The 105,059-nt window shown below is 72.0% G+C and carries 103 protein-coding genes, 1 rRNA gene, 2 pseudogenes and 1 riboswitch; of the genes and pseudogenes, 58 read left to right on the top strand and 48 right to left on the bottom strand.

What is annotated here, in order from left to right:
• The 11 genes from rrf to ACGFYV_RS30325 all read left to right on the top strand — a co-directional run.
• Nucleotides 1-95 (top strand): 5S ribosomal RNA (gene rrf / locus ACGFYV_RS30375); the annotation flags it as partial.
• Nucleotides 96-205: 110 nt separating this feature from the next.
• Nucleotides 206-814 carry a CDP-alcohol phosphatidyltransferase family protein gene (locus ACGFYV_RS30370; RefSeq protein ID WP_393881712.1) on the top strand — a complete coding sequence of 203 codons (609 nt, stop codon included), beginning with the start codon at nucleotides 206-208 and terminating at the stop codon, nucleotides 812-814.
• A 114-nt stretch (nucleotides 815-928) separates the two neighbouring features.
• A complete protein-coding gene (locus ACGFYV_RS30365; RefSeq protein WP_393881717.1) occupies nucleotides 929-3,424 on the top strand; it encodes a sugar phosphate nucleotidyltransferase in 2,496 nt (831 codons plus the stop codon).
• Nucleotides 3,425-3,579: 155 nt separating this feature from the next.
• Nucleotides 3,580-4,497: a DUF881 domain-containing protein gene (locus ACGFYV_RS30360; RefSeq protein WP_393881711.1), complete on the top strand. Its 918-nt coding sequence runs from the start codon at nucleotides 3,580-3,582 to the stop codon at nucleotides 4,495-4,497.
• A complete protein-coding gene (locus tag ACGFYV_RS30355) occupies nucleotides 4,494-4,826 on the top strand; it encodes a small basic family protein (RefSeq protein WP_003988855.1) in 333 nt (110 codons plus the stop codon). The genes ACGFYV_RS30360 and ACGFYV_RS30355 overlap by 4 nt, the downstream gene beginning before the upstream one ends.
• A gap of 5 nt (nucleotides 4,827-4,831) precedes the next feature.
• Nucleotides 4,832-5,668 carry a DUF881 domain-containing protein gene (locus ACGFYV_RS30350; protein ID WP_393881710.1) on the top strand — a complete coding sequence of 279 codons (837 nt, stop codon included), beginning with the start codon at nucleotides 4,832-4,834 and terminating at the stop codon, nucleotides 5,666-5,668.
• 190 nt (nucleotides 5,669-5,858) lie between these two features.
• The gene (locus ACGFYV_RS30345; RefSeq protein ID WP_393881709.1) at nucleotides 5,859-6,689 is read left to right on the top strand and encodes an FHA domain-containing protein; all 831 of its coding nucleotides are present in this window, start codon (nucleotides 5,859-5,861) and stop codon (nucleotides 6,687-6,689) included.
• A 41-nt stretch (nucleotides 6,690-6,730) separates the two neighbouring features.
• Nucleotides 6,731-7,468, top strand: a complete 738-nt coding sequence (locus ACGFYV_RS30340) for a MerR family transcriptional regulator (RefSeq protein ID WP_393881708.1) — start codon at nucleotides 6,731-6,733, stop codon at nucleotides 7,466-7,468.
• Nucleotides 7,469-7,553: 85 nt separating this feature from the next.
• Nucleotides 7,554-8,027: a bifunctional nuclease family protein gene (locus ACGFYV_RS30335; RefSeq protein WP_026253112.1), complete on the top strand. Its 474-nt coding sequence runs from the start codon at nucleotides 7,554-7,556 to the stop codon at nucleotides 8,025-8,027.
• A gap of 275 nt (nucleotides 8,028-8,302) precedes the next feature.
• Nucleotides 8,303-8,986: a MerR family transcriptional regulator gene (locus ACGFYV_RS30330; protein WP_393881707.1), complete on the top strand. Its 684-nt coding sequence runs from the start codon at nucleotides 8,303-8,305 to the stop codon at nucleotides 8,984-8,986.
• 119 nt (nucleotides 8,987-9,105) lie between these two features.
• On the top strand, nucleotides 9,106-10,488 hold the full coding sequence (locus ACGFYV_RS30325; protein ID WP_393881706.1) for a DNA polymerase IV: 1,383 nt from the start codon (nucleotides 9,106-9,108) through the stop codon (nucleotides 10,486-10,488).
• A gap of 200 nt (nucleotides 10,489-10,688) precedes the next feature.
• Here the strand turns inward: ACGFYV_RS30325 and ACGFYV_RS30320 are convergent, their stop codons facing one another.
• The gene (locus ACGFYV_RS30320) at nucleotides 10,689-11,060 is read right to left on the bottom strand and encodes a PRC-barrel domain-containing protein (protein ID WP_393881705.1); all 372 of its coding nucleotides are present in this window, start codon (nucleotides 11,058-11,060) and stop codon (nucleotides 10,689-10,691) included.
• A gap of 119 nt (nucleotides 11,061-11,179) precedes the next feature.
• Nucleotides 11,180-11,273, top strand: a riboswitch (glycine riboswitch).
• 178 nt (nucleotides 11,274-11,451) lie between these two features.
• On the opposite strand from ACGFYV_RS30320, the gene gcvP reads away from it, so the two are divergent.
• On the top strand, nucleotides 11,452-14,337 hold the full coding sequence (gene gcvP, locus ACGFYV_RS30315) for an aminomethyl-transferring glycine dehydrogenase (protein ID WP_393881704.1): 2,886 nt from the start codon (nucleotides 11,452-11,454) through the stop codon (nucleotides 14,335-14,337).
• A gap of 160 nt (nucleotides 14,338-14,497) precedes the next feature.
• Here the strand turns inward: gcvP and ACGFYV_RS30310 are convergent, their stop codons facing one another.
• From ACGFYV_RS30310 to modA, 4 genes are read right to left on the bottom strand one after another with little or no spacing between them, the layout of a single operon-like run.
• On the bottom strand, nucleotides 14,498-14,917 hold the full coding sequence (locus ACGFYV_RS30310) for a molybdopterin-binding protein (protein WP_393881703.1): 420 nt from the start codon (nucleotides 14,915-14,917) through the stop codon (nucleotides 14,498-14,500).
• A 28-nt stretch (nucleotides 14,918-14,945) separates the two neighbouring features.
• Nucleotides 14,946-16,238, bottom strand: coding sequence for an ATP-binding cassette domain-containing protein (locus ACGFYV_RS30305; RefSeq protein WP_393881702.1), 1,293 nt, complete (start codon nucleotides 16,236-16,238; stop codon nucleotides 14,946-14,948).
• A complete protein-coding gene (locus tag ACGFYV_RS30300; RefSeq protein WP_393881701.1) occupies nucleotides 16,235-17,092 on the bottom strand; it encodes an ABC transporter permease in 858 nt (285 codons plus the stop codon). Before ACGFYV_RS30300 ends, ACGFYV_RS30305 begins: the two co-directional genes overlap by 4 nt.
• The gene (modA, locus tag ACGFYV_RS30295) at nucleotides 17,089-17,916 is read right to left on the bottom strand and encodes a molybdate ABC transporter substrate-binding protein (RefSeq protein ID WP_393881700.1); all 828 of its coding nucleotides are present in this window, start codon (nucleotides 17,914-17,916) and stop codon (nucleotides 17,089-17,091) included. Before modA ends, ACGFYV_RS30300 begins: the two co-directional genes overlap by 4 nt.
• 204 nt (nucleotides 17,917-18,120) lie before the next feature.
• Here modA and ACGFYV_RS30290 point away from each other — a divergent pair, with 204 nt between their 5' ends.
• Nucleotides 18,121-18,609 carry a molybdopterin-dependent oxidoreductase gene (locus tag ACGFYV_RS30290; RefSeq protein ID WP_393881699.1) on the top strand — a complete coding sequence of 163 codons (489 nt, stop codon included), beginning with the start codon at nucleotides 18,121-18,123 and terminating at the stop codon, nucleotides 18,607-18,609.
• Here ACGFYV_RS30290 and ACGFYV_RS30285 read toward each other — a convergent pair.
• Both ACGFYV_RS30285 and ACGFYV_RS30280 read right to left on the bottom strand, forming a co-directional pair.
• Complete coding sequence (locus ACGFYV_RS30285) at nucleotides 18,524-21,262, bottom strand: molybdopterin-dependent oxidoreductase (protein ID WP_393881698.1); 2,739 nt, start codon at nucleotides 21,260-21,262, stop codon at nucleotides 18,524-18,526. The two genes, ACGFYV_RS30290 and ACGFYV_RS30285, sit on opposite strands and share 86 nt — an antisense overlap.
• Nucleotides 21,259-22,107 (bottom strand): FAD binding domain-containing protein, encoded by an 849-nt coding sequence (locus ACGFYV_RS30280; RefSeq protein WP_393881697.1) that lies wholly within the window; start codon nucleotides 22,105-22,107, stop codon nucleotides 21,259-21,261. The genes ACGFYV_RS30285 and ACGFYV_RS30280 overlap by 4 nt, the downstream gene beginning before the upstream one ends.
• Nucleotides 22,108-22,316: 209 nt before the next feature.
• Between ACGFYV_RS30280 and ACGFYV_RS30275 the strand changes: the two genes are divergently transcribed.
• Nucleotides 22,317-23,867, top strand: coding sequence for a helix-turn-helix domain-containing protein (locus ACGFYV_RS30275; RefSeq protein WP_393881696.1), 1,551 nt, complete (start codon nucleotides 22,317-22,319; stop codon nucleotides 23,865-23,867).
• 88 nt (nucleotides 23,868-23,955) lie between these two features.
• On the opposite strand, the gene ACGFYV_RS30270 is transcribed toward ACGFYV_RS30275, so the two are convergent.
• The 6 genes from ACGFYV_RS30270 to ACGFYV_RS30245 all read right to left on the bottom strand — a co-directional run bounded on the left by ACGFYV_RS30270 (nucleotide 23,956) and on the right by ACGFYV_RS30245 (nucleotide 29,871).
• Nucleotides 23,956-24,351 carry a molybdopterin-binding protein gene (locus ACGFYV_RS30270; RefSeq protein WP_393881695.1) on the bottom strand — a complete coding sequence of 132 codons (396 nt, stop codon included), beginning with the start codon at nucleotides 24,349-24,351 and terminating at the stop codon, nucleotides 23,956-23,958.
• Nucleotides 24,352-24,549: 198 nt separating this feature from the next.
• Nucleotides 24,550-26,520 carry an APC family permease gene (locus ACGFYV_RS30265; RefSeq protein WP_393881694.1) on the bottom strand — a complete coding sequence of 657 codons (1,971 nt, stop codon included), beginning with the start codon at nucleotides 26,518-26,520 and terminating at the stop codon, nucleotides 24,550-24,552.
• Between the two features lie 644 nt (nucleotides 26,521-27,164).
• On the bottom strand, nucleotides 27,165-27,746 hold the full coding sequence (locus ACGFYV_RS30260) for a hypothetical protein (RefSeq protein WP_393881693.1): 582 nt from the start codon (nucleotides 27,744-27,746) through the stop codon (nucleotides 27,165-27,167).
• A 170-nt stretch (nucleotides 27,747-27,916) separates the two neighbouring features.
• Nucleotides 27,917-28,447, bottom strand: a complete 531-nt coding sequence (locus ACGFYV_RS30255) for a universal stress protein (RefSeq protein WP_393881692.1) — start codon at nucleotides 28,445-28,447, stop codon at nucleotides 27,917-27,919.
• A gap of 302 nt (nucleotides 28,448-28,749) precedes the next feature.
• On the bottom strand, nucleotides 28,750-28,956 hold the full coding sequence (locus ACGFYV_RS30250) for a DUF5999 family protein (RefSeq protein WP_393881716.1): 207 nt from the start codon (nucleotides 28,954-28,956) through the stop codon (nucleotides 28,750-28,752).
• 330 nt (nucleotides 28,957-29,286) lie between these two features.
• Entirely contained in the window at nucleotides 29,287-29,871 is a 585-nt protein-coding gene (locus tag ACGFYV_RS30245; protein WP_393881691.1) for a hypothetical protein, read from the bottom strand.
• 574 nt (nucleotides 29,872-30,445) lie between these two features.
• On the opposite strand from ACGFYV_RS30245, the gene ACGFYV_RS30240 reads away from it, so the two are divergent.
• Entirely contained in the window at nucleotides 30,446-31,963 is a 1,518-nt protein-coding gene (locus ACGFYV_RS30240) for a glutamate--cysteine ligase (protein WP_393881690.1), read from the top strand.
• Nucleotides 31,964-32,203: 240 nt separating this feature from the next.
• Nucleotides 32,204-33,022, top strand: coding sequence for a CPBP family intramembrane glutamic endopeptidase (locus ACGFYV_RS30235; RefSeq protein WP_393881689.1), 819 nt, complete (start codon nucleotides 32,204-32,206; stop codon nucleotides 33,020-33,022).
• Between the two features lie 16 nt (nucleotides 33,023-33,038).
• Here ACGFYV_RS30235 and ACGFYV_RS30230 read toward each other — a convergent pair whose 3' ends face one another.
• Together ACGFYV_RS30230 and ACGFYV_RS30225 are read right to left on the bottom strand one after the other, a co-directional pair.
• Nucleotides 33,039-33,851, bottom strand: coding sequence for a PhzF family phenazine biosynthesis protein (locus ACGFYV_RS30230; RefSeq protein ID WP_393881688.1), 813 nt, complete (start codon nucleotides 33,849-33,851; stop codon nucleotides 33,039-33,041).
• Nucleotides 33,852-34,157: 306 nt separating this feature from the next.
• Nucleotides 34,158-34,751, bottom strand: coding sequence for a DinB family protein (locus tag ACGFYV_RS30225; protein WP_393881687.1), 594 nt, complete (start codon nucleotides 34,749-34,751; stop codon nucleotides 34,158-34,160).
• 248 nt (nucleotides 34,752-34,999) lie between these two features.
• Here ACGFYV_RS30225 and ACGFYV_RS30220 point away from each other — a divergent pair, with 248 nt between their 5' ends.
• Entirely contained in the window at nucleotides 35,000-35,644 is a 645-nt protein-coding gene (locus ACGFYV_RS30220; protein ID WP_393881686.1) for a PadR family transcriptional regulator, read from the top strand.
• Nucleotides 35,645-35,726: 82 nt separating this feature from the next.
• Here the strand turns inward: ACGFYV_RS30220 and ACGFYV_RS30215 are convergent, their stop codons facing one another.
• Both ACGFYV_RS30215 and ACGFYV_RS30210 read right to left on the bottom strand, forming a co-directional pair.
• Nucleotides 35,727-36,155, bottom strand: a complete 429-nt coding sequence (locus ACGFYV_RS30215; RefSeq protein ID WP_393881685.1) for an SRPBCC family protein — start codon at nucleotides 36,153-36,155, stop codon at nucleotides 35,727-35,729.
• Between the two features lie 123 nt (nucleotides 36,156-36,278).
• Complete coding sequence (locus ACGFYV_RS30210) at nucleotides 36,279-36,503, bottom strand: hypothetical protein (RefSeq protein WP_393881718.1); 225 nt, start codon at nucleotides 36,501-36,503, stop codon at nucleotides 36,279-36,281.
• Nucleotides 36,504-36,675: 172 nt separating this feature from the next.
• Here ACGFYV_RS30210 and ACGFYV_RS30205 point away from each other — a divergent pair, with 172 nt between their 5' ends.
• The 3 genes from ACGFYV_RS30205 (at nucleotide 36,676) to ACGFYV_RS30195 (ending at nucleotide 39,672) form a co-directional block, all read left to right on the top strand.
• Nucleotides 36,676-37,344, top strand: coding sequence for a Clp protease N-terminal domain-containing protein (locus tag ACGFYV_RS30205; protein ID WP_393881684.1), 669 nt, complete (start codon nucleotides 36,676-36,678; stop codon nucleotides 37,342-37,344).
• 186 nt (nucleotides 37,345-37,530) lie between these two features.
• Nucleotides 37,531-38,535: a DMT family transporter gene (locus ACGFYV_RS30200; RefSeq protein ID WP_393881683.1), complete on the top strand. Its 1,005-nt coding sequence runs from the start codon at nucleotides 37,531-37,533 to the stop codon at nucleotides 38,533-38,535.
• A 192-nt stretch (nucleotides 38,536-38,727) separates the two neighbouring features.
• Nucleotides 38,728-39,672, top strand: a complete 945-nt coding sequence (locus tag ACGFYV_RS30195) for a DMT family transporter (RefSeq protein ID WP_393881682.1) — start codon at nucleotides 38,728-38,730, stop codon at nucleotides 39,670-39,672.
• Nucleotides 39,673-39,838: 166 nt separating this feature from the next.
• Here the strand turns inward: ACGFYV_RS30195 and ACGFYV_RS30190 are convergent, their stop codons facing one another.
• Nucleotides 39,839-40,600, bottom strand: a complete 762-nt coding sequence (locus ACGFYV_RS30190) for a pyridoxamine 5'-phosphate oxidase family protein (RefSeq protein ID WP_393881681.1) — start codon at nucleotides 40,598-40,600, stop codon at nucleotides 39,839-39,841.
• Nucleotides 40,601-40,648: 48 nt separating this feature from the next.
• On the opposite strand from ACGFYV_RS30190, the gene ACGFYV_RS30185 reads away from it, so the two are divergent.
• Nucleotides 40,649-41,980, top strand: a complete 1,332-nt coding sequence (locus ACGFYV_RS30185) for an aminotransferase class I/II-fold pyridoxal phosphate-dependent enzyme (protein WP_393881680.1) — start codon at nucleotides 40,649-40,651, stop codon at nucleotides 41,978-41,980.
• Between the two features lie 163 nt (nucleotides 41,981-42,143).
• Here the strand turns inward: ACGFYV_RS30185 and ACGFYV_RS30180 are convergent, their stop codons facing one another.
• Complete coding sequence (locus ACGFYV_RS30180; protein ID WP_393881679.1) at nucleotides 42,144-43,073, bottom strand: DMT family transporter; 930 nt, start codon at nucleotides 43,071-43,073, stop codon at nucleotides 42,144-42,146.
• Between the two features lie 74 nt (nucleotides 43,074-43,147).
• On the opposite strand from ACGFYV_RS30180, the gene ACGFYV_RS30175 reads away from it, so the two are divergent.
• On the top strand, nucleotides 43,148-44,140 hold the full coding sequence (locus ACGFYV_RS30175) for a LysR family transcriptional regulator (protein ID WP_393881678.1): 993 nt from the start codon (nucleotides 43,148-43,150) through the stop codon (nucleotides 44,138-44,140).
• Nucleotides 44,141-44,198: 58 nt separating this feature from the next.
• On the opposite strand, the gene ACGFYV_RS30170 is transcribed toward ACGFYV_RS30175, so the two are convergent.
• Nucleotides 44,199-44,666, bottom strand: coding sequence for a pyridoxamine 5'-phosphate oxidase family protein (locus ACGFYV_RS30170; protein WP_393881677.1), 468 nt, complete (start codon nucleotides 44,664-44,666; stop codon nucleotides 44,199-44,201).
• 159 nt (nucleotides 44,667-44,825) lie between these two features.
• Between ACGFYV_RS30170 and ACGFYV_RS30165 the strand changes: the two genes are divergently transcribed.
• Nucleotides 44,826-45,470: a cysteine hydrolase gene (locus tag ACGFYV_RS30165; RefSeq protein WP_393881676.1), complete on the top strand. Its 645-nt coding sequence runs from the start codon at nucleotides 44,826-44,828 to the stop codon at nucleotides 45,468-45,470.
• A 6-nt stretch (nucleotides 45,471-45,476) separates the two neighbouring features.
• Here ACGFYV_RS30165 and ACGFYV_RS30160 read toward each other — a convergent pair whose 3' ends face one another.
• A complete protein-coding gene (locus ACGFYV_RS30160) occupies nucleotides 45,477-45,944 on the bottom strand; it encodes a Rieske (2Fe-2S) protein (RefSeq protein WP_393881675.1) in 468 nt (155 codons plus the stop codon).
• 191 nt (nucleotides 45,945-46,135) lie between these two features.
• Between ACGFYV_RS30160 and ACGFYV_RS30155 the strand changes: the two genes are divergently transcribed.
• From ACGFYV_RS30155 to ACGFYV_RS30125, 7 genes are all read left to right on the top strand, one after another.
• Nucleotides 46,136-46,960, top strand: a complete 825-nt coding sequence (locus ACGFYV_RS30155) for a HipA family kinase (protein WP_393881674.1) — start codon at nucleotides 46,136-46,138, stop codon at nucleotides 46,958-46,960.
• Nucleotides 46,957-47,406, top strand: coding sequence for a DUF3037 domain-containing protein (locus tag ACGFYV_RS30150; protein ID WP_393881673.1), 450 nt, complete (start codon nucleotides 46,957-46,959; stop codon nucleotides 47,404-47,406). Before ACGFYV_RS30155 ends, ACGFYV_RS30150 begins: the two co-directional genes overlap by 4 nt.
• Nucleotides 47,407-47,547: 141 nt before the next feature.
• Nucleotides 47,548-48,309: a 3-oxoacyl-ACP reductase FabG gene (gene fabG / locus ACGFYV_RS30145; RefSeq protein WP_393881672.1), complete on the top strand. Its 762-nt coding sequence runs from the start codon at nucleotides 47,548-47,550 to the stop codon at nucleotides 48,307-48,309.
• Nucleotides 48,310-48,338: 29 nt separating this feature from the next.
• The gene (locus tag ACGFYV_RS30140; RefSeq protein WP_393881671.1) at nucleotides 48,339-49,097 is read left to right on the top strand and encodes an SDR family oxidoreductase; all 759 of its coding nucleotides are present in this window, start codon (nucleotides 48,339-48,341) and stop codon (nucleotides 49,095-49,097) included.
• Between the two features lie 289 nt (nucleotides 49,098-49,386).
• Nucleotides 49,387-50,964, top strand: coding sequence for an ABC transporter substrate-binding protein (locus ACGFYV_RS30135; RefSeq protein ID WP_393881670.1), 1,578 nt, complete (start codon nucleotides 49,387-49,389; stop codon nucleotides 50,962-50,964).
• A 94-nt stretch (nucleotides 50,965-51,058) separates the two neighbouring features.
• Nucleotides 51,059-51,742: a uracil-DNA glycosylase gene (gene ung, locus ACGFYV_RS30130; protein ID WP_393881669.1), complete on the top strand. Its 684-nt coding sequence runs from the start codon at nucleotides 51,059-51,061 to the stop codon at nucleotides 51,740-51,742.
• A 257-nt stretch (nucleotides 51,743-51,999) separates the two neighbouring features.
• Nucleotides 52,000-52,521, top strand: coding sequence for a hypothetical protein (locus tag ACGFYV_RS30125; RefSeq protein ID WP_393881715.1), 522 nt, complete (start codon nucleotides 52,000-52,002; stop codon nucleotides 52,519-52,521).
• 267 nt (nucleotides 52,522-52,788) lie between these two features.
• Here ACGFYV_RS30125 and ACGFYV_RS30120 read toward each other — a convergent pair whose 3' ends face one another.
• From ACGFYV_RS30120 to ACGFYV_RS30110, 3 genes and pseudogenes are all read right to left on the bottom strand, one after another.
• Nucleotides 52,789-53,277: a hypothetical protein gene (locus ACGFYV_RS30120; RefSeq protein ID WP_393881668.1), complete on the bottom strand. Its 489-nt coding sequence runs from the start codon at nucleotides 53,275-53,277 to the stop codon at nucleotides 52,789-52,791.
• Nucleotides 53,278-53,392: 115 nt separating this feature from the next.
• Nucleotides 53,393-53,905 (bottom strand): annotated as a pseudogene (locus ACGFYV_RS30115) (DinB family protein).
• Nucleotides 53,906-53,974: 69 nt separating this feature from the next.
• Nucleotides 53,975-54,649 (bottom strand): TetR/AcrR family transcriptional regulator, encoded by a 675-nt coding sequence (locus ACGFYV_RS30110; RefSeq protein WP_393881667.1) that lies wholly within the window; start codon nucleotides 54,647-54,649, stop codon nucleotides 53,975-53,977.
• Between the two features lie 84 nt (nucleotides 54,650-54,733).
• Here ACGFYV_RS30110 and ACGFYV_RS30105 point away from each other — a divergent pair, with 84 nt between their 5' ends.
• Together ACGFYV_RS30105 and ACGFYV_RS30100 are read left to right on the top strand one after the other, a co-directional pair.
• A complete protein-coding gene (locus ACGFYV_RS30105; protein WP_393881666.1) occupies nucleotides 54,734-55,918 on the top strand; it encodes an FAD-dependent monooxygenase in 1,185 nt (394 codons plus the stop codon).
• Nucleotides 55,919-55,929: 11 nt separating this feature from the next.
• A complete protein-coding gene (locus tag ACGFYV_RS30100) occupies nucleotides 55,930-56,841 on the top strand; it encodes a Gfo/Idh/MocA family protein (RefSeq protein WP_393881665.1) in 912 nt (303 codons plus the stop codon).
• Here ACGFYV_RS30100 and lnt read toward each other — a convergent pair.
• Both lnt and ACGFYV_RS30090 read right to left on the bottom strand, forming a co-directional pair.
• Nucleotides 56,759-58,324: an apolipoprotein N-acyltransferase gene (gene lnt / locus ACGFYV_RS30095; RefSeq protein ID WP_393881664.1), complete on the bottom strand. Its 1,566-nt coding sequence runs from the start codon at nucleotides 58,322-58,324 to the stop codon at nucleotides 56,759-56,761. The genes ACGFYV_RS30100 and lnt overlap by 83 nt on opposite strands.
• Before the next feature lie 80 nt (nucleotides 58,325-58,404).
• Nucleotides 58,405-58,914 carry a nuclear transport factor 2 family protein gene (locus ACGFYV_RS30090; protein WP_393881663.1) on the bottom strand — a complete coding sequence of 170 codons (510 nt, stop codon included), beginning with the start codon at nucleotides 58,912-58,914 and terminating at the stop codon, nucleotides 58,405-58,407.
• 234 nt (nucleotides 58,915-59,148) lie between these two features.
• On the opposite strand from ACGFYV_RS30090, the gene ACGFYV_RS30085 reads away from it, so the two are divergent.
• From ACGFYV_RS30085 to ACGFYV_RS30065, 5 genes are all read left to right on the top strand, one after another.
• Nucleotides 59,149-59,616 carry a hypothetical protein gene (locus tag ACGFYV_RS30085; RefSeq protein WP_393881662.1) on the top strand — a complete coding sequence of 156 codons (468 nt, stop codon included), beginning with the start codon at nucleotides 59,149-59,151 and terminating at the stop codon, nucleotides 59,614-59,616.
• Nucleotides 59,617-59,798: 182 nt separating this feature from the next.
• Entirely contained in the window at nucleotides 59,799-60,698 is a 900-nt protein-coding gene (locus ACGFYV_RS30080; RefSeq protein ID WP_393881661.1) for a LysR substrate-binding domain-containing protein, read from the top strand.
• A gap of 553 nt (nucleotides 60,699-61,251) precedes the next feature.
• Nucleotides 61,252-62,943, top strand: coding sequence for an acyl-CoA dehydrogenase family protein (locus tag ACGFYV_RS30075; RefSeq protein WP_393881660.1), 1,692 nt, complete (start codon nucleotides 61,252-61,254; stop codon nucleotides 62,941-62,943).
• Nucleotides 62,936-64,228: a CaiB/BaiF CoA transferase family protein gene (locus ACGFYV_RS30070; RefSeq protein WP_393881659.1), complete on the top strand. Its 1,293-nt coding sequence runs from the start codon at nucleotides 62,936-62,938 to the stop codon at nucleotides 64,226-64,228. The genes ACGFYV_RS30075 and ACGFYV_RS30070 overlap by 8 nt, the downstream gene beginning before the upstream one ends.
• 2 nt (nucleotides 64,229-64,230) lie before the next feature.
• Entirely contained in the window at nucleotides 64,231-65,412 is a 1,182-nt protein-coding gene (locus ACGFYV_RS30065; RefSeq protein WP_393881658.1) for an acyl-CoA dehydrogenase family protein, read from the top strand.
• A 118-nt stretch (nucleotides 65,413-65,530) separates the two neighbouring features.
• On the opposite strand, the gene ACGFYV_RS30060 is transcribed toward ACGFYV_RS30065, so the two are convergent.
• Entirely contained in the window at nucleotides 65,531-65,710 is a 180-nt protein-coding gene (locus ACGFYV_RS30060) for a hypothetical protein (RefSeq protein WP_393881657.1), read from the bottom strand.
• Nucleotides 65,711-65,887: 177 nt separating this feature from the next.
• On the opposite strand from ACGFYV_RS30060, the gene ACGFYV_RS30055 reads away from it, so the two are divergent.
• From ACGFYV_RS30055 to ACGFYV_RS30045, 3 genes are all read left to right on the top strand, one after another.
• Complete coding sequence (locus ACGFYV_RS30055) at nucleotides 65,888-66,025, top strand: hypothetical protein (protein WP_393881656.1); 138 nt, start codon at nucleotides 65,888-65,890, stop codon at nucleotides 66,023-66,025.
• A gap of 954 nt (nucleotides 66,026-66,979) precedes the next feature.
• Nucleotides 66,980-67,108: a hypothetical protein gene (locus tag ACGFYV_RS30050; protein WP_393881655.1), complete on the top strand. Its 129-nt coding sequence runs from the start codon at nucleotides 66,980-66,982 to the stop codon at nucleotides 67,106-67,108.
• A complete protein-coding gene (locus ACGFYV_RS30045; protein WP_393881654.1) occupies nucleotides 67,105-67,314 on the top strand; it encodes a hypothetical protein in 210 nt (69 codons plus the stop codon). The genes ACGFYV_RS30050 and ACGFYV_RS30045 overlap by 4 nt, the downstream gene beginning before the upstream one ends.
• 281 nt (nucleotides 67,315-67,595) lie before the next feature.
• On the opposite strand, the gene ACGFYV_RS30040 is transcribed toward ACGFYV_RS30045, so the two are convergent.
• From ACGFYV_RS30040 to ACGFYV_RS30030, 3 genes are all read right to left on the bottom strand, one after another.
• Nucleotides 67,596-68,471: an undecaprenyl-diphosphate phosphatase gene (locus tag ACGFYV_RS30040; protein ID WP_393881653.1), complete on the bottom strand. Its 876-nt coding sequence runs from the start codon at nucleotides 68,469-68,471 to the stop codon at nucleotides 67,596-67,598.
• 248 nt (nucleotides 68,472-68,719) lie between these two features.
• Entirely contained in the window at nucleotides 68,720-69,508 is a 789-nt protein-coding gene (locus tag ACGFYV_RS30035) for a TVP38/TMEM64 family protein (protein WP_393881652.1), read from the bottom strand.
• 190 nt (nucleotides 69,509-69,698) lie between these two features.
• Nucleotides 69,699-70,850 (bottom strand): glutathione-independent formaldehyde dehydrogenase, encoded by a 1,152-nt coding sequence (locus tag ACGFYV_RS30030; RefSeq protein WP_393881651.1) that lies wholly within the window; start codon nucleotides 70,848-70,850, stop codon nucleotides 69,699-69,701.
• A 486-nt stretch (nucleotides 70,851-71,336) separates the two neighbouring features.
• On the opposite strand from ACGFYV_RS30030, the gene tuf reads away from it, so the two are divergent.
• Both tuf and ACGFYV_RS30020 read left to right on the top strand, forming a co-directional pair.
• On the top strand, nucleotides 71,337-72,518 hold the full coding sequence (gene tuf / locus ACGFYV_RS30025; RefSeq protein WP_393881650.1) for an elongation factor Tu: 1,182 nt from the start codon (nucleotides 71,337-71,339) through the stop codon (nucleotides 72,516-72,518).
• 127 nt (nucleotides 72,519-72,645) lie between these two features.
• Nucleotides 72,646-73,491: a spermidine synthase gene (locus ACGFYV_RS30020; RefSeq protein WP_393881649.1), complete on the top strand. Its 846-nt coding sequence runs from the start codon at nucleotides 72,646-72,648 to the stop codon at nucleotides 73,489-73,491.
• Between the two features lie 71 nt (nucleotides 73,492-73,562).
• Here ACGFYV_RS30020 and ACGFYV_RS30015 read toward each other — a convergent pair whose 3' ends face one another.
• The 3 genes from ACGFYV_RS30015 to ACGFYV_RS30005 form a co-directional block, all read right to left on the bottom strand.
• The gene (locus ACGFYV_RS30015; RefSeq protein WP_393881648.1) at nucleotides 73,563-74,153 is read right to left on the bottom strand and encodes a shikimate kinase; all 591 of its coding nucleotides are present in this window, start codon (nucleotides 74,151-74,153) and stop codon (nucleotides 73,563-73,565) included.
• A gap of 118 nt (nucleotides 74,154-74,271) precedes the next feature.
• Nucleotides 74,272-75,288, bottom strand: coding sequence for a hypothetical protein (locus tag ACGFYV_RS30010; protein WP_393881647.1), 1,017 nt, complete (start codon nucleotides 75,286-75,288; stop codon nucleotides 74,272-74,274).
• Between the two features lie 67 nt (nucleotides 75,289-75,355).
• A complete protein-coding gene (locus tag ACGFYV_RS30005) occupies nucleotides 75,356-76,321 on the bottom strand; it encodes a hypothetical protein (RefSeq protein WP_393881646.1) in 966 nt (321 codons plus the stop codon).
• 81 nt (nucleotides 76,322-76,402) lie between these two features.
• Between ACGFYV_RS30005 and ACGFYV_RS30000 the strand changes: the two genes are divergently transcribed.
• Nucleotides 76,403-76,855, top strand: coding sequence for a DUF4442 domain-containing protein (locus ACGFYV_RS30000; protein WP_393881645.1), 453 nt, complete (start codon nucleotides 76,403-76,405; stop codon nucleotides 76,853-76,855).
• 278 nt (nucleotides 76,856-77,133) lie between these two features.
• Here the strand turns inward: ACGFYV_RS30000 and ACGFYV_RS29995 are convergent, their stop codons facing one another.
• Nucleotides 77,134-78,084 carry a YbhN family protein gene (locus ACGFYV_RS29995; protein WP_393881644.1) on the bottom strand — a complete coding sequence of 317 codons (951 nt, stop codon included), beginning with the start codon at nucleotides 78,082-78,084 and terminating at the stop codon, nucleotides 77,134-77,136.
• Nucleotides 78,085-78,562: 478 nt separating this feature from the next.
• Between ACGFYV_RS29995 and ACGFYV_RS29990 the strand changes: the two genes are divergently transcribed.
• Entirely contained in the window at nucleotides 78,563-79,213 is a 651-nt protein-coding gene (locus ACGFYV_RS29990) for a DedA family protein (protein ID WP_393881643.1), read from the top strand.
• Nucleotides 79,214-79,247: 34 nt separating this feature from the next.
• Here ACGFYV_RS29990 and ACGFYV_RS29985 read toward each other — a convergent pair whose 3' ends face one another.
• Entirely contained in the window at nucleotides 79,248-79,775 is a 528-nt protein-coding gene (locus tag ACGFYV_RS29985; protein WP_393881642.1) for a gamma carbonic anhydrase family protein, read from the bottom strand.
• 197 nt (nucleotides 79,776-79,972) lie between these two features.
• Here ACGFYV_RS29985 and ACGFYV_RS29980 point away from each other — a divergent pair, with 197 nt between their 5' ends.
• The gene (locus ACGFYV_RS29980; RefSeq protein WP_393881641.1) at nucleotides 79,973-80,737 is read left to right on the top strand and encodes an acyltransferase; all 765 of its coding nucleotides are present in this window, start codon (nucleotides 79,973-79,975) and stop codon (nucleotides 80,735-80,737) included.
• Between the two features lie 15 nt (nucleotides 80,738-80,752).
• On the opposite strand, the gene ACGFYV_RS29975 is transcribed toward ACGFYV_RS29980, so the two are convergent.
• A complete protein-coding gene (locus ACGFYV_RS29975) occupies nucleotides 80,753-81,610 on the bottom strand; it encodes an EamA family transporter (protein WP_393881640.1) in 858 nt (285 codons plus the stop codon).
• 113 nt (nucleotides 81,611-81,723) lie between these two features.
• On the opposite strand from ACGFYV_RS29975, the gene ACGFYV_RS29970 reads away from it, so the two are divergent.
• On the top strand, nucleotides 81,724-82,296 hold the full coding sequence (locus tag ACGFYV_RS29970; protein WP_393881639.1) for a helix-turn-helix domain-containing protein: 573 nt from the start codon (nucleotides 81,724-81,726) through the stop codon (nucleotides 82,294-82,296).
• 43 nt (nucleotides 82,297-82,339) lie between these two features.
• A complete protein-coding gene (locus ACGFYV_RS29965) occupies nucleotides 82,340-82,897 on the top strand; it encodes a YbaK/EbsC family protein (protein WP_393881638.1) in 558 nt (185 codons plus the stop codon).
• A 117-nt stretch (nucleotides 82,898-83,014) separates the two neighbouring features.
• Here ACGFYV_RS29965 and ACGFYV_RS29960 read toward each other — a convergent pair whose 3' ends face one another.
• Nucleotides 83,015-84,145, bottom strand: coding sequence for a cation diffusion facilitator family transporter (locus ACGFYV_RS29960; protein ID WP_393881637.1), 1,131 nt, complete (start codon nucleotides 84,143-84,145; stop codon nucleotides 83,015-83,017).
• A 61-nt stretch (nucleotides 84,146-84,206) separates the two neighbouring features.
• Between ACGFYV_RS29960 and ACGFYV_RS29955 the strand changes: the two genes are divergently transcribed.
• Nucleotides 84,207-84,575, top strand: a complete 369-nt coding sequence (locus tag ACGFYV_RS29955) for an ArsR/SmtB family transcription factor (RefSeq protein WP_393881636.1) — start codon at nucleotides 84,207-84,209, stop codon at nucleotides 84,573-84,575.
• Nucleotides 84,576-84,793: 218 nt separating this feature from the next.
• Here ACGFYV_RS29955 and ACGFYV_RS29950 read toward each other — a convergent pair whose 3' ends face one another.
• On the bottom strand, nucleotides 84,794-85,201 hold the full coding sequence (locus ACGFYV_RS29950) for a CoA-binding protein (protein ID WP_393881635.1): 408 nt from the start codon (nucleotides 85,199-85,201) through the stop codon (nucleotides 84,794-84,796).
• Between the two features lie 136 nt (nucleotides 85,202-85,337).
• Here ACGFYV_RS29950 and ACGFYV_RS29945 point away from each other — a divergent pair, with 136 nt between their 5' ends.
• The 5 genes from ACGFYV_RS29945 to ACGFYV_RS29925 all read left to right on the top strand — a co-directional run bounded on the left by ACGFYV_RS29945 (nucleotide 85,338) and on the right by ACGFYV_RS29925 (nucleotide 91,726).
• Nucleotides 85,338-86,228, top strand: a complete 891-nt coding sequence (locus ACGFYV_RS29945) for a hypothetical protein (RefSeq protein WP_393881714.1) — start codon at nucleotides 85,338-85,340, stop codon at nucleotides 86,226-86,228.
• Nucleotides 86,225-86,767: a SixA phosphatase family protein gene (locus ACGFYV_RS29940; protein ID WP_393881634.1), complete on the top strand. Its 543-nt coding sequence runs from the start codon at nucleotides 86,225-86,227 to the stop codon at nucleotides 86,765-86,767. The genes ACGFYV_RS29945 and ACGFYV_RS29940 overlap by 4 nt, the downstream gene beginning before the upstream one ends.
• Nucleotides 86,768-86,808: 41 nt before the next feature.
• Nucleotides 86,809-87,435 carry a YigZ family protein gene (locus tag ACGFYV_RS29935; RefSeq protein WP_393881633.1) on the top strand — a complete coding sequence of 209 codons (627 nt, stop codon included), beginning with the start codon at nucleotides 86,809-86,811 and terminating at the stop codon, nucleotides 87,433-87,435.
• A 140-nt stretch (nucleotides 87,436-87,575) separates the two neighbouring features.
• Entirely contained in the window at nucleotides 87,576-88,739 is a 1,164-nt protein-coding gene (locus tag ACGFYV_RS29930) for an exonuclease SbcCD subunit D (protein ID WP_393881632.1), read from the top strand.
• Nucleotides 88,736-91,726, top strand: coding sequence for an AAA family ATPase (locus tag ACGFYV_RS29925; RefSeq protein WP_393881631.1), 2,991 nt, complete (start codon nucleotides 88,736-88,738; stop codon nucleotides 91,724-91,726). Before ACGFYV_RS29930 ends, ACGFYV_RS29925 begins: the two co-directional genes overlap by 4 nt.
• Before the next feature lie 4 nt (nucleotides 91,727-91,730).
• On the opposite strand, the gene ACGFYV_RS29920 is transcribed toward ACGFYV_RS29925, so the two are convergent.
• A complete protein-coding gene (locus ACGFYV_RS29920) occupies nucleotides 91,731-92,177 on the bottom strand; it encodes an Lrp/AsnC family transcriptional regulator (protein ID WP_393881630.1) in 447 nt (148 codons plus the stop codon).
• A gap of 94 nt (nucleotides 92,178-92,271) precedes the next feature.
• Here ACGFYV_RS29920 and ACGFYV_RS29915 point away from each other — a divergent pair, with 94 nt between their 5' ends.
• Nucleotides 92,272-92,745: a rhodanese-like domain-containing protein gene (locus ACGFYV_RS29915; RefSeq protein ID WP_393881629.1), complete on the top strand. Its 474-nt coding sequence runs from the start codon at nucleotides 92,272-92,274 to the stop codon at nucleotides 92,743-92,745.
• 35 nt (nucleotides 92,746-92,780) lie between these two features.
• Nucleotides 92,781-93,290, top strand: coding sequence for an immunity 21 family protein (locus tag ACGFYV_RS29910; protein ID WP_393881628.1), 510 nt, complete (start codon nucleotides 92,781-92,783; stop codon nucleotides 93,288-93,290).
• A 27-nt stretch (nucleotides 93,291-93,317) separates the two neighbouring features.
• Here ACGFYV_RS29910 and ACGFYV_RS29905 read toward each other — a convergent pair whose 3' ends face one another.
• The 4 genes from ACGFYV_RS29905 to ACGFYV_RS29890 all read right to left on the bottom strand — a co-directional run bounded on the left by ACGFYV_RS29905 (nucleotide 93,318) and on the right by ACGFYV_RS29890 (nucleotide 97,130).
• Complete coding sequence (locus ACGFYV_RS29905; RefSeq protein WP_393881627.1) at nucleotides 93,318-94,547, bottom strand: cytochrome P450; 1,230 nt, start codon at nucleotides 94,545-94,547, stop codon at nucleotides 93,318-93,320.
• Between the two features lie 35 nt (nucleotides 94,548-94,582).
• Nucleotides 94,583-95,974, bottom strand: coding sequence for an NAD(P)/FAD-dependent oxidoreductase (locus tag ACGFYV_RS29900; protein WP_393881626.1), 1,392 nt, complete (start codon nucleotides 95,972-95,974; stop codon nucleotides 94,583-94,585).
• Nucleotides 95,964-96,218, bottom strand: a complete 255-nt coding sequence (locus tag ACGFYV_RS29895; protein ID WP_393881625.1) for a ferredoxin — start codon at nucleotides 96,216-96,218, stop codon at nucleotides 95,964-95,966. The genes ACGFYV_RS29900 and ACGFYV_RS29895 overlap by 11 nt, the downstream gene beginning before the upstream one ends.
• A gap of 225 nt (nucleotides 96,219-96,443) precedes the next feature.
• Nucleotides 96,444-97,130 (bottom strand): hypothetical protein, encoded by a 687-nt coding sequence (locus ACGFYV_RS29890; RefSeq protein WP_393881624.1) that lies wholly within the window; start codon nucleotides 97,128-97,130, stop codon nucleotides 96,444-96,446.
• A gap of 199 nt (nucleotides 97,131-97,329) precedes the next feature.
• On the opposite strand from ACGFYV_RS29890, the pseudogene ACGFYV_RS29885 reads away from it, so the two are divergent.
• Nucleotides 97,330-97,419 (top strand): annotated as a pseudogene (locus ACGFYV_RS29885) (3-ketoacyl-ACP reductase); the annotation flags it as partial.
• A 13-nt stretch (nucleotides 97,420-97,432) separates the two neighbouring features.
• Here ACGFYV_RS29885 and ACGFYV_RS29880 read toward each other — a convergent pair.
• Both ACGFYV_RS29880 and ACGFYV_RS29875 read right to left on the bottom strand, forming a co-directional pair.
• A complete protein-coding gene (locus ACGFYV_RS29880) occupies nucleotides 97,433-99,124 on the bottom strand; it encodes a DUF885 domain-containing protein (protein ID WP_393881623.1) in 1,692 nt (563 codons plus the stop codon).
• A 33-nt stretch (nucleotides 99,125-99,157) separates the two neighbouring features.
• Nucleotides 99,158-99,661 (bottom strand): Lrp/AsnC family transcriptional regulator, encoded by a 504-nt coding sequence (locus ACGFYV_RS29875; protein WP_393881622.1) that lies wholly within the window; start codon nucleotides 99,659-99,661, stop codon nucleotides 99,158-99,160.
• 59 nt (nucleotides 99,662-99,720) lie between these two features.
• Between ACGFYV_RS29875 and ACGFYV_RS29870 the strand changes: the two genes are divergently transcribed.
• The gene (locus tag ACGFYV_RS29870; protein ID WP_393881621.1) at nucleotides 99,721-100,998 is read left to right on the top strand and encodes a trans-sulfuration enzyme family protein; all 1,278 of its coding nucleotides are present in this window, start codon (nucleotides 99,721-99,723) and stop codon (nucleotides 100,996-100,998) included.
• Between the two features lie 117 nt (nucleotides 100,999-101,115).
• On the opposite strand, the gene ACGFYV_RS29865 is transcribed toward ACGFYV_RS29870, so the two are convergent.
• From ACGFYV_RS29865 to ACGFYV_RS29855, 3 genes are all read right to left on the bottom strand, one after another.
• Nucleotides 101,116-102,564 (bottom strand): GNAT family N-acetyltransferase, encoded by a 1,449-nt coding sequence (locus ACGFYV_RS29865; protein WP_393881620.1) that lies wholly within the window; start codon nucleotides 102,562-102,564, stop codon nucleotides 101,116-101,118.
• Between the two features lie 255 nt (nucleotides 102,565-102,819).
• A complete protein-coding gene (locus ACGFYV_RS29860; RefSeq protein WP_393881619.1) occupies nucleotides 102,820-104,502 on the bottom strand; it encodes a DUF6493 family protein in 1,683 nt (560 codons plus the stop codon).
• A 12-nt stretch (nucleotides 104,503-104,514) separates the two neighbouring features.
• Nucleotides 104,515-104,859 carry a hypothetical protein gene (locus ACGFYV_RS29855; RefSeq protein WP_393881618.1) on the bottom strand — a complete coding sequence of 115 codons (345 nt, stop codon included), beginning with the start codon at nucleotides 104,857-104,859 and terminating at the stop codon, nucleotides 104,515-104,517.
• A 25-nt stretch (nucleotides 104,860-104,884) separates the two neighbouring features.
• On the opposite strand from ACGFYV_RS29855, the gene ACGFYV_RS29850 reads away from it, so the two are divergent.
• Nucleotides 104,885-105,059 (top strand): transposase (locus tag ACGFYV_RS29850; protein WP_393881713.1); only part of this gene is annotated, 175 nt, incomplete at its 3' end.

The following is a 105,059-nucleotide window of genomic DNA, read 5'->3' as shown; positions in this document are numbered from 1 at the left end:
AAACGCCCGGTTACATTCCGAACCCGGAAGCTAAGCCTCACAGCGCCGATGGTACTGCAGGGGGGACCCTGTGGGAGAGTAGGACGCCGCCGAACTCCTTTTCAAGCTCCGGCTCTTGGGCATACCGCCCAGGAGCCGGAGCTTTTTTGCGTTGAGGTAGGGTCAGGGAGCATCGTTGGTTCGTTTCGCAACAGGAGGCCCCCGGGTGGAGGTCCAGGAGACCCGTGTCCAGACAGACCGGGTCCTCACCATCCCCAACATCCTCAGCATGGCGCGGCTCGTCGGCGTACCCGTCTTCCTCTGGCTGATTCTCAGGCCGGAGTTCGGTGGCCCGAACAGCGACGGCTGGGCTCTCCTGGTGCTCGCGTTCAGCGGGGTCAGTGACTATCTGGACGGCAAGCTCGCCCGGCGCTGGAATCAGATCAGCAGCCTCGGCCGGCTGCTCGATCCCGCCGCCGACCGGCTCTATGTGCTTTCCACCCTGCTGGGCCTCACCTGGCGCGAGATCCTGCCGATCTGGCTGACCGCCCTCCTGTTGCTGCGCGAGCTGGTTCTCCTGGTGATGGTGGGCATCCTCAGACGTCACGGCTATCCGCCGCCGCAGGTGAACTTCCTGGGGAAGGCGGCCACGTTCAACCTGATGTACGCGTTCCCGTTGTTGTTGCTCAGTGACGGAAGTGGTTGGATCGCGTCACTCGCTGCTGTTTTCGGATGGGCGTTCGCAGGTTGGGGTACGACGCTCTATTGGTGGGCAGGAGTGCTCTACGTGGTACAAGTCCGCCGTCTGGTGCGCGCGGACGCCCTGGCCGATTGAGCTCGGCGGTTGTCCGGACGTAGTGCTTCGATGGCCCGCGGGGGAAAAGTGCGGGACAATCTGGACGGGTGAAGTCGGCTGGACCGTCGTCTCTTGGAGGAGGACGCTTCCGACATGAAGGCCGTCGTGATGGCTGGGGGCGAAGGCACACGCCTGCGCCCTATGACCTCGAGCATGCCCAAACCGCTCCTGCCCGTGGCGAACCGCCCGATCATGGAGCACGTACTGCGGCTGCTCAAAAGGCACGGGTTGACCGAGACCGTGGTCACCGTGCAGTTCCTGGCATCGCTCGTCAAGAACTACTTCGGTGACGGCGAAGAGCTCGGAATGGAGCTCACGTATGCCAATGAGGAGAAGCCACTCGGTACCGCCGGAAGCGTCAAGAACGCCGAAGAGGCGTTGAAGGACGATGCTTTCCTCGTCATCTCCGGTGATGCCCTGACCGACTTCGACCTCACGGAACTCATCAATTTCCACAAGGAGAAGGGCGCTCTGGTCACGGTCTGCCTGACCCGGGTGCCCAATCCGCTGGAGTTCGGCATCACCATCGTCGACGAGGAGGGAAAGGTCGAGCGCTTCCTCGAGAAGCCGACCTGGGGGCAGGTCTTCTCCGACACGGTGAACACGGGCATCTATGTGATGGAGCCCGAAGTCTTCGACTACGTCGAACCCGACGTTCCCGTCGACTGGTCCGGAGACGTCTTCCCGCAGCTCATGAAGGAAGGCAAGCCGGTCTACGGCTTTGTCGCCGAGGGCTACTGGGAGGACGTCGGCACCCACGAGAGCTACGTGAAGGCCCAGGCCGACGTGCTCGAGGGCAAGGTCAACGTCGACATCGACGGATTCGAGATCTCGCCCGGCGTATGGGTGGCCGAGGGCGCGGAGGTGCATCCGGACGCGGTGCTGCGCGGGCCGCTGTACATCGGCGACTACGCCAAGGTCGAGGCCGGCGCGGAAATCCGCGAGCACACCGTCGTCGGATCCAATGTGGTGGTCAAGAGCGGCGCCTTCCTGCACAAGGCCGTCGTGCACGACAACGTGTACGTCGGACAGCACAGCAATCTGCGCGGCTGCGTCGTCGGGAAGAACACCGACATCATGCGGGCCGCCCGGATCGAGGACGGCGCGGTCATCGGTGACGAGTGCCTGATCGGTGAAGAATCGATCGTTCAGGGCAATGTCCGGGTCTACCCGTTCAAGACCATCGAGGCCGGCGCCTTCGTCAACACCTCGGTCATCTGGGAGTCCAGGGGGCAGGCGCACCTGTTCGGTGCCAGGGGTGTGTCCGGGATCCTCAACGTGGAGATCACGCCCGAGCTGGCCGTGCGGCTGGCCGGTGCGTACGCCACGACGCTGAAGAAGGGGGCCACGGTCACCACGGCCCGTGACCACTCCCGAGGTGCTCGTGCGCTCAAGCGGGCGGTGATCTCCGCACTCCAGGCGAGCGCCATCGACGTACGCGACCTGGAGAACGTGCCGCTGCCCGTGGCGCGTCAGCAGACCGCGCGGGGCAGCGCCGGCGGCATCATGATCCGGACTTCGCCGGGTGTCCCGGACTCCGTCGACATCATGTTCTTCGACGGACAGGGAGCGGACCTGTCGCAGGGCAGTCAGCGCAAGCTCGACCGGGTGTTCGCGCGCCAGGAGTACCGGCGTGCGTTCCCGGGGGAGATCGGCGACCTGTACTTCCCGTCGAGTGTGTTTGACTCGTACACCGGCTCGCTGCTGCGGAACGTCGACACGAGCGGGATCGCCGAGTCCGGCATGAAGGTCGTCGTGGACGCCTCCAACGGCAGCGCCGGCCTCGTCCTGCCGAGCCTGCTCGGCAAGCTCGGCGTGGACTCGCTCACCATCAACCCCGGTCTCGACGAGGCCAGGCCCACCGAGACGGCCGAGATACGCCGCAACGGGCTGATGCGGCTCGGCGAGATCGTGGCGTCCTCCGGGGCGGCGTTCGGTGTCCGGTTCGACCCCGTCGGTGAGCGGCTGTCGCTCGTGGACGAGAAGGGCCGGATCATCGAGGACGACCGGGCGCTGCTGGTGATGCTGGACCTGGTCGCGGCCGAGCGGCGTAGCGGCCGGGTGGCGCTGCCGGTGACCACGACCAGGATCGCCGAGCAGGTGGCCGCGTATCACGGCACACAGGTCGAGTGGACGACCACGTCTCCCGACGACCTCACGCGCGTGGGCGGCGAAGAGGGCACCATTTTCGGCGGTGACGGCAAGGGCGGGTTCATCGTCCCCGAGTTCAGCAGCGTCTACGACGGTACGGCGGCGTTCGTGCGGCTGATCGGGCTGGTGGCGCGGACGCAGCTCACGCTGAGCCAGATCGACGCGCGGATTCCGCGGGCCCATGTCCTCAAGCGGGACCTGGCGACGCCGTGGGCCGTCAAGGGTCTGGTGATGCGGCGGGTCGTCGAGGCGGCCGGGGATCGCTTTGTCGATACGACGGACGGTGTGCGGGTCGTGGAGACCGACGGCCGCTGGGTGATGGTGCTGCCCGACCCGGCCGAGGCGGTCACACATCTGTGGGCGGAGGGGCCCGACGACGCCTCCGCGCAGGCCCTGCTCGACGAGTGGGCGGCCGTCGTGGACAGCGCCGGACGGTAGGACGAGCGGCTTGCTGCACTGCGCCGAACGGGTAATGGCATGACCCGGGGCGGCAAATCCACTGCACGCGCGCGTGCCGGACAAGTCTCACTCTAAGGGGGCCTGTCCGGCACGTCGGTGGGGCCGTTCGGAGGTACTGCTCGCGACATGCGACGATGTGCGGCATGCCGCAGCAACCCCCCGTTCGGAGCAGCCCCGGGCGGCCGCCACGCCCGGATGCGTCCATGTCGTTGATCACCAACGTGATGGACCACAGCCTCGACGACGGGTATGCCGAGGCGGCGGCCCGGAAGAAGTCCGAGGGCGAGGGCGGGCTGCCGAAGACCCTCCGGGCGAAGCTGGGGCTGGCGGGCGGTCTGGTCCTGGCGGCGCTGGTGGTGACCGTCGGCGCGGCACAGGCGCGCGTGGCGGCGCCGGTGGTGGCCAAGGAGCGCCAGGAGCTGATCGACCGGATCGACCGGGAGAGCTCCGCCGCGGACAAGCTCGAGGGCGACGTCGACAAGCTGCGTGACGACGTGGGCGCTCGGCAACGGGCGGCGCTGCGTGACAGCGGCGGCGACACCGGGGCGGAGCTGGTGGGGGTCCTGTCCGGTGCCACGGCGGTGCACGGCCCCGGCGTGAAGCTGGTGGTGAACGACGCCAAGGAGGCCAGCACCGGCGGTGACGGCACCAATCCGCGCGAGACCTCGGGGTTCTCCGACACCGGGCGGGTGCGTGACCGGGACATGCAGCGCGTGGTGAACGGGCTGTGGGCGTCGGGTGCGGAGGCCGTCTCCGTCAACGGGCAGCGGCTGACCGCCCTGTCCGCGATCAGGGCCGCGGGTGACGCGATACTGGTCGACAACAAGCCGCTGGTGCCGCCGTACACGGTGCTGGCGGTGGGGGACGGGGAACGGCTCGGCGCCAGGTTCCAGGACAGCGCCGACGGGCTGTACCTGCATGCCCTGGAGGACAACTTCGGTATCCGCGCCACCATCTCCACGGAGGCCGACGTCCGGTTGCCCGCGGCGCCGAGCGTGATCGTACGTACAGCAAAGCCGAACTCCGAGAAGACTGAGAAGGGCACATCGTGATCGCCGTACTGGGCCTCGTCGTGGGAGTCGTGGCCGGCCTGTTGGTCCGGCCCGAGGTTCCGGCGGTCGTCGAGCCATATCTGCCGATCGCCGTCGTGGCGGCGCTGGACGCCGTCTTCGGTGGTCTGCGGGCCATGCTGGACGGGATCTTCGACGACAAGGTCTTCGTGGTGTCGTTCCTGTCGAACGTCGTCGTGGCCGCGCTGATCGTGTTCCTGGGCGACAAGTTGGGTGTGGGTGCGCAGCTGTCCACCGGTGTCGTGGTGGTCCTCGGCATCCGGATCTTCTCCAACGCCGCGGCCATCCGACGACACGTGTTCCGGGCGTGATACCGATGAGTGAAAGGGACGAGCAGCCGGAGAACAGGCTGCGCAGGGAACTGCCCGACGAGGTGCCGGCAGCGGGCTCCGAGGCCGAGCCGGTCCGCGACGAGAACGCCGAGCCGCAGCTCAGCGGGCGCCGGAGGTTGCTCGAAGGGTTGTGGCCGCCGCGGCTCACCAGGGCCCAACTCATCGTCGCGGTGCTGCTGTTCGGGCTCGGCTTCGGGCTCGCGGTGCAGGTGGCGTCGAACAGTGACAGCGACAGTGCGCTGCGTGGCGCCCGTCAGGAGGATCTTGTTCGCATCCTCGATGAACTGGACGACCGTACTCAGCGTCTTGAGGACGAGAAGCAGGGACTCGAGAAGCAGCGCCAGGAACTGCAGAGCAGCTCCGACCAGGCCGCGGAGGCCCGCAAGCAGACGGCCGAGAAGGAGAAGCAACTCGGCATTCTGGCGGGCACCGTGGCGGCGCAGGGTCCCGGCATCACGGTGACGGTCGAGGACACGAAGGGGACGGTCAAAGCGGACATGCTGCTCGACGCGATCCAGGAGTTGCGCGCGGCCGGCGCGGAGGCGATCCAGATCAACGGCGTCCGTGTCGTCGCGAACACCTACCTGGCGGACTCCGGCAAGAAGGTCAGTGTCGACGGGAACAAGATCAACGCTCCCTTTCGTTTCCAGGTCATCGGTAAGCCGCAGGACCTCGAACCGGCGCTGAACATCCCAGGAGGCGTGGTGCAGACTCTGGAGAAGGAGCAGGCCACGGTGACGGTCGAGCGGTCGGACAAGATCGTCGTGGATGCCTTGCGGCAGGCGAAGGGGCCTGACTACGCTCGGTCGTCCTCACGGTGAACCGGCGGTGCATGGGAGACGTGTGCCAGGGGCATGAGGTTGCGGGGGGTCGGCGCACCGATGGGGAGGTGCGTGGTGGAAACTGTTTGGTGGAAACGGACGTTGTGAGGATGTCCGGGTCGACCGGTGTCGGCAATCAGGGTTCGTCCTGCCCCACGGGCGGGTCTGTTTCGGTCAAGGGGAATCGCCCGTGAAGTTGTTTGCGAAGTTGTTCGGCAAGAGTGCGCGAGAGAGCGGAGACAACGCGACCGCTCGCCATCGCGCACAGCCTGACGCGGAGGGCCAGCGCCCGCTGTTCCGGGACCAGGTCGCTGGTCCGGGCGGTGACATTTCCGGCGGGCAGGGCGCGGCGTCTGTTGACCCTGCCCAGTCCGGCGGCATAGGTTTCGGGCAACCGTCAACCTCAAGTGCGGGTGGAGGGTTTGCCTCCGGCCCGAATGCGTCCAACGCCCCCGCGGGGCTTCCGCGGCAGGAGGATCCGTCCATGTCGGTCCTGGTGTGTACGAGGTGCGGTAACCGCAACGCGGAGAACGCCCGCTTCTGCTCGAACTGCGGTGCGCCCCTGCGTCCCGGTGTCGCGCCCGAGCGTGCCTCCGAGACCACGTCCACGATCTCCATCTCCGGCATCGAGGCCTACGACGCCGAGGTGACCGGCCAGACGCCGGTGCCGACGCTCTCGCCCGAGGCGCAGGCGGCCGTCGACGCGCTGCCGCTGGGCTCGGCGCTCCTGGTGGTGCGCCGGGGGCCGAACTCGGGCAGCCGCTTCCTGCTGGACGGCGACCTGACCACGGCCGGCCGTCACCCGCAGAGCGACATCTTCCTGGACGACGTGACGGTCTCGCGCCGCCATGTGGAGTTCCGGCGCTCTCCCGACGGCACCTTCACGGTGGCGGACGTGGGCAGCCTGAACGGCACGTACGTCAACCGTGAGCGGATCGACCAGGTCGCTCTGTCCAACGGCGACGAGGTGCAGATCGGCAAGTACCGGCTGGTCTTCTACTTGAGCCGGCAGGGCATCTGACCTCCCCCGGACGCCGTCCGGGGGGACCCCAGGGAAGGTCCATGCTTCAAACACCGAGCGGCGGTGCCGGAAACGGTGCCGCCGCCGCGGACAGTGGGCTGATGAGCATCGGCACGGTGCTGAACGCGCTGCGTGACGAGTTTCCCGAAGTGACCATCTCCAAGATCCGCTTCCTGGAGTCGGAGGGGCTCATCGAGCCGCGGCGGACCCCCTCGGGGTACCGCAAGTTCAGCGCCGGGGACGTCGAGCGCCTCGGTCACGTCCTGAGGATGCAGCGGGACCACTATCTGCCGCTCAAGGTGATCCGGGAGCATCTGGACGCCATGGAGCGCGGTGAGGCCGTCCAGCTTCCGGTGGTGGGGCGCCAGCGCACCGGGGAGGACGTGGAGCAGCAGGCCGAGCGGCCCACGGTGGCGCGGGTCGGGCGGTCCGAGCTGCTGGCGGCCGCCGGTGTCGACGAGGGTGACCTGAAGGAGTGGGAGTCGTACGGGCTCGTCGTCCCCCTGGAGGACGGGGTGTACGACGCCGAGGCCGTCACCGTGGCCTCGCTCGTGGCGGAGCTGGGCCGGTTCGGGATCGAGCCGCGGCACCTTCGGGTGATGAAGGCGGCGGCCGACCGCGAGGCGGGTCTCGTGGACCAGGTGGTGGCCCCGCTCAAGCGCCATCGCAACCCGCAGACCAGGGCGCACGCGGAGGCCCGTACGAAGGAGCTGGCGGCGCTCACGGTGAAGCTGCACGCGGCGATGGTGAAGACCGCTCTCGGGGTGCGGTTGCCGTGACGAACGGGCGTGTCGGTGGGCCGTATCGGCCACCTGTTCCCGGCCCGACTACCCAAACGTCCCGGGCACGGCCTAGGGTTGCTGTGTGAACGAGCTCGATGTCGTAGGTGTCCGGGTGGAAATGCCCTCCAACCAACCGATCGTGCTCCTGCGCGAAGTGGGGGGCGATCGTTACCTCCCCATCTGGATCGGACCGGGGGAGGCGACGGCGATCGCCTTCGCGCAGCAGGGCATGGCGCCCGCGCGACCGCTGACCCACGACCTGTTCAAGGACGTGCTGGAGGCCGTCGGCCAGGAGCTGACCGAAGTGCGCATCACGGACCTGCGTGAGGGCGTCTTCTACGCGGAGCTGGTCTTCGCCAGCGGGGTCGAGGTCAGTGCCCGCCCGTCCGACGCCATAGCGCTGGCCCTGCGCACCGGAACGCCGATCTACGGCAGTGACACGGTGCTGGACGACGCCGGCATCGCGATCCCGGACGAGCAGGAGGACGAGGTCGAGAAGTTCCGTGAGTTCCTCGACCAGATCTCGCCCGAGGACTTCGGCACCAGCAGCCAGTGAGGCGGGGCGGTGAAGCGGGGCGGGCCGCGCCGGACGGGCTGGGAAACCGGTCGGTCGGTGGCTCGGCAGGGGGGCCGGCGTGAGGGCAATTGCCAGCGGCCCGTGAGAGCGTCCTACGCCTCCCTGCCATGGCATTCGGCTAGCCTTTCCCCGCGGTGGGGAACGGAAAACCACTCCTAGGGTGATTATCACTCGGCGTGCCGAGTGTGGCGATCGTTGACGCACCCCTGGTGACTGCCTACCGTCGAGAAGGCAGGTCAAGGACGGAGGTCGGCGTGAGCATCAGCGGCGACGGTACGGCTGGGGGTGCCCCCGGACGCGGTTTCGGGGAGAGCGGTCCGTACCCTCCCTCAGGCTCTTTGCCACGCTCGAGCAGGGGGTACCCTCATCCCGCCGGCGCGGCCGATCACGCCCCACAGCAGCCGACGGTGGTGCCGAGTGGCGGAGGGGCGGCGTCCATGACATCCGAGCAGATCGGTTATCGCGGTCCCACGGCCTGCGCGGCGGCCGGCATCACCTACCGTCAGCTCGACTACTGGGCCCGCACGGGTCTGGTCGAGCCCAGCGTGCGGCCCGCCTACGGGTCGGGTACGCAGCGTCTGTACAGCTTCCGGGACGTCGTCGTCCTGAAGATCGTCAAGCGCTTCCTGGACACGGGTGTCTCCTTGCAGAACATCCGCACGACGGTCCAGCACCTCAGGGAACGCGGTTTCCGCGACCTCGAGCGGATGACCCTCATGAGCGACGGGGCGACCGTCTACGAGTGCACCTCCCCGGACGAGGTGCATGCGCTGCTCCAGGGGGGTCAGGGAATCTTCGGCATCGCCGTGGGCGTGGTGTGGCGGGACGTGGAGAGCGCTCTCTCGCAGCTGCACGGCGAGCGCATCGACACCGGTGAGACGCTCATCGGGCAGAACCCCGCGGACGAACTGGCCAGGCGCCGCAACCGGGCCGTCTGACAGCGCGGCCCCCCGGCGCGTCACTGGACGGCGCCGCAGGCGCCCCGCCTGACGACGGCGCCTCGCAGGGCCGGGCCGGTGGGCCCGCATTGTCAGTGGTGTGGTGCAGCATCGGACATGTGAGAAACGCGCCCACGATCCTGCATCTCGACATGGATGCCTTCTTCGCCTCGGTGGAGCAGGCATCCAAGCCGAGCCTGCGCGGGAAGGCCGTGATCGTGGGCGGGCTCGGACCCCGCGGTGTGGTGGCCACCGCGTCGTACGAGGCACGGGTCTTCGGCGTCCATTCGGCGATGCCCATGGCCCAGGCGCGCCGGCTGGCCCCGAACGCCGCGTACCTGGTGCCGCGCTTCGCCGTCTACCGGTCGGTCAGCGAGCAGGTGATGGCGCTCCTGCGGGCGCTGTCGCCGCTGGTGGAGCCGCTGAGCCTGGACGAGGCGTTCGTGGACCTGGAGGCCGGGGAGGCGGCCTGGGACGGGGAATCGGCGCGCCTGGCCGGGACCAGGCTGCGCGCCGACATACGCGCGGCCACGGGGCTGACGGGGTCGGTGGGGCTCGCCGCCTCCAAGATGCTCGCGAAGATCGCCTCGGAGGAGGCCAAGCCCGACGGCCTCGTACTCATCCGGCCCGGGACCGAGCGGGACCTGCTCGGACCGATGTCGGTGCGCACCCTGCCGGGCGTCGGGCCGGCCACCGGGGACCATCTGCGGCGGGCCGGGATCACCACCGTCGAGGAGCTGGCGGAGGCGGGTGAGGACGAGCTGGTACGGATGCTCGGCAAGGCGCACGGGCACGCCCTGTACGCCATGGCGCTGGCGCGCGACGACCGGCCCGTGGTGGCCGAGCGGGAGACCAAGTCGGTGTCGGTCGAGGACACCTACGACGTGGACATCCACGACCGGCTGCGGGTCGGGACGGAGGTGCAGCGGCTGGCCGACCGGTGCGTGCGGCGGCTGCGCGGGGCGGGCCTGTCCGGGCGGACCATCGTGCTGAAGGTGCGCAGGTACGACTTCTCGACGCTGACCCGCTCGGAGACGCTCAGAGGGCCCACGGACGACCCGGCGGTGATCCGGGAGGCGGCAGCGCGGCTGCTGGAGTCCGTGGACACCACGGGCGGGGTGCGGCTGCTCGGCGTGGGCGTCTCCGGGCTCGCCGACTACACGCAGGAGGACCTGTTCGCGCAGGGCGCTGCCGCTGCTGCCGCCGCCGAGGAGGCGCCGGAGGAGGTCGTACCCGAGGCCGTGGAGCTGCCCCCGGAGCCTGCCGAGCGGCAGTGGCGTGCGGGGCACGACGTGCGGCATGCGGAGTTCGGGCACGGCTGGGTGCAGGGAAGTGGGCTGGGGCGGGTCACCGTGCGGTTCGAGACGCCGCAGTCGGAGCCGGGGCGGGTGCGGACGTTCCGGGTCGACGATCCTGAGCTGGAGACGGCGGATCCGCTGCCGTTGGTGCGGGGTGAAGGGGGGAAGGGGGGACGTGGGGTGAAGCGGGGTGAAGCGGGGTGAAGCGGAGACCCGTGTGTAGCGGGTAGTGGGTGGGGCGGCAGTCGGGTGCGAGTGCGCAGTGCGAGTGAGTGCGGGTGCGTGGGGTTTTCGCGCGCTGTTCCCCGTGCCCCTGGGGAGTTGCGGCCCCCGGGGGCGGCAAGGCTTGCCCCTTGCTCAGGTCTCCTCCGTACCCGTTTCTCAGATCTCCTCGTACCCGTTTCTCAGCTCTCCTCCGTTCCGGCCAGTTTGCCGAAGTCGTGGTCCGGGAGCGGGGGAGGGGCACCCACGTCCAGGCCGTAGTGGTGGTAGAGCTGGAGTTCCTGCTCGGGGGACAGGTGGCGGCCCACGCCGAAGTCGGGGGCGTCCTTGATGAGCGCGCGGTCGAAGGGGACCCTGAGGGTGCCCTCGATCAGCTCGCTGGGCTCCAGCGGGACGAAGGCGTCCCGGGAGAACAGACCGGTGCGTATGGCCGCCCACTCCGGCACCCCGGTGGCGTCGTCGAGGTACACCTCGTCGATGGTCCCTATCTTGGTGCCATTGCGGTCGAACGCCTTGCGGCCGATCAGGTTGCGCGGATCGATGTCGGTCTGCACGGTCCCTCTCCCTCCACGTGGTCGCAACTCATCCGTAAGCACTACAAAAGAGCAGATTCAGGGAGGCGGCCACTCGAGGCCGCGGGCATTGACCTCGCTGGTAGTCTGACAACGGCTGCTGACCCCGTGCGGGAGAGTCCTCCGAGCACTCGGAGGCGCCGAAGGAGCAACTCCTCCCCGGAATCTCTCAGGCCCCCGTACCGCACGGACGAGGTCACTCTGGAAAGCAGGGCGGGCGCCGACGACGGCTCCCGCTCTCACCGACGGTGAAAGCCGGGCCTTCAGTGTGCCCGGTGAAGCTCTCAGGTTTGAGATGACAGAGGGGGAGGCCGTCCGGGCACCCGCGCCGTGGTGCCCCTCGCAGGTCGCGCAGACCAGGAGGCCTCCGTACATGACCGCTCATCGCATTCCGCTCGCCGCGCTCGAAGCGGGCATTCCCTTCGAGCAGCGCCACATCGGGCCCGACCAGGAGGCGCGGGCCAAGATGCTCGCGCACGTCGGCTACGGCTCCCTCGACGAGCTGACCGCCGCCGCGGTCCCGGATGTGATCAAGAACGCCGACGCCCTCGACCTGCCGGGTGCCCGCACCGAGGCCGAGGTGCTCGCCGAGCTGCGTTCGCTCGCCGACCGCAACCAGGTGCTCGGCTCGATGATCGGGCTCGGCTACTACGGGACCTTCACGCCGCCCGTCATCCTGCGCAACGTCATGGAGAACCCTGCCTGGTACACGGCCTACACGCCGTACCAGCCGGAGATCTCGCAGGGTCGGCTCGAGGCCCTGCTGAACTTCCAGACGATGGTCGCCGAGCTGACCGGGCTGCCGACCTCCGGTGCCTCCCTGCTCGACGAGGGCACGGCCGCCGCCGAGGCGATGGCGCTGTCCCGGCGCATGGGCAAGAACAAGAAGGGCCTGTTCCTGGTCGACGCGGACACGCTGCCGCAGACCGTCGCCGTCATCGAGACGCGCGCCGAGCCGACCGGTGTCGAGGTCGTCGTCGCCGACCTCAGCGAGGGCATCCCGGCGGACATCGCGGCCCGTGAGATCAACGGCGTGCTGCTGCAGTACCCGGGCGCATCCGGTGCGGTGCGCGACCTGAAGCCCGTCATCGACCAGGCGCACGAGCTGGGCGCCCTGGTCACGGTCGCCGCCGACCTCCTGGCGCTGACCCTGCTGACCTCGCCGGGCGAGCTGGGCGCGGACATCGCGGTCGGCACGACCCAGCGCTTCGGTGTGCCGATGGGCTTCGGCGGTCCGCACGCGGGCTACATGGCGGTGCACGAGAAGTTCGCCCGCAGCCTGCCCGGCCGTCTGGTCGGCGTCTCCGTCGACGCCGACGGCCACAAGGCCTACCGCCTCGCGCTGCAGACCCGTGAGCAGCACATCCGCCGTGAGAAGGCCACCAGCAACATCTGCACCGCGCAGGTGCTGCTCGCCGTCATGGCCGGCATGTACGCCGTCTACCACGGGCCGGAGGGCCTCAGGACCATCGCGTCGCGCACCCACCGGTACGCCACCCTCCTCGCCGAGGGCCTGAAGGCGGGCGGCGTCGAGATCGTCCACGGCGCCTACTTCGACACCCTCACCGCGCGCGTGCCCGGCAAGGCCGCCGAGGTCGCCGCCGCGGCCGTGGACAACGGGGTGAACCTGCGCCTCGTCGACACCGACCACGTCTCCCTGGCCTGCGACGAGACCACCGACCGTGCCCAGCTGGCCGCCGTCTTCGCCGCCTTCGGCGTCGAGGGCGACATCGAGGCGCTCGACGAGGCCGCCGCGCAGGCGCTGCCCGAGGCGCTGCTGCGCACCGACGACTACCTGACCCACCCGGTCTTCCACGAGCACCGCTCCGAGACCGCGATGCTGCGCTACCTGCGCAAGCTGGCCGACCGCGACTACGCGCTCGACCGCGGCATGATCCCGCTGGGCTCCTGCACCATGAAGCTCAACGCGACCACCGAGATGGAGCCGGTCACCTGGCCCGAGTTCGGCCAGCTGCACCCCTTCGTGCCCGCCGAACAGGCCGCGGGCTACCTGACCCTCATCCGCGAGCTGGAGGAACGTCTCGCCGAGGTCACCGGGTACGACAAGGTCTCGCTGCAGCCGAACGCCGGTTCCCAGGGCGAGCTGGCCGGTCTGCTGGCCGTACGCGGCTACCACCGCGCGAACGGCGACGAGCAGCGCACGGTCTGCCTGATCCCGTCCTCCGCGCACGGCACCAACGCGGCCAGCGCCGTGATGGCCGGCATGAAGGTCGTCGTCGTGAAGACCGCCGAGGACGGCGAGATCGACGTCGAGGACCTGCGGGCGAAGATCGAGCGGCACCGCGACGAGCTGGCGGTCCTGATGATCACCTACCCGTCGACGCACGGTGTCTTCGAGGAGCACGTCGCCGACATCTGCGCCCAGGTCCACGAGGCCGGCGGCCAGGTCTACGTCGACGGCGCCAACCTCAACGCCCTGGTCGGCCTCGCCAAGCCCGGCCACTTCGGCGGCGACGTCTCGCACCTGAACCTGCACAAGACGTTCTGCATCCCGCACGGCGGCGGCGGCCCCGGCGTCGGCCCGGTCGGGGTCCGCTCGCACCTGGCGCCGTACCTGCCGAACCACCCGCTGCAGCCGGCCGCCGGCCCGGAGACGGGCGTGGGTCCGATCTCGGCGGCGCCGTTCGGCAGCGCGGGCATCCTGCCCATCTCCTGGGCGTACGTCCGTCTCATGGGCGGCGAGGGCCTCAAGCGGGCCACGCAGGTCGCCGTGCTCTCCGCGAACTACATCGCCAAGCGCCTGGAGCCGCACTACCCGGTGCTCTACACCGGCCCCGGCAACCTGGTCGCGCACGAGTGCATCATCGACCTGCGCCCGCTGACCAAGGCGACCGGCGTGAGCGTGGACGACGTGGCCAAGCGCCTGATCGACTACGGCTTCCACGCGCCGACCATGTCCTTCCCGGTGGCCGGCACGCTGATGATCGAGCCGACCGAGTCCGAGGACCTGGGCGAGCTGGACCGGTTCTGCGACACGATGATCGCCATCCGCGCGGAGATCGAGAAGGTCGGCGCGGGCGAGTGGCCCGCGGAGGACAACCCGCTGCGGGGTGCCCCGCACACGGCCCGCGCGCTCGGCGGTGAGTGGAAGCACGCCTACAGCCGCGAAGAGGCCGTCTTCCCGGCCGGTGTCTCGGCCGCCGACAAGTACTGGCCGCCGGTGCGCCGCATCGACCAGGCCTTCGGCGACCGCAACCTGGTGTGCTCCTGCCCGCCGCTGGACGCGTACGAGGACTGAGGGACGGTGTACGCCCTCACGCGCAGTGCGTGAGGGCACTGTGAGGCCCCGCCCGCACCCGGGCGGGGCTTCGGTGTGTGCGGGGGCCGGGTGTCCGGGCGGGGCCATCGGCTGTGTCCGGCGACGACGTCTGGCGGCGTGCGGTGACGCGGTTCGTCGGTCAGGCGGTGGTCAGGGACACCTCGGTGGACTTGATCAGGGCCACCACCGGGTCGCCGGCCTTCAGGCCCAGGTCGTCGGCGGACTCGTGGGTGATGGCGGAGGTGAGGACGCCGCCGTCGACCGCCACCTTGACGGTGGCCATGGCCGCGCCGGAGGTGACCTCGCTGACGGTGCCGGGCAGCTGGTTGCGGATCGAGATGTGCTGCGGGGGCTCGGTGGCCAGGGACACCTCGGTCGACTTCACCAGGGCGCGGACGGGGGTCCCCTCGGCGAGCCCGAGGTCCTGGACGGCCTCCAGGGTGATCGCGGCGGTCAGGTCCTGGCCGCCGGCCAGCCGGACCTTGACGGTCGCCATGACCTCGCCTGGGCGGACCGCCGTGACGGTGCCGGGAAGCTGGTTGCGGATACTCATGGTCATGGCCCCACACCGTAGTGTGCGCGGGCCGTCATGCCGGGTATGCGTGCGTCTGCGTCGCCTTCACGGTCGCCCAGACCGCTGCGCCCGGGTGCAGGTCGAGTTCGGCCGCCGCGACCGTGGTGAGGTCGGCGGCGAGCGGGAGTTCACCCGTCAGGTCGGCGCGGATCTGGTCGCCGTGCGTCTCCAGACCGGCGACCTCGCAGCGCCACAGGTTGCGGGCGCTGGCGCCGGTCGGCCGGTCCCGGAAGAGCGTGACGGCGCCGGGCGGGAAGGCGACGAAGACCGGTCCGGACAGGTCCTCCGTGGTCGTGATCGAGGGCCCCGCGTCGAGTCGTACGGTGTGCCCCTCGGCCTGGCCCCGGTAGAGGTTGAGGCCGACGAGCTGGGCGATGTAGTCCGTGCGTGGACGACGGGCGATCTCGGAGGGGGAGCCCTCCTGCACGATCCGGCCGTGCTCGACGACCACCAGCCGGTCGGCGAGGACCATGGCGTCCAGCGGGTCGTGCGTGACCAGCACGGCGACCGCCTCGAACTCGGCGAGGTGGCGGCGCAACTGGGCGCGGACCTCCAGGCGGGTACGGGCGTCCAGGGCCGCGAGCGGCTCGTCCAGGAGCAGCAGCCGGGGGCGGGTGGCCAGCGCGCGGGCGAGCGCGACGCGTTGCGCCTGGCCGCCGGAGAGGTGGCGGGGCTTGGCGCCGGCGTGGTCGGCGAGGCCCATCCGGTCCAGCCAGGCGGCTGCCTGGGCGCGCGCCTCGGCCTTGCTCGCGCCGTGGCAGCGCGGTCCGAAGGCCACGTTGTCCAGGGCGGACAGGTGCGGGAAGAGCAGGTAGTCCTGGAAGACCACGCCGACGGGGCGGGATTCCGGAGGGGTGTGCGCCAGGGAGGTGCCGTCGAGGTGGAGATGGCCGTCGGTGAGTGGTGTGAGGCCGGCGAGGGCGCGCAGGGCGGTGGTCTTGCCGGCGCCGTTGGGGCCGAGGAGGGCGACGACGTCTCCGGGGGCGGCGGTGAGGGTGATGTCGAGGCGGAAGGTGGGGCTGTGGTCGATGACGAGGTGTGCGGTCAGGCCTTCGGCGGTGGGCGGTTGGGGTTCGGCTGGGTGGGGGTTGCCGTTCGCACCAGGCGTGCGGGGTTGTGTGGGGTGGTGAGCGTCGTTTTTCGGCTGCGGGCCGTCTGTGGGGTGGTGTTTCCCGCCCGCACCACCCGTGCGAGTTTCGTTGTCGTGTGCGGGTGGCCCCTGCGGGGGTTCAGAGCCGTCGGCGGCTGCGGGTTGTTCGTGGGGTGGTTCGGTGCCGTTGGTCGTGGAGGGGTGGGGGTCGGTCATGAGGTTGTCATCCAGCGGTCTCGTAGGCCCGCAAGGACCGCGATCGATACTGCCAGCAGGATCAGGCTGAGGGCGATGGCGGCCTCGGGGTCGTTCTGCAGGGCGAGGTAGACCGCGAGGGGCATGGTCTGGGTGCGGCCGGGGAAGTTGCCCGCGAAGGTGATCGTCGCGCCGAACTCGCCGAGCGCGCGGGCCCAGGCCAGGACGGCGCCTGCGGCGATGCCGGGGGCGATGAGCGGCAGGGTGACCCGGCGGAACGCGGTGAAGCGGGAGGCGCCGAGGGTGGTGGCCGCCTCCTCGAAGCGGGGGTCGGCGGCCCGCAGGGTGCCCTCGACGCTGATGACCAGGAAGGGCATCGCGACGAACGCCTCGGCGATCACGACCCCGGTGGTGGTGAACGGCAGGGTGATCCCGAACCAGGCGTCCAGCCACTGGCCGACGACCCCGTTGCGCCCGAGGGCGAGCAGAAGCGCCACACCGCCGACCACCGGCGGCAGCACCAGAGGCAGGGTCACCAGGGCGCGGACGAGACCGCGGCCGGGGAACTCCGTGCGGGCCAGCAGCCAGGCCAGCGGCACCCCGAGGACGAGGCTGACCGCGGTGGCCGCCGTGGCGGTGACCAGGGACAGCTGGAGCGCCTGCCACACCTCGGTGCTGGTCAACTGGTCCGGGAGGCTCCGCCAGGGGGCGCGCAGCAGCAGGGCGAGCAGGGGGAGGAGCAGGAAGGCGAGGGCCACCACGCCCGGCACGAGCAGCGGCAGCGGTATCCCGCGCCGGCTCGTGCGGACAGGGCGGCGCCGCGACCGGCCCGTGCGGGGGCCGGCCGCGGCGCCGGGCTTGTCGGGCGAGGTCACGGCTTGAGGAAACCGGCCTCGGTCAGCACCTTCTGGCCCTCGGCGGACTGCACGAGCGCGATGAAGGCCTTGGCCGCCTGGGCGTTGGGCGCGTTCTTCAGCAGGGCGATCGGGTAGTCGTTGATCGCCTGGGCCGACTCGGGGAACTCCACGCCCTCCACCTTGTCACCCGCGGCCTTCACATCGGTCTTGTAGACCACCGCGGCGTCGGCCTCCTTCAGCTCGACCTTGGTCAGGGCGCTCTTGACGTCCTGCTCGTAGGAGACCGGGGTGAGCTTGAGCTTGCTGGCGTCCAGCGCCTTCTGCGCGGCGGCGCCGCACGGCACTGTCTTGTCGCACAGGACAACCTTGAGGCCGGACTTGGTGAGGTCCTTCAGGGAGGAGACCTTGTGGGGGTTGCCCGGGAGGGTGGCGATCTCCAACTGGTTGCGGACGAACGTGGCCGGGGTGCCGGCCGCGTCGCTCTTGTCCGTCACGATCTTCATCGTCTTGGGGCTGGCCGCCGCGAAGACGTCCGCCGGGGCACCACCGGTGATGCTCGCGGCGAGGGTGTCGCTGCCGCCGAAGTTGAAGCTGACCTTCGTGCCCGGGTGCTGCTGCTCGAACTCCTTGCCCAGGGCCGTGAAGCTCTCCTGGAGCGAGGCGGCGGCGAACACGGTGACCGTGCCCGACAGCTTGGCGGCATCGGCCGACGCCGAGGCGGACGTGTCGGACTTGGGGCTCGACGAGTCGTCGGAGGAGGAGCAGGCGCTCAGGGCCAGCACCGCGGCGGCTCCCACGCCGGCCAGCCGCAGTATCCGGGTCCGGCGCATGGAACGGGTCATCACGTGTCTACTCCTCGGGATCTGTGGAAAAGCTGTCGCGCCCTTCCAGGGCCGGAATCCGGCCGCGCGGCGATAATACTGCCGCATTTGCAAGACATAAGACACCTGTCACATCGCATGAGCTGGGCACTTGTTTGTTTGGGCTGGCATATGCGTTTGTACGAAGATGCGGTGCGGGTAGGCTCAAGCCGGAGGTGGTCGCAGGTGACGCTCGCCCATATCGCGCTGGCCGGCGATCTGGCCCGGCCCGCCCGGCTGACCGTGCCGGACCTGCTCCGCTGGCCGCAGCACCGGGCCGATGTCAGCTTCGAGTGCGCCACCAGCGGCATCCAGCACCACCGGTTCACCGGCCCGCGCCTGTACGACGTACTGGCCGGCGCCGGCCCCGGCTTCGACCCGGCCCGGCGCAAGGACCGGCTGCGCTTCCTCATCGCCGTCACCGGCACCGACGGCCACCACGCCGTACTGTCCTGGGCCGAGATCGACCCCGACTTCGCCGCCGCCCCCGTGCTGCTCGCCGTCACCGTCGACGGCACCCCGCTGGACGCCACCGGGCCCCAACTGGTGCTCCCGCAGGACCGCTGCGGTGCCCGGCACATCAGCGGGATCACCGTGATCCGGGTGGACGGGGGCTACCGCTTCCCCGCTCCAGCGCCAGCCACACCCGGTCACGCGTCAGCGGCAGCTCCGTGAACCGCAGCCCCGTCGCGTCCCGCAGCGCGTTGGCCAGGGCCGGGGCGACCGGGTTGAAAGGGCTCTCGCTCATCGACTTGGCTCCCAGCGGCCCGATCGCGTCGGCCGTCTCCATGAAGTGCACCTCGGTGCGCGGCACGTCGGCGTACTGGGGCAGCCGGTAGCGGCGGAACGCGGCGGTGTCGACCGCGCCCCGCTCGTCCAGCCGCACCTGTTCGAAGAGGGTGGCCCCGAGCGCCTGGGCGACCCCGCCCTCGACCTGCCCCCTGCACTGCATCGGGTTCATCACCCGGCCCGCGTCGGCCGCGTGCACACTGCGAAGCACACGGATCTCCCCGGTGCCGGGGTCGACCGCCACCCGGAACCAGTGGGCGTTGAAGGCGACCGAACGCGGGGTGCCGCCGAAGTGCCCGTCGGCGGCGAGGTCCAGGCCGACCGCGCGCGAGGCCGCGTACAACTCCTTCAGCAGCAGCCTGCCTCCCGGGTGCAGCACGGCCTCCTCCGCGAGCCGGCAGGAGGCGCGCGGGACGCCGAGATGCGCGGCGGCGAAATCCAGCAACTGGTCGGCCAGGACGCGGGCGGCGCGCAGGGTGGCCTTGCCCGCGACGACGGTCCCGGTGGACGCGAACGCGCCCGTGTCGTGCCGTACGACGTCGGTGTCGGACTGGCGGACGGTGATCCGGTCGACGGTGGTGGCGAGTTCACCGGCCGCGATCTGCCGGTGCACGGTGGTCGTGCCGTTGCCGAACTCGGCGGTGCCGACGGCCAGATCGAAGGAGCCGTCGGGCAACAGGGCCGCCCTGGCGTCCGCGAAGTGGCCGCCGGGCGGGCCGGTCGCGATCATCGCCAGCGCCGCGCCCTCGCCGACCAGCCAGCCGTCGGGGGCCGGGGCGGGCGGCTCGGACTGCGCCCGGCGAACGATCGACAGGCACTGGTCGAGGCCGTAGCTCGCGATGTGCAGGTCCTCCTCGTGACCGCCGGGCGTCAGCATCGGTTCGCCGGGGCCGATGATGTTGCGGGCCTTGAACTCCAGCGGGTCCAGGCCGAGTCGGCGGGCCAGTTCGTCCAGCGCCGACTCGACGGCGAACAGCACCTGGCCGAGACCGTAGCCGCGAAAGGCGCCCGCAGGGACGGTGTGCGTGTACACGGAGAAGGCGTCGACCTTCTTGTGCGCGGCCCGGTAGACGGCCATGGACTCGCCGACGCTGTGGAACATCACGGCGGGGCCGTGGTTGCCGTACGCGCCCGTGTTCGCGACCACCCGCAACTGGAGGGCGGTGAGGGTGCCGTCGCGGCGGGCGCCCGCCTTCACCTGGACCGTGAAGGGGTGGCGGGTGGTCGCGCCGTAGAACTGCTCGGCGCGTGTGTACTCCAGCTTCACCGGGCGGCGCAGCTTCAGTACGGCGAGGGCCACCACGTCCTCGACCAGCATCTCCTGCTTGCCGCCGAAGCCGCCGCCCACCCGGCCGGCCACCACCCGGACCTGTTCGTGCGGCAGGTCGTACAGGGCGCACAGGGCGCGGCGGGTGAGGAACGGGGTCTGGGAGCTGGTGCGGACGGTGAGCCGGCCGTCCTCGTCGATCCAGCCGACCGCGCCGTGCGTCTCCAGGCTGGCGTGCTGGACGCGCTGGGTGCGGAACGTCTCCTCGTAGACGGCGTCCGCCTCGGCGAAGCCCGCTTCGACGTCGCCGATCTCGCCGTGCGCCTCGCCGACGACGTTGTCCCGCGGGCGGGAGATCCGGGCCGTCCCGGCGTCCTTGTCGTGGACCACCGCGGCCCCCGGCCGCATGGCCTCCTCCGGGTCGAGGACGGCGGGCAGCACCTCGTACGTCACCTCGATCCGCCGGCAGCCCTCCTCGGCGGCGGCCTCGCTGTCGGCGACGACGGCCGCGACCCGCTGGCCGATGTGGCGGACCGTTTCGTCCAGGACGCGGGTGTCGGCGGGGTCCTCCTCCGGGTGTTCGTGGCGGGCGGTGGAGAAGTGCCGTTCGGGGGCGTCGTGGTGGGTGAACACGGCCTGGACACCGGGCACGCGCAGGGCGGCTGAGGTGTCGATCGCGAGGATGCGGGCGTGCGCGTGCGGGGAGCGCAGCAGCTTCATGTGCAGCAGGCCGGGCACGTCGAGGTCGAAGGTGTAGCGGGCGGTGCCGGTGACGACCTGGGGTCCGGCCGGGGCGGGCAGGCTGCGGCCGACGGACTCGCCGGGCGCGGGATCCTCGGTGTTCTTCACCCCGCGTACGGCGTCCTCGATGGCCCGGTAGCCGGTGCAGCGGCACAGGTTGCCCTTGAACGCCCGGGGCAGATCGGCCAGTTGGTCGGCGTCGAGGGCGGCAGTGGTCATCATGAAGCCGGCCGTGCAGAAGCCGCACTGGAAGCCCTGGGCGTCCAGGAACTTCTGCTGGACGGGGTGGAGTTCGCCGTCCGGGGAGGCGAGGCCCTCGACCGTGGTGACGCGGTGGCCGTCGGCGCGGAAGGCCGGGTAGAGGCAGCTGTGCACGGGTGCGTCGTCGACGTGCACCGTGCAGGCGCCGCAGTCGCCCGCGTCGCAGCCCTTCTTCACGCCGAACCAGCCGCGTTCGCGCAGATAGGTGCGCAGGCACTGGCCGGGCCGCGGCTCCTCGTCGAAGGACCGACCGTTGATCTCGACCTTCATCGCAGATCCTCCCCGCCGCGCTCCCGCGGCTGCGCTCCGCCCAGTTCCCGGCGGATCTCCTCCGCCAGCCGGTAGGTCATGTGCCGTCGCCACTCGGGCAGTCCGTGGATGTCGTCGAACCACTCGCCGTCGGCCACCGCCGCGCCGATCGCCGTCCGCAGTTGCTCCGCCGTCGGCGGCAGCGGGAACCACAGCCGCACCGGACGGACCGTCGAGGCGGTCACGGTGACGGCGAGGGAGTGGTCGGCCGGGTCGAGCGTGCCGATGACCAGGACTCCGGAGCGGCCCAGCCCGTACAGGGACGCCTGCCGGAACGCGCTGCGGCAGGCGAGGGCGCGGGCGGGGACGGTGACCGAGCGCAGCAGTTCGCCCTCGGCGAGGCCCTTGCGCCCCGCTCCGGTGATGAAGTCGGCGACGCGGACCCGGCGCCGTACCCCGTCCTGGGCGATGAGCAGGCACTCCCCGTCGAGCGCTGCCGTCAGGGAGATCATCGGGCCCGCGGGAAGGGCGTTGCACAGGTTCCCGCCGACCGTGGCCATGTTCCAGATCTTGAACGAGGCGAGGAACGCCCGGCAGCACTGCTCGAACAGGGGCGCCGCAGGGGCGAGCAGAGTCCGCGCGTGGCGGGAGAGCTGGGCGATGGTGCAGGTGGCGGCGATCTCCAGTGAGCCGTCCGGGTGCCGCCGCACCGGCGTCCAGCTCGTCCGGCTCAGGTCCACCAGGCGCCGCAGGCGCGGTTGCGGTTCGGAGAACAGATACGTGCCGCCGCCGAGCCAGGCGTCGCCGGGCCGCCAGGGGGCGGGCCGCCGGGCGTCGCGGATCTCCGCCACCGTGTTCAGGTCCATGGCCGGAAGTGAACCAATGCGACCGGGCGCCGCACGACCGGTGCCGGGCACGGAAACCCCGACTCCCGCGGCGCCTGGACTGGATGATTCACCAGGAAGCATTCCCCGGCATCTCTCCTTGCATTTACGATGCTGCATCTCGCTCTCGCCTTGCGAATGCGAGGTGCCGGGGTGTGTCCGCCGCCGGCGGTCGTACGAGGAGCCAGCACATGCACGTCGAACACCTCCTGGGGGACACCTCCCTCGGCCTGCGCCTGCTGTGGGCGCAGGACGCGCTGCTGAGGCGGGAGATCAGCGGAGTGACCGTCACGGATCTGGAGGACCCGGCCCGGTTCGTGCGGCCCGGGGAGGTGGTGCTCAGCGGGCTGGTGTGGTGGTCGCCGGAGGGCGGTTCCGGCAAGGCGGAGCGGTTCGTGTCCGCGCTGAAGGAGGCGGGGGCCGCCGCGCTGCTCGCGGGGGAGGAGACGCACGGCAGCGTCCCCGACGACCTGGTCGAGGCGTGCGTGCGCCACGGGCTGCCGGTGGCCGGGGTGCCCGCGCACATCATGTTCCGGGCCATCACCGACGCCGTGTACCTACGGCAGTGGGGCGCGCTCGGCCGGCACCACGCGCTGCCCGAGAACGCGCGCGTGCGCATCAGCCGGCTGCTCGCCCAGGACTCCGGACCCGGCCCCGTCCTCGAAGCCGCCTTCGCGCACCTCGACGCGGTCACCGCGTACGTGTTCACGCCCTCGGGACGGACCGTCGCGGCCACGCCGGGCGCCCCGGTCATCGCCGTACCCGAGGCCGCGGCGCTCGTGGCGGACGGCTCCGGGGTGACGGTGTCCGTCGCCTCCGCCGCCGCCTCCCCGTACGAGCGCTGGCTGCTCTACCTGCCCGACCTCGACGGCGCCCCGCCGCGCATGCTGCACGAGATCGCCGTCGCGCTGGGCAACTGCCAGGACGCCCTGGCACGCGGCCGGACGGCCGGACGGCAGGCGGCGGACGAACTGGGCGCGCTGCTGTTCGCGCCCGAGGCACGGCCCGCGGCGGTGGAGGCCGCGCTGCGGCGGTGCGGACAGGGGGAGAGCGGGCCGGTGGAGGGCTGGCCGGCGGAGGGTGCGTCGTACCGGGTGGTCGTGGCCGGGGCGGGCGCGGCGGGAGCGCTTGAGGAGGTCGCCGCGCAGGTCGCGCAGGTCGCGCAGGTCGCGCAGGACGGTGCGGGCAGGGCGATCGTGGGACGACTGCCGGACGGCTGCGCGTTCGCGGTGCTGCCCGGCGCTCTTGACGGCGGCTTGGACGGCGCTCTGGACGAGGTGTGGTCGCGCGTCGCCGCCTGCGCACCCGGTGTACCGCTGCACGGCGGCACCGGCGCGCCAGCCGTCGGGGCGGAGGGGCTCGACGGCGCACTGGCACAGGCCCGCTACGCCCTCACCTCGGCCCGGACCACCGCACCCGACGCCTCCCGCCTGACCGACGCCACCACCCTGGCCGGTCTCCACACCCTGCTCACGGGCATACCGGCCGACGTCCGCGCCGCCTACGCCCGCACCGTCCTCGGCGAGCTGCTGGAGTCCGACCGGGCCGCCACCGCCGTGCTGCTGAGCACGCTGGAGACCTTCCTGGCCTGTGACGGATCGTGGGCACGCACCGCTCGGGCGCTGCACCTGCACGTCAACACCGTGCATTACCGGATCGAGCGCGTCGAGCACTTCACCGGCCGGGACCTGTCCCGGCTGCGTGACCGCCTCGACCTGTGGGCGGCGCTGCTGTGCCGGTGAGGGCGACGGGGATGCGGTGAGGGCGACAGGGGCGCCGGTGAGGGCTACGGGGATGCCGTCGCACCGGGCCGCTGTACGCGATCTGGACTCAGACGCGGTCGATGTGCACGTTCGTGGACTTCACGCGCGCGGTGGCCTCCATGCCGACCTCCAGGCCGAGTTCCTCGACGGCTTCCCGGGTCAGCAGCGAGACCAGCCGGTGCGGGCCCGCCTGGATCTCCACCTGGGCGGCGACGTCACCGAGCTTGATGGCGGTGACGATGCCGGGAAAGGCGTTGCGGACGGAGGTGTAGGAGGCGTCCTCCTCACCGCCGGCGCTCTGGGCCAGTTCGACCGAGAAGGCGGCCAGGTCCGTGCCGGCGATCAGCCGCCGCCCGGACTCGTCGCGGTGCGTGGTCACCCGGCCGGCGTCGGCCCAGCGCCGGGCCGTGTCCGGGCTCACGCCGAGGAGCCGCGCGGCCTGGCCGATGGTGTAGGACTGCATGCCCGTCACGATAGATCGCCCCGCCCGAAACCGGGGACACGGGGGCGCGTCGGGTGCCGCGCGCCGTGACGTCGGCGTACGCGCCGGGCAGCGTACGCGCCGGGCAGCGTGCACGCCGGGCAGCGTGCACGCCGACGGGGACGGCGATGGGGGACGGCGAAAGAGACGCGATGGGACGGTGATGGGGACGGCGGTGGCTCAGCCGGTGTGGACGCGGGGGCGGCGGGAGGGGTCCGGTTCCGCCTCGCGCAGCACCTCGCGGGTGACCGGGGCGACCTCGCCCTGCCCGAAGAGGAAGAAGCGCAGGAAGTTGGCGAACGGGCTGCCCTCGGTCCACTCGAAGTAGATGTGCGGGGTGCAGCCGGTCATGTCCCGGACGTGCAGGAGGAGCGCCGCCAGGGCGTTGGGGATGGAGGCGGACTCCAGGGTCAGGACGCGGTAGCGGTTGTGCAGGACCTCGCCGCGCACGGTCAGACCGGCTTCGAACTCGGAGGGGTCGGTCACCGTGACCTCGACGAAGACGAAGTCCTCCTGTTCGGGCATCTCGTTGTCGGCGCGGATCTGCTCGATCTTGTCGCGGTACTCGGCCTTGTCGCGCCGGTCGGGCTCGTTCGCGATGAACCGGATCTTGCGGCTGGCCATGTCCCGGGCGAATCGTTCCGCCATCGGATCCATGGACACGCTGGTCACGCGCAGCTCGAAGGCACGGGCCAGCCGGGACAGCAGCGAGACCAGGATGATGCCGACGATGAAGCAGGCACCGATCTTCACACCGTCGGGGCGCTCGATCACGTTCACGACGGTCGTGTACAGGAACACCACGGCGATGATCCCGAACGTGACGGTCCAGCCGCGCTGGTTCGCCTTGCGCGCGGCGATGGTCACCGCGATCGCCGCAGAGCTGATCAGGACCAGCACACCCGTGGCGTAGGCGCCGCCCTGCGCGTCGACGTTGGCGTCGAAGATCCAGGTGACCAGGAAGGCGACCAGGGTGAAGACGATGACCATCGGGCGGACGGCACGCGCCCAGTGCGGGGCCATGCCGTAGCGCGGGAGGTAGCGCGGCATCAGGTTGAGCAGACCCGCCATGGCGGAGGCGCCGGCGAACCACAGGATGGCGATGGTCGAGACGTCGTAGACCGTGCCGAAGGCGTTGCCGAGGTACTCGTGCGCGAGGAAGGCGAGCGCACGGCCGTTGGCCTGGCCGCCGGCCTTGAACTCGTCCGCCGGGATCAGCAGCGTGGTGATGAAGCTGGTGGTGATCAGGAAGGCGCTCATGATCAGGGCGGCCGTGGTCAGCAGCTTCTTGGTGTCCCGGATCCGGCCGGTCGGGCGTTCCTCGGTGTCGTTCTCGTCGCCCTTCACGTGCGGCATGACCGCGACACCGGTCTCGAAGCCGGACAGACCGAGGGCGAGCTTCGGGAAGACGATCAGGGCCACGCCGATCATGACGAAGACGTTGCCGTGCTCCGCGGTCAGGGCGCTGGACCAGTCGGTGATCACATGCCCGGCGGTGACGACGTGGTAGAGGCCGGCGACCACGACGACGAGGTTGAGCGCGAGGTAGGTGCCGACCAGGGCGGTGGCGACGCCGATGGCCTCCAGGAAGCCCTTGAGGAACACCGCGCCGAGCAGCGCCACCAGGAACAGGGTGATCACCATCTGGTGGCCGTGCAGGGCGCTGGTCAGGTGCGGGTTCTCCACGAGGTGGGTGGAGGCGTCGGCGGCCGACAGGGTGATGGTGATGAGGAAGTCGGTGGCCGCGAAGCCCAGCAGGGTCAGGACGAACAGCTTGCCCTGCCAGAAGGACAGCAGCCGCTCCAGCATGGCGATGGAACCCTCGCCGTGCGGGCTCTCCTCGGCCACGCGGCGGTAGACCGGAAGGGCTCCGGCCAGGGTGACTATGACGAGCACGATCGTCGCGATGGGCGACAGCAGTCCGGCCGCGAGGGCGGCGATGCCCGGCTGGTAACCGAGGGTCGAGAAGTAGTCGACACCCGTCAGGCACATCACGCGCCACCAGCGCTGGGGGTGGTGCCCCGGCGTCGGTTCGGTATGGGGTCCCACCTGGCCGCCGGCCTTGCCCATGTCGGACAGCCCCTCCAGCATCCACGTGCGCAGACGACTGGGAGGGTGCTCGGTACTGGGCGGGTGCTCGGTCGTGGCCATCGGCGTGCTCCTGGTGTGCGGCTCAGCTGGGTGCGGCCATCACACGGACGGCGGCACCAGCGTAAGCGGAGAGTGACGCCAGGGCCCCTGGATCAGGGGGCGGTGGGCATCAATCTTGCGTTAAGAATGGCCCGACGGAGGGAGGTGACACATCAAGAACCGAAGGCCCGGAGCCCGAGGGGGCGGTGCAGGCGGTAAGGGGAACTGCGGCCGCGCATCCCGGCCCGGACACCGAGCGTCATCTCGTACGACACGCTCCCCATGCTGCCTCGGGCGGCGCGGATCCGCAGCCGTGGAGGGGATGTTCGGATGAGGGGACGCTCGGTGTCCGGGGGACGCTGACGCCGTGAGGGACGCCAACGCGTGAGAGACGCCAACGCGCGGGGAGGCCGACGCGCGAAGGACCTGGGAGGAGCAGCCGCTTCCGAGATGGAGGGGAGTCGCGCCCCGACAAGGAGGAGCAGCCGCTTCCGAGATGGAGGGGAGTCGCGCCCCGAGAAGGAGGAGCAGCCGCTTCCCGAGAGGGGTGCGGGGAATCGCGCGACCGGCCGCAGACGGCCCGCGGCTCCTGTACCGCGCTTCCCCGCGGAGCGGTAGCGAGCGGTTACGAGTGTTGCGAGCGGTAGCGAGTCGTTGCGGTGCGCTCAGCGAAGGCCCGAGGTCCTGAAGACGGCCAGCGCCGTCTCGCGGTCGATGCGTGCGGCGAGGCGGCGCAGGGCGGTGTTGCCGGACCGCAGGGTTCCGGCCGCCTCCGAGCGGCGGGCGCCCTCGTCGAGCCGGTACCAGAGTCCGGGGTTGCCGACGAGCACCTCGGGGTCGATCTCGACCCGGGCGCCGAGGGAGTCGCGCAGGACCAGGCGCTGGGAGACGCCGCCCAGCGGGCGCGCCACGACCAGCAGGTCGGTACGGACCCGGTGGCCGCGCAGCAGGCGGCGCGAGGCCAGCCAGCCGTCTCCGGCGCAGACGCGCGCGGGGAACAGGACGAGGAAGAGGACCAGAGCCAGCGCGAGCCACAGGGCGCAGCGCCACCAGGACAGGCTGCCGGCCGCCCAGTCGACGCACACGAGCATCCCGAGCAGCCCCGCCGCGCAGCCGACCGCGGTGCGCAGGTCCGCGGCCCAGTGCTGGTCGGACACGACGGCCCCGGAGCCGTTCGGCCGTACGGCCGCGGTCTCGGCGCGGGTGCCGGCGCGAGGGTCGTCGCGGGCGTTGTCGCGGTGCTCCATGGAACCGACGGTAGGGAGGGACGGGGGTCACGGCGCTCGGTCGTGAGGCTCCTTGATGGTTCCCTGACGGGAACGCGGCGGGTCTTGACGTGCCCGCAGCGCCCGCAGTGCCCGCAGTGCCTGGGGGCGAGGCGCGGCACGGCGCCTGCCTGGGCCTGCCTGGGCCCGCCTCACAGATCGCGGGTGTCCATCCGCAGGTGCCAGGTGTTGCGCCGGTGGACGGCCACCAGGTCGGACTCCAGCGGCGACGGCGGCACCGCGAGGACGGGGCAGGTGGCGTGGGCGAGGCAGTGTCGGCAGACGCGGCCCGAGAAGGCGCGGTGCAGGCCGCGCCGCCCGGCGCCGACGACGAGGAGGTCGTTCTCCCGGTCGGCGATCGCCACCAGCGCCCTGCCCGTCGCGCCGCGCGCGACGAGGGCGTGCATGGGGACGCCCGGACCGTCCTCGCCGAAGATCTCGTCGAGCACCGCGGCCAGCCGCTGCTTGGCGAGCCGTTGCCACTCCTCGACGAGCAGGCCGGAGCCGGCGCAGCGGCGCGCCGCCGGATCGCCGCCGGGCGGCTCCCACGCCAGCACCGGCCAGAGCTCGGCTCCCAGGCGCCGGGCCAGCGCGGCGGCCCGGCGCAGAGCCGTGACGCTGCCGAGGGAGCCGCTCACGCCGACCACCACCCGGGCGGTCGCGGGGGCGTCGTCATCGGACATGACACCACCGTTCCTCACGGGCGCCCGCGGGATTCGCCCGCGGGCGAGCCTGATTGCGGGGCTTTCTCCCATCCCACTCCCGCGCGGACGATTCGACCAGCCGACGGGACGATTTCCGTCAGGTTCGTTCTGTCGGGATCGTTCTGTCAGGTTCGCGGCATCAGGTTCTGTCAGTTTCGCTGATCGTGCGATGACGGGCGGTGTAGTTCGCGCCGGATATGCGTCGGGGCCGGTGCGCACCGTGTGTGTGCGTCCGGCCCCTCAGATCGCCGGGCGGCGTGGTGGGCCGTCCGGGGTCGCGCTCAGGCCGCGGTCATCACCTCGTCCGCACCGGACGCGCGGTGCGGTGCGATGACCCGGCCGTCGGGCAGAAGCTCACCGGTGTCCTCGAAGAGCAGGACGCCGTTGCACAGCAGACTCCACCCCTGCTCAGGGTGGTGTGACAGGAGCCGGGCGGACTCCCGGTCGGCGGATTCGGCTGGCGGACACGGCGGCTGGTGCTGGCACATGGGTGGGATCTCTCGCTCTGTCGTGGTCATGGCCGTCCCCCGTGGTGATTAGTCGGTCGGAAACCCAGTTTTGCTCTGTGGGCGTCATTCCGCAGGGATTTCGCAGTAGCGCTTCTCATCAGTTGAACACGCATCACCCGCGCGGACGGTTCATTTCAACCGGACTGCCCCTTCGGGCGGTTCGCGGTGACCGAAGAGGGGTGTCGGTCAGTTCGATGGAGATCGCATTCATGGCTCGTAGGAGCGGGAAATTGCTCGTACGAGCGTGCGGGAAAGCGCGCGTGCCCCGCTTCACAGGTCGGAAGCGGGGCACGCGGACCGGGATGTCGTTCAGGCCGGTGAGCCGAGCAGCGGGACCGGGGTGGCCCGATGGGTCAGTACGGGCAGCAACTCCGAGACCCGGTGCGGCCGGTGGGCGGAGATGCCGGGCGGCGCGGGAGCCAGCGGGATCAGCAGGTCGGTCGCGGCGGGATGGCCCTCGGCCGGGTCGGCGGTGGCGTCCCCGTGCAGCCACAGCGTGAGCATGTAGAGGCCGGGCACCGACAGCAGGCGCGGCTGGTACGGCTGTTGCACCGCTTCCGCCTGTTGCAGGGCGCGCTCGGTGGACGCGATGTAGGGGCCCTCGAAGAAGTGCGAGAAGGCCCAGCCGTCGGGTGTGAGCATGGTGTCCGCCGCGGCCACCGCGCGGTCCCCGCAACGGATCAGGAAGCGCCAGCCGGCCAGCCGGGTGGCGGACATGCCCTGCGCCGTGATCCGGTCCAGCACATGGAGCGGAAGCGGGAGTTCGGGCGTCGCGGGTCCCTGTGCGGCGCGCAGGGACGGGGTTCGGGCCTCGCGGAGCGCGGTGGGGGAACCGAGGGCCGTGAGGACGGAGCGCAGTGCGGGCGCGGGGGCAGGGGGCACGTGCAGCGGCATGGTGGGTCGCCTCTCGTTCGACAGGCGCGGCGGCGCGAGGAGGGTGGGGCGGACGACGCTGTCTGCTCACAGGTGGCCGAGGTGGTGGGCCCGGTGGTGTTGGTGGTGGGTACGGCCGAGGCCTGCCGTCCGTCACTCGACGGCAGGATCACGACAGGGACTCGGCAGGAACCGACACCGGAGCGCCAACGGTAAGCCTTGCTCGCGAAGTTTATACGAGACGTGTTCAGACGATGTTTCGTCTATCGGACTCCAGTGGAGTCCGCAAGGGGTTATTCCGCCGCCGGTTCACGGGAATCATCCCCATTTTCGGCCGGGGTATGCGGGCTGACCTCGTAGAACACCGTCAGTGCGGTCGGCTGAATGTCGTCGGCGTTTTTCACGAGACGCACTGGGAACCCGGAGGCACGTGGTGACGCATGCCCCGTGAATGTGCCCCCGGACACATTCGGCAGAGTAGCGGTCAACGGCGTCACGCGGGGCGTTATCGATCGCTTCCGTTGGGCATCATCCCACCTGACCCGGGACCAGGCGGCCGGTACCTCGGCCCATCCATCCAAGGAGGGACACTTCGATGGGGGAGAAGGTCGTGGCGGGGCAGTTCGACCTGTCCGATCGCCAGCGCTACCGCGAAAAGCTCCGAAAGTGCCTGGCGGGACTGGAGAGACTGCTGGGCGAGAAGCGGTTCGACCGCCCCAAGAACCTCATGGGGGTGGAGATCGAATTGAATCTCGCCGGAGCCGACGGTTCGGCGAGAATGCTGAACGGACAAGTACTCGAACGTATCGCGAGCCGCGATTTCCAGACAGAACTCGCCATGTTCAACCTGGAAGTGAACATAGCCCCACACCGGCTGGGAGGAAGGGTATTCGACCAGCTCGCCGAGGAACTGCGCACCTCTCTCGCATATGCCGACCGGAAGGCCGGCGAGGTGGACTCCGGGATCGTGATGATCGGCATTCTGCCGACGCTCACCCGCGACGACCTGGTCTCCGCGAACCTCTCCGAGGCGGACCGCTACACCCTGCTCAACGACCAGATCGTGGCCGCCCGGGGAGAGGACTTCCGGCTCGACATCGAGGGCGTCGAGCATCTGCTCTGCACCTCGAAGTCGATCGTCCCCGAGGCCGCGTGCACGTCCGTGCAACTGCATCTCCAGGTCACCCCCGCCCGGTTCGCCGACGTGTGGAACGCGGCGCAGGTGGCGTCGGCCGCGCAGATCGCCCTCGGCGCCAACTCGCCCTTCCTGTTCGGGCGCGAGCTGTGGCGCGAGTCCAGGCCGCCGCTGTTCCTGCAGGCCACCGACACCCGCCCGCCCGAACTCCAGGCGCAGGGCGTACGGCCGCGCACCTGGTTCGGCGAGCGCTGGATCACGTCCGTGTACGACCTGTTCGAGGAGAACCTGCGCTTCTTCCCCGCGCTGCTGCCGATCTGCGACGACGAGGAGCCGCTGGAGGTGCTCGACGCGGGCGGCGTGCCCCGGCTCGCCGAACTCGTCCTGCACAACGGCACGGTGTACCGGTGGAACCGGCCCGTCTACGACATCGCGGACGGCGTCCCGCACCTGCGCGTCGAGAACCGGGTGCTGCCCGCAGGGCCCACCGTCACCGACGTCATCGCCAACGCGGCCTTCTACTACGGGCTCGTGCGCGCGCTGGCGGAGGAGGCGCGTCCGGTGTGGAGCCGGCTGTCCTTCCAGGCGGCCGAGGCCAACTTCGACGCGGCCTGCCGCCACGGCATCGACGCACGGTTCGTCTGGCCCCGGCGCGGGCGGTACGGCGGGACCGGCGAGGTCGACGCGGTCACCCTGGTCCGCGACGAGCTGCTGCCGCTGGCCTCCGCCGGGCTGGATGCGTGGGGCGTCGAGGCCGCCGACCGCGACCTCTACCTGGGCGTCATCGAGGAGCGGTGCCGGCGGCGCGTCAACGGCGCGTCCTGGCAGGCGGCGACCTTCCACCGCGCCCTGGAACAGGGACTGAGCCGCCCAGCGGCCCTGGCCGCGACGACACGCCGCTACGCCGAACTGATGCTCGCGGGGGAGCCGGTGCATACGTGGCCGGTGGGGCTGCTGGAGACGGTGCCGTTGGGGTGAGGGGGGAGGGGGGTGTGTCGCGTTGTTGCCGGTGACCCGGTGACCCGGTGACCCGGTGACCCGGTGGGCCGGTGGGCCGGTGGGCCGGTGGGCCGGTGGGCCGGTGGGCCGGTGGGCCGGTGACCCGGTGACCCGGTGACCCGGTGGCCTGGTGGTCCCGTGGGCCGGTGGGCCGGGCTCGGGGGAGGGTCTGCGATGCTTGCGGGAGGTAGGTGAGGCAGGGGGCCGGTGAGCCGCCTGATGGTTGGAGTGCAGGTGGAGGCTGACCCGGTGGCCGAGTCCATTCCGTCCCTGACGCGGGAGAGGATTCCGCGGCGATGGCTGCGGGACGAGACCCTGCTCGTGCTGGCGCTCTCGCTCGGCGCGAGCGGAGTGTCCGCGCTCATCAGCTTCATCGGCTCGGTCACCAAGCCGGGCGGCCTCAAGGACCAGGCGGCCACACTGAACGCCTCGGCCGCGCCGGGCCGCCCCTGGCTCGACCTGACCTGGCAGCTCTTCGGCATCGCCACCGCGCTGGTCCCCGTCGCGCTCGTCGCCCACCTGCTGATGCGCGAGGGCGAGAGCCTGCGCACCCTCGGCTTCGACCGCACCCGCCCCTGGCCCGACCTGGCCCGGGGCACGGGCATCGCGGCGGTGATCGGCAGTGCCGGCATCGCCTTCTACCTGGCCGCCCGCGGCCTCGGCTTCAACCTCACCGTGGTGCCGGAGGCCCTGCCCGACGTGTGGTGGAAGTTCCCGGTGCTGATCCTCTCCGCGTTGCAGAACGCGATCCTCGAAGAGGTCATCGTCGTCGGCTATCTGCTGCGCAGACTGGGGCAGTTGGGCTGGACCCCGGGGACCGCGCTGGTGGCGAGCGCGGTCCTGCGCGGCTCGTACCACCTCTACCAGGGCATCGGCGGCTTCATCGGCAACATGGTCATGGGCGTGGTGTTCGTCTGGCTGTACCGGCGCTGGGGCCGGGTCGGCCCGCTGGTCGTCGCGCACTCCCTGCTCGACATCGGCGCGTTCGTCGGCTACGCCCTGCTCGCCGGCAAGGTGGGCTGGCTGCCCACGGCCTGAGGACCGGGCCGGCTCCTCAGACGAGCAGGTCGCCCTCGATGACCGTCACCGCGCGGCCGATGAGCAGCGTGCGTTCGCCGCGCAGCCCCGTGCGGACCAGGCCGCCGCGGCGGGAGGCCTGGAGCCCGGTCAGGTCGTCGCGGCCGAGACGGGCGGACCAGTACGGGGCCAGCGCCGTGTGGGCACTGCCGGTGACCGGGTCCTCGTCGATGCCGACGTTCGGGAAGAAGCAGCGGGAGACGAAGTCGTAGCCCTGCGCGGGGTCTTCGGCGCGGGCGGTGGCGATGATGCCGCGCGTGGAGTAGGCGGTCAGGGCCTTGTGGTCCGGGGCGAGCCCCCGCACCGTCTTCTCGTCCGCCAGCTCCACCACCAGGTCGCCGACCAGGGGGCCGGTGTCCTCGGCGGCCACCGGCTCGGCGCCCAGCGCGTCGGCGACCCCGGCCGGCACCTCGACCGGGGCGAGCGGGGCGGTCGGGAAGTCGAGGGTGATGGAGCCGTCCGCGGCGGGCGTGGCGACGAGGACGCCGCTGCGGGTCGCGAACCGTACGGGCCCCTCGTGGGCGCCGGTGGAGTGCAGGACGTGGGCCGTGGCGAGCGTGGCGTGCCCGCACATCGCCACTTCGGCGACGGGCGTGAACCAGCGCAGCGCCCAGTCCGCCTCGCCGCCCTCCGGCAACCGGTGCGCGAACGCGGTCTCGGCGTGGTTGACCTCCATGGCGACGTTCTGGAGCCAGTCGTCGTCCGGGAAGCCGCCGTCCAGGATCATGACTCCGGCCGGGTTGCCGGAGAAGGGGCGGTCGGTGAAGGCGTCGACGATTCGGATGCGCATGGCGCCGACGCTAGAGGCGCGACGAGACACGGGCCAAGGCCAATTCAGGAGTGTTGGACCCTCTTTCCAGCCGTGCAGCGCCTTCGGCACCGACGAACCCCACTTGGACCTCCGACGCGTACTCCCAGGCAGGTGTCGCCTGCGCGGGCTCGCCCACGAGTACCTCCCCGCTGCCCTCGCCCCTGCACTGCGAGGGTGGAACACCCAGCGGGGTCCCATGTCCCGGACGCGGAAGGCGTCACCCCAACGAGCGACATCCCTGTGAGAACAGATGCCGGTAGTGGGCCGACTCGGTCTGGTCCGCAGTTACGCGTCTCGATCGGCTTCCTGAGCTGCACGCTCCAGCCGGGATCGATAGTTCTCCCACCAGGCTGAGTCGCCCGGCGGCATGCTGTCGTTGCCCTGGTTCATTCCCACGGCCCCGTCTATGAGTTCCCGGAGGATGTCCGCGTGCCCGGCGTGCCGATGCGTATCGGCGATCACGCGCACCACGGCATGGTGCAACGTCACCTCGTTCCTTCCGCTGGGCCACCACGGCACCTTGCCGATCGTGTCCAGAGCCAGCGCGTCGATCGTCGCGTCCGCGTGCGCCCACGCCCGGCGGTAAAGCTCCACGATGTGATCGCGTGACTCGTCGGCCGTGGCCCACATATCCGCGTTGGGCTCAGCACCGTCTTCGAGCCAAGGCAGCGGCTCGCCGGACTGCCGTCCGAAGGTGGCGCCGAGGTAGCCCAGCTCCACACTGGCCACGTGTTTCACCAGGCCCAGAAGGTTGGTGCCGGTCGGCGTCAGCGGGCGGCGGCTGTCGTACTCCGAGAGCCCTTCGAGCTTCCAGAGCAAGGCATCACGGGCGGACTGCAGATAAAAGTGAAGGTCAGCCTTGGGATCCGATGCGGTCATGGGGCCAGCCTGCCGCTTGAACGATCTTCACCCACCGCCTTTTCCGCTACTCGCGGCGAACCAGATCATCTGAAACGGCGAGCCAATCGGACCAGATCACTTGAGACAGGGACCGGCTCGACAGAGACAGGACAACACTCTCCTCGGGCAGGGCATTGTCATGCGATCGGTTCCGATATATCGTTGAGGCATCGCGTAAGAGACGCGAGTAGTACGTGACAGATCAGCGATGGAATGGAGTGATCGTGATGCGTAACCACGGATTCGAGCGTGGGCATGGTCAGGACGGCCCGGGTGGGCGGGGTCGGGGTGGCTTCGGTGGATTCGGTGCTTTTGAGGGGCGTCGGGCCGCCTTCGGGCCCTTCGGGCCGGGTGGACCCGGGTTCGGGCCCGGAGGGCCGGGCTTCGGGCCGGGGCCCTGGGGTCCCCGAGGGCGCGGCGGGCCGCGGGGGAGGGCGCGGCGCGGTGATGTGCGGGCGTCGATCCTGGCCCTGCTCAAGGACCGGCCGATGCACGGCTACGAGATGATCCAGGAGATCGCCGAGCGCAGCGGCGGCGCGTGGCGGCCGAGCCCCGGTTCGGTCTACCCGACCCTGCAACTGCTGGAGGACGAGGGTCTGATCGTCAGCGAGACCGAGGGCGGCAAGAAGCTGTTCTCCCTCACAGAAAGCGGCCGTAGCGCCGCCGAGGAGGGGCCGGACGCCCCGTGGGAGGAGGCCTCGCGCGGGGTCGACTGGGAGGCCCTGGGCGAGATCCGCCAGGCCGGCTTCGGTCTGATGGAGGCCTTCGGGCAGGTCTGGAAGACCGGCACCAAGGAACAGCGCGACAAGGCGCTGGCCGTCATCAACGAGGCCCGCAAGAAGCTGTACCTGATTCTCGCCGACGAGGACTGAGGTCGTCCGGCGCGAGCGGCGAGGTCGTTTGGTCGTGAAGGCGCCCCGTGGAGTCCCGCGGGGCGCCTTCACGCGTTCTGGCTCAGGTGACCAGTCCGCCCAGCTTGCGCAGCGACTCGTTCAGGGCCGCCGTCGCCGAGTCCTTGAGCTTGCCCGCCATCAGCGACACCGCCGCGCCGGTGAACTCGCCGTCGATGCGGACCGATGTGGCGTCGCCGTCGGGGGTGAGTGTGTAGCGGGTCGCGACGGTCACCGCCATCGGGCCCTTGCCCCGGATCGCGAGCACCCGGGCCGCCTCCAGCTCCTCGATGGTCCAGTCGACCTCTGCCGGAAAGCCCATCAGCTTCATGTTCTCCTGGAACGTCCCGCCCACCGCCAGGTTCTTTGGACCGCCCGCGGGGAAACTGGTGTGGGTCGCGTTCCACTCCCCGTACGACGGCCAGTCGGTGAGCTGGGTCCACACCTTCTCGGCCGGCGCCTCGATGCGTGCCTCCGCGCTGACTTCGGCCATGAGACCACCCCTTCGTATCGGGCTACGGTGTCGCGGAACGTAGCGGCAGGGCGTCGAACATTCAATACTGATGAATCGTCAGAAGTATTGCGCGACTGAGGTGTTGAGTGAAAAGGGTGAGTGTCACGCGACGACGCGGCGTATCAGCGCCGCGTCGAAGAGGTCCCACGCACGCGGGAACGCGCTCTCGTCGTGGCAGTGCCAGGCCTCCCAGAACAGGTCGGCGAGCAGTGCGTCCTCCGGGGCGTACACCCGGTACACGTACTGCTTGCCGTCGATCGCCGGCAGTGCCACCAGCCAGCACTCGCATCCGTCCTCCACACTGATGAGGGACGTGCGCGGCCCCATATGCGGTTGCGTACGGGGCGCTTGGCAAGACGGCGCGCGCCCCCAGGGGGATTTCGGCCTGATCTCCTCCCCAAGGATGAGATTTCGGCCAGGGGTGTCCACTCTGTGTGGGACGCGAAGATGGTTCCCCTCGCGGATGTGAGGACCCGTCGTGACTGATGGGCTAGAGGATGTGCAACCCCGTATAGCCCACCAGCCCGCCCCTGACGAGGGCGGCCCGCGTGCGGACGGCCGCGCGGACGACGCTGCCGGGCTCAGTGCCGAGCTGGCGGCGGTGGTCGCCGGTGCCCGCCGCCGGGCCGTGCGGGACGGAGACCGTCAGATCGACACCGCTCATCTGCTCCACTCGCTCCTGGAGGCCGACCCCCAGGCCCGTGCCGCCGTCGGCACCTCCGCCCAACTCGCCCGCCTGCTCGGCTACCTCGTGCAGCGCAGCATCGGCTACGGCCTGCGCTGGCAGAGCGGCGTCGAGGACTTTGGCGCCGGTGCCGTCGCCGTCGTCCCCCGACCCGCCCGCCACGGCGGCGAGTCCAAGAACGCCGGGGGCTGGTCGCCCGTCGCCGCGGCGTCGATGGAGGACGCCAGGCGGCGCGCCCGGCACCGCGGTGAGCACCAGGCAACCGGCACCGACCTGCTCGCCGCGCTCGTCGTGGACCCGCGGTCCCGAGCCGTCGAGGTCCTGGAGCGCGCCGGCATCTCCGCATCCTCCCTCCGTACCCGGACCGAGTCAGGGGCCGGGTCCCGGCCCGGGTCCGGGGTCGGGTGCGAGTCAGGGGCAGGCTCGGGGACAGAGTCAGGGGCCGGCATGGGTGAGCTCGCCGACGACGGAGCGACCTGCTGACGGGGCGGTGCGACCTGCTGGCGGCGTGGTGCGAGGTGCCTGGCGGCGTGGTGCCAGGTGCCTGACGGCACGGTGCGAGATGCCTGGCGGCGCGATATGAGCTGCTGACGGCGGGCCGCCCCCTCCCGTCCACCCCCTGAGACAGGTGTCAAGGGAAGTGACGCTCATGTCATCGCCTGTCATCATGTGCCCGTGCATACGTCTGAAAGCAGTCAGGGCAGCCACGGCAAGGGCGTCGGGCTCGGTCTGGCGCTGGTGTCGGCGCTGGCCTTCGGAGGGTCGGGAGTGGCGGCGAAGCCGCTGATAGAAGCGGGCCTTGAGCCCCTCCATGTGGTGTGGCTGAGGGTGGCCGGCGCCGCCGTGGTCATGCTGCCCCTCGCCGTGCGGCACCGTTCGCTGGTGCGCCGTCGCCCGGCCCTGCTCGCCGGGTTCGGACTGCTCGCCGTCGCCGGTGTCCAGGCCTGCTACTTCGCCGCGATCTCCCGCATACCCGTCGGTGTGGCGCTGCTCCTCGAGTACTTCGCGCCCGCGCTGGTGCTCGGCTGGGTGCGGTTCGTGCAGCGCCGGCCGGTGACGCGGGCCGCCGCGCTCGGCGTGGTCCTCGCGGCCGGCGGACTCGCCTGTGTCGTGGAGGTCTGGAAGGGGCTGAGCTTCGACGCGCTGGGCCTGCTGCTCGCGTTCGGCGCCGCCTGCTGCCAGGTCGGCTACTTCGTCCTGTCCGACCAGGGCAGCGACGCGGGCGACGAGGCGCCGGACCCGCTCGGCGTGATCGCCTACGGCCTGCTGGTCGGCGCCCTCGTGCTCACCGTCGTCGCCCGTCCCTGGAGCATGGACTGGTCGGTGCTGGCGGGCTCCGCGGATATGAACGGCACCGCGGTACCGGCGCTCGCGCTGATCCTGTGGATCGTCCTCGTCGCTACGGTCGTCGCGTACATCACCGGCGTGCTGTCGGTACGGCGGCTCTCCCCGCAGGTCGCGGGTGTCGTCGCCTGCCTGGAGGCGGTCATCGCGACCGTGCTGGCCTGGGTGCTGCTCGGCGAGCACCTCTCGGGCCCCCAGGTCGTGGGCGGCGCGGTCGTCCTCGTCGGCGCGTTCATCGCGCAGTCCTCGGCGCCGGCCAAGGGTTCCCCGGAACCCGTCGCGGCCGGTGGCGCGGAGCGCGAGTTGTCCGTACGCGGCACGGCCGCCTAAGGTGCTGACCATGCCGTCGACGCTCGTTCTGCCGCCCCCGGCCGCCTGAGGCGGGCCTCCGGGAGTCCATGCCCAGCGCTGTCCGGCGCAGGGCGTGACGGTGCTGCCCGCAGATGAAGTCCACGCGCCCCGCCGAGCGGGCCGCCTTCCCACTTCCGCACCTCCTCGGTGCGCTTCTGCGGAGAAATCCTCGTGTCGAACGCTGTCTCAGGCCTGTCCGTCGGACGTGGCCTGCTCTACCTGATCGTCACCGGTGCCACCTGGGGCACCGCGGGCGCCGCCGCCTCCCTGGTCTACCGGGCGGGCGACATGGGCCCCTTCACCCTGTCCTTCTGGCGCTGCGCCGTCGGCCTCGTGCTGCTGATGGCCGGGCGTCTGCTGCGCCGCCCGGCCCATGTGGCCACGGCCGAGCCGCTGCGCCGCCGCGTCGCGAAGGCCGCCGCCACCGGCATCGGGCTCGCGGTGTTCCAGACCGCCTACTTCGCGGCCGTGGAGTCGACCGGGCTGGCCGTGGCCACCGTGGTCACACTCGGCGCGGGCCCCGTCCTCATCGCGCTCGGCGCCAGGCTGCTCCTGGGGGAGCGGCTGGGCGCGGGCGGCGTCCTCGCGGTCGCCGGGGCGCTCGCGGGGCTGGTCGTGCTGACCTTCGGCGGCTCGGCCGCCACGGTCCGGCCGGCCGGCGTGCTCTTCGCGCTCGTGGCGGCGGCCGGGTACAGCGCGATGACCCTGCTGACCCGGTGGTGGGGCCGCGACGGCGCTGCCGACGCCTCCGACACCACGATCTGGGCCTTCGGCGTCACCGCCCTGTTCCTGCTCCCGCTCGCCCTGGGGGAGGGGCTGTTCCCGCACACCGACCACCCCGTGCGGCTGCTGGCGCTGCTGCTCTACATCGCGTCCGTGCCGACGGCACTCGCCTACGCCCTGTACTTCGCCGGCGCCGCCGTCGTACGGTCCGCGACCGTCTCCGTGATCATGCTGCTGGAGCCGGTGACCGCGGCCGTGCTCGCGGTCGCCCTGCTCGGTGAACGCCTCACGACGGCCACCGTGACCGGCACCCTGCTGATGCTCGGAGCTGTCGCGGGACTCGCGCTGAGCGAGGCCCGCGGGGCGGGACGCCGGGAGCCGGTCTCCGTGTGAGCCCGCCGCGGCCTCCATGTGCCCCTGCTACGGCGTCCATGTGCCCCAGCTGCGGCGTCCATGTGCTCCTGCCGCGGTCTCCGTGTGAGCCCGCCGCGGCCTCCATGTGCCCCTGCTACGGCGTCCATGTGCTCCTGCCGCGGCCTTCGTGCGAGCCCGCCGCCTGCTACGCCAACGCCTTGACGTAGTCCGGGAGTTCGACTCCGGGCGTCAGGTCGGCGTTGTCCACGGGGGTGCCGTGGGCCGTGCGGAGCGGGACGACGCCGGCCCAGTGCGGCAGGGCGAGGTCCTCGGGCTCGTCGAGTGCGCCGCCGGTGCGGGTCTTCGCCGAGACCTCATCGAGGTCGAGGCGGATCACCGCGGTGGCGGCCAGCTCCTTCTTGTTGGCGGGCCGGGAGTCGGCGGCCCGGCCCGGTACGACCTGGTCCACCAGGGCGTCCAGGGCCTGCCGCCGCTCCTGCGGGTCCGTGACGTCTCGGGCGATGCCGTGCACCACCACGGACCGGTAGTTGATCGAGTGGTGGAAGGCGGAGCGGGCCAGCACCAGCCCGTCGACGTGCGTGACCGTCAGACACACCTTCAGGCCCGGGTGGGCCTGGCTCGTGCCGGTCTGACCTGCGTCGGTCTGGCCCGGGTCGGTCTGACCGGGGTCGGTCTGGCCCGTGTCGGCCTGCCCCGCCATCCGCAGCGGACGCGAACCGGTGGACCCGTGGACGTAGAGCCGCTCGCCGACGCGGGCGTACAGCGTCGGCAGCACCACGGGGGCGCCGTCGCGGACGAACCCGAGGTGGCAGACGTAGCCCTCGTCGAGTATCGCGTGCACCAGGTCCCTGTCGTACGACGCCTTGTGCGCGGCCCGGGTCGGCACGGTGCGGTCGGTCGGTGTGTATGCGGTGGACTGCGCCGGCACCTTCTCGGTCCCCTGCATGACGGGCCTCCATTGACGGATGTATTGCACTAGTGCATAATTTGGTTTGTGCTAGGAGAGTATCCGATTCATGGCCGTGGCGCAGCGGAGATCGCCGCCAGCGTCGAGCGCGCGGTCGGCAACGGAGACCTGGAACCGGGCCAACCCCTGCCTCCCATGCGGGAGTTGGCGACCCGGCTCGGGGTGAACCCCAACACGGTCGCGGCCGCGTATCGCACCCTGCGCGAGCGCGGGGTGATCGAGACCGCCGGGCGCCGCGGCAGCAGGGTCAGGCCCAAACCGGCCACGACGGGGCGCGAGGCGCTGCGCGTGGAGTTGTCCGCCGGGGTGCGGGACCTGTCGACCGGCAACCCCGACACCGCCCTGCTGCCGAGCCTCGCCACGGCCCTCGCCGCCTCGGCGGCACGGGCCGACCGGACGCCGTTTCTCTACGGCGACGATCCCGTCGACCCGGACCTCGCCCGGATCGCCCGTGCCGAACTCGACGCCGACGGCGTCCCTGACGGCCCGCTGACCGTCACCTCGGGGTCCCTGGACGCGATCGAACGCGTTCTCGCGGCCCGTCTCAGGCCGGGCGACGCCGTCGCCGTCGAGGACCCGGGCTGGGGCAGCACCCTGGATCTGATCCCCGCGCTCGGACTGCGCACGGTCCCGGTGGGGCTGGACGACGACGGCCCGCTCCCCGACGATCTGCGCGGCGCCCTGCGGGCCGGGGCGAGCGCAGTGATCGTCACCGACCGCGCGCAGAACCCGACCGGGGCATCGGTGAGCGCCACGCGCGCGCGTGCCCTGCGCGCGGTCCTGCGCGAGCACCCCGAGACCCTGCTGATCGAGGACGACCACGGCCACGCCATCGTCGATCTCCCGCTGCACCCCCTCGCGGGAGCCACCCGGCACTGGGCCCTCGTCCGCTCGGCCTCCAAGGCCTACGGCCCCGACCTGCGGGTCGCCGTCCTCACCGGCGACCCCGTCACGGTCGACCGGGTGCGTGGCCGCCAGCGGCTCGGACCGGGCTGGGTGAGCCTCCTGCTCCAGCGCGCGGTGGCCACGCTGTGGGCCGACGGCGCGGTGGACAGGGCGGCGGTGGCGGCGGCTTACGGGGAGCGGCGGCAGGCCCTGGTCGACGCGCTCGCGGACCACGGCGTCACGGCCTACGGCCGCAGCGGCATGAACGTCTGGGTCCCGGTCCCCGACGAGACGGCCGCGGTCGCCCGGCTGCTGCAGTCCGGATGGGGCGTGGCTCCCGGCTCCCGCTTCCGCCTCGACACTCCACCGGGCATCCGCATCACGATCTCGCCCGTCGCGGTCGCGGACATCGCCCCGCTGGCGGAGGCGGTGGCGGCAGCGGTACGACCGTCCCCCGACCGCTCGTACCGCTGAGGGGGTGCGTGTACGGCGTCGTGCCTGTACGGCGTCCTGCCTGTGCGGGGTGCAGCGATACCCGCACGCTCGCTGCGCCCCGGGGGGCCCTCCCGCATACGCCTTCGGTGTCCCCTCGCGCTCAGCCCTTCCGCCTCAGTCCTTCCGCCTCAGTCCTTCCGCCTCAGTCCTTCCGCCTCACCTGGGTCAGCGCCGCCCCCGCGAGGACGATCACCGCACCCACCGGTGTGGTCCAGTGCAACGACTCGCCGAGGATCGCCACGCCCGCCGCGGTGGCGATGACGGGGATGAAGTACGTGACCATCTGGGCCGTGGTGGGCCCGACTTCGGCGACCAGGCCGTACTGGACGAGGACCGCGAGCCCGGTCCCGAGGGCGCCCAGTGCGGCGATCGCCAGCAGGGGGACGAGCGGGAAGTGCGCCGGGACGGAGGTGAACAGCGGGGTGACCACGGCGAGTTGGAGCGTGGCGAGCAGCAACTGCGCACCTGTTATGGACAGATTGGAGTTGCCGGTTCCGGCCAGTGTGCGGCGCACGTAGATCCATCCGACCGGGTAGCTGAGCGACGCCAGCAGTGCCATCGCCGTACCCGTGGCGTCGAGCCCGTGGAAGCCCTGCCACGCGCCGAGGACGGTGAGGACCCCGAGGAAGCCCAGGCCGAGGCCGGCGACGCGCACCCGGGTCGGCCGGTCCTCGGAGAGAGCGACCAGGCTCAGCGCCATGCCCCACAGTGGCGAGGTGGCGTTGCAGATGCCGGCCAGCGTGGACGGGATGGTCAGTTCGGAGTAGGCGAAGAGGGAGAACGGCAGGGCGTTCAGGAAGAACGCGGCGACCGCCATGTGCCCCCACAGCCGCGCCCCGCGCGGCAGCCGCTCCCGCTTCACGGCCATCGCCGCCGCCAGTACCGCCGTACCGAACACCAGCCGCCCCAGGGTGACCTGGAAGGGGGCGTAGCCGTCGGTGCCGACCTTGATCAATAGGAAGCTGAAGCCCCAGATCAGGGACAGGACGCCGAAGCGGAGCCGCCAGTCGAGCCGGGCGCGGGGGCCGGCCGGGGCGGGGGCTTGGGTGCGGGGTGAGGTGACCGTGCTCATGCGGTCAACGATGCTGGATACAACCTCGTAGCACAAGCGAGAAATCTCGACAGACACCTCGTAGTATCACTTACATGTTGAACCTTGAGCGCCTGCGCACCCTGGACGCCCTCGCCCGGCACGGCTCGGTCAGCGCCGCCGCCGACGCGCTGCACGTCACCACGTCCGCGGTCTCGCAGCAGCTCGGCAAGCTGGAGCGGGAGGCGGGCCAGCAGCTCCTCGCCAAGAACGGCCGGGGCGTGCGGCTCACGGACGCCGGACGGCTGCTCGCCGAGCACGCGGCCCGCATCCTCTCCCAGGTGGAGCTGGCCCAGGCCGACCTTGAGGCCCACCGGGGTCAGGTCGTCGGCGAACTGCGCGTCACGGCGTTCCCGACCGCCGCCCGCGGCCTGTTCCCCGCCGCGCTCTCCGCCCTGCGCGCCCAGCACCCGGGCCTGCGCGTGCGCTCCAGCGAGCTGGAACCCGAGCAGGGCATCGCCGGCGTCGTGCGCGGCGACCTCGATCTCGCGGTCGTCCTCGACTGGTACAACAAGCCGATGCCCGTGCCCGACGGTCTGGTCAAGGCCCCGCTGCTGGACGACCCGGCGGAGGTCGCCCTGCCCGTCGGGCACCGCTTTGCCGGCCGTGACGAGGTGGACCTCACCGAGTTCGCGCAGGACGAGTGGATCACCTGGGGCGAGGGCGAGTTCTGCCACGAGTGGCTCATGTTCACGCTGCGCTCGAAGGGCATCGAGCCGATCGTCGGCCATCGCGCCGGGGAGACCCACACCCAACTCGTGCTGGTGGCAGCCGGGTTGGGGGTGTGTGTCGTGCCGCTGCTGGGCCGTGACCCGATGCCCCCCGGTGTGGTCCTCGTGCCGCTCACGCAGCGCGTGCGCCGGCACGTCTACGTCGTCTGGCGCGCGGACGCCGACCGCCGCCCCTCGATCCGCGCGGCGGTCGAGGCGCTGCGGGTGTCCGCACAGCAGTTGTCCGCACAACAGGTGTCCGTGCAAGAGGCTTCCGCAGAGCAGGTGTCCGTGCAGGAGGCTTCCGTGCAGCAGGTGTCCGCGCAGCGGCTCGGCTGAGTCCCGGGAGGGGGCGGGGCTGCCCGCCTCCGTGGGGCTCGGTGCGGGGTGCCCGGTCTCAGCCGCCCAGTTTGCGGAAGTCCCAGGAGACGATCTTCTCCGGGGTCAGCCGTGCCCAGGCGTGCCGGCCGTCGTGCGGCATCTCGTCCAGGCCGAAGTTCTTGCGTGCGAACAGCGCTTCCGGCGCGTCGAGTTCGGCGCACAGCTCACCGGTGCGCGGCGCCTCGCCGACGAACTCCACCCGCCCGGACAGCTCGGCCCCGCGCAACTGGCCGTACTCCTCACCGGAGTCGACCACGACCGCCACCCGCGGATCGCGGCGCAGCTGCGCCCAACGCGCGCTGCGCACCACCGAGTACAGCCACAGCGAGGTGCCGTCCCAGACGAACCACAGCGCGCTGACATGCGGCGCGCCGTCCGCCGAGACGGTCGCGACCCGGCAGGTGCGCCGGGTGGCGAGGAACTCGTCCAGCTCGCCGGACGTCATCATGATCTTCCGGCCCCGGCGCTGCTGAGTGACGGTCATGCGGATCCCTCTTCTCCCACGTCGTGCCAGAGACGTCCGTACCGCGCCGATCCTCTGACATCGCGTCAGAAAAGGGAATGGGCCGTGGCCCTCTCGCCTTCCCCCCGCACGCCGGTACGGCTACGCTCGCCGCCCCGCACCCCGGTGGACGGAGGCAGCATGGCGTCGTGCGAAGAACTCGGGGACCTCATCGAGCCCGCCGGCACCGTCCTGCTCACCGTGGAGTGCCAGCAGGGGGTGGTCGGGCCGGGGAGCGCGCTGCCCGAACTCGCGCGACAGGCCCGCTCCTCCGGGGTCCTGGCCAACGTGGCACGGCTGGTCGCCGCCGCGCACGAGAGCGGGGTGCAGGTGATCCACGCCGTCGCCGAGCGCCGCCCGGACGGCCGGGGCGCCAGTCGCAACTCCCGTCTGTTCCGGGCCGCCGAGCGGCTCCCCGTCCAGCAGTTGACCGGCAGCACCGCGGTGCGCGTGGCGCCCCCGATCGAGGTCACCGAGGAGGACCTCGTCGTACGGCGCCTGCACGGCCTGTCGCCGATCCAGGGCACCGAGGTCGACGCCCTGCCGCGCAACCTCGGCTGCCGCACCCTGATCGTCACCGGGGTCTCGGCCAACGTGGCCGTCCCCAACGCGGTGTTCGACGCCGTCAACCGCGGCTACCGCGCCGTCGTCCCCGCGGACGCCGTCGCGGGGGTGCCCGTCGCGTACGTCCCCGAGATGATCCGCAACACGCTCGCGCTGGTCGCGACGGTCACGACCACGGACGAGATCCTCAAGTGCCTCAAGAGGCCGCCCCGGCGGGCGTGAAGCGCGTCAGGCCAGCTTGATCTCGTCGCCGGAGACGGTGATCTTCTGGGCGGGCAGCGGTTCGGTCGCCGGTCCCTGCCGCACGCTGCCGTCCGCGATCGAGAAATGGCTGTGGTGGCAGGGGCAGGTGATCGCGCCGTCCGTGATGCCACTGACAGTGCACCCCTGGTGGGTGCACTTCGACGAGAAGGCCTTGTACGTGCCGGCGGTCGGCTGCGTGACCACCACGCCCTGGTCCGGGAGGATCTTGCCGCCGCCCTCCGGGATGTCGGAGGTCCTGGCGAGCGTCGTGCCCGCCGCCGCCGTCCCGGAGCCCGTCGAGTCGCCGCCCGAACCGCAGGCGGTCAGCGCGACGACGAGCCCGGCCGCTCCGGCGGCCGCGATGACCGTGCGGCGAGCCGGTCCCGTGGAACCGTCCTCCCGCTCGGGCGTGGCCGGGAACCCGGAGGCGGGCTGGGGCGATGCGCTGGTCATGTGGATTCCCTTCCGCGGAACTGTTGGTGGTTCGACAAGAGGTACGGGCATGGGGCCCGAGACGTTCAGACGGCACCGGCGAACCGCGCCGACGGGACCGGATCGTGGCCGGACGGTGACGAACCGGGCGTCGAGCGCGACGGTGAACGAGCCGGCGCACCGGCGCCGTGCCGCACCAGTAACCTGGGGCGATGCTCAAGGAAGTCACCGCGACCCGCTACATCACGCCTCTGCGTGAGGGCGGCTCGATGCCGGGGCTCGTCGAGGCCGACGACTTCGGGACCTACGTCATGAAGTTCACCGGCGCCGGACAGGGCCGCAAGACCCTGGTCGCCGAGGTCGTCTGCGGCGAACTCGCCCGCCGGCTCGGATTCCGGATGCCCCGCCTGGTCACCGTCGAACTGGACTCCGTGCTGGGGCTCGGCGAGCCCGAGCAGCAGGTGCAGGAGCTGCTGCGGTCCAGCGGCGGCACCAACCTCGGCATGGACTTCCTCTCCGGCGCCCTCGGCTACGACCCGCTCGCCTTCCCGGTCGGCCCCGAGGAGGCCGGGCGGATCGTCTGGTTCGACGCACTGATCAACAACGTCGACCGCTCCTGGCGCAACCCCAACCTCCTCGTGCACCGCGGCGAACTGTGGCTCATCGACCACGGCGCCACGATGATCTGGCACCACAACTGGCCCTCCGCCGAGGCCTCGGCGGCCCGCCCCTACGACGCCTCCGACCACGCCCTCGCCCAGTACGCCCCGGACGTCACGGCCGCCGCGGCCGAACTGGCCCCCCGGATCACCGCGGACCTCCTCGCCGAGGTCACCGCCGAGATCCCAGACGTCTGGCTGGCCGGCGAGCCCGGCTTCGACACCCCGGACGACCTGCGCAGGGCCTACGCGCGGCCCCTGCTCGCCCGCGCGGCCGTCATCGCCGAGCGCATCACCGGCCTCAACACCACCGGCCTCAACACCACCGGCCTCAACACCACCGGCCTCGACGCCACCGGCCTCAAGGAGGGCAAGTGAGCGAGACCCACATCCACATGGCCGGTCATGTCACCGAGCGACACATCACGCGGGCCGGCCAGGGCGGCGACCGCGTCGTGTTCGAGTACGCCCTGCTGCGGGTCGTACCCCGCGTCGAGCGCGGCGAGTGCGTCAACGCGGGCGTGGTCGTCTACTGCCGCGCCAAGGCCTACGTCGGCGCCCGCACCCACCTCGACGAGGCCCGGCTGCTCGCCCTCGCCCCGGCGGTCGACGTGGCCGGGGTGCGGGCCGCGCTGAGGGCGATCGAGCGGCACTGCGCGGGCGGGGAGGAGGCCGGACAGGCAGCGGACGACGACGCCGGGCGCCGCTACCGCTGGGTGATCGCGCCCCGCTCGACCATCGTCCAGCCCGGCCCCGTGCACACCGGGCTGACCACCGACCCGGCGGCCGAGACGGAGCGCCTTCTCGATCTCCTGGTGAGGTAATGGATCACACCGCACCGGTGTCCCGTTGACACCGGGTGCCAAGGCTTCTAGCGTCACGGGTACCGAGGTACTAAGCGGTCGCTCACCGCACCACGGTCCTCCGGGACCACAAGGGTTCTCTCAAGGGCGAGGAGAAGCAGCATGTCCACCACCGAACAGCGGGTCGCGATCGTCACCGGCGCCGCACGCGGCATCGGCGCCGCCACCGCCGTACGACTGGCCGCCGAGGGGCGCGCCGTCGCCGTGATCGACCTGGACGAGGCGGCCTGCAAGGACACCGTCGAGAAGATCACCGCGGCCGGCGGCAAGGCCGTCGCGGTCGGCGCGGACGTCTCCGACGAGGCGCAGGTCGAGGCGGCCGTCGCCCGGGTCGTCGAGGAGCTGGGCGCCCCGACCATCCTGGTCAACAACGCCGGTGTGCTGCGCGACAACCTGCTGTTCAAGATGAGCGCCTCCGACTGGGACACCGTCCTGAACGTGCACCTGCGCGGCTCGTTCCTGATGACCAAGGCCGTCCAGAAGCACATGGTCGACGCGGGCTTCGGCCGGGTCGTCAACCTCTCCTCCTCCTCGGCGCTCGGCAACCGCGGCCAGGCCAACTACTCCGCCGCCAAGGCCGGTCTGCAGGGCTTCACCAAGACCCTCGCCATCGAGCTGGGCAAGTTCGGCATCACCGCCAACGCCGTCGCCCCGGGCTTCATCGCCACCGAGATGACCAAGGCCACCGCCGACCGCGTCGGCATGGGCTTCGAGGACTTCAAGAAGGCCGCCGCGGGCGCCATCCCGGTGCAGCGCGTCGGTGAGCCCGAGGACATCGCCAACGCCATCGCCTTCTTCACGGGCGAGGCGGCCGGCTTCGTCTCCGGCCAGGTGCTGTACGTCGCCGGCGGACCGCTGGACTGACGGACTCCGGGACATTGGGGAACACGGACATGACTGAACTCCCGGAGCTTTCCGGCAAGGTCGCGCTCGTCACCGGCGCGAGCCGCGGCATCGGCTACGGCGTCGCCGAGGCGCTGGTCGCCCGCGGCGACCGCGTGGTCATCACCGGCCGCAACGAGGACGCCCTCAAGGAGGCCGCCGAGCGGCTCGGCGCCGAGCGCGTCCTCGCCGTCGCCGGCAAGGCCCACGACCTGGACCACCAGGCCGAGGTCGTCGAACGCGCCATGGAGGCCTTCGGCCGCGTCGACTTCCTGGTCAACAACGCGGGCACCAACCCGGTCTTCGGCCCGATCGCCGACCTCGACCTGAACGTGGCCCGCAAGGTGTTCGAGACCAACGTGGTCTCGGCGCTCGGCCTCGCCCAGAAGACCTGGCACGCCTGGCAGAAGGACAACGGCGGCGCGATCGTCAACATCGCCTCGATCGCGGGCCTCGCGCCCTCGCCGTTCATCGGTGCCTACGGCATCAGCAAGGCCGCGATGATCAACCTGACCCAGCAGCTGGCACACGAGTTCGCGCCCAGGGTGCGGGTCAACGCGATCGCCCCGGCCGTCGTGAAGACCAAGTTCGCCGAGGCCCTGTACGAGGGCCGCGAGGAGGAGGCGGCCGCGGCCTACCCGCTCGCCCGGCTCGGCGTCCCCGCCGACATCGGTGGGGCGGCCGCGTTCCTCACCTGCGACCAGTCCGACTGGGTCACCGGTCAGACGCTCGTCGTGGACGGCGGCCTCTTCCTCAACGCCGGGGTCTGAACTGCCGTCTGAACTACCCGTCTGAACTGCCTGTCTGAACTGTCCTTCCGACCCGTCCTTCTGGCCCACCCGTCCGGCCCGCCCCCGCGGTCTCACGGTCCGGTCGTCTCGTTCGGGCGCCGTTTCCCAGCGGAACGGCGCCCGAAGCGCGTTTCGGGGTGCGCACGGGGGTATGACAACGTAGTCATCGCCCCATCGATCAAGAACACCTGTTCCAGGGGAGGTTCAGGGGGCGGAACGCTGCGGTATGGTCTGCCGACTCTTGGTATGGCAGACGAGGAGCGTGCGCGTGTTCAACCGGAACCGATTCCTGCGGAGCGTCGCGGCGGTCGCGTCCATATCCGTGGTGGCCGGCTGCAGTCTGCTCTCCAACAGCGACCCGAACGGCAAGGGTCCCATCGTGGTGGGGACGACCAGTGCCCCGAGCGCGCTCGATCCGGCCGCCTCCTGGGACGGTTCCTGGGAGCTGTTCCGCAACATCTACCAGACGCTGGTCGCCTACCCGAACGGCGCCACCAGCCCCGAGCCCGACGCCGCCGAGAGCTGCCGCTTCACCGACTCCGGCAGCCGTACCTACGGTTGCCGCCTGCGCGACGGGATGACGTTCGCCAACGGCGACCCGCTGGACGCGAAGGCCGTCAAGCAGTCCATCGACCGCATCCGCACCATCAACGCCCCCAGCGGCCCCGCCGGGCTGCTCGGCAGCCTGGACCGGGTGGAGACGACCGGCGACCGCGACATCGTCTTCCACCTCAACAAGTCGGACGCGACCTTCCCCTTCGTGCTGGCCACCCCGGCCATGTCGATCGTCGACCCCAAGTACTACCCCGCCGACTCCCTGCGCAAGGGCGCCGCGGTCGACGGCTCCGGCCCCTACCAGCTGAAGTCGTACGAGGAGGGCCAGCAGGCCGTCCTGGTCCGCAACGACCGCTACCAGGGCTTCGCCGACCGGCAGAACGGCGCGGTGACGATCCGCTACTTCCAGGACTCCGCCGCCATGGTCAAGGCACTGCACGACAAGCGGATCGACGTCACTTACCGGGGCCTGGCCGCCGACGACATCCTCGACCTGCAGCGCCACGGCACCACGGACCTGCAACTGGTCGACGGCGCCGGCACGGACATCAGCTACCTGGTGTTCAACCCCAAGGACCCCTGGGCCAAGCAGCCCGCCGTACGCAAGGCGGTCGCCCAGATCGTCGACCGCGGCGCGATCGCGCACAAGGTCTACAAGGACACCGTCGACCCCCTGTACTCGATGGTCCCCAAGGGCCTGACCGGTCACGCCACCCCGTTCTTCGACCATTTCGGCGACCCGAGCGTCCCCAAGGCCCGCACGCTTCTTGAGGACGCGGGCATCCACGAGCGCGTCCCGCTCACCCTCTGGTACACCACCGATCGCTACGGCTCCGAGACGGCCCGCATGTTCCAGGAGCTGAAGCGGCAGCTGGAGAAGTCCGGACTGTTCACGATCACCCTCAAGAGCCGCCCCTGGAAGACCTACGTGGTCGGCTACCAGAAGGGCGAGTACCCGGTGTTCGGCCGCGGCTGGTTCCCCGACTTCCCCGACGCGGACAACTTCATCGCGCCCTTCGTCGGCGACCGCAACGCTCTCGGCACGCCCTACCCCGCCAAGCAGATCACCTCGGTGCTGCTGCCCCGTTCGCGCGCGGAGAGCGACCGCGGCAAGGTGGTGAAGGACTTCGACGAGGCCCAGCAGGTCCTGGTGGACGACGCCCGGCTGATCCCGCTGTGGCAGGGTCGGCAGTACGTGGCGGCCAGCGACGACATCTCCGGCGGCGAGCAGGCCCTCGACCCCTCGACGATCATGATGATGTGGACGCTGCACCGCAAGACCAGCTGGTGAGAGGCCTCGCGGAACCGGTTGTCAGTGGTCGCCTGTAGGTTCTGAGACCTGAAGTGACCGCACGCCGTAGTTGATCGATCGTGAGGACGTTGACGTGACCGACATCGCCATGCTGCCCGAGTCCTGGCGCGGGGTTCTGGGCGACGAGCTGCAGCAGCCCTACTTCAAGGAGCTGATGGAGTTCGTCGAGGAGGAGCGGGCGAAGGGTCCCGTCTACCCGCCGCGCGAGCAGGTCTTCGCCGCGCTGGAGGCGACGCCGTACGACCAGGTGAAGGTCCTGATCCTCGGCCAGGACCCGTACCACGGCGAGGGCCAGGGCCACGGCCTGTGCTTCTCCGTCCGCCCGGGCGTCAAGACCCCGCCCTCCCTGCGGAACATCTACAAGGAGATGCAGGAGGAGCTGGGCCTTCCGGTCCCCGACAACGGCTACCTGATGCCGTGGGCCCAGCAGGGTGTGCTGCTGCTCAACGCGGTGCTCACCGTCCGGGCCGGCGAGGCCAACTCGCACAAGGGCAAGGGCTGGGAGAAGTTCACGGACGCGGTGATCCGCGCGGTGGTCTCCCGGCCCGACCCGGCGGTCTTCGTGCTGTGGGGCAACTACGCGCAGAAGAAGCTCCCGCTGATCGACGAGACCCGGCACACCGTCGTCAAGGGCGCGCACCCCTCGCCGCTGTCCGCGAAGAAGTTCTTCGGCTCCCACCCCTTCACTCAGATCGACGAGGCCGTCGCGGGACAGGGCCACCAGGCCATCGACTGGCGCATCCCGAACCTGGGCTGACCGGGCGTCAGGGGCACGGACCGGTCCGGGACCCGGTCCGTGCCCCGCCGACCGGGCACGGCGCCCGAGCCGTACGGGCCCGCCTGCCCGGGTTTGCCGGTGCCTGCGTCTAGCGTCGATACAGACGGCCGGCGACACGGCCGAGGAGACGGCCGACCACACGGCCGACCACCTGGCCGGGCACACGGTCGGCCACAAGGTCGGCCACACGGCCGAGGAGACGGCCGGTGACGGCTGACGACGGTCCGGAGGACGCGGTGGCGGAGCGACAGGAGCAGGCGGCCCCGGATGCCGTGCTGACGCGGATCGGGCAGGTCGTGATGCTGCATCACGGCGGCGACCGCGAGGAGGCAAGGCGCCGCTTCCTGGACCTGTGGACGGAGATGGGCGAGGCCGGGGATCCCCTGCACCGCTGCACCCTGGCGCACTATCTGGCCGACACCCAGGACGATCCCGCCGACGAACTGGCCTGGGACCTGCGGGCGTTGTCGGCGGCGGAGGAACTGACCGACGGCCGGCCCGGCGCCGACCCCTCGGCCGTCCGCGGCTTCTACCCCTCCCTGTACCTCAATCTCGCCGCCGACTACCTCAAACTGGGCCGCTCCGACGCCGCCCGCAGCCATCTGACCCTCGCCCGCCGCGCGTCCGGCGTCCTCGCCGACGACGGTTACGGCGCCGGGGTCCGGGCGGCCATCAGCCGGATGGAGCTGCGCCTGCGGGACGACGGCACACCGGACGGCGACGGGTGGGGTCCACCGAGACAACGGCCGACCCCGTAGCGGCCCTGCGGGGGTATCGGCGCGGCACGGTGATGGCGCTGCGAGGTGATGGCTCTGCGTGGTGATGGCGCTGCACGGTGATGGCTCTGCGTGGTGACGGCTCTGCGTGGTGATGGCGCTGCACGGTGATGGCTCTGCGTGGTGACGGCTCTGCACGGTGATGGCTCTGCGAGGTGATGGCTCTGCACGGTGATGGCGCTGCGAGGTGACGGCTCTGTGAGCGGGGCCAGGGTTCCAGGTGCGGGCCGGCGGCGGGGTGCGGCGCGCTCAACGGCCGTACGCGCGCTCGCAGATCACCGCCTCCGGGCTGTCCTTGCGCCAGCCCCCGTACTGCTTGCCCAGGGCGCACACGTCCGGCGTCTTCGGGGCGGGCCGGTCGATTCCCGGGATGCGGAGGTGCCGTCCCCGCGGCTGGTCCGGGTGACCGGAGCGGCCCTGGTGCGCGGAGTGAGGGGGCGCCGCGGGCGGGGCCTGCGGCCGGTGCGGGGCCCGCGGGGCCGCCGTCTCCCGGTGCGGGGCCTCCGGCTCGGCGTGCCGCGGCCTCCGTGACGGGCCGACCATCTCCAGTGCCTCCCGCGCCGGTGCCTGCACGACCCGCGGCGTCACGCTGCCGTCCGGCCGGGGCGCCATCGGCTGCGAGGGCGCGGTGTCCGGCGGGGGAGCGGGTGCCGCCGGGCGCTGTACCGTCACACAGCCGGTGAGGGCCGAGACGGCCACGGTGACCAGGAGCGCTGCGGTGGTCGTCGTTCGATGCACCCGGGCAACTCTGCTGGGTCGGCACCGGTGTTGGCACCGTGGACGGCACGGAAATGCCCCCGCATGAGTGATCTCGTTCCCCGCACGGAGGGTCCCGGGGGCCCGAAGGTGACGCTCAGTCGCCGGTGCTGCCGTCGAGCCGCTCGCGGATCAGGTCGGCGTGGCCGTTGTGCCGGGCGTACTCCTCGATCATGTGGGTGTAGATCCAGCGGAGGCTGAACGGCTGCCCGGTGGACCGGCCGGTGCCCTTGGAGAGGCCGTCGAGGGCGAAGCCGGCCGCGTGGCGCCGGGCGATGTCGATCTCCGCCTGCCAGGTGGCGTACGCATCCGCCCAGGTGTCGGCCTCGGTGAGATGGAACTCGCCGTCCCGGTCCCGCTCGCTGGAGTAGATCGGGCCCGGGTCCTGGCCCGCCAGCACCGCGCGGAACCAGCCCCGTTCCACCTCGGCCATGTGCCGCACCAGGCCCATGAGGGACAGCTCGGAGGGCGGCACGGAGGCGGTGCGCAACTACTCGTCGGTCAGTCCTTCGCACTTCCAGGCCAGGGTCTGCCGGTGGTAGTCCAGCCAGCCCTCCAGCATGGCGCGTTCACCGGCGGTCTGGGCGGGCTCGTGGCGTTCGGTCGTCATGGCCGCATCCTCGCAACACGACGGGGCATGCCACCAGCGGGTTTTCGCGGGACCCGGCACAAGCGTTGCTCAGCCGCCGAGCAGGCCGTTCAGCAGTTCCCGCACCCCTTGGCGGACCTCCGCCAGGCTCGGCACCCGCGCGCTGAAGGAGCCGGCCGCGCACGAGAACATCAGCCCGTCCGCCCAGGCGACCAGCGACAGCACGTGCCGGGCCGGATCGGGTGAGCCGACGGCGCCGAGCAGGGCCGCCAGTTGCTCCTGGAAGACGGCGCCCGTCGCGTCGTAGAAGGCGCGCAGTTCGGGGCGGCGGGTGGCCTCCAGGGCCAGTTCGTAGCGGGCGATCAGCAGGTCGCGGCCGTCGGTCAGCGAGCGGTGGACGGCCAGCGCCAGGCCGTCGGCCAGCGCGTCGGGGCCGCCGCGCGGGTCCGGCATCTCCTCCAGCGCGAGCACCCGCGCCTCCCGTTCGGCATGCCGCCGTACCGCGAGTTCCAGCAGTGCCTGCCGGGTGCGCGCCACGTTCGACGTCGAGCCCTGCGGCAGCCCGGCCGCCTCGTCGACGGCCCGGTGGGTCAGTCCGCGCATCCCGCGCTCGGCGAGCAGGGCGAGGGCGGCGTCGGCGACGAGGTCGGCGCGGGAGGCGGTCGGGGTGCTGGTCGTGCCGGGGGTGCTGGTGGTGCCGGTGCTGCTGGTGGTGGTGCGGGGGGTGCTCGGAGTGCGGGGGGCGCGCGGCGTGCGTTCGGGCATGGGGTGACCCTACCCGGGTCACTACAGCTGTAGTAAAGTCACGCTCACTACAGCTGTAGTTCCCGACGGGTGGCAGGAGGAGTCATGGCACACCAGGAGCGCGCCGTAGTCGTCGGCGGCGGGATCGGAGGCCTGGCGGCGGCGGCTGCCCTGCACCGGCGCGGCTGGGACGTCACCGTGCTGGAGCGGGCCCGCTCGCTGGAACCGGTCGGCGCCGCGATCTCGCTCGCCCCCAACGCCCTGCGCGCCCTGGACGTCCTCGGCATCGGCGACGAGATCCGTGACCTGGCCGCCTGGCAGGGCGACGGAGGCCTGCGCACCCCGAGCGGGCGCTGGCTCTCCCGCTCCAGCGCCGAGGCCGCCGAGGCCCGGTTCGGCGGCCCGCTCGTCCTGCTGCCCCGCACCACCCTCGTCGACCGCCTCGCCGCCCTTCTCCCGGCCGGCGCCGTCCGCACCGCCGCCGACGCGCGCCTCGCCGACCCCGGAGACCCCGGCGACCCCCATCGGCCCGCCCGCGTCACCACCGGCGACGAGGAGTGGGAGGCAGCCCTCGTCGTCGGCGCCGACGGCATCAACTCCCGTGTGCGCGGCGCCCTGTTCCCCGCCCACCCGGGGACCGTGTACTCCGGGTTCACCACCTGGCGGGTCCTGATCCCGGTGCCCGCGGTCGCGTTCGCCTCGCACAAGACGTGGGGCCGGGGCCGTATCTGGGGCACCCACCCGCTCAAGGACGGCCGGGTCTACGCCTACGCCGCCGCCATGACCCCGGCCGGCGAGCGCGCCCCGGACGACGAGAAGGCCGAACTCCTGCGCCGGTACGGCGACTGGCACGACCCGATCCCCGCCGTCATCGCCGCCGCCCGCCCCGAGGACGTGCTCCGCCACGACGTCCACCACATCGATCTGCCCCTGCCTGCCTACCACTTGGGCCGGGTCGCCCTCCTCGGCGACGCCGCCCACGCCATGCCCCCGACCCTCGGCCAGGGCGGCAATCAGGCCGTGGAGGACGCGGTCGTCCTCGCCCACCACGGCCACGACCTTGCCGCCTACACCGCCGCCCGGCTCCCGCGCACGACCGCGATCACCCGCCGGGCCGTCCGGGTGGCCCGCCTCGACATGGCCCGTGGCCGCCTCGCGTGCGCCGTCCGCGACACCGCGATCGCCGCACTGTCCAAGGCCGGTCCGGCCCTGCTCCTGCGCGGATTCGACGACATCGCCCACTGGCGTCCGCCGTATGCTTCCGAGGAGGCAGGGGCGGGCGAGAGGTAAGGGGAGTTCACGTGAAGGTCGGCTGCATCGGACTCGGTGACATCGCGCAGAAGGCCTACCTCCCGGTGCTCGGCACACAGCCCGGCGTCGACCTCCACCTCCAGACCCGCACCCCCGCCACCCTCACCCGCGTCGCCGACGCGCTCCACGTGCCCGGGGAGCGCCGGCACACCACCCTGGACTCCCTGCTGGACGCGGGCCTCGACGCGGCCTTCGTGCACGCGCCCACCACTGCGCACGCAGAGATCGTCACCCGGCTCCTGGAAGCGGGCGTGCCCACCTACGTGGACAAGCCCCTCGCCTACGAACTCGCCGACTCCGAACGGCTGGTGGCCCTCGCCGAGCGGCACGGCACCTCGCTCGCCGTCGGCTTCAACCGCCGCCACGCCCCCGCGTACGCGCAGTGCCTGGAGCACCCGCGGGACCTGATCCTGCTGCAGAAGAACCGGATCGGGCTGCCCGAGGAACCGCGCTCGATGATCCTGGACGACTTCATCCACGTCGTCGACACCCTGCGCTTCCTCGCCCCCGGCCGGGTCGACGACGTCACCGTGCGCGCCCGCACCGAGGGCGGCCTCCTCCACCACGTCGTGCTCCAGCTCGCCGGGGACGGCTTCACCGCGCTCGGTGTGATGAACCGGCTCAGCGGCTCCGCCGAGGAGATCCTGGAGGTCTCCGGGCAGGACACCAAGCGCCAGGTGGTCAACCTCGCCGAGGTGATCGACCACAAGGGACAGCCGACGCTGCGCAGGCGCGGGGACTGGGTGCCGGTGGCCCGGCAGCGCGGCATCGAGCAGGCGGTCCTCGCCTTCCTCGACGCCGTCCGCGCGGGCAAGGTGCTCAGTGCCCGGGACGCGCTGGAGACTCACGAACTCTGCGAGCGTGTGGTGCGAGCGGTCGCGGACCGCTCCGGCGCAGCCTGAGCGCCCGCACCCCCTCGGTCCCGCACCACGCGGCCAGCACCAGCAGCGCCCCCTGCACCGGCCAGTCGCCGTACCGCACGAAGGGGGTGATGCCGTGCGCGAGCGGTACCTCGTACACCCGGGCCGTGTTCGCGCCGGTGCCGAGCCAGGGGCCCAGGCGCTGCCCGCTCGGGCCGTAGACGGCGGAGACGCCGGTCAGGGTGGCGTGCACCATCGGGCGGCCCGTCTCGGCGGCCCGCAGCGCGGCCAGCGAGGCGTGCTGCTCGGGGGCCCAGCTGTGCTGGAAGGTCGAGGTCGCGGACTGGCCGAGGAGGACGTCGGCACCGTCCTCGGCGAGATGCCGGCTCATGTCCGGGAACGCGGTCTCGAAACAGATCATCGGGCCGACGCGCAGTCCGTGCCCCACGTCCATCACGACCTGTTCGGTGCCGCGCCGCCGGTCCTCGCCCGCCGCCTTGCCGACGGAGGTGGCCCAGCCGAGCAGCGAGCGGGCCGGGACGTACTCCCCGAAGGGAACCAGCCGCATCTTGTCGTACCGGGCGCCGGTGGGGCCGTCCGGACCGATGAGGACGGAACTCTTGTAGATGCCGGGCCGGTCCGAGCGGCGCGCGTCCACGTTGACCAGGATGTCCGCACCGGTCTGCCGGGACAGCACCGCGATCCGGTGCGCCAGGTCGGGCCGGTCGCCCAGGTCGAAGCCGACGCTGCTCTCGCCCCAGACGACCAGGTCGACGTGCTGACCGGCCAGCCCCCAGGTCAGCCGCTCCTCGCGATCGAAGCGCCGGTCGCCGCCGTCCATCACGCCGGGCTGTACGACCGCGATCCGCACGTGCCCGTCGACGTCCGGACGCGGCGCCCACCACCAGGCAGCCGACGCTGCCGCCCCCGTGGCGACGAGCGAGGCGAGGGCCGGTGTCCGGAACGCGCGCACCGCCACCAGCATGGCCACCGCGACGTTGACGGCCACCACCAGGAAGCTCAGCAGCCACACCCCGCCCACCGACGCCAGCCGCAGCGCCGGACCCACCTGCCACTGGCTGGAGCCGAGCATCCCCCAGGGCCCGCCGAGAGCCTGCCAGGAGCGCACCAGTTCCACCCCCAGCCACGCCGACGGCAGCACCAGCAGCGCGGCCACGCCCCGCCCCGGCGACGGCACCCCGCCGAGGAACCGGCGGACCAGCCAGCCCCACGGCGCCCAGAGCAGGCTCAGCAGCCCGGCTATCAGGAAGATGAACACGTGCAGGCTCGGCAGCAGCCAGTGGTGCACCGCCACCATGAACCCGAACCCGCCGCACCAGCCGTCGTACACCGCGCACCGCCCGGTCGGCGCCGAGCGGGCCAGCAGGATCCAGGGGACCAGGGCGACGTACGCGAACCACCAGAGCGAGGGCGCCGGGAACGCCAGGACGGGCAGGGCACCCGCGAGAGCGGCGGCACAGGAACGCCGCCAGGGAGAGGTCGGCCAGCCGTCGATCAGCCTCATACGGAGTCTCCCTACCCGGGGCTTCCTCCAGTGTGCGCGCCGGGCGCGATCTCCGACAGAGGGCCTGGTGCGGGGGCGGATCAGTCCGGCAGCTCTCTCGCACCGGCCGCCTCGGACGCGGGCGTCGGACCGCGGTCGGGCAGCCGGCGCCACTTCTCCCGCACGACCACCGCGGTCAGCCGCCAGCCCTCCGCCGTGCGCGACAACCCGAAGTCGTACCGGCCTCCGCACACCAGATCCGGCGCACCCGGACCGTCCGCACCGGCGAACCTCATGGGGTTGAGGTAGTCCGCTCGCACCCGCGCGGTGTCCCCGGTGTCATGGTCCAGAATCCCGAACCGCACATGGCGGTTGACGATCAGATGCTGCCGCATCCCGAACAGTTCCATGCTCTCGGCGAGCCATTCGGCGACCCGCTCCGCATCGCCCTCGATACCGCCGGCCGAACGGTAGTCCGCCCGCCCCTTCGCCGTGAACAGCCCGCGGTACGCCGCCCAGTCACCGTCGTCCACCGCCATCGCGTACGCGGTGACCACCTCGTCCACGGCCAGCCGGTCCATCACCGTCGCCAGCTCTACACGCTGCGTCATCGGCTCAGTGTTGGACATGGGGCGGCGGGTGCCAAGAGGCGTACCGGACTATTCAGCGGTTCGGGTTCGCAGGTGGGTGAAACGAGTGAGTGTGCGGTGCGGCGACGTCCGGTCCACCGCCCCGAGACCGGCGGCCCGGCCTCCCGGCGTTCGGCCGAAGCTCACGCCTGCCGCGCCCGAAGACTGTCCGGAGTCACCAATTGCCTTACGGCGCAGGCATGTTGGAATTCCCCTATGGTCACTTCCGCTGACGGAACCACCCGCCCGACTCCGGACGGGCCCGCGCACCATCTGCGTGCCGAGATCGAGCGACTCAGAGACGAGGCTACGCGCCAGAGGACACTCGCCCACCGCCGGGCCGAGTTCTGGGCCAAGGCGGACATCGCCCTCGGTTTCCCCGCGGCCCTGCTCGCGGGCACGGCGGGGGCCGCAGGACTGGCCTCGGCGGACGTGCGAGTTCCCGCTGCCCTCGCCGCTCTGGCCTCCGCCGGGTTCGCGGCGGGAGCCGGCTTCCTGCGCAGCGACACCAGACGCCGCGCCAACAAGCGCGCCCGGCACGCGTGGGCCCTGGTCGAGGCCAGGGCCACGGTGGCACTGGCCCAGGAGCACATGACCCCCGGAGACCTCGGTGACCTGCTGGAATGCCGCCAGGCCGCGCTGGCGGCCTACGACGGCGAGGAGTCCGGGCCGGGAGCACCGTGATCCGTTGACGTGCCCACGCGCCCGCGCGCTTTGACGTGCCAACGCGCCCGCGGGCCTTTCCGTGCCCACGCGTCTTGACGTGCTCACGCGCCCGCGCGCCTTTCCGTGCCCACCCGCCTTGACGTGCCCACGCGCCGACCCGGGTCGGAAATCCCTGCCGTCCGATGGCATTGTCTCCCAGCGTGGAACTGCGTCATCTCACAGGATTCGTCGCCGTCGCCGAAGAACTGCACTTCGGCCGGGCCGCCGAGCGGCTGCACATGGCCCAGTCGCCGCTCAGTCAGCAGATCAGGCTGCTGGAGCGCGACCTCGGGGTCAGGCTCTTCGACCGCACCACGCGGTCCGTGCGGCTCACTCCCGCGGGCCGGGCCCTGCTGGAGCCCGCCCGGCATCTGCTCGCCGAGGCCTCCGCCGTGCGCCGCACCGTCCAGGCCGCCCACCTCGGCGAGGTCGGCCGGGTCACCGTCGGCTTCGCCGGCGCCAGCAGCTATGCGGCGCTCCCGGTGCTGACCCGGGCGGTCACCTCCGAACTCCCGGGCATCGAGCTGGCCCTGGTCGGCCAGACCTACACCGGTGAGGCACTGGGCCGGATCGCCGAAGGCTCGCTGGACCTCGGTTTCGTCGCCCTGCCCGTACGCCGGGGCGTCAGCGCACGCCTCGTACGCCGGGAACGGCTGGTGCTCGCCCTGCCGGACAGCCATCCGCTCGCGGACCGCACCGAGGTCGCCTTCGCCGAGCTGGAGCGGGAGCCGTTCGTGACGTTCCCGGTCGCGCGCGGGTCCGCGGTGCGCGAGGCCACGGTGCAGGCCTGCCACGACGCCGGGTTCGCGCCGCGCATCGTCCAGGAGGCCCCCGACTCGTACAACCTGCTCGCCCTGGTCGGGGCGGGCGTCGGGGTGGCCGTCGTCGTCGAGTCGGCGCGCAGCATCCACCTGGAGCACGTGGTCTTCCGCCGGCTGGCGGGCGACGACGTGCCGGTCCTGCCGATCGCGCTGGGCTGGCGCACCGGCAACCCCTCGGCGGCACTCCAGGCGGTGCTTCGCGTCGCCGAACGCGTTCTGCCGACCCCGGAATCGGGCTGACCGCGCAGGACGGTGTCTTGGCGACGCCGGGTCGTGTTCACCGTCCAGGCCGGGGCGGGTCGGGCCAGGTCAGGCCGGGCCGGGCCGGGCCGGGCTGGCGCGATTGTGCTGGATGACGTCTTACCGGGCCGGGTTATTGGTCTTGGACACCTCCTAATCGCGGCGGGCAGAGTGATGCAGGTCTTGCGACGGCGCAGGGGCGGCCGCCCGGCCCGCGTCCGTGGCGGGACCCGCCGCCACGAGAGGACGCTCGTCATGCAGCACGTCAGTCCCCAGGACGCCTCGGACCCCCAGCACGCCTCGGACCCCGAAGGCGCCTCAGCTCCCGAAGACGCCTCGGGCGCTGCTCACCCGTGTCGACCGCGCCGCCGTCCGGCCCGCCACCGCCGCCCGGGTTGCCGCCATGCACTGACACCACCCACTGGCGCCGTGCACCGACGCCATGCATCGACGCCACCCACTGACGCCATCCACTGAACCGGGCACCGCTTCCGCCGCCGGCCGTACGGCCCCCCGCCCGAGCCGTACCCCCACCGTCAGGAGAACCAGCCCCGTGAATTTCGCCGACCAGGATCCCGCCCTGCGGCCCCTCCTGGACCGGGTGCTCAGCCCGCAGGACCGCACGCGCGTCGAGCCGCTGCTCACCGAACTCGGCGCGCTCGCCGCCGGCGAGATCGACCGGCAGGCCGCCGTCGCCGACGCCCACCCGCCGCGGCTGCGGTCGTACGCCCCGGACGGCGAACGCGTCGACGAGATCGAGTACCACCCCGCGCACGACCGCCTGGCCGCCCTCGCCTACGAACACTTCGGACTCGCCGCGATGTCCCACCGGCCCGGTGTCCACGGCTGGCCCACCAGGACCCCGCACACCGTCAAGTACGCGCTGTCGTACCTGTACGTGCAGTCCGAGTTCGGCATGGCCTGCCCTCTGTCGATGACCGACTCGGCCGCCCGTGTGCTGCGCCTGTTCGACCCGGAGCGGTACGCCGCCGAGATCGCGGCGCTCGCCTCGACCGACCCTCGCACCCGCGCCACCGGCGCGATGTTCATGACCGAGCGGCAGGGCGGCACCGATGTCGGCCTGACCGCGACCGTCGCCACCGACCATGGCACGCACTGGACGCTGAGCGGCCGCAAGTGGTTCGCCTCCAACCCGGGCGCGGACGTGATCCTCACGCTCGCGCGCGTACCGGGCCAGGGCGAGGGCACCCGCGGCCTCGGCATGTTCCTCGTGCCGCGGCTGCGGCCCGACGGCAGCCGCAACGCGATCCGCGTCGACCGGCTCAAGGACAAGCTGGGCTCGCGTTCCATCCCCAGCGGCGAGGTCACCCTGGACGAGGCGTACGCGACACCCGTCGGCGAACTCACCCGCGGCTTCCGGCAGATGGCCGAGATGCTCAACGTCTCCCGGCTCTCCAACGCCATGCGCGCCACCGCGCTGATGCGCCGCGCCGTCCGCGAGGCCGTGGCCCACACGCGGCAGCGGCACGTCTTCGGCAAGCCCCTCTTCGAGCAGCCGCTGATGCGCGCCACGCTGCTGCCGCTGGTCCTCGACGCCGAGGCCGCGCTCGGCCTCGTCCTGGAGGCCGCCGCCCTCCTGGACGCAGCCGACGCCGCCGACGCAGCTGACGCGGGCGACACCGCGGCCGGCGACCTGGTGCGCGTGCTCACGCCGCTCGCCAAGCACACCCTGTGCAAGCGCGCCCGCTCCGTCACCGGCGAGACGATGGAGATCCGCGGCGGCAACGGCTACATCGAGGACTGGGTCGACCCGAGGCTGCTGCGCGACGCCCACCTCGGCTCGATCTGGGAGGGCTCGTCCAACGTCATCGCCCTCGACGTGCTGCGCTGCCTGCGCCGAGGTGGCGCGCACCACACCCTCGCCGACACCTACGGCTCCGGTTCGTACGACGGGCAGGACGACTCCCGCCTGTCCCGGCGCTGGGCGGACCTGCGCGCCCGCGGCGACCGCCTCCTCGAACTCGACGAGGACGCCCAGCAGATGCGGATCGGCCGGTACGCCGACGACCTCACCCGCGCCGTCATGGCCTCCCTGTTCCTGCGACAGGCCGCCTTCGAGGCCGACCGCACCGGGAACGGACGCACACTGCTCGCGGCGCACACGTACCGGCTTCTCCTCGACGAACCGGACGCCGTACCCCGAATCGCCCTTGACCACCTGGCCGAACTGGCCGAAGGAGGCACCGTACCGATGTCCGTCGCCAAGGAGGCCGCCGATGTCTGACCCCACGCCGCCGCCCGCCCCCGCCGCGCCCCTCGCCGGCATCCGCGTCGTGGACCTGTCCAAGATCCTCGCCGGCCCCTACGTCACGATGTCCCTCGCCGACCTGGGCGCCGACGTCATCAAGGTCGAGCACCCCGACGGCGGTGACCCGACGCGCCGCTGGGGCCCGCCGTTCAACGGACCCGACGCGACGTACTACCTGGCCGCCAACCGCAACAAGCGCTCCGTGACGCTCGACCTGAAGTCCCCCGAGGGACAGGAGGCCGTGCACCGGATGCTGGCCGGCGCCGACGTCCTCGTCGAGAACTTCCGGCCCGGCAGCTCGCTCGCCCGCGTCTTCGACCACCGCGCGATCAGCGAGCGCTACCCCCGCCTCGTCGTCCTGCACATCTCCGCGTTCGGCGAGAGCGGACCACTGCGCGACGAGCCCGGATACGACATGGTCGCCCAGGCGTCGGCCGGGCTGATGTCGCTGACCGGCGAGCCCGACGGGCCGCCGGTGAAGGCCGGCTACGCGATGGGGGACCTCGGAGCCGCCCTGTTCGGACTCTCCGGCGTCACCGCGGCGCTTTTCGCACGGGAGCGCACCGGGCGCGGGCAGTACGTCACGACCTCGCTGTACGAGTCGCAGCTCGCCCTGCACATCAACTGGGCCACCGGCTACTTCGCCACCGGTGAACGCCCCGGCCGCCTCGGCTCCGGACACCCGAGCCTGGTGCCGTACCAGGCCTACCCGGCGGCAGACGGCCACTTCGTGATCGCCGTCGGCAACGACGCGCTGTTCCGCAGGCTGTGCGCGGCGCTCGGCCACGACGAGTGGGCGCACGACCCGCGCTTCGCCACCAACAGCGCCCGTGTCGAGCACCGCGCCGCACTGAACGCGCACCTCGAAGCCGTGCTCGCCGAGGCCGGTGTCGCCCACTGGTGCGCCCTGCTGAAGGACGCGGGCGTGCCCGTGACCCCGATCCGCACCCTCGACGAGGTGTACGCCTGCGAGCAGACCGCCGCCCTCGGCATGGTCCAGAAGGCCGACCACCCCGAGGCGGGACCGCTGGAGCAGGTCGCCTTCCCCGTGAGCTTCGGCGGCGAACGCCCGCCGGTGCGCACGGCACCGCCCACCCTCGGTCAGCACAGCCGCGACGTCCTCGCCGAACTCGGTTACGGCAAGGACGAGATCGACGTCCTGCTGACACCGCGTCCGGATCCCCGGCCCGCGCCGGACCCGCCCACCCGCCCCACCCGTTCCACTCGCCCCACCGTGAACAACGACCCGCAAGGAGCCTGACCATGGCCAAGCCGTCCCCCCTCGACCCTGTCGACCCGCTGGGCCTGGAGCACCTGCTCACCGACGAGGAGCGGGCCGTCCGCGACACCGTCCGCCAGTACCTCGACGAGCGCGTCCAGCCGCACATCGGCGACTGGTTCGAGCGCGGCGAGCTGCCCTCCCTGCGCGAACTCGCCCGGGACTTCGGCAAGATGGGCCTGCTCGGCATGCACCTGGAGGGCTACGGCTGCGCGGGCATGTCGGCACGCGCGTACGGCATCGCCTGCCGTGAGCTGGAGGCCTGCGACTCGGGGCTGCGGTCCTTCGTGTCCGTGCAGGGCTCCCTCGCCATGTTCGCGATCCACCGCTTCGGCAGCGAGGAGCAGAAGAACGAGTGGCTGCCGCGCATGGCCGCGGGCGAGGCCATCGGCTGCTTCGGCCTGACCGAGCCCGACCACGGCTCCGACCCGTCCTCGATGCGCACCCGCGCACGCCGTGACGGCGACGACTGGATCCTCGACGGGCGCAAGATGTGGATCACCAACGGCTCGGTCGCGGAGGTGGCCGTGGTGTGGGCCCGCACCGACGACGGCATCCGCGGCTTCGTCGTGCCCACCGGCACGCCCGGCTTCTCGGCGCCCGAGATCAAGCACAAGATGTCGCTGCGGGCCAGCGTGACGAGCGAACTGGTCCTGGACGGCGTACGCCTGCCCGCGAGCGCGATGCTGCCCGAAGCACGCGGCGTCTCCGGCCCGCTGACCTGCCTGAACGAGGCCCGCTACGGCATCGTCTGGGGCGTCACCGGCGCGGCGCGCTCCGCCTGGCAGGCGGCTGCCCGGTACGCCGGCGAGCGCGAGCAGTTCGGCAAGCCGATCGCCGCGTTCCAGCTGACCCAGCAGAAGCTCGTCGACATGGCCCTGGAACTGCACAAGGCCACCCTGACCGCGCTGCACCTGGCCCAGTTGAAGGACGGCCCCGGCGTCCACCCGGCGCAGATCAGCTTCGGCAAGCTGAACAACGTGCGCGAGGCCATCGAGATCTGCCGCACCGCGCGCACGATCCTCGGCGCCAACGGCATCTCGCTGGAGTTCCCCGTGATCCGGCACATGAACAACCTGGAGTCGGTGCTGACGTACGAGGGCACGACCGAGATGCACACGCTCGCCCTCGGCCAGGCGCTCACGGGACACGCCGCCTTCCGCTGACCCCGCCCTTCCCTGCCCTTGTCCTCCTGCCGCCGTCCGACACCGCGCCGGACGGCGGCAGTTGCCGTATGCGGGGGACGACCATGACGTCGTGCGAGGCCACTTTCCCGGCCACTTTCTAGGCCGCCTTGATGATCTTCCCGCGGATGGCGGCTGCCCATTCGACCACCAACAGCTCGTACTCCGCGCGCTCTTGGGCCGAGAGGGAACCGCCCGCGCGCAGCCACAGCGCCCGGATCTGCTCGTTGACCTCGGCGGCAGACCGTAAGGAACCAAGGGGCATGGAATCGGGGGACATGCGCACAGACTAGGGGCAAGAACTGACAGTGCGCTACCGCGTCGCTACGCAGACCGCATGGGATTGGCCACAACTGGGCCGGCTGGGGCGGCAGTACGGGGGAACCATCAGGGCACGGCCCGGATGGGCAGGAGGGCCACCACCGTCGTCGTACGGCCGGCAGAGAGAAGGCTGATCATGGCCGACCTGTGGATGCCCGGGGCTGCCCGGCATTCGCTGGGCAACACCGGGGCGATGAACGGCGGCCCCGCGCGGGCCGTCTGGCACGTCACCAGCAACGCCAAGGACTGGACGTTCGCGGCCGAACTCGGCTGATTCACCGGCGGCGGCGCCGGCACGGCACCGCACCTGCTGTGAGATCCGTTCACCGGGCAGCTCACACAGTTCTTCCCCGCCAACTCCCGCTCGCTGTCGCTCCAGAACGCCGGCAGCGTGAAGACGAACCGGAGCGGGAAGCGCTGCGTCCAGATCGAGATCGTGCTCGACCCCGGTCCCATGCCGAACCTGTTCGCCAGCGCGCCCCTTCCACACCGGCCGCCGCTTGCCGGTCGTTGCCGCCATGCACAAGCGGCTCGTCGCGGAAGGCTGCAACCGCTACAAGTCCACCGCCGACCAGGACGTGTGGGGCTCCGGCGACGTCACCTCCTACGCCGCCTGGCACCTCGGCGAGTTCGGCACCGGCGCAGACCATCACCGCGGCAGGCAGACACGAACCGAAATGCGGCGCATGCTCCGAGCCGATCCAGCCGAAGGAACCAGCCGTACCACCCCACCTGTGGGAGGGCAGCAGCGCGCCCTGTCACGGCTACGCCCACGCGCGGTGCCTGCCGCAGGCCGGAGGTGCCCGTCGATGATCTGCGTGCGCTGCGACCAGCCCATCCCACGACCGCCCTGCCCACTACGGCAGGTCGACCACTGACAGCCCACAGAGTCGTGACAGCCCACAGACTCGGCGCCGCGGCGAGACGGCGCCGGGCGGCCTCACCGACCCCCCGTCACGAAGGGGAGGCCGCAGGTCTGCCGCCGGTGCCACCCCGTCCCGGCGGCAGACTCACTCCGAATGGAACACTGACCCCACGTGAGCCAACCCACGAATCTGCCGGTGCGGTGCATCCAGTGCGGCGACATCCACATCATCACCTCCCAGGAACGCGACCCCGAGACCGGGCTACCCCGGTGGCGGTACACGTGCCTGGACTGCGCGGTCGCGTGGTGGGTCGACCAACACGGAGGCGCTCCCGACGACTACACGCGAAGGGAACCCCCACTATGAGCAAGATCAAGACGCTCATCCGCAGGATCGCCACCCTCGGCAGTACCTGCCCGTCCGGCCACAAGAGCGTGATCATGCTCCCAGGCGGACGGCAGCAGTGCCTCGACCGCGGAGCCACCTGGTGACAGACAGCCGCGTCATCCCCGGCCCCGCCACAGACCAGATGGCATGGGGCGAAGTGTACGAACTCGCACTCCGCATCGCCGAAGAACATGGCGCCACCATCCCGGACACCGCCCGCGACGTCGGCCGGTACGACTTCTACAACCGCGTCGTCAAGTCGGCCGACGAGATCACCATCAGCTGGAAAGGCAAGATCGCCGCCCGCTGAACCACCGCCCCGGCCGGTGCGGGCTACCGGCCGGGTCTTCGACGCTCAGCGCACGAGGTCGGCGAGGGGCACGTTGAGGGCGTCAGCGATGAGGAGAAGGTCAACGAGGTTCATGACCGTGACCGCTTCTCCCACCGGCGGATCGTCTTGTGGTCACTGCCGATGCGTAACCAGTGGGAGACGTCTGGGAGACGATCAAGGTTTTCGGGCGAAACCCGCCGAAAGTTTCTGAAGGCCGGCGGGAGATTCACCTAGCGGAAACCAGCGGCCAGACCTCCATCTCATCCCGAGGACTCGGCCGCGTGCGGGCTGAGGACGCCCGCGCTGACCAGGGCGATGATGACGACGCCGAGGGCCACGCGGTACCAGACGAACGGCATGAAGCTCTTGTTGGAGATCCACTTCATGAACCACGCGATGACCGCGTATCCGGACGCGAACGCGATCACCGTCGCGAACAGGGTCGGGCCCCAGGCGACTTCGCCGCCGTCCAGCGAGTCCTTGACCTCGAAGACGCCGGACGCGAGGACGGCCGGGATGGCCAGCAGGAAGGAGTAGCGGGCCGCGGCCTCGCGCCGGTAGCCCATGAAGAGACCGCCGCTGATGGTGGCGCCGGAGCGGGAGACGCCCGGGATGAGGGCGCAGGCCTGGCAGAGGCCGAAGATCAGGCCGTCCTTCACGCTCAGGTTCTCGAGGGTCTTGCGCTGCTTGGGCGCGCGGTGCCGGCCGCCGGTCTCGTCGCGGGCCGCCATGCGGTCGGCGATGCCGATCACGACGCCGATGACGATGAGCATCGTGGCCGTGATCCGCAGATCGCGGAACGGCCCCTCGATCTGGTCCTTGAGCGTCACGCCGAGCACGCCGATCGGGATCGAGCCGACGATCACCAGCCAGCCCATCTTTGCGTCGTGGTCCTGGCGCATCGCCTTGTCGGACAGCGACCGGAACCACGCCGAGATGATCCGCCCGATGTCCTTGCGGAAGTAGATCAGCACCGCCGTCTCCGTGCCGATCTGCGTGATCGCCGTGAAGGCCGCGCCGGGGTCCTCCCAGCCCGAGAAGGCCGCGGTCAGCCGCAGATGCGCGCTGGAGGAGACGGGGAGGAACTCCGTCAGCCCCTGGACGAGTCCGAGGACGAGGGATTCAAACCAAGACATGGAGGTACGACGTCCAAGTGCTGAGGGGAGAAAGGGTGATCATGTGACGAGCGCAGCCTAGCGGGCCCCGATGACGCGCCGGTCACAGGGGCCAGGGGGCGCAGGGGGCCCTGGGGCCAGAGGGGGCAGGGGCCAGGGGGCGCAGGGGGTACGAGGGCGCGGGGCGACAGCGGGCGCGAAGGCGCGGGCGTGATCGCACGAGCCCGCTCACACGGGTCTGCTCACACGGTCCGATCACACGGAAGTGATCAGCGGTCGCCGCGCAGGTGGTGGCGTTTGCGCCAGGCCACCACCGTGCCCGCGAGCGCGGGCAGGGCGATCGCGGCCATCGCGATGAGGAAGGCCGGGGAGGTCGGCGCCGAGGCGCGGGCGCCGGCGACCGCGTAGGCGGCCGTGTTCGGGATCGAACCGAGCGCCGTGGCCAGCAGGAACGGATACCAGCGCATGCGGGAGACCGCTGCGCAGTAGTTCGCCGCCCAGAACGGCACACCGGGGAACAGTCGCGCCGCCAGCATCGACCGGAACCCGTGCCGGCTGAGCTGGCCGTCGGCCGCCTTCAGCCATCGGCCGCGCAGCAGTGGGCGCAGCGCGTCCTGCCCGAGGATCCGGCCGAGACCGAAGGCGACGCCGGCGCCGAGCACCGTGCCCGTCAGCGCGGTGCCCAGTCCCACCTGGGAGCCGAACAGCGCGCCGGCGGCCAGGTTGAGCAACGGGCGCGGTACGAACGCGACCGTGCACAGTCCGTACGCCCCCGCGAACACCATCGCCGCCGCGGCCCCGCCGAGTTGTGGCGGCCAGCCGTGGGTCAGCAGCCGCTGCGGCTCGAACAGCAGCACGCACGCTCCGCCACCCGCGAGCAGCGCGAACAGCAGCGCCAGCCGCGCGTACGGGGACGTCAACGCGCGCGTGCAGCGGGCTACGAGGCCCGCGCGGGACAGCGGCGGGACGGGCACGGCCGCAGGTGCGGCGACGGCGAGCTCCGTGGCGGCGGCCCGGGGAGGGGCCGTGGCGGTGCCAGAGCGGTTGGCATCGAGCATCCGGTGACCCTAACCGACGAACGTGTGTGATCGCCGCCAGGTGTGTCCCAGCGGCGTCACAGCCGAGTGAACGCATACAGAACGCGTACAGCTGGAACGAACGCGTACAGCTGGAACGAACGCGTACAGCCAGAGCGAACGCATGCAGCCGGAAGGGGTCCGGGCGCCGACGCGCGCCCGGACCCGTGTCTCACGCCGCGAGGGCGTGGCCCGGGTGCAGTACCACCTTCGTGTAGCCCTCGATCCGCTTGTCGAACTTCTCGTACGCCAGCGGCGCCTCCTCCAGCGACATCTCGTGGGAGACCACGAAGCTGGGCCGGGCGCGTCCGGCGATGATCAGGTCGCGCAGCTGGCGGTTGTACTGCTTGACGTTGCACTGACCGGTGCCCATCTGCTGGCCCTTCTCGAACATCCTGCCGATGGAGACCAGCAGTTGGCCGTGTTTGGCGTGCTCGTCGGGGCCGCCGGGGTCCGAGGGCACATACAGACCGGGCACGCCGAGCATGCCGGTCGGCCGTACGGTGTCGACCAGTGCGTTGAGGACGATGGCCGGTTCCTCGTGGCTGGCGTCGTGGGCCTGGGCCTGGTAGCCGACGGCGTCCACGCCCTTGTCGGTCCCTTCTCCGTTCGTCTGTGCCTTGATCTGCTCCGCCGGATCGCCCTTGGTGAAGTCGATCGGGATCGCCCCGATCTCCGCGGCCTTGGCGAGCCGCTCGGGCACCCGGTCGACCGAGAACACCTTCGACGCCCCGCGCAGCAGCGCGGAGTAGGCCGCCATGAGGCCCACGGGTCCGGCGCCGAAGACGGCCACGCTCTCACCGGGGGAGACCTGGGCGAGTTCGCAACCGTGGTAGCCGGTCGGGAAGATGTCGGCGAGCAGCACGAAGTCGGTCTCGAACTCCGTGCCCGCAGGCAGTTTCAGGCAGTTGAAGTCGGCGAAGGGCACGCGCAGCAGCTCGGCCTGGCCGCCCTTGTAGGGGCCCATCGCGACATAGCCGTAGGCGCCGCCGGCGAAGCCGGGGTTCACCGTCAGGCAGAAAGCGGTCTTGCCGGCAAGACAGTTCTTGCAGAATCCGCAGGCGACATTGAAGGGCATCACGACGCGGTCGCCCACCGCCAGGGAAGTCACGCCGCTGCCGATCTCCTCGACGATGCCGAGGTTCTCGTGTCCGAAGACGATGCCCGCCTCGGCAGCCGTGCGGCCCTCGTACATATGCAGGTCCGAGCCGCATATCGCGGACGACGTGACCCGTACCAGCACATCGTTGGGGTGCTGGATCCCAGGGTCCTGGACGTCCCTCACCACCACGCTGAAGGGCTCTTCGTAGACGACGGCTCTCACCTCTGTCACCTCCGTGTCGAGCACCGGATGAAGGCGGCGAGGGAGGGACGGAGGGTCACGGCCGCAGGACGCCCTGGAAACGCGGGCCCGGACGTGTCCGTGGCCCCACATGCGCTCGCGTCACCGCCGGTACTTCCAGGTAACGCCCGCAGGGCAGTGCCCGCAACCTCCTCGCGGCGCGCGCGAGGAGACGTCGGGCGGACGGAGAACCACGCGGAAAACCCTACGGAAAGCCCTACGGAAAACCATTCGACGCGGGGCGCCGCGTCCGCGAAGATCGGCGTCATGTTCCGGCACGCCTTCCTCCTCACGGCATCCGCAGTCGCGGATGCGCCGAAGGCTGCCGTCCCGACCCTCCCGGCCGCTGTCGACGGCGCCCGAAGCTGACCCTCTCCGGATCGTCCGGCGGACCCCGCAGGGGGAGGGTCGGCGAGTTCCCGGGGTCCCGCGTTTCCGCATGAACCGGAGAGACTTCGAGGTACAGCCATGTCCAAGACGGCATACGTACGCACCAAGCCGCATCTGAACATCGGCACGATGGGCCACGTCGACCACGGCAAGACCACCCTGACCGCCGCCATCACCAAGGTCCTGGCCGAGCGCGACAGCGGCGGCACCACCCAGTACGTCTCGTTCGACCGCATCGACCGCGCCCCGGAGGAGGCCGCCCGCGGCATCACCATCAACATCGCGCACGTCGAGTACGAGACCGACACCCGGCACTACGCCCACGTCGACATGCCCGGACATGCCGACTACGTCAAGAACATGGTCACCGGTGCCGCGCAGCTCGACGGGGCGATCCTCGTCGTCTCCGCGCTCGACGGGATCATGCCGCAGACCGCCGAACACGTGCTGCTCGCCCGGCAGGTGGGCGTCGACCACATCGTCGTCGCCCTCAACAAGGCCGACGCCGGCGACGAGGAGCTGACCGACCTGGTCGAGCTGGAGGTCCGTGACCTGCTCACCGCGCAGGGGTATCCGGGGGACGCGGTGCCCGTCGTACGGGTCTCCGGGCTGAAGGCCCTGGAGGGCGACCCGCGCTGGACGGCGTCGATCGAGGCGCTGCTCGACGCGGTGGACACGTACGTGCCCATGCCCGAGCGGTACCTGGACGCGCCGTTCCTGCTGCCCGTGGAGAACGTGCTCACCATCACCGGGCGCGGCACCGTCGTCACCGGCGCCGTGGAGCGCGGGACCCTCCGTGTGGGCGACCGGGTCTCGGTGCTCGGCGCCGACGTGGAGACCGTGGTCACCGGCCTTGAGACCTTCGGCAAGCCGATGCGGGAGGCGCAGGCCGGGGACAACGTGGCCGTGCTGCTGCGGGGCGTGCAGCGGGACGCCGTCCGGCGGGGGCACGTGGTGGCCGCACCGGGCAGCGTCGTGCCGAGCCGGAGCTTCCGGGCGCGGGTGTATGTGCTGTCCGGGCGTGAGGGCGGTCGTACGACACCGTTGTCCACGGGTTACCGGCCGCAGTTCTACATCCGTACGGCGGACGTCGTGGGTGACGTCGACCTGGGGGAGGCGGCGGTCGTGCGGCCCGGGGAGACGGTCGAGATGACGGTCGAGCTGGGGCGGGAGGTCCCGCTGGAGCCGGGGCTCGGGTTCGCCATCCGCGAGGGTGGGAGGACCGTGGGCGCGGGGACGGTCGTCTCCGTCGGTTCGTAGGGGCTGAAGGGCTCAAGAGCTGACGAGCTGAAGGGCTGAAGGGCTCAGGGGCGCGGGGCCGCACGTCGATGCGGCCCCGCGCCCCGCGTCCTCCCGGACCGGTGACCGGACCGGTGACAATAGGTCCGTGAGTGAAGCCATACCCGTCACCCGGACCGTTGATCACGGCACCGCCAAGCTGATGCCCGACGTCGACCGTGAGCGGGCCTGGCTGCTCACGGTCGACGGGGCGCCGCAGTCGTACGTCGATCTGGACGATCCCGCGTACCTGGAGTTCGAGTACGTACGGCGGCTCGGGTACGCGCTGGACACCGTGGCCGAGGAGGGCCGCCCGCTGGACGTGCTGCACCTCGGCGGCGGAGCGCTGACCCTGCCCCGCTACGTGGCCGCCACCCGCGCCGGGTCCCGGCAGGACGTCGTCGAGGCCGACCGGGGGCTCCTGGAACTGGTCGCCGAGCATCTGCCGCTGCCGCAGGACGCGGGCGTCGCGCTGCACGCCGCCGATGCCCGCGCCTGGCTCGAAGCGGCGCCGGACGACTCGGCCGACGTGCTGATCGCCGACGTGTTCGGCGGGTCCCGCGTGCCGGCCCACCTCACCTCGCTCGCGTACGCCCAGGAGGCCGAGCGCGTCCTGCGCCCGGACGGCGTCTACCTGGCCAACCTGGCGGACGCGGCGCCGTTCGGTTTTCTGCGTTCCCAACTGGCCAATTTCGCCGCCCTGTTCGAGGAGCTGACGCTGATCGCCGAGCCCGGTGTGCTGCGCGGCCGGCGGTTCGGCAACGCCGTGCTCGTGGCCTCGCACCGCCCGCTGGACACGGCCGCCCTGGCCCGGCGGTGCGCCGCAGACGCCTTCCCGGCGCGCGTCGAACACGGCCCGGAACTAAGGAAGTTCATCGGCTCCGCCTCCACGGTCGACGACACGGACGCCGTCCCCTCACCCGAACCCCCCGACGGGGCGTTCGGCATCGGCTGACAGCGGCCGGGACACGGCGACCGGCGCGGTGCGGTGCGGCATGAGCGAGACGGTCAGGTGCCTCGGGTTCCTCAGGTGCCTCGGAGCAACCGTGTTGCGCTCCGAGCGGGGGTCTCGTCCAGGGTGTGGAACGTCCGTGTCGCGATGAGCCGGGTGCCCTGGTCGTCGAGCCAGTGGGCGAGGAAATCATGCCCGTCGATGATCCAGGAGCGGCCCTTGCCCACCGCGCAGCGTTGCCGTAGGACGCTCAGGGAGGTCTCACGGTCGGGGGAGGGCAGGAGCAGGACGATGTCCGGGCAGGAACTCAGCGCGGTACGGACAGCGGCCAGCTGCCGGGCATCGGTGTAGCTGGTATGGCCCGCGCCCAACGCGACGACGGCTCCGGGGTGGTCGGCGACAGCACGTGCCACGGCGTGTGCTCGGGCCGGTTCCCACTCGGCCTCGGCCGCGAGGCGTCCTACGGCGGTGATGCGCTCGCGCAGTTCGGCGATGCTCCATCCCACCTCCGCGTAGTACCCGTCCGCGACGGCGTCCAGATCGACGAACGGCCTCTGCGTCCTTGCCGCGATCTCTTGCCCCAGAGTGGTCTTTCCGGTGCCGGCTGGGCCGATCAGCACCATCCAGGGGCCCTCGGTGGGCTTCGTCGGCCAACTCTGTTTCATGGACCTCGACTTCGGCTTCCAGTGCGGCGGCGGCCGGAAGGTCTGCCCGACCGATTCCGGCCGTCCGCCGCCCGTCAGTTCAACCCGTCAGGTCAGTCCGTCAGGTCAGTCCGTCAGGTCAGTCCGTCGGTTCGCCGTGCAGGCGGACCGAGCTGAGGATCTTCATGATCGTCGCGTTGTCGAGTTCCTCGCTCACGCCCTTGGAGCCGTAGAGGTCGAACGACACGATGTCGTCGGCCGAGTTCTTGAACGCGAACGAGATGGCCTTGCCGTCGCTCGCGCACTTGCCCGTCTGCGGGGAGCCGCTGGAGCGGGCCCAGGCGTAGGCGCCCTGGACACCCGACTTGGTCGTGTACGGCGTCGCCTTCTTGTCGAAGGTGATGCTCTTCTTGTCGGGCTGCGTGTAACCGCCGTAGATGTACCAGGGCACACGGGCGACCGCGGCTTCGGCCGGGCTCTTGGCGCCGCTCTCGCCGCGGGTGCCGGCGGTGGCCAGGGCGTTGTCGTCGGTCTTGCCGTCGTGGTCGGTGTCGTCCGTGCACCACTTCGACTTGTACAGGGCCGGGGAGGCGACCGAGGTGATCAGCTTGTCCTTGTCGGAGTGGTCCTCCATGAAGCGGGAGGTGTCCGTCGACTCGACCTCCCAGTCCGCCGGGACGTCGAAGGCCGTGCCGAAGCGGGGATTGATGACGACCTTCCAGCCCGCGATCACCGGCTTCTCGCCGTCGCCGGTGCGCGGGTTGTCGTCACTCGCGGACGCCGACGGGTCGGTGGAGGGCGACTGGCTGGTCGTGCTCTTGCCCTTGCCGTCGGCCTTGTCGTCCTTGGAGCCGTCGTTGCCGAGGACCAGGAATCCGGTCACGCCCGCGGCGACGACGACGGCCGAGGCCGCGATGATGGCGATCAACTTCGTCCGGTTGCCCCCGCCCTGAGGGGGCTGCCCCGGCTGCCCCGCCTGGGGCAGTCCCGCCGGGGTGGGCGCACCCCACTGCGGCTGCTGCCCCTGCGGGTTCACCTGCGGATACTGCTGGTACCCCGGCTGCTGGTACGGATTCGGCTGCTGGTAACCCGGTTGCTGATACGGGTTGTTCTGCGGGTTCTGCGCGCCCCCGGGCGGCTGTTCTCCTGGCCACATGGCCAGTAACCCTAATGCGCCCCGGGAAACGTTTCGGTCACCACCCCTTGTCAGGGACGTACCGAAATCATGAGTCCGCGGGCTCGGCGTACACGCGCACCGTGCGCATGATCGCACGGACCGTCGAGTCCTGGACCTCGTCGGAGACCCCCTTGGCGCCGACGAACGACCACGAGAGGATCGCGCCGTCCCGGTCCTTGAAGGCGAACGTGGTCGCCTTGCCGTCGGAGTCGCACTTGTGCTTCTTCGCGACCCCGGACGAGCGGGACGTGGCGACGCTGCCCGTGAGACCGGAGGCGCTGGTGTACGACGTGACCGGGCCGGTCGTGACCTTGTCGTGGTCCGGCTGCGTGAACCAGCCGTAGACCCAGTTCGCCGAGTCCTCGCGGGCGACCTCCTCGGTGCTCCCCGCACCCTTGTTCCCGCGCGTGCCCACGTTCGCCAGCGAGGTGTAGTCGGTCGTGCCGTTCTTGTCCTCGTCCATGGCGCACCACTTCTCCTTCAGGACGGCGGGCGCCTTCATGCCGGCCAGCACCTTCTCGTCGGGGTCGGAGTCCTCGGTGACGTAGGTGATCCAGGACTTGGAGCGCACCTGCCACTGCGGGGGCACGTCGAAGGCGATGCCGGTGACCGGGTTCGCCACGACCTTCCAGCCGTCGACCGTCGGCTTCGGGGCGCGGTCGGCCGCGCGCGGGTTGTCCGTGGGGGAATCCGCGGGGGAAGGGGTGGTCGTGGTGGGGGAGGTGGTGGGGCCGGGGCCGGCTTCGTCGTTCTTGCCGCCCAGCACCAGGATCCCGGTCACACAGGCGGCGACGACCGCGGCCGCCGCCGCGACGACGGCCACCACCTTGGTGCGGCCGCCACCCGGCTGCGGGGCCGGAGGCTGGGGCGGGGACTGGAGCGGAGGCTGGACCGGGGGCTGACCCCAGGGAGCGGGCGGCTGTTGTCCGTAGGCGCCGGGCCCGCCGTGGCCCGGCTGCAGGTACGGGTTGTGCTGCTGGCCGCCTCCCGGCGGCTGTTCCCCTGGCCACATGGGCCGCAACGATACAACGATGATCGCGCAGGTGTGCGAGGCTGCTGGCCAGATCTGGCTACCCATGAGTAACATGATGGCATGGGCGCAGATCAGATGTCGATCGGCGAGATGCTCGCCGCCACCGTGCCGATGGCCCGGACCCTGAACCTGGAGTTCGCGGAGACCACCGCGGAGAAGGCCGTGGTGTCCCTGCCGGACCAGGGCGACTACCACAACCACGTGGGCGGGCCGCACGCCGGCGCGATGTTCACCCTCGGGGAGTCGGCCAGCGGCGCCATCGTGCTGGCCGCGTTCGGGGACCAGCTCTCGCGCGCCGTGCCGCTCGCCGTACGGGCCGAGATCGCCTACAAGAAGCTGGCGATGGGCGCCGTCACGGCCACCGCGACGCTGGGCCGCCCGGCCGCCGAGGTGGTGGCCGAACTGGACGCCGGGCAGCGTCCCGAGTTCCCCGTGCGCATCGAGATCCGGCGCGCGGACGGAGCCGTCACCGGCGAGATGCAGGTCGTCTGGACGCTGCGTCCCAACAAGTAGGACCCGACGGGCAGGGCCGGCAAGGCTGTTGCGGGACCGGTACCGCTGTTTTCCCCACCAGGCTCATCTCGATTCCTGCCTCGGCCGCGGTGCCTCGCAGCGGGATCCGGACACCTGTGCACCCGCGCCGAAAGCCGGGTGCTCCCCGGCCACCAGCTGTCACCGGACCCTGCTCGAAGGTCGGCGCCGCGAGGCGATGGACGTCGGCCTCGCCTTGCCTCGCCCGCCCCGCCCGTCGCTCGCCCCGCCCGTGGCCCGCCCCGCCCGTGGCCCGCCGCTCACAGCGCCTTCGCGCGGAACAGTGCCGACAGCACCAGGGCGCCGGGCAGCAGCGGCAGCCAGTCGCTCATCACCCGGTAGCCGATGACGGTCGCCGTGGCCACGGCGGGCGCGGCGCCGAACGCGATGAGTGTCCACACCAGCGCCGCGTCCACCGCGAGCCCGCCGGGCGACGGCACCGCTCCGACGGCGGTGCCCGCCGCGAGGTAGGCGAGGACCACGTGTTCCCAGGGCAGGCCCAGCCCGAGCGCCGACCCCACGCAGACCAGGGCGCCTCCCTGCACCAGCGGCATCGCCGCCGCCCCGCCCCACAGGGCCAGCACCCGGCAGGGGCGCGAGTGCACGATCCGTACATCGGCGAGCGCGGTGCGCACCAGATCCGCCAGGGGGCGCCGCAACGGCCGTACGGTGATCATCAGCACCCCGGCCACGGCGACGGCGACGGCGGCCACGACCAAGGCCGTCAGCAGCGGGCGTCCGTCCGGGACCAGTTCCCCGAGCCGGCGCCAGGCCGGGGACGCCGCCAGGAACGCCAGCAGCACCAGCGTCTTCGAGACGGACTTCGCCACCGAGTACAGGCCGATGGACGCGGTGGCCCGGGCAGGCGCCACGCCCTGGGTGCGCAGGAAGCGCAGCGTGACGGCGTGCGCGCCGAGCCCGCCGGGCAGCGCGTGGTTCGCGGCGCCCGCGGCGACCTGCGAGGCCAGCAGCAGGCCGGGTGACAGCCGGTCGGGCACCGCCCCCTGCCGGGTGAAGGCGGCGGACACCCAGGTCAGGCAGGTGAACCCGGCCGCGGCCAGCAGCCACCAGGGGTTGGACGCGGCCAGCCGGGCGGCCCCCTCGTACGCCATGGACCGGTTGGTCACCGCCCAGCCGGCGACCAGCAGGAGCGGAGACAGGCACAGGGCGAGACGGACGGGCCCGGACGCCAGGAGAGAGGCACGGCGCACCGGGGCGTCCTCGGTCGCGGGGTGCGCGGGCACGGCCGGCGGCGAGAGCGACGAGAGCGGCGGGACGGCGGAGGGGGGCGGGGACAGCGGGACGGCGGAGGGGAGCGGGGACAGCGGCGCGGCTGGAGGGAGCGAAGGAAGGGGTCCGGCTGGACGGAGCGAGGGAAGGGGCGCGGCCGGAGGGGGCGAGGGCAGCGGCGCGGCAGCGGGGAGCGGGGACAGTGAGGACACGGGGACGGGGTCCTTCCGCATCGGGCCCCGGGGCGGGGACCTGGGGGAGGCGGATCGGCGAAACCGCGGAGAGCCTTCCCCTCCCGCATGACACCGGGATGGCCGACAACCGAAGGAGCAGGGGCGGGACGGTGCCGAGCGGGCACAGTGAGGCGCCGTTTATCCCTGACCAGGTAGCCTTCCCAAAAGGCGTGCCGCATATGCGAGGCGCCGCCGGCCCGCGCACGCGATACGGGAGGAACCCACGGTGCACGTCCAGGAATGGCTCGACTCGGTGCCCGCCGTCGCTGTCTACGCCGTGGTCGCCCTGGTGATCGGTGTGGAGAGCCTGGGTATCCCGCTGCCGGGTGAGATCGTCCTGGTCTCGGCGGCCCTCATGTCCTCCCAGCACTCCGGCGTCAACCCGGTCGTCCTCGGTGCCTGTGCGACCGCCGGTGCCGTGATCGGTGACTCCATCGGCTACGCGATCGGCCGCAAGGGCGGACGCCCGCTGCTGGCCTGGCTCGGCCAGAAACTCCCGAGACACTTCAGTGAGGCCCACGTCGCGACCGCCGAGCGGTCCTTCGAGAAGTGGGGCATGTGGGCCGTCTTCTTCGGCCGCTTCGTCGCCCTCCTGCGTATCTTCGCCGGCCCCCTCGCGGGCGTCCTCCACATGCCGTACTGGAAGTTCCTGATCGCCAACGTCCTCGGCGGCATCTGCTGGGCGGGCGGCACCACGGCCGTCATCTACTACGTGGGTGTCGTCGCCGAGGACTGGCTGAAGCGCTTCTCGTACCTGGGCCTGGTGGCCGCGGTCCTGATCGGCCTGACGTCGATGCTGGTCCTGAAGCGCCGGGCCAAGAAGGTGCAGGCCCAGGCCCTGGAACGCGAAGCGGAGGCTGTGGGCGCCGGGGAGTGAGACCCCCTGCCGGCGCGCATCCCTGTGGGCCTTCCTACTGGTGCACATCCTTGTGGGCCTTCGCCAACTCGGCGTACATCGTGCCGTTGAGGGTGACGCCGGCCCGTTCCTCCTCGGACAGTTCCCGCCGCACCTTCGCCGGCACTCCCGCCACCATGGACCCGGGCGGCACTATCATTCCCTGCGGCACCAGCGCCTGAGCGGCGACGAGCGATCCGGCTCCGATCACGGCCCCGTTCAGCACGGTCGCGCCCATCCCGATGAGGCAGCCGTCCTCCACGGTCGCCCCGTGCACCACCGCGTTGTGCCCGATGGAGACCCGCTCGCCGATACTGACCGGGAACCCGGGGTCCGCGTGCAGCGTGACGTTGTCCTGCACGTTCGCCTGGGCGCCCACGGTGATCCGCTCGACGTCCCCGCGCACCACCGCGCCGTACCAGACGCTCGCCCCCGCGCGCAGCGTGACATCTCCGATCACGGAGGCCGTCGGCGCCACGAACGCCTCCGCGTCGACCTGGGGTTCCTTGCCCCCTATGCCCACGATCAGCGCCTTCTGCGTCATCACTGCCTCCTAGGGTCCGTAGCCACTACGCGTAGCTACCACGGGATACGACGGGATACGACGGGATACAACGAGACACGACGACGGGATACAACGAGATACGACGACGAGATGCGACGCACGGTACGTCAGGACTGGGTCAAAGATCACAGCAGCCCGCCTCTCCACCGGAGGCAACCGGTGAGTAACGTGAGCGCGTGCCGAAGCGCAAGAACACGTTCTCATCCTGGCGGCGCCGACTGACGCAGCGCGCCGTACACGCGGGCTGGTCCTGGGTGCAGCGCACGGGTTCGGTGACGGCCGAGAACCCGGGCCGCTTCCGCTTCGGCTCGATCGGCGAAGCCACCCGGCTGGCCTTCCCGCTCGGCACGATCTTCGGCGAGCCCTGGATCCGTATCGGCTCCCACTGCATCGTCGGCGAGCAGGTCACCCTCACGGCCGGCCTGATGCCGGACCTGGACCTCGGCCCAGAGCCGATCCTGCGCATCGGCGACGGAGTCGTCCTCGGCCGCGGCAGCCATGTCATCGCCGACACCGGCGTCACCATCGGCAGCGACTGCTACTTCGGACCGTACGTCTACGTCACCTCCACCAACCACTCCTACGACGACCCGCACGAACCCATCGGCAAGCAGTGGCCGCGGATGGAGCCGGTGGAGATCGGGCCGGGCTGCTGGATCGGCACCGGCGCGGTGATCCTGCCGGGGGCGCGGATCGGCCGGAACGTGGTCGTCGCGGCCGGCGCGGTGGTGCGGGGCGCGGTCCCGGACCACGCCGTGGTGGCGGGCGCGCCCGCCCGGGTCGTACGGCGGTGGACGCCCGGCGAGGGCTGGCAGCCGCCGCTGCGGACACCGGCCCCGGTGCCGCTCCCGGACGGGATCACACCGGAGCAGTTGCGGGCGCTGGCCGACCTCGACGAGGCCGCGGTCGAGGGGCCGGCCCGGCTGGAGCCCGACGGCTGACACCCAGGACAGGACTCAGCCGGTCGCCAGCAGCAGGGTGCCCAGCAGGGCGAGCCCCGCGCCGGCCGCCTGGATGCCGCGCAGCCGTTCGCTGAGGAAGCCGCGCGCGGCGAGCGCGGTCACCACCGGGTAGAGCGAGGCGAGGACCGCCGCCACCATGATCGGGCCGCTCTGGGCGGCGATCGAGTAGGTGCCGTTGGCCGCCACGTCCGCGAGACCGACGAAGGCCAGCGCCAGTAGAGCCTTCGGGGGCAGGCCCTCGGCCGGGAGCGCGGAAGCGCCCCGCCGGACCGAGGCGTACAGCGCCGCGCCGCCCAGGACGACGCTGGTCACGCGCTGGGCGAACAGCGACAGGAACAGGCCGGTGACGCTGGTCGAGGCCTGTGCGATCAGCGCGAAGACCGCACCGAAGCCGAGCGCCGCGACGAGCGTGAGCATGATCGCCTGCCGCTGCACGGGCGCGCCCCGCAGCTGGGGCCCGCCCGCCAGCACGACACCGGTGACGGCGACCGCGATGCCCGCGACCTGGAGCACCCCCGGCCGCTCGCCGAGGATCAGCCCCACGCCCACGGGCACGGCCACACCGAGCGTGCCGAGCGGGGAGACGACGCCCATGGGGCCGAGGGCGAGGGCCTTGTAGAAGGAGAACAAGGCCACCGGGCCGGCCACGCCCGCGGCGACCGCGAACCACAGGCGCGGACCGGCCTCGCTCCAGGCGCCGGTGGCGACCACGATCACCCCCAGCACGGCCGCCGCGGTCGCCTGGGAGTACACCACCACGGTCAGCGCGGGCGCACGCCGTGTCAGCAGGCCGCCGCCGAAGTCGGCCAGGCCCCACAGGAGACTGGTGGTCAGGGCGAAGAGGGCTGTCACGGGTGCCTCGCAGTACAGTTTGATGAACGAACCGGTGCACCCCACCGTAGTTCGAGCAATTGAACTCTGTCATCCAGAATATTGCACTTTGGCTCCCGGATATTGGACGGAATGTGTCGGACCTCGAAACCCTGACCCTGTCCCTGGCGCGCAACGTCAAGCACTGGCGCGCGGTGCGCGGCTTCACCCTGGACGTGCTCGCCGCCCGGTCCGGCGTCAGCCGCGGCATGCTCATCCAGATCGAGCAGGCCCGCACCAATCCGAGCATCGGCACCGTCGTCAAGATCGGCGACGCGCTCGGCATCAGCGTCACCACCCTCCTCGACTACGAGCAGGGCCCGAAGGTCCGCATCGTCCCCGCCGAGCGCGCGGTACGGCTGTGGCACACCGACGCCGGCAGCTACAACCGGCTCCTGGCCGGCACCGAGGCGCCCGGCCCCCTGGAGATGTGGGACTGGCGCCTGATGCCCGGCGACAGCAGCCCCGCCGAACCCCACCCCGGCGGCACCGTCGAACTGGTCCACGTCACCGCGGGCGAGCTGACGCTCACCGTGGACGGAGAGGACCACCACGTCCCGGCCGGCGCGAGCGCCTCCTTCGAGGCCAACGTCCCGCACGTCTACGGCAACACCGGTGACGTGCCGATGGAGATGGTCATGGCCGTCTCCGTGCCGCCCGTGCACTGAGACGCCCGCACGGCCGCCGGCCGGTCCTTGTTAGCGTGCGGTCATGCGCGCCCCCATCGGACACTTCGACACCGCCGTCCCCGCCCCCGACTGCCTCGACGAACTGACCGCCCCGGTCGCCGACGCCGTACGCCACTGGCAGGGCAGCGTCCCCGCCGACCGGATCGTCTACGTCGACACCGACCCGGAGTGGGCCGACACGGCCGTCTTCGTCGAGCACTACGGCCGCGAACTGCTGGAGCGGTCGGCGAACTGCGTGGTGGTCGCGGGCAAGCGGGGCGGTGAGACCACCCTCGCGGCGTGCGTGGTGCTCTCCACCACCCGGGTCGACGTCAACGGCGTCGTGCGCCGCCAACTCGGCGCGCGCAAGGCCTCGTTCGCCGCGATGGACATGGCCACCGGCGAGACCGGCATGGAGTACGGCGGCATCACCCCGGTCGGGCTGCCCGCCGACTGGCCGGTGCTGGTCGACGCGGCCGTGGTCGACCTGCCGTACGTCCTGGTCGGCAGCGGGCGCCGGCGCGGCAAGCTGCTGGTACCGGGCAAGGCGTTCGCGGAACTGCCGGGCGCGGTGGTGCTGGAGGGGCTCGGCGTCGCCTGAGACCGGGCCCTCACGCCGCTTGAGATCCGGCTGTCGTAGCGCTTGAGACCCAGTTTTCGTACCGCCTGGGACCGGGCTTCCGTGCGGCCTGAGAGCGCGCTTCGGTGCCGCCTGAGGTCAGGCCGTCAGATGGTGGGCCAGCGCCAGGTGCGGATCGCTCTCGCCGGGAACGGGGGCCGGATCGGCGTGCACCAGGGCGCCCGTGAGCCGCGGTACGGCGTGCAGCAGGGCGTGTTCGGCCGCCACGGCGATCGCGTGGGCCTGGCGGACCGTGGCCTCGCCGTCCACCACGACCGCCAGCTCCGCCCGCAGCCGGTGCCCGATCCACCGCAGCCGCAGCTCGCCCACCTCCCGCACGCCCGGCACCGCGCGCACCGCTCCCTCGGCCCGGTCCACCAGCGCCGGGTCGACGGCGTCCATCACGCGCCGGAACACCTCCCGCGCCGCGTCCCGCAGCACCAGCACGATCGCCGCGGTGATCGCCAACCCGACGACGGGATCGGCGAGTTGCCAGCCGAGGGCGGCACCACCGGCGCCCAACAGCACGGCCAGCGAGGTGAATCCGTCGGTCCGGGCGTGCAACCCGTCGGCGACGAGCGCGGCCGAACCGATCTCCCGGCCCACCCGGATCCGGTACCGGGCCACCCACTCGTTGCCCACGAACCCGACGAGCGCGGCCACCGCCACCGCCGGCAGGTGCTCGACGGGGCGCGGGTCGAGCAGCCGGTCGACGGCGGCCCAGGCCGCGAAGGCGGCGGACGCGGCGATGGTCAGGACGATCGCCAGCCCGGCCAGATCCTCGGCGCGCCCGTAGCCGTAGGTGAACCGCCGGGTCGCCGCGCGTCTGCCCAGCACGAAGGCGATGCCCAGCGGTACGGCCGTCAGCGCGTCCGCCGCGTTGTGCACCGTGTCCCCGAGCAGCGCCACCGACCCGGACACCACGACCACGGCCGCCTGCGCCAGCGCGGTCACCCCGAGCACGGCCAACGACACCCACAGCGCCCGCATGCCACGCGCCGAGGACTCCAGGGCGGAGTCGAGCTTGTCGGCGCTCTCGTGGGAGTGGGGCGTCAGGAGGTGGGACAGGCGGTGGCGCAGGCTGGGGGAGGAGCGCGAGTGGGGGTGAGGGTGCGCGTGGGGATGTTGATGCGGATGGGGATGGGCGTGCGGGTGCCCTGAGGCGTGGCTGGTGCGGGGGGCGGGGCCGTGCTCGTGCCCCCGGTGTCCGTGCGTGTGCCGGTCGCTCACGTGGATCCCCTTCCGGTGTGCGGGAGTGGACGCGTGGCGCCCACGACGCCATTATGTGCGTATGAGCGCACGCATGCACCTATCACCTGCACACCATGCGCAGCGGCGCACTCCGGGCGACGAGCAGTTCGCGGTCGCCGCCGAACTCCTCGCCCTGCTCGGCGACCGCACCCGCCTCACCCTGCTGTACGCCCTGACGGCGGAAGAGGCCGACGTCACCACGCTCACCCGGGCCTGCGGCGCCGCCCGCCCCGCCGTCAGCCAGCACCTGGCCCGGCTCCGCCTCGCCGGTCTGGTGAGCACGCGCAAGGAGGGGCGCCGGGTGGTCTACTCGCTCGGCGACGGGCATGTGCGCCGGCTGGTCGAGGAGGCCCTGAAGGTGGCCGACCACCGGCTGGAGGCGGCGGCGACGAAGAAGGAGAAAGGCTAGGGGGTGTCGTTTGGATCAGGCCGGCCTGGACTGACAGTGCGGACCGGCCGACCCGAGCGGGGTCTGGTGCGTGCGGATGCAAGGCGGAGGAGGGAGTCGATGCGATGGGGGTCCCCCCGCGCGAGCGGAGTCGAGCGTGGGGGAGTCGGGGAGTGACGACAACGCCGCAGATGTGCGTGCCAGGGCCCGCGACGCCGGGATGATCCAAACGACACCCCCTAGGGCAAGCGGGGAATCTCGATCGCCGGGCACCGGTCCATGACCATGTCGAGTCCGGCCTCCCGGGTCCGCTCGTAGGCGGCCTCGTCGACGACACCGAGCTGGAACCAGACCGCCTTGGCGCCCTTGGCCACCGCCTCGTCGGCGACCGCGCCGGCCTGCCCGCCGTTGACGAACACGTCGACCACGTCGACGTCGAAGGGGATGTCCGCGAGGGAGGCGTAGCCCTGCTCGCCGTGCACCGTCTCCGCCTTGGGGTGCACCGGCACGACCCGCTTGCCGAACCGCTGCAGCACCTCGGCCACGCGGTACGCGGCCCGGTTCCGGTTCGAGGACAGGCCGACCACCGCCCAGGTGTCGCCCTGCTCGGTCAGGATCCTGCGGATCGTCGCTTCGTCGCCGTACACGGCGGCCTCCTCGGGGCTGCGGGAAACGGGGCTGCGGGAAACTCTCGTGAGCGGCAACATCATCCGCCGCACACCGATTCCCGAGCAGGCCGAGCGCCCGTCCGGCACCCGCCACGGTTTCCGGAATCGGCGCACGATGCCTGCGCACGCGCGTCCGCGCGCCTACGCTCGGCCCGTGCTGCGCATCCACGACGCCCGAACCGGCGAACCCGTCCCGGCCGCCCCCGCCCGCCGCGGTCCGACCCGCATCGAGGCCCACGCCCCTGACCCCGACCTGACGGCCCTGCGTGTCCTGCTCACCGCCGACCTCCTCGCCCGCGCCCTGGAACTGGACGGCACCCCCGTCTGGACGGTCCTCGCGGCGCCGCAGGAGATCGCGGAACTCCGCGCCGCCGTGAAGGCCCTGGCCATCCGCCCCTTCGAGGAGAGCCGGGACGCCACGTCGGGACCGGGCCGGACGCAGACCGTCCACGTGGTGAAGGAGGGGGAGCGGACCCCCGACGGCGGGGTGGCGGTGACCGTGGCGCCCGTGGCGTGGACGGGGGAGGAGGAGCGGACCGGAGAGGGGGAGCGGGCCGAGGCTGCGGGCGGAACCGAGGAGACGGGAGAACCCGAGGAGACGGGAGAACCCGTGGCCGGGGGAGAGGGGGAGCGGGCCGGGATGCCCGGACTCCCCGCCCTCCTCGCCGACCCCACCGCCCTGCGCCTCGCCCTCCTCTCCGTCCCCCGGAACACGCCGGTGCGCCTGGACACCGCCGCACTGGACGCCGCCGCACGGACCCTCGCCCACTGGCGTTCCGCGGTCGCGCGCTGGGCGCGGCAGCCCTCGCGCCCGGTGCCCGACGAGGTGCGGGCGCGCTTGCGGGAGGCCTGGGAGGAAGATCTGGATCTGCCCGCGGTGTTGAACGTACTGAGGGACGTCGAGAGCGCGCCGGGACCGGCCGACGGCGCCCGCTTCGAGACGTACGTGTACGCCGACCGCCTGCTCGCTCTCGATCTCGCCCGAGACCTGGGGAGCGTTGCATGACCGAGCGGGCGGGCGTGGGACCGTTGCGCAGGCTGATCGTGCTGCGCCACGCGAAGTCGGCCTGGCCCGACGGCGTCGACGACCACCGGCGCCCCCTCGCGCCGCGTGGCCTGCGGGACGCGCCGGCCGCCGGCCGCGCCCTCGCCGAGGCGGACAACCTGCCCGACCTCGCGCTGTGCTCGACCGCCGTACGGGCCCGCCAGACCTGGGAGCTGGCCTCGGCCCAGTGGGGCACACCGCCCCCGGTGCGCTACGACCGACGGCTGTACGCGGCCCCGGTCCCCGCCCTGCTGGAGGTCGTGCGCGAGACGCCGCCCGAGGTGGAGACACTGCTGCTGGTCGGGCACAACCCGGGACTGGAACAGCTGGTCGTCGAGCTCGCGGGCGACGGCCTCGACGACGCGCTGGACCGCGTGCGCGTGAAGTTCCCGACCTCCGCGCTCGCCCTGCTGACCTGGCACGGCACCGGATGGCCCGCGCTGCGCGCCGGCGCGGCACTGCTGACGTCGTTCACCGTGCCGCGCGGGGTCAAGCGGTAGCCCCGGCCCGAGGCGTCGCGGTGCCGGACTAGGCTGGCCGGATGCAGGACGAGTACCGCACAGTGGCCCGCGCGGGCGTGCACGAGACCGAGATCAACCGCTCCCGCTTCCTGTGCGCCCTCGCCCCGGCCGCCACCGAGCAGGAGGCCCAGGACTTCCTCGCCTCCGTCCGCAAGGAGCACGCCGACGCCACGCACAACTGCTGGGCGTACGTCATCGGCGCCGACGCCGCCGTCCAGAAGGCCAGCGACGACGGCGAGCCGGGCGGCACCGCCGGCGTGCCCATGCTCCAGATGCTCCTGCGCCGCGACATGCGGTACGTCGTCGCCGTCGTCACCCGCTACTACGGCGGCGTCAAACTCGGCGCGGGCGGCCTGATCCGGGCCTACGGCGGCTCCGTCGGCGAGGCCCTGGACTCGCTCGGCACGATCACCCGGCGCCGTTTCCGGCTCGCCACCGTCACCGTCGACCACCAGCGCGCGGGCAAGGTCCAGAACGACCTGCGCTCCACCGGCCGCGAGGTCCGGGACGTCCGCTACGGGGAGGCCGTCGAGATCGAGATCGGCCTGCCGGACGCCGACGTGGACACGTTCCGCGCGTGGCTGGCCGACGCGACGGCGGGCACGGCGGGGTTCGAACTGGGCGGGGAGGCCTACGGGGACGCGTGACATGCGCCCCATGTGTCCGCGGATGCCGGTGGACATGTGTGGTGAAAACCACGCATTGGGTGCGAGTGCGGCGGTGTGTGACGGGCGGATACGGCAGTAACCGTCCGTGATGTCAGACCCGGCCGTTAGTCTCGGGGATCATGAGGCTCCTGCACACGTCCGACTGGCACCTCGGCCGGTCGTTCCACCGCGTCGACATGCTCGGTGCCCAGGCCGACTTCATCGGTCACCTGGTCGCGACCGTGCGTGAGCGCGACGTCGACGCGGTCGTCGTGTCGGGAGACGTGTACGACCGCGCGGTGCCCCCGCTCGCCGCGGTCGAGCTGTTCGACGACGCCCTGCACCGGCTCGCGGAGGCGGGCGTTCCCACGGTGATGATCTCCGGCAACCACGACTCCGCCCGCCGCCTCGGCGTCGGCGCCGGGCTCATCGACCGCGCCGGCATCCACCTGCGCACCGTGCCGTCCGCCGTCGGCACCCCGGTCGTCCTCGCCGACGCCCACGGGGACGTCGCCTTCTACGGGCTGCCGTACCTCGAACCCGCTCTGGTCAAGGACGAGTTCGCGGTGGAGAGGGCCGGTCATGAGGCCGTGCTCGCCGCCGCCATGGACCGCGTCCGCGCCGACCTCGCCACACGCGCGCCCGGCACCCGCTCCGTCCTCCTCGCCCACGCCTTCGTCACCGGCGGCCGGGCCAGTGACAGCGAGCGCGACATCACCGTGGGCGGGGTGGCCGCCGTACCGGCCGGTGTCTTCGACGGCGTCGACTACGCGGCCCTCGGGCACGTGCACGGCTGCCAGACCCTCACCGAACGCGTCCGCTACTCCGGCTCACCGCTCGCGTACTCCTTCTCCGAGGCCGACCACGTCAAGAGCATGTGGCTCGTCGACCTGGACGCCGACGGCTCGGTCACCGCCGAGCGCCTGCCCTGCCCGGTGCCGCGCCCGCTGGCCCGCATCAGGGGCACCCTGGACGGCCTGCTCGCCGACCCGGAGCTGACCCGCCACGAGAACGCCTGGATCGAGGCCACCCTCACCGATGCCGTCCGCCCGGCCGACCCCATGGCCCGGCTCGCCGAGCGCTTCCCGCACACCCTCAGCCTGGTCTTCGCCCCCGAACGGGCCCCGGACGACCCCGACGTGTCGTACGCCCGCCGGCTCGCGGGCCGCGCCGACCAGCAGGTCGCGCAGGACTTCGTCGCCCATGTGCGCGGCGCCGGTCCCGACGAGCGGGAGGCGGCCGTGCTCCGCGAGGCCTTCGACACCGTGCGCGCCGCCGACGCCGCCCGGGAGGTGGCCCGGTGAGGCTGCACCGGCTCGACGTCACCGCCTTCGGGCCCTTCGGCGACTCCCAGACCGTCGACTTCGCCGCCCTGTCCACCGCCGGGCTCTTCCTGCTGCACGGCCCCACCGGCGCCGGCAAGACCTCCGTCCTGGACGCCGTCTGCTACGCCCTGTACGGATCCGTGCCCGGCGCCCGGCAGAGCGGCCAGGGCACCGGTCTGCGCAGCGACCACGCCGCACCGGGCGTCCGTACCGAGGTCCGCCTCGAACTCACCGTCGCCGGACGCCGCTTGGAGATCACCCGGCAGCCCCCGTGGGAGCGCCCCAAGAAGCGCGGCACCGGTACCACTCTCGACAAGGCACAGAGCTGGCTGCGCGCGTACGACGCTCCGGCCGGCGTCTGGAAGGACCTCAGCCGCTCCCACCAGGAGATCGGCGAGGAGATCACCCAGCTGCTCGGCATGAGCCGCGAGCAGTTCTGCCAGGTCGTCCTGCTGCCCCAGGGCGACTTCGCGCGCTTCCTGCGCGCCGACGCCGAAGCCCGCGGACGGCTGCTGGGCCGCCTCTTCGACACCCAGCGCTTCGCCGACGTCGAGAAGCGGCTCGCCGAACGCCGCCGCGCCACCGAGGCCCGGGTGCGCGACGGCGACGCCGCGCTGCTCGCCGACGCGCACCGGATGCAGCAGGCCGCCGGCGACGCCATGGAACTGCCCGAGCTGACCCCCGGCGAGCCCGGCCTCGCCGAAGCGGTCCTCGGTGCCGCCGCCGTCGCCCGCAGCACCGCCCGCGAACGCCTCACCGTCGCCCACTGCACGCTCACCGCAGCCGAAGCCGCCCAGGGCCGCGCCCAGCGCGAACTGGCCGGCACACGCGAACTCCACCGGCTGCAGAGCCGGTTCACCGAGGCCCGGCAGCGCGCCGAACGCCTCCAGGAGCGGGCCGGCGCCCACCACGAGACACAGCAGCGCATGGAGCGCTCCCGCAAGGCGGAGACCGTGGCGCCCGCGCTCGGCCTGCGTGAGGACGCGGAGACGGCGCACCGGCGGGCCGCGGCGGCCGAGGCACACGCGCGCGGGATGCTGCCCGACACCTACGCCGACGCCGGTGCCGCCGGCCTCGCTGCCGCCGCCCGCCGCGCCGCCGAGGAACTGGGCGGCCTGGAGTCGGCCCGGGGGGCCGAGCAGCGGCTCGCCGTACTCGTCGAGGAGCGTGGCGGCCTCGACCGGCAGGAGCGCGCCGACGAGGACGTCCTGCGCGAGGCCGACGCCTGGCTCGCCGACTGGGACACCCTGCGCGCGGCCCTGCAGTCCCGCGTCGAGACCGCCCAGGAAGCGGCGACCCGCGTCGAACAGCTTGCCGTCCAACGGGACCCCGCCCAGCGCCGGCTCGCCGCCGCGCGGACCCGGGACGAACTCGCCGCCGACCTGGAGCAGGTACAGCGCCGGGCGCTCGCCTCCGAACAGGGCGCCCTGGACGCCCGCGCCCACTGGCTGGACCTGAAGGAACAGCGACTGAACGGCATCGCCGCCGAACTCGCCGCCCATCTCACCGACGGCGAGCCCTGCGCCGTCTGCGGAGCCACCGAGCACCCCGCACCGGCCCGCAAGGTCGCCGGGCACGTCGACCGCGAGGCCGAGGAAGCGGCCCTCGCCGCCCACCAGCGGGCCGACGAGCGGCGCGCCGAGGACGAGCGGCGCCTCGGCCTCGTCCGCGAGGCCCTGGCAGCCGCCACCGCCGAGGCCGGTGACACCCCCACCGCCCGGCTCGCCGCTGAGGCCGACGCGCTGGAACAGGACCACGCGCGCGCCCGCCGCGACGCCTCCGCCCTGCACGCCGCCCACGAGGAACTGCGGCAGGCCGAACGCGAACGCGAGCAGCGCCTGGACGCCCGCCAGCAAGCCGCCGTCCGGGCCGCCTCCCGGCTCACCCGGCGCGAGACCCTGGAATACGAACAGACCACCCTGGAAGAGGAGTTGACACAGGCGCGCGGCACCGCCGGGAGCGTGGCCGCCCGCGCCGCGCAACTGGAACGGCAGGAGGCCCTGCTGACCGGCGCCGCCGACGCGGTACGCGCCGCCGAGGACGCCGCCCAGCACCTCAAGGACGCCGACGCCCGCCTCGCCGACGCCGCCTACCGCGCGGGCTTCGACACCCCGCAGGCCTCCGCCGACGCCCTGCTCGACGCCGCCGCCCACCGCGAGCTGCAACACCGCCTGGACGCCTGGCAGGCCGAGGAGGCCGCCGTACGCGCCGTGCTCGCCGAGGCCGACACCGCGACCGCCGCCCAGCGGCCCCCCGCCGACCTCGCCGCCGCGGAGCGGACCGCGGCCGAGGCGGAACGGCGACTGCGCGAGGCCGCCTCCGCCCGCGACCTGGCCGGCCGCCGCTGCACCGAACTGGACCGCCTCTCCACCCGGGCCACGGCCGGCGCCCGCACGCTCGCACCGCTGCGCGAGGAGTACGACCGGGTGGCCCGCCTCGCCGCCCTCACCGCGGGCACCTCCGCCGACAACGAACGCAAGATGCGCCTGGAGTCGTACGTGCTGGCGGCCCGCCTGGAACAGGTCGCCGCCGCCGCGACGGTGCGCCTGCAGCGGATGTCGGCCGGCCGCTACACCCTCGTCCACTCCGACGACCGCAGCGGACGGGGCCGCAGCGGGCTCGGGCTGCACGTGGTGGACGCCTGGACCGGCCGGGAACGCGACACCGCCACCCTGTCCGGCGGCGAGACCTTCTTCGCCTCCCTCGCCCTCGCCCTCGGACTCGCCGACGTCGTCACCGACGAGGCCGGAGGCGTCCGCCTGGACACCCTCTTCATCGACGAGGGCTTCGGCAGCCTCGACGACCAGACCCTCGACGAGGTCCTCGACGTCCTCGACTCCCTGCGCGAACGCGACCGCAGCGTCGGCATCGTCAGCCACGTCGCCGACCTGCGCCGCCGCATCCACGCCCAGCTCCAGGTCGTCAAGGGGCGGTCGGGGTCCTCGCTGCGGCAGCGGGGCCTGTGACGGGTCAGCGGCCCAGCGGGCGCCGGGGCAGGGGAGAGGAGTACACCACGCTGGTCGTCACCGAACCCAGCGTGCCGATCCGGCCCGATATCTCCTCCAGATGCGGCATGGAGCGGGCGGTGACCTTGATGACGAAACAGTCGTCGCCCGTGACGTGGTGCGCCTCCAGGATCTCGGGAGTCGCGGCCACCAGGTCGTGGAACGGCTTGTAGTTGCCGTTCGGGTACCGCAGGCGCACGAACGCCAGGATCGGCAGCCCGAGCCGCTCGGGGTCGACGACCGCCGCGTACCCCTGGATGACACCGCTCTCCTCCAGGCGGCGCACCCGTTCGGTCACCGCGCTCGGCGACATGGAGACGGCACGCGCCAGGTCGGCATAGCTGACCCGTCCGTCCCGCTGGAGGACCTCGAGAATGCGCCAGTCGACGGCGTCCGGGGAATACACGGTCATCCCGGATGAATAGCAGGTGATTCCCCGGCCGGACAAGGGGATCCCCGGGACTTGTCCCTTCAGTGGGCGGCGCGGCGGCCCTAGATTTCCCGTCATGACCGACGACACCCTGAACCCCGTCCTGCGCGTCGCCCCCGCCGCCCCCGCCGAGGCCGCCGCCTACTTCCGGGCGAGCCTTGCCTTCCACGCCGACGTCTCCGACGTGGCCGCCGCACTCGCCGCCGGCGGCGACCCCGGCTTCGTCGTGGTCGACTCCCGCTCCACCGAGTCCTGGGACCAGGGGCACATCCCCGGCGCGATCCACCTGCCCACCGCGCTCGTCCCCGAGCAGGCCGGGCGGCTCCTCGACCCATCGGTGCCGGTGGTGACGTACTGCTGGGGGCCGGGCTGCGACGGCGCCACCCGCGCGGCGCTCGCCCTCGCCGAACTCGGCTACCAGGTCAAGGAGATGCTCGGCGGCTTCGAGTACTGGGCGCGCGAGGGCTTCGCGTACGAGACCTGGCAGGGGGGCGCACGGCGCGACACCGACCCGCTGACCGCACCCGTCGAGGGCGAGTGCGGCTGCTGACCGGACCGCGGCCGGCGCCGTGTAGGTTCGCCCCCATGGTGAGATACGCGGATCCAGGCGTGGAGTGGGTCGAGTCGGGCGGTGGCCCGCTGATAGCGGTTCCGGAGACGGTCCTGCCGTTCTGGGCGGGGGCCGACAGCGAGGACCTGGACACCGACTACGACCGCGCGTGCGAGGTCGACGGCTATGTCGGCCTGCTGCCGGTCGGTGACAGCGCGGCCCTCGTCCTCGGTGACGAGCCCGCCGCCACCACCTACCTGGCGGACCGGAACACCTTCGTACGGTGGTCCGCCGCGAACTCCGAGGGCGAACTGCTCGCCGGCGCCCGCGCCGCCCTCGGCACCGCCGACTGGGGGACCGAGCTGCGCTGGCACGTGCCCGGACCGGTCGTGCTCTTCGACTCCGCCTGGCCGGGCATGGAGTCCGACCGCGAGCAACACCTCCGCGTCCCGCTGGAGGCGGGCACCTACGGAGTCCGGGCCGCCTACGCCCAGCCGGAGCCGGAGACCTGGGTCGGTCTCGTGCAGCTCCGGCGAATCGCCTAGGGCCTGTCCGGGCGCGCCCGCGACGCGTCAACGCAGTTTGCCGAAAGCCACGTTGAGGTGGCGCGGACCGCGTAGCAACGGGTTCTCCCGGTACGGCGGCGGGTCCTCGACGAGCCGGGGATCCTCCAGCCGCCTGGCCAGCTCCGACAGCGCGATCTGGGTCTCCAGCCGGGCCAGCGGGGCGCCGAAGCAGCTGTGGACGCCGCTGCCGAAGCCCAGGTGCGTGATGTCCCCGCGGTCCGGGTCGAAGCGGTCCGGGTCGTGGAACCGCTCCGGGTCCCGGTTGCCCGCCGCGAGGACCAGCCAGATCCGGGAACCCTTGGGGATCGTGACCCCGCGCACCTCGATGTCCGTGATGTTGGTGCGCTGCGGGACGAACTGCACCGGCGGCTCGTACCGCAGCAGCTCCTCCACGATCCTGACCGACAGCTCCGGTTCCTTGCGCAGCCGCGCCAGGACCTCCGGGTGCCGCAGCAGCGTCAGCATGCCGTTGGTGATCAGGTTGACCGTCGTCTCGTGCCCGGCGATCAGCAGCAGCACCGCGGTGGACAGCACCTCCATCATCGACATCGAGCCGTCCGGGCCCTGGCTGTTCGCCAGGTCGGACAGCATGTCGTCGCGCGGCTCCTTCATCCGCTCGTTCACCAGCCCGGACAGATACATGCCGAGCTGCACACGCGACTCCCGAGCCGCCTTCGACGCGACCGGATCCAGCCCCGTGCGCGGGTCGAGGCCGGCGACGATCGGGTCGACCAGCGACCTGAAGTGCGGCTCGTCCTCCCGGGGCACGCCCAGCAGCCGGCAGATCACCGTCACCGGGAACGGATAGGCGAACCGGTCCACCAGATCGATCTCCCGGGCGTCCCCGAAGGCGTCGATCAGCTCGGTGACGATGGCACGCATCTCGCCCTGCATGTCGTACACCCGGCGCGGCTGGTGCGGCGGCCCGAACGCGCTGTTGGCGATGCGCCGCAGCCGGTCGTGCTCGGGCGGGTCCTGCCGGATGAAGGACGGCGGCAGCCCCGTGTCCTCGGCCTGGGAGTACTGGTCGGTCCCGGCGGCGGCCAGGTTCGCGGCGTCGGAGCTGATCCGCGGATCGTGGAGCAGGCTCTCGATGTCCCAGTACGAGCTGATGATGTACGGGCCGTCCTCCTCCTCGTGCAGCACCGGCGTCTTGCGGAGTTCCGCGTACAGCGGATACGGGTTGGCGCGGTTCGCGTAGTCCACGATCTGGCGCGCCAGTGAGGCTTGTGTCATGACAGGTCCTAGGAGCGTCGGGGCACGGGCGGCGGTCAGTGGTGGGCCGGGGTGAAGACCAGCCGGTGGTCGGCCGGCGAGTAGCCGGTGAGGGTCACGGTGGGACCGTGGGTGGGCAGCGCCGGGTCCGGGAAGTCGGCCGGCATCGGACGCCGGCCCCCCGGACCCCGGTTCACCGTGTTGTACTCGACCGGGAACGGCGCGCCCCGCTCGATCTCCCGCTGGTAGAACTCCAGCCACTTCGCGTCGTCGAAGGTCACGGCGGCCACGATCCGGCCCTGGTGCCCGTAGACGCCGACGAACCGGCGCTCGTTCAGCGAACCCTGCGTGATCATCAGCTGCTCGCCCAAGCTCGGCACGCCCACCGACTTGATGTTCACCCCGAACTGCGAGGACCAGAACGCCGGCATCCACATGTGCGGACGCCGCTCGGCGGGAGCGCAGATCATGTTGTGCGCGGCGGTCTCGCCCTGCGCGACCGCGTTGCCCCAGTGCTCGAGCGCGAGGAACTGGTAGCCGAACAACGGGTGCGGGGAACGCGCCACGTCACCCGCGACGAAGATGTTGTCCGTCACGATGCCCCGGAAGTCGAACGCCCGGCAGCCCGCGTCGCACGCGATGCCACGCGGCCCCGCCCCGAGCCCCGACCCGGTCAGCCACTCGGTGTTGCGCTGCGAACCCAGCGACACGATCACGACATCCGTCTCGACGACACTCTCGTCGGACAGATGCACGGCACGCACCCGGCCGACCGAGTCGCCCTCCAGCATCGTCACCGTGACACCGGTGCGCAGGTCCACGCCGTTCTCGATCTGCAGGTCGGCCGCGACCGCGCCGATCACCCCGCCGAGCGCGCCCACCAGCGGGGCACCGGCCCGCTCCGCCACCGTGACGGCGAGCCCCAGCTCCCGGCAGGCCGAGGCCACCTCCGAGCCGGCGAACCCCGCCCCGATCACGAACACCCGGCGCGCCCCGGCCCGCAACCGCTCCACCAGGGCGACCGCGTCGTCCCGGGTGCGCAGCACGAAGACGCCGTCGAGCCGCGCCTCCGCCTCGTTCGGCCAGGGCCGGGCGCGCACACCGGTCGCGATGAGCAGCCGGTCGTACTCGACCTCGTCCCCGTCGGCGAGCCGCACCCGCATGGCCGCCAGGTCCAGGCCGGTCGCCGCGACCCCGGTCCGCCACTTCGCGTCGACGTCGAGGCGCTGGGGCAGGTCCGTGCGGTGGGGGGCCGCCTTGCCCAGCAGCACCGCCTTGGAGAACGGCGGCCGGTCGTACGGCTCGTACGGCTCGTCACCGACCAGGGTCAGCGAACCGGTGAAACCCTCCGCGCGCAGCGTCTCGGCGGCCCGCAGACCGGCCAGCGAGGCGCCGACGACCACGATCCTGCCCTCGCGCCTGAGCCAGTCCATGTAGTCAGCGGGCATCGGACGTCTCCCGTCCGGAGTCCGCCGCCCGCCCCTCCACGCCGCCGGGGCCGTCCAGTCCGTCGGCGGTGATCGCCTGCACCGGGCAGGCGGCGACGGCACGGGCCAGCTGTTCGCGCTGTTCCTCCCGCGCCAGCGGGTTGTAGATCAGCGACTCCTCACCGTGCATGGCGAAGATGTCGGGGGCGAGGAACGCGCACTGGGCGTACCCCTGGCATTTGTTGAGATCGACGACGAGCCTCATCGACACTGCGCCCTTCCGGTGGCGGAGTCCGGTGCACACCGCCCACTCCCCGTGGGCACTCCCGGACGGCGGTCATCCCCCGTCCGCCAGCATGGAAGGCCCGGCACCGGCCCCGCGCGCATTGGCACGCCGATCGGGTGACCCCTCATGAGGCGTACGAGCCCCTCATGAGGCGTGCGAGCCGGTCGTGAGGCGTACGAGCCCGTCGTGGGGCGTGCGAGCCGGTCATGAGGCGTGCGAGCCCGTCGCGGAACGTGACGCGTTGCGGCGGCTCACCGACAGGATGTGCAGGCTCAGCAGCAGCGACCAGGCCGGGAAGACCAGTTCCGCCCACGGCACGTTCGACGACACGAACAGCAGCGTCAGCGCGCAGAGGAACCCCACGACCGTCAGCCAGCGCGGCAGCACGCCCAGGCGGTGGCCGATCACCGACATCGACGAGACGAAGACGCCCGCCATCCGCATCGCGTACTCGGTCATCATCGAGTACGCGAAGTACCGGCCGAAGTCCCAGGCGGCCGGCCCCAGCGAGCCGCCCGAGGAACGTCCGGTGTCGAGCACGGCGCTCGCCGCCGCGGCGGCGCCGAACAGGCTGGCCGTGAAGACCAGCCCGCTGCCGAGGAAGACGGTGGCGAGGAAACGGTCCTCGACCGCCCCGACATGGGCGCGTACGGCCCCGATGAACCACAGGAAGAAGATGCCCGCGAACGGGACCAGCGCGAGAGCCGCCCGCACCGCGTCCCGCCGCTCCGGGTTCGTCAGGCCCGAAGGAGCGACCCCCTCGGCCCCCTCCGGAAGGCCCAGCCGGATCAGCACGATCGCCGCGGCCAGCAACAGCGCGAACACGATCCCGGCCAGCCCGGCCGCCCGCGGAGTCTCCAGCCTCTCCTGCCGCGTCCTCTCGCCTGGCATACCCGGCCCACCTCCTCCACATCGCCCTGCGCCCAGCAATCCGCGCGGCCACCGGTCCCGCCACCGGAAGGGGGCCGTACGGCCGAGGGGGCGGGCAGGGGGAGGGGGCGGGAGGGAGGGGCGAGGTGGAGGGGAAGGGGGGCGAGGGGAAGGGGGGCGAGGGGAAGGGGGCGAGGGGAAGGGGGCGAGGGGGAGGTGGCCGGCCCGGCTCATCGCGTGGCCGGCCACCGACGAGGCGGGCCGGGGCACCGGCGAGGTCGTCGACTCCCGCGGGGGATTCCGTCGTTGAGCCCCCGGGTGGGTCAGAGCCGGGACAGCTCGTCCAGCAGGTCGTCCAGGCCGAGCGAGCCCTGCGACAGGGCCGCCATGTGCCAGGCCTTCAGGTCGAAGGCGTCACCGTGCCGCTCACGCGCCCGCTCCCGGCCCAGCAGCCAGACCCGCTCGCCGAGCTTGTAGCCGATCGCCTGGCCCGGGATCGTCAGATACCGGGTCAGCTCGCTCTCCACGAAGTCCGCGGGACGGCTGCTGTACGACCCGAAGAACTCCTCGGCCAGCTCCGGCGTCCAGCGCTCACCCGGGTGGAACGGCGAGTCCGCCGGAATCTCCAGCTCCAGATGCATGCCGATGTCGATGATCACCCGCACCGCGCGCATCATCTGGCCGTCCAGGTAGCCGAGCCGCTCCTCGGGATCCGTCAGGTAGCCCAGCTCGTCCATCAGGCGCTCCGCGTACAGTGCCCAGCCCTCCGCGTTGGCGCTCACCATGCCGACCGTGGCCTGGTAGCGGGAGAGATCCTGGGCCACGTGGGCCCACTGCGCGAGCTGCAGATGGTGACCGGGCACACCCTCGTGGTACCAGGTCGACACCAGGTCGTACACCGGGAACCGGGTCTGCCCCATGGTCGGCAGCCAGGTACGTCCGGGGCGCGAGAAGTCCTCCGACGGACCCGTGTAGTACGGCGCCGCCGCCCCGCCGGGCGGGGCGATGCGGGACTCCACCTTCCGTACCCGCTCGGCGAGTTCGAAGTGCGTGCCGTCCAGATCCCCGATGGCCCGGTCCATCAGACCCTGCAGCCACTCCCGGACCTCGTCGACGCCCTCGATGTGCCGGCCGTGCTCGTCCAGGTGCGCGAGCGCCACCCACGGCGTCCCGGCGCCGGGCAGCACCTTCTCGGTCTCCTTCCTCATCTCGCCGAGCAGGCGGTGGAACTCCGACCAGCCGTACGCGTACGCCTCGTCCAGATCCAGGTCGGTGCCGTTGTAGTAGCGCGACCAGCGCGCGTACCGCTCACGGCCCACCGTGTTCGGGGCGTCCTCGACGGCCGGCACGTACACGTCCCGCATCCAGTCCCGCAGCTCCACCACGGCGGCGGTCGCCGCACGGGCCGCCTCGTCCAGTTCGGCGCGCAGCGTGTCCGGGCCGTCGGCGGCGAAGTCCTCGAACCAGCCGCGCCCCGTGCCGTCGGTGTCGGACCACTCGGTGAGCTGCTCGACGAACGTCGCGGTCGGCCGGGGCGCCGCGTGCAGCTTGCGCTCAAGACCCAGCTCCAGGCACTCCCGGTACCCGGCGAGCGCGGCCGGCACCGCGCGCAGCCGCTCGGCGACCGCCGCCCAGTCCTCGTCCGTCTGCGTCGGGGTCACGGTGAAGACCTCCCGCACGGCATGCCCCGGCGTTGCCATGTTGCCGGCCGCGCGCAGGTGCTCGTCCGCCTCGTACACCGCGAGTTCCGCGGTCAGGCGCTCCCGCAGCAGCCGCCCGCACAGACGCTCCACGTCGCTGTCCGCACCGGGCTGCCGCTCGGCCTCGTCGAGCCGCGCCAGCGTGGTCCGGGCCAGCTCCGCGAGGGCCCCCTGACCCTCCGGTGAGTAGTCGGGCAGTCTGCTCGAACTCTCCTTCACCCCGAGGTAGGTGCCGGTGACCGGGTCGAGGGCGATCAGGTCGTCGACGTAGGCGTCGGCGACCTGGCGGGGCAGCAGGGTCTTGGTCTCAGACATACCGCCCATCCTCGTACCAGGACCGCACCCGCGTCACCCGTGCCCCACCGATTCAGCTGTGGGCGTGGCCGGGGGCAGCATCGGTCCGCAGTCCCACTGCTGGAAGATCAGCCGGGTCTCCACCCGGGCCACTTCCCGCCGCGCGGTGAACTCGTCGAGCACCAGCCGCTGAAGATCGGCCATGTCCGCCACGGCCACATGCACGAGGTAGTCGTCGGGCCCGGTCAGATGGAACACCGTCCGCGACTCCGGCAGCGCCCGGATGCGTTCCACGAACGGCCCCACCAACTCCCGCCGGTGCGGCCGGACCTGCACCGAGAGCAGTGCCTCCAGGCCCCGGCCCAGTTTCGCCGGGTCCAGCCGCAACTGGTGGCCGAGGATCACGCCCGAGCGGCGCAGCCGGGTCACCCGGTCCAGACAGGTCGACGGCGCCACGCCCACCTGCGCGGCGAGGTCCCGGTACGTGGTCCGGGCGTCGTTCTGCAACAGCCGCAGCAAGTGAAGATCCACCGGATCCAGTACGACGGATTCAGCCATTGGCCGAACGTAACACGGTGTTCGATCCCCTTCACCCGTCCGGTGTTCACCCTTCGGTCATGGACTCAGCGAGCACCAGTGCCTACGACGGCCATGACGGCTACGACAACTACGCCGGCCATGACAGCTACGACGGCTACGACGGCGTACGCACCGCACCGAGGGCACTGGCCACCGAGGCCGTGCACGCCGGCCGCGACGACCTCGCACGCCAGGGCCTGCACGCCCCGCCGATCGACCTGTCGACCACCTACCCCTCGTACGACAGCCGCGCCGAGGCCGCCCGTATCGACGCCTTCGCCACCGACGGCGCCGACCCGGTCGGACCGCCGGTCTACGGCCGCCTCGGCAATCCGACCGTCGCCCGGTTCGAGACCGCGCTGGCCCGGCTGGAGGGCACCGAGTCCGCCGTCGCGTTCGCCAGCGGTATGGCCGCGCTCAGCGCCGTCCTCCTCGCCCGCTCGTCGGCCGGCCTGCGCCATGTGGTCGCCGTACGGCCCCTGTACGGCTGCAGCGACCATCTGCTGACCGCCGGTCTCCTGGGCACCGAGGTGACCTGGACCGACCCGGCCGGGATCGCCGACGCGCTGCGCCCCGACACCGGTCTGGTGATGGTCGAGACCCCGGCCAACCCCACGCTCGCCGAGGTCGACCTGCGGGCCGTCGCCCACGCCTGCGGCACCGTCCCGCTGCTCGCCGACAACACCTTCGCCACGCCCGTCCTGCAACGCCCGGCCGAGCAGGGCGCCCGGCTGGTGCTGCACAGCGCCACCAAGTACCTCGGCGGCCACGGGGACGTGCTGGGCGGGGTGGTGGCCTGCGACGAGGAGTTCGCGGGCAAGCTGCGCCAGATCAGGTTCGCCACCGGAGGCGTCCTGCATCCGCTGGCCGGCTATCTGCTGCTGCGCGGGCTGTCCACCCTGCCGGTGCGGGTCCGTGCCGCCTCCGCGACGGCCGCCGAACTGGCCCGCCGGCTCGCCGCCGACCCGCGCGTCGCCGAGGTCCGCTACCCGCGTCTGGGCGGGGCCATGGTCGCCTTCGAGGTGCACGGCGACCCGCACGAGGTGATCTCCCGGGTCCGGCTGGTCACCCCGGCGGTCAGCCTCGGCAGTGTGGACACGCTGATCCAGCATCCCGCGTCCATCAGCCACCGCATCGTCGACGCCGCCGACCGGCGCGGCGCCGGGGTGAGCGACCGGCTGCTGCGGATGTCGGTCGGCCTGGAGGACGTCGACGACCTGTGGGCGGACCTGGACCAGGCCCTGGACACGGCCGTCCATGCACCCGTCCGCACGCCCGTACCGCTGCGGGAAGCGGTCGACTCGGTCAGCCGCTGACGCCCGGATCCGTGTGATCGACCAGGGTGCGTACGCGAACGGCCCGGCGGAAGTCCGCCGGGCCGTCGTCCGTCCGTCGTCAGGGAGCCCGTCGCCAAGGGGGCAGTCGCCAGCTGGTCAGTCGTGGTGGGCGGGGTCGGCGATCCGGCCCGGCAGGGTGCTGTACGGCGGCCGGGAGGTCACGGAAGCCGCGTCCAGGCGGGCCGTGACGACCAGGGTGCCTTCCTCCACCTGGTAGTCCAGGGGCAGCCCGAGGCCGCGCATCGCCGCGACCATCGCGGTGTTGGAGGCCTGCGTCACGGCGTACACGCTCTCGCAGCCCGCCTCCACCGCCATCGTCACCAGCCGGCCGAGCAGCTTGGAACCGACGCCGCGCCGCTGCCACTCGTCCTCGATGAGCAGCGCGACCTCGGTCTCGTCGCCGTCCCACAGCAGATGCCCGAGGCCGATCACCCGGCCCGAGCTGGTCTGCGCGGCCAGCGTGCGGCCGAAGCGGGGGCTGAGCAGGTGCTTCAGATAGCGGTCCGAGTCGCCGACCGGGCCGTGGTAGCGCATGCCGAGGGTGCGCTGCGAGCAGCGCTCGTGCATCTCGCGCGCCGCCGGCAGGTCACCGGTGTCGACCCGGCGCACCGTGATGTCGTCGCCCTCGGGCAGCGTCAGCACGTCATGGCCCTTCGGGATCCGGGAACCGAGCCGGGTGTCCAGCTCCACCAGCGCCCGCGCCCGCGCGAACTCGGTCGGCGTGAACGGCAGATACGGCCGCTCCACGGTCAGCACCCCGCCCTCGGGCGCGCGCAGCCGCATCACGGTGTCCTCCAGCACGCCTTCGACCGGCACCGGCTCCGGCCCGCGACCGCCGCCGACCGGGTGGGCCGGCAGCGAGCGGATCGTGCAGCGGCCCAGCAACTGCCGCAGCGCCAGCGGAAGTTCGGCCGCGTCCAGCGCGGTTCGGGTGGCGAGACCGAGCACCCGGGTGGGGGCGTCGACCAGGTCGTGGGCGTCGGCCCGCTCGATCCAGGTGGACGAGCCGCCTGCCTGCGAGACCACCCGGGTCAGCTCGGTCGCCGTCAGCGCGCCCGGCGCCCGCAGCAGGAACTCGTCCACCGTGCCCTCGGCCAGCGGGTGCGTCTGCAGGCTCAGGATGTCCACCCGCTGTTCGGCCAGCGCCGTGCAGAGCGCGGCCAGGGAGCCGGGCTCGTCCTTCACCGTCGTCCGCATCCGCCACAGCGTGCTCGCCGCGTCCTCCTGCGACGGGGACGCGGCGATCTGCCCGGCCGGCCCGGCGGTCCGCGCTTGGGCGGTCCGCCGGGCGCCGGTATCCGCGACCGGCGGTGCGTGTCCGTGGCGGCGTGCCCACCAGACGTGGAAGCCCGCGGTCGCGGCCAGCACGACCGCCGAGATCACGAGCAGCGCGGGGCCGCCGGGCCCGTGCCCGATCAGGTTCGCCACCGCGTCCGCGACCGCGACGGCCGTGAACAGCGCGGCGAGCTCGACGAGGTCCCGCCGCCAGTGGTGGACGGGGCGTCCGTGCCTCGCCCGGGTCGCATGAGACATGTCCGTAGTCATGCACCCACTGTGAAGGAACGGTGTTGCGTGATCACGAACGGTCTGTGACCGATGGGTAAAGCGCTCATCTGACCCTTTTGTTTCACTTTCTACTGTTGGGTTCTCCGCCAGGTTCTGGTCGCGTTCTCTGCCGGGTTCTGGTCGGGTTCTCTGCCGGGTTCTGGTCGGGTTCTCTGCCGGGTTCTGGTCGGGTTCTGCTGTCGGGGTGAATGACCCGCCGATGCGTGGTGCGGGTCCCGGGGCGCCACCACCGGCTCAGGCGGCCACCTCCTCCGCCAGCAGGTCACGCAGCCGCCGGGCCTGGGCGACCAGCCGGGACGAGCCGCCGCGAGCGGCCGCCTCCGCGACATGCGGCACGGTGCCGCGCGCCCCCGACCGCTCGGCGCAGTCCGCCGCCACGGCCAGCAGGTCCCCGAGGCCCCGGGCCGCCACCGCCACCGCCGCCGCCTCCGGGCGGGCCGTCCCGAGAGCGGCGAGCGGAACGGGCAGCGCGTGCCGGAGTATCGACCAGACCGTCGCATCGGCACCCGTGGCCGCCGCCGTGCGTACCGAGTCCGCCAGCCGCTGTGCCTTCACCGCCCCGAGCCCCACCAGCTCGCCCAGATCCGTGCCGAGCCGCGCCGCATCGAGCTGCCCCCGCGCGGCGAGCACCAGCAGGGCGTCCACCGCGGCGAGCCGGTCCTCCTGGTGCCGCGCGCCGAGACCGTAGGCCACGCACAGGTGCACGGCCTCGCCCGCCGCACCGCCGGCCTCGGCGAGCAGCGGCAGCACGGCGGTGCCCCGCTGGTCCTCCACCGCCGTGTCCGCCAACTCGTGCAGCATCCGCGCCGCGACCAGCTCCCGCCGCTCCGGGAGCACGGCGAGCCAGTGCGGACGCACCGCGGGGTTCCAGTGACCGTAGTGCCACCGGTCGACGAAAACGGACATCGGATGGCCGAGCCGCTGGAAGTCCTGCGGGAAACCGTCCTGCACCTCGGGGAGTTCGGCCGGCTCCAGCAGGACACGTATCCCCTTGGTGCGCCGCCGGGTCGCGGGGAGCGGGTTGTCGGCGCTCAGCCAGCGGGCCAGCCGGGCACCCTCCGGGCTGCCGAGCGCCCTGGCCCGCCGCGCCGCCTCCTCGGCCGCCGCCCGGTCCTCCCTGCGCACCCGCAGCAGGGCCTGCGCGAAGTCGGTCGCGGACACCCGGGCGTCCAGGCGCCGGTACTCGGCGAGGCGCGCCACCAGTTCGTCCGGCTCCAGCAGGCCCGTGCTCCAGGTGGGCGTGGCGAGCAGCAGTGGCATCGGGTCCGTGCGCAGGCGGTACGCCACCTCGCGGAGCCGGGCGTCGAAGGCCCGTGCGAGGGGGCTGTGCGGGCACTCGTGGCCCCCTGGCCCGCGCCGTACCGCGTCGTGGAGCGTCGCCGTGCGCACCGTGCCGTGCACGGTCGCGAGAAGCAGGTCGAGGGCTTCCCGGGCGTCGAGGGCGCCGCGGGTGTTGCCGAAGAGATCGTCCGCGCGGGGCCACTGCACGTGTCCCTCCGACGCCCACCAGCGGGTCGCGATGACCGGTGCGAGGGCCTCGCGCAGCGCTTCCGGGTCCTGGTACGCGTGCCGCACCAGGCCGTCCAGCGCCCGCTCGAACACGGCCACGTCCCCGTCGGAGGCCAGCAGTGCCCCGACTTCCTCCGCCACCTCCGCCGCCGTCCGGGGTGCGGGCGCGAGCCGGACCGGCTCCGGGACGGGCGGCAGCACCTCCACGTACATCTCGGACCCGGCGCCGGCCGCGACGGCGCCCAGTACGGCGCCCGCGCGCACACGCAGCGCCGGGGTCAACTGACCTGCCGCGTGGGCGAGTTCTTCGCGCGAATCCTCGGACACTAGCTTGTGCGCATGCCGCTCGACGAGTTTGAGTGCCCGCTCCTGCACCTGGGTGTCCTCGTGCCCGAACGCCCGCGCCACGACCGGCAGCAGCTACCCGGCGGCGCCGGTGTCACGCGAGAGGACCTTGCCGAGCAGGACGAGCTGGGCCCGCACGAGCTTCTTCTCGGCGCGGAACAGCAGTCGTTCGGAGGCCTCGGCCAGCTGCCGCGGGGTCAGGTCGCCGTCCAGGGCCAGGGCGGCGAGCACCCCTTGCGCGTGCGTGGCGACGGGAGAGACCGCGTCGCGGGCCAGCGCCGTCCAGTCGGCGATCCGGGTCCGCTCCTCCTCGCGGGTCAGGGCGAGTTCGGTCAGCAGCGGAAGGAAGACCCGGTGGTCCGTGGGGCCGCCGCCGCGGGGCGTCCGGGTAGGCCCGGTAGTTGTAGCGGAGCTGCACACTCAAGATCTTACTAGAGTTGGTCTCATGGATCAGGAGAATGACTACAGACGGGGTAGACATGTAGTTTCGGCTATGCATGTGCACTTGGTCTTTGTGACGAAGTGTCGGCGCGGGGTGTTCAACGAGGAGATGCTGACGCGCTGCGAAGAGATCATGCGCAAGGTGTGCGAGGACTTCGAGGCGGAGCTGATGGAGTTCA

Origin of the sequence: Streptomyces sp. NPDC048297 (genome assembly GCF_043201585.1) — a bacterium.
Lineage (GTDB): Bacteria > Actinomycetota > Actinomycetes > Streptomycetales > Streptomycetaceae > Streptomyces.
Note: the sequence above shows the minus strand (reverse complement) of the source record. Positions and strands in the feature narration are given on the sequence as shown.

Coding starts and splice junctions, on each gene's coding strand:
- ACGFYV_RS30365 (WP_393881717.1), top strand. CDS start 929: ATGAAGGCCGTCGTGATGGCTGGGGGCGAAGGCACACGCCTGCGCCCT.
- ACGFYV_RS30360 (WP_393881711.1), top strand. CDS start 3,580: ATGTGCGGCATGCCGCAGCAACCCCCCGTTCGGAGCAGCCCCGGGCGG.
- ACGFYV_RS30350 (WP_393881710.1), top strand. CDS start 4,832: ATGAGTGAAAGGGACGAGCAGCCGGAGAACAGGCTGCGCAGGGAACTG.
- ACGFYV_RS30340 (WP_393881708.1), top strand. CDS start 6,731: ATGCTTCAAACACCGAGCGGCGGTGCCGGAAACGGTGCCGCCGCCGCG.
- gcvP (WP_393881704.1), top strand. CDS start 11,452: ATGACCGCTCATCGCATTCCGCTCGCCGCGCTCGAAGCGGGCATTCCC.
- ACGFYV_RS30310 (WP_393881703.1), bottom strand. CDS start 14,917: ATGACCATGAGTATCCGCAACCAGCTTCCCGGCACCGTCACGGCGGTC.
- ACGFYV_RS30305 (WP_393881702.1), bottom strand. CDS start 16,238: ATGACCGACCCCCACCCCTCCACGACCAACGGCACCGAACCACCCCAC.
- modA (WP_393881700.1), bottom strand. CDS start 17,916: ATGACCCGTTCCATGCGCCGGACCCGGATACTGCGGCTGGCCGGCGTG.
- ACGFYV_RS30285 (WP_393881698.1), bottom strand. CDS start 21,262: ATGAAGGTCGAGATCAACGGTCGGTCCTTCGACGAGGAGCCGCGGCCC.
- ACGFYV_RS30280 (WP_393881697.1), bottom strand. CDS start 22,107: ATGGACCTGAACACGGTGGCGGAGATCCGCGACGCCCGGCGGCCCGCC.
- ACGFYV_RS30275 (WP_393881696.1), top strand. CDS start 22,317: ATGCACGTCGAACACCTCCTGGGGGACACCTCCCTCGGCCTGCGCCTG.
- ACGFYV_RS30270 (WP_393881695.1), bottom strand. CDS start 24,351: ATGCAGTCCTACACCATCGGCCAGGCCGCGCGGCTCCTCGGCGTGAGC.
- ACGFYV_RS30265 (WP_393881694.1), bottom strand. CDS start 26,520: ATGGCCACGACCGAGCACCCGCCCAGTACCGAGCACCCTCCCAGTCGT.
- ACGFYV_RS30260 (WP_393881693.1), bottom strand. CDS start 27,746: ATGGAGCACCGCGACAACGCCCGCGACGACCCTCGCGCCGGCACCCGC.
- ACGFYV_RS30255 (WP_393881692.1), bottom strand. CDS start 28,447: ATGTCCGATGACGACGCCCCCGCGACCGCCCGGGTGGTGGTCGGCGTG.
- ACGFYV_RS30250 (WP_393881716.1), bottom strand. CDS start 28,956: ATGTGCCAGCACCAGCCGCCGTGTCCGCCAGCCGAATCCGCCGACCGG.
- ACGFYV_RS30245 (WP_393881691.1), bottom strand. CDS start 29,871: ATGCCGCTGCACGTGCCCCCTGCCCCCGCGCCCGCACTGCGCTCCGTC.
- ACGFYV_RS30240 (WP_393881690.1), top strand. CDS start 30,446: ATGGGGGAGAAGGTCGTGGCGGGGCAGTTCGACCTGTCCGATCGCCAG.
- ACGFYV_RS30235 (WP_393881689.1), top strand. CDS start 32,204: ATGGTTGGAGTGCAGGTGGAGGCTGACCCGGTGGCCGAGTCCATTCCG.
- ACGFYV_RS30230 (WP_393881688.1), bottom strand. CDS start 33,851: ATGCGCATCCGAATCGTCGACGCCTTCACCGACCGCCCCTTCTCCGGC.
- ACGFYV_RS30225 (WP_393881687.1), bottom strand. CDS start 34,751: ATGACCGCATCGGATCCCAAGGCTGACCTTCACTTTTATCTGCAGTCC.
- ACGFYV_RS30220 (WP_393881686.1), top strand. CDS start 35,000: ATGCGTAACCACGGATTCGAGCGTGGGCATGGTCAGGACGGCCCGGGT.
- ACGFYV_RS30215 (WP_393881685.1), bottom strand. CDS start 36,155: ATGGCCGAAGTCAGCGCGGAGGCACGCATCGAGGCGCCGGCCGAGAAG.
- ACGFYV_RS30210 (WP_393881718.1), bottom strand. CDS start 36,503: ATGGGGCCGCGCACGTCCCTCATCAGTGTGGAGGACGGATGCGAGTGC.
- ACGFYV_RS30190 (WP_393881681.1), bottom strand. CDS start 40,600: ATGCAGGGGACCGAGAAGGTGCCGGCGCAGTCCACCGCATACACACCG.
- ACGFYV_RS30180 (WP_393881679.1), bottom strand. CDS start 43,073: ATGAGCACGGTCACCTCACCCCGCACCCAAGCCCCCGCCCCGGCCGGC.
- ACGFYV_RS30175 (WP_393881678.1), top strand. CDS start 43,148: ATGTTGAACCTTGAGCGCCTGCGCACCCTGGACGCCCTCGCCCGGCAC.
- ACGFYV_RS30170 (WP_393881677.1), bottom strand. CDS start 44,666: ATGACCGTCACTCAGCAGCGCCGGGGCCGGAAGATCATGATGACGTCC.
- ACGFYV_RS30165 (WP_393881676.1), top strand. CDS start 44,826: ATGGCGTCGTGCGAAGAACTCGGGGACCTCATCGAGCCCGCCGGCACC.
- ACGFYV_RS30160 (WP_393881675.1), bottom strand. CDS start 45,944: ATGACCAGCGCATCGCCCCAGCCCGCCTCCGGGTTCCCGGCCACGCCC.
- ACGFYV_RS30155 (WP_393881674.1), top strand. CDS start 46,136: ATGCTCAAGGAAGTCACCGCGACCCGCTACATCACGCCTCTGCGTGAG.
- fabG (WP_393881672.1), top strand. CDS start 47,548: ATGTCCACCACCGAACAGCGGGTCGCGATCGTCACCGGCGCCGCACGC.
- ACGFYV_RS30140 (WP_393881671.1), top strand. CDS start 48,339: ATGACTGAACTCCCGGAGCTTTCCGGCAAGGTCGCGCTCGTCACCGGC.
- ACGFYV_RS30110 (WP_393881667.1), bottom strand. CDS start 54,649: ATGCCCGAACGCACGCCGCGCGCCCCCCGCACTCCGAGCACCCCCCGC.
- ACGFYV_RS30105 (WP_393881666.1), top strand. CDS start 54,734: ATGGCACACCAGGAGCGCGCCGTAGTCGTCGGCGGCGGGATCGGAGGC.
- lnt (WP_393881664.1), bottom strand. CDS start 58,324: ATGAGGCTGATCGACGGCTGGCCGACCTCTCCCTGGCGGCGTTCCTGT.
- ACGFYV_RS30090 (WP_393881663.1), bottom strand. CDS start 58,914: ATGACGCAGCGTGTAGAGCTGGCGACGGTGATGGACCGGCTGGCCGTG.
- ACGFYV_RS30085 (WP_393881662.1), top strand. CDS start 59,149: ATGGTCACTTCCGCTGACGGAACCACCCGCCCGACTCCGGACGGGCCC.
- ACGFYV_RS30070 (WP_393881659.1), top strand. CDS start 62,936: ATGTCTGACCCCACGCCGCCGCCCGCCCCCGCCGCGCCCCTCGCCGGC.
- ACGFYV_RS30065 (WP_393881658.1), top strand. CDS start 64,231: ATGGCCAAGCCGTCCCCCCTCGACCCTGTCGACCCGCTGGGCCTGGAG.
- ACGFYV_RS30060 (WP_393881657.1), bottom strand. CDS start 65,710: ATGTCCCCCGATTCCATGCCCCTTGGTTCCTTACGGTCTGCCGCCGAG.
- ACGFYV_RS30055 (WP_393881656.1), top strand. CDS start 65,888: ATGGCCGACCTGTGGATGCCCGGGGCTGCCCGGCATTCGCTGGGCAAC.
- ACGFYV_RS30050 (WP_393881655.1), top strand. CDS start 66,980: ATGAGCAAGATCAAGACGCTCATCCGCAGGATCGCCACCCTCGGCAGT.
- ACGFYV_RS30040 (WP_393881653.1), bottom strand. CDS start 68,471: ATGTCTTGGTTTGAATCCCTCGTCCTCGGACTCGTCCAGGGGCTGACG.
- ACGFYV_RS30035 (WP_393881652.1), bottom strand. CDS start 69,508: ATGCTCGATGCCAACCGCTCTGGCACCGCCACGGCCCCTCCCCGGGCC.
- tuf (WP_393881650.1), top strand. CDS start 71,337: ATGTCCAAGACGGCATACGTACGCACCAAGCCGCATCTGAACATCGGC.
- ACGFYV_RS30015 (WP_393881648.1), bottom strand. CDS start 74,153: ATGAAACAGAGTTGGCCGACGAAGCCCACCGAGGGCCCCTGGATGGTG.
- ACGFYV_RS30010 (WP_393881647.1), bottom strand. CDS start 75,288: ATGTGGCCAGGAGAACAGCCGCCCGGGGGCGCGCAGAACCCGCAGAAC.
- ACGFYV_RS30005 (WP_393881646.1), bottom strand. CDS start 76,321: ATGTGGCCAGGGGAACAGCCGCCGGGAGGCGGCCAGCAGCACAACCCG.
- ACGFYV_RS30000 (WP_393881645.1), top strand. CDS start 76,403: ATGGGCGCAGATCAGATGTCGATCGGCGAGATGCTCGCCGCCACCGTG.
- ACGFYV_RS29985 (WP_393881642.1), bottom strand. CDS start 79,775: ATGACGCAGAAGGCGCTGATCGTGGGCATAGGGGGCAAGGAACCCCAG.
- ACGFYV_RS29965 (WP_393881638.1), top strand. CDS start 82,340: ATGCGCGCCCCCATCGGACACTTCGACACCGCCGTCCCCGCCCCCGAC.
- ACGFYV_RS29955 (WP_393881636.1), top strand. CDS start 84,207: ATGAGCGCACGCATGCACCTATCACCTGCACACCATGCGCAGCGGCGC.
- ACGFYV_RS29945 (WP_393881714.1), top strand. CDS start 85,338: ATGCCTGCGCACGCGCGTCCGCGCGCCTACGCTCGGCCCGTGCTGCGC.
- ACGFYV_RS29940 (WP_393881634.1), top strand. CDS start 86,225: ATGACCGAGCGGGCGGGCGTGGGACCGTTGCGCAGGCTGATCGTGCTG.
- ACGFYV_RS29935 (WP_393881633.1), top strand. CDS start 86,809: ATGCAGGACGAGTACCGCACAGTGGCCCGCGCGGGCGTGCACGAGACC.
- ACGFYV_RS29930 (WP_393881632.1), top strand. CDS start 87,576: ATGAGGCTCCTGCACACGTCCGACTGGCACCTCGGCCGGTCGTTCCAC.
- ACGFYV_RS29920 (WP_393881630.1), bottom strand. CDS start 92,177: ATGACCGTGTATTCCCCGGACGCCGTCGACTGGCGCATTCTCGAGGTC.
- ACGFYV_RS29915 (WP_393881629.1), top strand. CDS start 92,272: ATGACCGACGACACCCTGAACCCCGTCCTGCGCGTCGCCCCCGCCGCC.
- ACGFYV_RS29910 (WP_393881628.1), top strand. CDS start 92,781: ATGGTGAGATACGCGGATCCAGGCGTGGAGTGGGTCGAGTCGGGCGGT.
- ACGFYV_RS29905 (WP_393881627.1), bottom strand. CDS start 94,547: ATGACACAAGCCTCACTGGCGCGCCAGATCGTGGACTACGCGAACCGC.
- ACGFYV_RS29900 (WP_393881626.1), bottom strand. CDS start 95,974: ATGCCCGCTGACTACATGGACTGGCTCAGGCGCGAGGGCAGGATCGTG.
- ACGFYV_RS29895 (WP_393881625.1), bottom strand. CDS start 96,218: ATGAGGCTCGTCGTCGATCTCAACAAATGCCAGGGGTACGCCCAGTGC.
- ACGFYV_RS29890 (WP_393881624.1), bottom strand. CDS start 97,130: ATGCCAGGCGAGAGGACGCGGCAGGAGAGGCTGGAGACTCCGCGGGCG.
- ACGFYV_RS29880 (WP_393881623.1), bottom strand. CDS start 99,124: ATGTCTGAGACCAAGACCCTGCTGCCCCGCCAGGTCGCCGACGCCTAC.
- ACGFYV_RS29875 (WP_393881622.1), bottom strand. CDS start 99,661: ATGGCTGAATCCGTCGTACTGGATCCGGTGGATCTTCACTTGCTGCGG.
- ACGFYV_RS29870 (WP_393881621.1), top strand. CDS start 99,721: ATGGACTCAGCGAGCACCAGTGCCTACGACGGCCATGACGGCTACGAC.
- ACGFYV_RS29865 (WP_393881620.1), bottom strand. CDS start 102,564: ATGACTACGGACATGTCTCATGCGACCCGGGCGAGGCACGGACGCCCC.